Below are 97,115 nucleotides of genomic sequence, written 5' to 3'. Positions count from 1 at the left end.
CGACCGCCCCCGCCCGGCCGTCACCGGCCGCCCTCGCGCCGCGCGGGCAGCTCGGGGATGATCGGCTCCTCGATCGGGATGCCGGACGGCTGCCGGGCGCCGGTCAGCTTGACCAGCTCGGAGTCGCCGGTGGACACCCGGGTCCGGGGCGCGTTGATGCCGGCGCGGCGCGTCATCGCGGACGTGGAGCGCACCTGGTGCGGCAGGACGAGCGTGACGACCGTGCCGCGCTCGCCGGCGCGGGCGGTGCGCCCGGCGCGGTGCATGTAGTCCTTGTGGTCGGCGGGCGGGTCGACGTGCATCACCAGGGAGACGTCGTCGACGTGGATGCCGCGGGCGGCGACGTCGGTGGCGACCAGCACGCTGATGGTGCCCTCGCGGAACTCGGCGAGGGTGCGGGTGCGCAGGCCCTGGCTCTTGCCGCCGTGCAGCCCCGCCGCGCGGACCCCGGCCTGGGTGAGCTGCTTGGCGAGCCGGTCGACGCCGTGCTTGGTGCGGGCGAACAGGATCGTCCGGCCCTCGCGGTTGGCGATCTCGGCGGTGACGGCGCTCTTCTCCTTGGGCGCCACGAGCAGCAGGTGGTGGTCCATGGTGGCGACGGACTCGTCCACCGGGCCGATCGCGTGCGTGACCGGCTCGTTCAGGTACCGCCGGACCAGGACGTCGACGTCCTTGTCGAGGGTGGCGGAGAACAGCAGCCGCTGCCCGCCGGGCTTGGCGGCGTCCAGGATGTCGGTGACGTCGGGCAGGAAGCCCATGTCGGCCATGTGGTCGGCCTCGTCGAGCACGGCGATCTCGACGTCGGACAGGTCGCAGGCGCCCTGGCGCATCAGGTCCTTGAGCCGGCCGGGGGTGGCCACGAGCACCTCGACGCCGCGGCGCAGCGCGTCGATCTGCTTGAACATCGAGGTCTGGCCGATGACGGTCTTGAAGCGCAGGCCGAGCCCGCGGCCGAGCGGCTCCAGGTTGGTCTGGACCTGCTGGGCGAGCTCGCGGGTCGGGACGAGGATCAGCGCCAGGGGGCGCTTGGGGGCGGCCTTGCGGCCGGCGAGGCGGGCCAGGAGCGGCAGTCCGAACGCCAGGGTCTTGCCGGAGCCGGTCTTGCCGCGGCCGAGGACGTCGCGCCCATCCATCACGTCGGGGATCGCGGCGGCCTGGATGGGGAACGGCGCCTCGATGCCCTGGCGGACCAGGGCGCTCACCAGAACCGGCGGGAGGCCGAGCTCGGCGAAAGTGGGAACCCTCTCCTCGTCCGCGATGGCGGGCATGGTGGGGTTCTGTTCAGCGGCAGCTGTGGTCACGCATTACCTTCCGAGAGGGGGGCACGTCTCGGGAGGCACCGCGCTGGGTTTGGCCTGCAAGGACGAGCCTGGCGCCGTTCGTCGGCGCCGAAGAGTGATTCCTAGAGTCTAACGTCGTCAGGGGACGACCTTATGCCCCGTCTCCGAAGGAACATGCGCCACGGCACGCTCAGCAAGCACACGAAACACCGTTGACGGGGGCGGTGAGCGGGTCGGGTGAACGCCGCGTGACGGCGCCGCCACCGGTCTGCACGGGGTAGCCCTCCCGGGCCCAGTACTCGAACCCGCCGAGCATCTCCCTGACGGGACGGCCGAGCTTCGCGAACTCCAGCGCCGCCTTCTGGGCGCCGTTGCAGCCGGGCCCCCAGCAGTAGAGCACCACGTCCGCGTCCTCGGGGACGAGCGCGGCGGCGCGTTCGGCGATGTCGGCGGTGGGCAGGTGGACGGCGCCCCGGACGTGGCCCTGCGCCCAGCTCTCGGCGCTCCGGGTGTCGACGACCACGAGGCCGGGCGTCCCCTCGGCGAGTCGGGCGGCCACGTCGGACACGTCCGTCTCGAAGGCGAGGCGGGCGGAGAAGTGGCGGAGCGCCTCTGCGGCGGTGGCGGCGGGCGTCTGGTCGGCTGCGTTCATGCTCGGGCTCCCTCGAAGGTGAGAAGTCTCTCGTGGCCGTCTCGATCCTCGGGGGCCGGCGACGCGTCCGGAAGTGGCGTGAATGCCGCGTATCGCTAAGATCTCGCCATGCGCGTCGCCACCCCGTCCCGCCGGCACACCGTGTCGGTGCTGGTGTTCGACGGCATGGCGCCGTTTGAGCTGGGCACGGTCGTCGAGGTCTTCGGGCTGCCCCGCCCCGAACTGGACGTCCCCTGGTACGACCTGCGTGTCTGCTCGCTGGAACGCGGCCCGATGCGCGCGGTGGGCGGTTTCACGATGACGGCCGAGCACGGGCTGGACGTGTTCGCGTCGGCGGACACCGTCCTGGTCGTCGCCGTCCCCGACGTTCACCGCGACCCGCCGCCGGAGGTCGTCGCGGCGCTCCGGGAGGCGCACGCGCGGGGCGCCCGCGTGGCGTCCATCTGCTCGGGCGCGTTCGCGCTGGCCGCCGCCGGGCTCCTGGACGGACGGGCGGCCACCACGCACTGGCGGTACGCCGACCTGCTGCGCCGGCGCCACCCCGGCGTCCGGGTGACGCCCGACGTCCTCTACGTGGACGGCGACGACGTGCTCACCGGGGCGGGCAGCGCGGCGGGCCTCGACATGTGCCTGCACCTCGTCCGCAAGGACCACGGCGCCAGGGTCGCCAACGCGGTGGCGCGGCGGCTGGTCGTGCCGCCGCACCGGGACGGCGGGCAGGCGCAGTTCGTGGAGGCGGCGGTGGTCGCGCCGGGGGAGGACGACCCGGTCGCGCGGGCCATGGCGTGGGCGCTCGACCACCTCGCCGAGCCGATCACGGTGGGCCGCATGGCCCAGCAGGCCTGCCTCGCGCCCCGGACGTTCCTGCGGCGCTTCCAGCGGCGGACCGGGACGAGCCCGCTGCGCTGGGTGGTCGGCCAGCGGGTCCTGGCCGCGCTGCCGCTGCTGGAGCAGGGCGGCGCTCCGATCGAGGAGGTCGGCGCGGCGGTCGGCTTCGAGAGCCCGGCGACCTTCCGGCACCACTTCACCCGGGCGATGCGCACCTCGCCGTCCGCCTACCGCCGCACCTTCCGCACCACCGCCGCCTCCTGACCCGGGACGGGCCGGCGGGACGCCAGCGGGCAGCGGCGGGAGGTGCGTCCGGTTACGGTCACGAACCGGGGTTTCCCCCGAGTTTCCTGACCAGCAGAAGTCACGGATGTCAGGGGTGGGTCACGCCGCGCCCGCGACCGGTGCGCATCCGCGGTGACCGCCAGGGTCGACGAGGTCAGCGCGGCTGTCAGGGCCGCGGGACGGGCGCGGGCGGCGGCCGGACCGAAAGCCCGCAAGATCATTTTGGACGCGACCGAAACGTCCGGCCCCGCGGCGGCAAAGCCGAACTCCGGCACAAAGTTCCAGCTCAATCGTTGATCACCGCCCAAACCCTTTGTTAATCTGCCCCGCAGCCGAGAGGAAGCGGTCTCTTACTGCCGGTAATAGATCACTTTCACTCCGCAACATTTGTTCATCCCACCAACAAATGGAAGCCGTTCTCAGCGACCCTGGCCGACACAATCGGCCACGCACGCCCTCAGCTACACCCGACCCTTGAGTAGTCAGGTGAACGGTACAAGTAAATGACAGTTCAACCGCAGGCAGCCCCTGCCGCCACACGCGCCGGCGGCACCCTCGGAAAGCGGATCCTGGCGTTCGCCGGCCACCCGCTGTTCCGCGGTGACTCCCAGGTCGTCCACGGCCGCAACCCCTACCGCCGCATGCTCGTGCCGGACTCGCTGGCCGAGTCCGACTTCGACGGCCCGCCGGGGCCGGGCGAGTGGGCGGCCCACCGCTCCCTCGCCGCGCACCGGCTGCTCGGGACCTTCTACGAGGCCGAGACGGTGCTGCTCCCCGAGCAGGGGCTCGACGGCCTCTACGAGGATTTCGACCGCTTCTACGGCCCTGACCTCAAGGAACTCCGGGAAGGCTCCGTCTCGGAACTGGAACGTTTCGCGTTCGGCTGCCTGGACGAGGCCGTGGACGTCAGCGGAGCCGCCACGCCCGACGTGCTGGAGGCCTACTTCCAGCACGTCGTGGAGGAGGCCGCGGCCGGGCCGTCGCCCGCGCTCACCGCCATCGCGAACGCCCGCGACCGCAAGAGCGCCGCCGACCTGTACCTGGTGCAGCTCGCCCTGGACGGGCTCACCGAGGCCTCCGCGATGTCGCGCAACCTCGCCGGCGCCTACGGGCCCGAGCAGTCCGCCCTGTTCAAGATTTTCATCGACGAGTTCGGCTACGGGGTCTACGACGCCAAGCACACCACGATCTTCGCCAAAATGCTGCGCAGCCGCGCGATGGCGACCCATGTGCACGCGTACTGGAACTTCTACCTGGCCGGACCGCTGGCGACGAACAACTACTATTACTACCTGTCCCGCGACCATGCGAAATTCTTCCGCTACGCGGGCGCGGTCACTTATGCGGAAGCGGTGTTCGCCCCCGCATTCGTCGAAATGATCAAAGTGTTCCGCGGCATATTCGGCGACACCGTCGATCTGCATTACTGCGACGAGCACGCGCACATCGACGAGCACCACGGGCGCATCACCCGCGACCAGGTGCTGCTGGCCCTGGCCGGCCGGCACGGCCCGCGGGTCGTGCCCGAGCTGCTGCGCGGCATCGCCGAGGCGCGGCTGGTCGGCGGCTGGTTCGAGGACGACACCGCGGCGCAGATCCGCTGGGCGGACGACCTCCCCCGGCACCGGGAGCTCGCCGGTTCGGCGCGGACCGGTTCCGAACCGCCGCTGCGCGTCGCGCTGACGACCGCGAGCCCGTTCGGGACGCGCAGCCATGACGGCGACGTCGTCCTGGAGGTGGAGCGCGGTGAGGCCGACCTCGTCACGACCCCCACCGGGCCGCCCGAGCGGCTCGCGCGCGGCGAGGCCCTGCTGATCCCCGGCGGACGCCTCTACGGGATCCGGCCGGCGACGCCGGAGACCGCCTGCCTGCTCCACGCCATCTCTCCCGCCTGACACTCCCCGTCCCCGACGCTCCCACCGAGACTCCCGTCTCCCGCCCCGCCTGACCGCGCCATGCCCCGTGCCGTCCCCGCCCGTCACCGGCCGCGCCCGAACGACAAAGAGGAGCCGATGGCACGCGTCATCGTGATGGATCTGAGTCGGCACAACACCGTGATGGTCGGCCACGACCGCTACTTCGTCCTGCACGAGGGCGAGCGGTCGCTGCTCGTCCGCGACCACTGCCCGCACCGCGGCGGCCCGCTCAGCCTGGCCCGCCGCACCCCGGACGGGCGGCGGCTCAGCTGCCCCTGGCACGGCACGAAGGTCGGCGTCTCCGCCGTGAAGCGCTCCTGCCTGCCGATGGTGCGCAGCGGGGACGAGGCCGTCGTCGTCCTTCCGGACACCGGCGCACCCGTCTCGGTCATCCACAAGGAGATCCTCGCCAACCTGCCGCCCGACCCGACCCACGACGAAGGGGCCGAGAGCCGATGAACAGCGCACAGCCGCAGGGCGCGGTCACCGAGATCCGCGACGGAATGGAACTCGGCGAGTTCCTCAGGTGGGGGCGCGACCTGCACCACCAGGGCCGCTACGAGGACGCCGCCAGGGCCTTCGAGCTGATCCTCGGCCTGGACGCCGACAACCAGGAGGCCCTGATCGGCCGGAACCGGGCCGTCCGGTGCTCGGTCCCCCGCTGGCACTGGGAGATGCTGCACGACGAGGAGCGCGCCGAGCTGTACGACCGGGCGATCCGGCAGGCGGTCGCGGCCGCCCCGGACGCGCTCGTCCTCGACATCGGCGCCGGGTCGGGCCTGCTGGCGATGATGGCGGCGCGGGCCGGGGCGCGGGAGGTCGTGGCCTGCGAGGGCCAGCCGTCCGTCGCCGAGACGGCGGCGCGGGTGGTCCGGGTGGCCGGGTACGACGACGCGGTCGGCGTCGTGTCGAAGATGTCCACCCGCATGACCGTGCCCGGGGACCTGCCGAGGCGCGCCGGCCTGCTGGTCACCGAGATCGTCGACTGCGGGCTGCTCGGCGAGGGCATCCTCGGCACGATCGCGCACGCCCGCGAGCACCTCCTCGCCCCGGACGCGACGATCATGCCGTCGCGGGGACGGATCTTCGCGCAGCTCGTCGAGAGCGAGCCGCTGCACCGCAAGAACCACGTCGGCAAGCTGTACGGGTTCGACCTCGCGCCCTTCAACCGGCTGTCCACGCTGGAGTACTTCGACTCCCGGCTGCACCGGCACGAGCACCGGGCGCTGTCGGAGCCGGTGACGGTGTTCGAGTTCGACTTCTACACGGCGGACGCGCGCCCGCAGCGCACCGAGCTGACGGTCCGGCCGACGGCCGCGGGCACGATGCACGCGATCGCGTTCTGGTTCGAGATGGAGCTGATGCCGGGGATCGTGGTCGACAACGCGCCCGGCCACGACTCGCACTGGAAGCAGGCGATCCAGTGCCTGCCCGTCCCCCTGCACGTCCAGCCGGACCTGCCGGTGTCGCTGGTCGCCGCCCACGACGGCGAGTGCGTCCGCTTCGAGGTGCAGTCCGAGGAGGTGGTCGCGTGACCGCCGTGACGGAGGCGATCGCCGCACCGGCCGCGGACGAGGCCACGGCGGGCATGGTGACGACGGGGACCGCGCCGACGGCCGCCGCGGCGGGCGCCCTCGCCGCCTACTGCTCGCAGCGGATCTTCCAGCCGGGTCCCGAGGTCCTCGTCGAGGGCAACCCGTACCGGCGGCCGATCGGCCCGCCGGGCGCCGCCGACCGGGACTTCTCCGTCCCGGCGACGGAGGCGGAGTTCCTCGGCGGCGGCCAGCTCATCGCCGGCCGCGTGCTGTGCAACGCCTACGAGAGCGACATGATCCTGCTGCCCCCCGCCGGGCTGGCCTCGGCGAAGGACGACTTCGAGCTCTTCTACGGCGACGAGGTGCGGGCGCTGCGCGACGCCGTCCGGCCCGGCCTGGAGCGGTACGCGTTCTCCTTCCTGGACGACGCCGTCACCGTCCCGCCGGTGCGGACGCTGGAGGAGCTCCAGGCGTACTTCCTCGCCGAGGTCGGCGGGGCCGGGGCGCCCGCCGACGCGTCCGGGAGCAACCCGGCGGTGGACGCGGCGGCCGAGCCGACCGGCACCATGCGGCTGATCACCGAGTGCCGGCGGCCGGAGGAGGCCGCGGCGCTGCACCTGATCCAGCTCGCCCTGGACGCGCTGACCGAGGCGTCGGCGATGGCGCGCAACCTCGGCGGCTCCTACGGCGTCGAGCAGTCCGAGCTCTTCAAGATCTTCAATGACGAGTTCGGGTACGGGGTCTACGGCGCCAAGCACAGCACGATCTTCAAGGAGATGCTGGCCAGCGTCGGGCTGCGCACCGACGTGCACGCGTACTGGAACTTCTACCTGACCAGCTCCCTGGTCGGGGTGAACTACTTCAACTGGCTCACCGAGGACCACCGCGGCATGTTCCGCTACATGGCCGCGGTGACGTACCTGGAGTGGCTGTTCGCGCAGGGGTTCGCCGACACCGGCGCCATGCTCCGCGCCGTCTACGGCGACCGCGTGGACGCCAAGTACTGCGACGAGCACGCGCACATCGACGTCCACCACGGGCGGATGACCTACGAGAACCTGCTGCTCGGCCTGGCCCGCGCGCACGGCGAGCTGGTCATCCCCGAGCTGGTGCGCGGCATCGAGGACACCAAGCTGCTGCTGCGCCTCGGCGACGCCGACTTCCGCGCGCAGATCGCCTGGGCCGACGCCCTCGACCGGCACACCGAGGCGGGCGCCGCGCTGGCGTCCTCCGCGAGGGACGACGCGCAGGCGAGCACGCTCCGCCCCGACAGCCCGTTCTGCACCGGCGTGTACGACTCCGACCGGCTCGTGGAGATCACGAGCGGCGAGGCGGACGTGTACGCGTGGGCGACCGACCGCCCGCACCGGCTCGGCACGGGCGACGTGCTGCTGGTGCCGCGCGGCCGCCTGCACGGCCTGAAGGCCGCCTCGCCCGAGGCCCGGGTGACCGTTCGAACCGTGGAGAGGACGTCGCGATGACCGACAGCGCACCCCCGGCCGGGCAGCCCGCCCCGGTCGGCTCGTACAACGAGTGGGACCCGCTGGAAGAGGTGATCGTCGGCGTGATCGACGGCGCCGCCGTCCCGCCGTGGCATCCGGCGATCGAGGCGACCGTTCCGCCCGAGGCGTGGGACTTCTACCGCCGCAACGGCGGCGGGGGCTTCCCGCAGGAGCAGGTCGAGGCGGCCCGCGAGGAGCTCGACGGCTTCGTGTCGATCCTGGAGGGCGAGGGCGTCACGGTCCGGCGCCCCGACCCGGTCGACCAGTCCCGCCCGTTCGGGACCGCCGACTGGACGTCCACCGGCGGCTCGTCGCACACCTTCCCCCGCGACATCGCGCTGGTCGCGGGCGACCAGATCGTCGAGGCGACGATGGGCTGGCGGTCGTACTACTTCGCCACCCACCCGTTCCGGACGATCTTCAAGGACTACTTCCGGCGCGGCGCCCGCTGGGTCGCGGCGCCGAAGCCGCAGCTCACCGACGCGTCCTTCAACCCCGGCTACGCCGCCGCCAAGCCGGAGACCATGTCCCCGGCCGACCCGTTCCCGGACGCGACGTCCGTCATCACCGAGTTCGAGCCGATCGTGGACGCCGGCGACTTCATGCGGTTCGGCCGCGACATCCTCGTGCAGCGCAGCCACGTCACCAACCGGTTCGGCATCGAGTGGGTGCGGCGGCTGCTCGGCGGCGAGTTCCGGGTGCACGAGGTCGCGTTCGCCGACGACCACCCGATGCACATGAACGCCACGTTCGTCCCGCTGCGTCCCGGCCGGGTGCTGATCAACCCCGAGCGGGTGCCGGAGCTGCCGGAGATGTTCGCCGGCTGGGACGTGCTGGTCTGCCCCGAGCCCGCCATCCCCGCCGACCAGACCATGTACTTCTGCAGCCGGTGGATCGCGATGAACACCCTGATGCTCGACCAGGAGCGCATCTTCGTCGAGGCGCAGGAGACCGAGCTGCTGCGGCTGCTGGAGAAGGAGGGGTTCACCCCCATCCCCGTCCCCTTCCGCACGGTCAACACCTTCGGCGGCGGCTTCCACTGCGCCACCCTCGACGTCCGCCGCCGCGGCGGGCCCGAGGACTACTTCTCCTGACAACCTGCGATCGAGGTCCGCATGTCCTATGACCCGCCCGCGGGCGGCGAGCGTCCGCTCCTTCTCCTGGTCGCGAGCAGCTACTGGGTCTACCGCAAGTACATCCTGGAGTCGGTGTCGCAGCGGTACCGGCTCTGGCTGCTGAACCCGGCCCCGGCGAGCTGGGAGGAGCCCTACATCGCCGGGCACACCGTCGTCGACTGCCTCGACCTGGAGAAGCTGACGGCCGCGGCGCGCGACGTGGCCCGCGACCACGAGGTCGCCGGGGTGTTCTGCTACGACGAGGTCTACATCGAGACGTCCGCGCACCTCAGCGCGGCGCTCGGCCTCCCCGTCCTCGACCCGGGCGCGGTGGCCCGGTGCCGGGACAAGTCCGCGACGCGGGAGGCGCTGCGGGCCGCCGGGTTCCCGCAGCCCGCCTCCCGCGCCGTGGCGTCGCTGGAGGAGGCGCGCGCGTTCGCCGCCGAGACCGGCTACCCGCTCATCGTCAAGCCGCGCAACCTCGGCGGCAGCCTCGGCCTCAGCAAGGTCGAGAGGCCCGAGGACCTGGACGCCGCGTTCGCGCTCACCGACGGGACGCGGCTGGGCGGTATCCGCCAGTTCGAGAACTACGTCATCGTGGAGGAGTTCCTCGACGGCCCGGAGATCTCCGTCGAGTGCGTCCTGTTCCAGGGGGAGTGCACGCCGCTGATCGTGGCGCGCAAGGTGCTCGGCGGCAGCGGCACGCTGGCGTTCGAGGAGATCGGGCACGACGTCGACGCCGGCGACCCGCTGCTGTTCGACACCGAGTTCCACGCCATGCTCACCCGGGTCCACGCCGCGGTCGGGTTCACCGACGGGTACACGCACATCGAGTTCAAGCTGACCCCGGACGGCGCCAAGCACGTCATCGAGATCAACGTCCGGCTCGGCGGGGGGATGATCCCCTACCTCGGGCTGCTGACGTCCGGTGTCGACGGGCCGCTGGCGGCGGCCGACGTGGTGGCGGGCCGCCCGCCGGCCGTGGCGTTCCCGAAGCCGCGCAGGGCGGCGTCCATCCGGTTCGCCTATCCCCCGCACGACATGGAGATCACGTCGGCGACCGTGGACAAGGAGCTGATGCGCCCGCCGGTCGCCGAGGTGGAGCTCGCCGTGCAGCCGGGCTGGCAGGTGCGGCTGCCGCCGAACGGGCTGGCCCGCTGCGGCTACGTGATCGCGGTCGCGGAGACGCTGGAGCGGACCCGCGCCGCCATCCCGGACGCCGGGCGGTACTTCACGTTCGAGGGCACCCCGCTGGAGCAGGCGCCATGACGTCCCCGGAGCACCCGACGATCCTCGCGACGCTGCGCGGGATGAGCGGGACGGTCCGGATCCTGGTCCTCGGGAACCTGATCAGCAATCTGGCGGCGTTCCTCAACGCGTTCCTCGTGCTGTTCCTGACCAGCGAGGGCTTCACCGCGTGGGAGAGCGGCGTCGTGCTGACCGCGCTCATGATCGGCCGGATCTCCGGGTCGGCGCTCGGCGGCGCCGCCGCGGACCGCGTCGGGTACCGGTGGGTCATCGTCGGCTCGATGGCGGGCACGGCGGTGCTCACCGCGGCGCTCGTGCACGTGCCGAACATGTGGATCGGCGCTCTCGTCGCCGGGGGAGCGGGGCTGACCGCGACGGCGTACCGCCCGGCGGCGATGGCCTGGGTGGTCGAGCTGACGCCGAAGGACCGGCATGTGATGGTCTTCTCGGTGCTGCGGCTGACGTTCAACGTCGGTTCGACGGTCGGCCCGATGGGCGCCGCGCTGCTGCTGACCTACGCGTCCTACGGCGCGCTGTTCTACGTGGACGCGGCGACGTCGCTGGCGTTCGGCGTGGTCGCCTACCTGGCGCTGCGGTCGGACGCCGAGCCGGAGGTCGCCGGCGGCGGGTCCGGCAAGGACCGCACCGGCTACGGGCAGGTGCTGGCCGACCGGCGGTTCATGCTCGTCGTGCTCGGCCTCTTCCTCACCGCCATGACCTACATCCAGTCGTCGGCCGCCCTGCCGCTGTTCGTGACGGGCTCGGGCCATGACGAGCGGGTGTTCGCGATGCTGCTGACCGTCAACGGGGGCATCGTCATCGCCTTCGAGGTGCTGCTGTCCAAGTGGCTCCAGCGGCTGCCGATCGGGGTGCCGATGACGCTCGGCATGGCGATGCTGGGCGCCGGCCACCTCGTCTACACCGGCCCCACGCCCGTGGCGCTGCTCCTCCTCGCGACGGTGGTGTGGACGTTCGGGGAGATCATCGCGGCGCCGTCCATGATGGCCTACCCCGGCCTCGTCGCGCCGCCCGCGCTGCGCGCCCGCTACATCGCGGCGGCGACGATCCCGCAGCAGGTCGGCTACGCCGTCGGCCCCATGATCGGGGTCGCGGCGTGGCACGCCTGGGGCTCGGGCGTCTGGCTGCTGACCGGGGCGTTCGGGCTCGCGGGCGCCGCGGCCGTGGCCGCGGGCGCCGGGCTGGCGCGGCGGCGCCCGGCCGAGGAGGCCGAACCGGCCCTGGAGCCGGCCGCCGCCGAGGCCGGCGAGTGAGGCGGGACGGCACGGCACGGACGACCACGGCGGCGGCGCCCGCGAGGACGACCCCCGCGCAACGAGTGGAACGAACGAAACAGAAGGTGACCACCATGGACAAGCCAGTCGTCGCAATCGTGCGGCCCTTCACCTCCGCGGCGATGGTCGCTCCCGCGCTCCGGGAGGCGGGGTTCAGCCCGGTGGCCGTGATGGACTACACGGGACCCGCGCTCGCCCCGCTGCACTCCTCGCACGACCCCGGCAACTACGACGCGGTCATCAACCACCACGGCGACATGGCGGAGACGATCGCCCGGCTCGGCGCGCTGAAGCCGATCGCCGTCATCCCCGGCGTCGAGGCGGCGCTGCGGCTCGCGCAGGAGTGCTCGGACGCCCTCGCGCCGGAGTTCTCCAACGTCCCGGAGCTGGTCGACGCCCGCCGGCACAAGTACCTCATGCACCAGGCCCTGGCCGAGGCGGGGCTGCCCGTCCCCCGGCAGATCTCCACGAACGATCCCGACGAGGTCGCCGCCTGGATCGAGCGCGAGGGCCTCGCCGGCAAGGACCTCGTCGTCAAGCCGCCGACGAGCGCCGGCACCGTGGGAGTCAGCCGCGCTCCAGGCGGGCAGGGGTGGCGCGAGCAGTTCACGGCCATGCTCGGCACCCGCGACAAGCTCGACGTGCTGGCCGAGGAGGTCCTCGTCCAGGAGATGATGACCGGCACCGAGTACGCCATCGACACCGTCAGCCACGACGGCCGGCACTCGATCACCGACATCATCCGGTACCGGCGGGTCCCGTTCGGCGAGGGCATCGCGGTGTACGACTTCGTCGAGTGGCTCCCCTACGACACCGGCGCCTACGGCGAGCTCATCGACTACGGGCTCGCCGCGCTGGACGCGGTGGGGCTGCGCAACTGGGCGGCGCACACCGAGATCATGATGACCCCGGACGGGCCGCGCCTGCTGGAGGTCAACGCGCGGCTGGCCGGAGCGGGCAACCCCGCGGTGACCGAGATCGCCACCGGGGAGAGCCAGGTCACGAGGATCGTGGACGTGTGCCGCGGCCTCGGCCCGCAGATGCCGCCCGGCTACACCCTGCGCCGCAACGTCATGGCCGTGTTCCTCATGTCGCACTCCACCGGGATCGTGCGCAACGCCGAGATCTACGACCGGGCGCGCGACCTGCCCAGCTACCACTCGCCGGTGCACCTGGTGAGCACCGGCGACCGTGTCGACGCCAGCACGGACCTGTTCGCGAGCATGACGATGGGCTACATCATCCTCGCCCACGAGGACGCCGAGCAGATCTACGCCGACCGCGAGGTCATCCGCAAGATCGAGAAGGACCTGGTCGTGGACGTGGAGGAGACCGCCTGATGGTCACCGCGAAGTACGTCGCGGCCGCCGCCGAGGGGCCCCTGCGCGACGTCATGTCGGAGGTCGAGTTCCCGCCCGTGTTCGACCGGGCGTGGGGCGGATACCTGGGGACGCGGCCGCTGCTGTCGTCCGAGGCGCGCACGCGCGAGGCCGCGGACGACCTGTCCGGGCTGTTCCGGCTGATGACGTCCCTGCCGGACCGGCTGTTCGGCGGCGACCGCCGCGCGTTCTGCGCCGCGATCGGCGCGGACGCGCGCCGCACCGAACTCATGACCCGGTTCGACGCGGAGCCGTTCCTGTGGGGGCGGGCCGACCTCTACGACGACGGCTCGCGGTTCCGGCTGCTGGAGTTCAACATCGGCAGCGAACTCGGCGGCGTCGACATGAGCGAGGTCAACCGCACCCTGCTCGGCCACAAGGAGTTCGCCGCGTTCGCGGACGAGCACGGCCTGTCGAGCGTCGACACTCCGGCGGCCATAGCGCGGCATTTCGTCCAGGCCACGCAGAAGGAGGCACCCGTCGTCGCCACCCTCGAGGCCATCGACGGGATGGCGGCGTACGAGCCGCTGCACCGCTCCTTCCAGGAGTCGATGAAGCGGTGCGGCATCGAACTGCTCATCGGCGAAGTGGACCAGGTGCGGGAGAGGGACGGACGGCTGTACCTGCACGACCGTCCGCTCGACCTCGTCCTGCGGTACTTCTCCGCCCACCAGGTGGCGCGGGACCCGCGCAACGACGAGCCCGTCGAGACCGTCATGCGCGCCTGTGAGGAGGGCAAGGTCGTCCTGTGGACTCCCCTGACGGCGTCCATGTTCTCCTACAAGAGCTGCCTGCCGCTCGTCTCCGATCCCGCCATGCGCGCGGACCTGTCCCCGGACGAGAACGCCCTGATCGACCGGATCCTGCCGTGGACGCGCACCCTCACCCCCGACCTCGCCGACCGGGTCCGCGCCGAGCGGGAGGAGCTGATCCTCAAGCCGGTCGCGGGCCTGTCGGGACGGGGCGTCCGCGCGGGCTGGGACCAGACCGACCGCGAGTGGGCCGAGACGGTCGCCGGCTGCCTGAAGGAGGACTACATCGTCCAGCGCCGCGTGGTCCCCGTGAGCGAACCGATGCTCAACCCGGAGACCGGCGCGGTCGAGGACTGGATCGCCGTGTGGGGTCTCTTCGTCTTCCCGGACGGCTACGGCGGCGCGTTCTGCCGGACCGTCCCGTCCGGCGGCGCGTCCGTGGTCAACCTCGGCACCAAGGGCGCGAGAATGACCTCCGCGTTCCACTACTGACCTCGGGGGCGGGCGCCGCGGGTCTGGCTGTGCAATGCCTGCCAGATTCGCGGCGCTCTCCCATTTCGTCCACTTTCGCCCTTTCTGGGCGGCGGGCCGGTGGTTAGCATCACGCTGCCACCCTCACCGGAGAGGACCCCCCGCCATGCACAGACGCATTCTCGGCGCGCTCGCCGCGGCCACCGTCGGCGCCGCCGCCCTGACCGCCGGCGCCTCCACCGCCTCCGCCGCCGCCCCGGCCGCCGCCTCCGCTCCCGCACCGTCCGCCCAGATCAAGGCCGTCGACTTCACCGGGATCGTCGCGCTGAGCAACTGCTCCGGCTCGCTCGTGCGCACCCCGACCGCCGCCGACAGCGACCCGGCGCTCGTGCTCACCAACGGCCACTGCTACGAGGGCGGCATGCCCGGCGCCGGCCAGGTCATCACGAACCGGGCGTCCAGCCGCACGTTCAGCCTGCTCAACTCCAGCGGCTCGGGCACGCTCGGCACGCTGCGCGCCAACAGGGTGCTGTACGCCACCATGACCGACACCGACGTGACCCTGTACCGGCTCAGCCAGAGCTACGCGACCATCCAGCAGACCTACCGGACGCCGGCGCTCCAGCTCTCGCTCACCCACCCCACCGCGGGCGCCGACGTGCGCGTGGTCTCCGGCTACTGGCGCAGGATCTACTCCTGCAACATCGACGGCTTCGCCTACCGCGTCCGGGAAGGGGACTGGACGTGGAAGGACTCGATCCGCTACACCCCCGCGTGCAACGTCATCGGCGGCACGTCGGGCTCCCCGCTCGTCGACGCCTCGACCGGCAAGGTCGTGGGCGCGAACAACACCATCAACGAGGACGGCGGCCGCTGCACGCTGAACAACCCGTGCGAGGTCGACCAGTCCGGCACCATCACGGTTCACCCGAACATCGGCTACGCCCAGCAGACCTACACCCTGGCAGCCTGCATCGCCCCCGGCAGCGTGATCGACTTCAACCGCCCGGGCTGCCTCGTCCCGCGCGCGAGCAGTTGACCCCCGGCCGCGCCGGCGCGGCCCTCTAGACCGAACGCGGACCCTCCCCTGGACGGGGCGGCGCACCCCTCGCGCCGCCCCGTCCGGCCGTGTCCGGGCGAGTGACCCAACTAACCACCGGTTGTAGTACTACAGCTCGTAGTATTTCTGACAGGATGAAGTACTACAGCTTGTAGTAGATGAGCCGGAGAGGCCTGCGCCCATGGACACCGTCGACATCGCCCGGTGGCAGTTCGGGATCACCACCGTCTACCACTTCCTCTTCGTCCCGCTCACGATCGGTCTCTCCGCGCTGGTCGCGGTGCTCCAGACCGCCTGGCTGCGGACGGGGAGGACGGCGTACCTGCGCGCCACCAAGTTCTGGGGCAAGCTCTTCCTGATCAACTTCGCGATGGGGATCGTCACCGGCATCGTGCAGGAGTTCCAGTTCGGCATGAACTGGAGTGACTACTCCCGGTTCGTCGGTGACGTCTTCGGGGCGCCGCTCGCCATCGAGGGCCTCCTCGCCTTCTTCGTCGAGTCGACCTTCCTCGGCCTGTGGATCTTCGGCTGGGACCGGCTGCCGAACCGGCTGCACCTCGGCTGCATCTGGCTCGTGCACATCGGGACCCTGCTGTCGGCGTACTTCATCCTCGCCGCGAACTCCTGGATGCAGCACCCCGTCGGCTACCGGATCGACCACGAGTCCGGACGGGCCGTCCTCACCGACTTCTGGGCCGTCCTGACCAACTCCACGCAGCTCGTCGCGTTCCCGCACACCATGACGGCGGCGTTCGCCACCGGCGGCATGTTCATGGCCGGCGTCAGCGCCTGGCACCTCGCCCGCCGCAAGAACGTCGAGGTCTTCCGGCCGTCGCTGAAGCTCGCGCTCGTCGTCACCGCCATCGCGTCCATCGGCGTCGCGATCACCGGCGACCTCCAGGGCAAGGTCATGACCGAGCAGCAGCCGATGAAGATGGCCGCCGCCGAGGCGCTCTACGAGACCGAGCGGCCCGCCTCCTTCTCGATCTTCACCGTCGGGACGCTGAACGGCGAGAAGGAGGTCTTCGGCCTCAAGGTGCCGCGCCTGCTGTCGTTCCTCGCCACCGGCACCCTCGACGGCGAGGTCAAGGGGATCAACGACGTCCAGGCCGCCGAGCAGGAGCGCTACGGGGCCGGCGACTACCGGCCGATGATCCCCGTCATCTACTGGAACTTCCGGGTCATGTCCGGCGCCGGGATCGCCATGGCGCTGGTCTCGGTGGCCGGGCTGTGGCTGCTGCGCCGCGGCAGGCTCCCCTCCAACCCCTGGGTGTACCGGATCGGCGTCCTGTCGCTGACCCTGCCCTTCATCGGCAACTCCGCCGGATGGATCTTCACCGAGATGGGGCGGCAGCCCTGGTCGGTGTTCGGCGTGCTGAAGACCTCGTCCAGCGTCTCGCCCGGGGTGTCGGCCTCGTCGATGCTGATCTCGGTCGCGTCGCTGACCGCGCTCTACGGCGTCCTCCTGGTCATCGAGACGGGGCTGATGCTCAGGTACGCCAAGGCCGGGCCGCCGTCGGAGGACGAGGTGCTGCCGCCGCCGTCCGACGGCCCCGACTCCGACTCCGACTCCGAGCGCTCGCTCGCGTTCGCCTACTGAGGGCCGGTCATGGAACTCACCACCGCCTGGTTCGTCATCATCGCCTTCCTGTGGACGAGCTACTTCTTCCTGGAGGGCTTCGACTTCGGCGTCGGGATGCTGCTGCCCGTGCTCGGCCGCGACGACGTCGAGCGCCGCGTCGTCATCAACACCATCGGCCCCGTCTGGGACGGCAACGAGGTGTGGTTCATCGTCGCCGGCGCCGCCACCTTCGCCGCGTTCCCCGAGTGGTACGCCACCCTGTTCAGCGGCTTCTACCTGCCGCTCCTCGCGATCCTGCTCGCACTGATCATCCGCGGCGTCGCGTTCGAGTACCGCGGCAAGCGCGACGACGCCCGCTGGCGGGCCCGCTGGGACAGGTGCATCTTCTGGGGCAGCCTCGTGCCCGCGTTCGTGTGGGGCGTCGCGTTCGCGAACATGGTGCGCGGCGTGCCGCTCGACGCCGACCACGAGTTCGCCGGCTCCCTCGGCGACCTGCTCAACCCGTACGCGCTGCTCGGCGGGCTCACCACCGTGACGCTGTTCCTCCTGCACGGCGCGGTGTTCCTCGCGCTCAAGACGTCCGGGGGCATCCGGGCGCGGGCCCGCCGGATCGCCGGCCTCGCCGCGGTCGCCGCGATCGTCACCGGAGGCGGCTTCCTGCTGATCACCCAGCTCCAGTACGGCAAGCCCGTCACCTGGCTCACCGTCGCGGGCGCCGCCGCCGGGCTGCTCGCCGCCGCGGCGGCCAACCGGCGCGGCCGCGAGGGCTGGGCGTTCGTCGGGACCGGCGCCGCCATCGTGCTCGCCGTCGCCACCCTGTTCCTGTCGCTGTTCCCGGACGTCCTGCCGTCCACCCTCGGCACCGGCGGCCTGACCACCGCGAACGCCGCTTCGTCCGCCTACACGTTGAAGATCATGACCTGGGTGGCGGCCGTGTTCACCCCGATCGTGATGATCTACCAGGGCTGGACGTACTGGGTCTTCCGCAAGCGGATCGGCACGTCCCACATCCCCGTGAAGAAGCCTCACGCGAAGAAGCCGGTCGCATGAAGCCCCTCGACCCCCGGCTGCTGCGCCACGCCCGCACCACGCGCCCGTTCCTCGCGGCGTCCGTGCTGCTCGGCGCCGCCACCGCCGGACTGATCATCGCGCAGGCGACCCTCCTCGCCGGCATGCTCACCCGCGCCTTCCTGCACGGCGCCTCCCTCGGCGACCTGCGCACCCCGCTCCTGCTGCTCCTCGCCGTCGTCCTCGGCCGGACGCTCGTCGCGTGGCTCCAGGAGGTCGCCGCGCACCGCTCGTCCGCCGCGGTGAAGTCGCAGCTGCGCGGCCGGCTGCTCGCCCGCGCCCTGGCCCTCGGGCCGCGCTGGCTGTCCGGGGAGCGCAGCGGCGAGCTCGCCACCCTCGCCACCCGCGGGATCGACGCGCTGGACGACTACTTCTCCCGCTACCTGCCGCAGCTCGTCCTGGCGGTGATCGTCCCGGTGGCGGTCGGCGCGCGGATCCTGCTCGGCGACTGGCTCTCCGCCGTGACGATCGCCGCGACGCTGCCGCTCATCCCCGTCTTCGCGATCCTGGTCGGGCTCACCACCCAGCGCAGGATGGACCGGCAGTGGCGGACGCTCTCCCTGCTGTCCGCCCACTTCCTGGACGTCGTCGCCGGGCTGCCCACGCTGAAGATCTTCGGCCGGGCCCGCGCGCAGGCGGACCGGATCCGCGAGATCACCGGCCGGCACCGGCGCGCGACCATGTCCACCCTGCGGATCGCGTTCCTGTCCGCCCTCGTCCTCGAAGTGCTGTCCACCCTGTCCGTCGCGCTGGTCGCCGTGTCGATCGGGCTCCGGCTCGTGGAGGGCGGTCTCGGCCTGGAGACCGCGCTGCTCGTCCTCATCCTGGCCCCGGAGGCCTACCTGCCCCTCCGCCAGGTCGGCGCGCAGTACCACGCGAGCGTCGAGGGCCTCACCGCCGCCGCGCGGATCTTCGAGGTCCTCGAGACGCCGCTGCCGCCCGCCGGGACGCGGCGGGACGTCCCCGACCCCGACCGCGCCACGCTCCGCCTGGACGGCGTGACGGTGACGTACCCCGGCCGCGACGTCCCCGCCCTCGACGACTTCTCGCTGACCGTCCACCCGGGCGAGACGGTCGCGCTGGTCGGCCCGAGCGGCGCGGGCAAGTCGACCGTGCTCGCCGTGCTCCTCGGCTTCGTCCGCCCGGACTCGGGCCGCGTCCTGGTCGACTGGGACGACCTCGCCGACCTGGCCCCGGACGCCTGGCGCGAGCGGATCGCCTGGGTCCCCCAGCACCCGCACCTGTTCGCCGGCACCGTCGCCGCGAACATCCGCCTCGGCCGCCCGGACGCGTCCGACGCCGAGGTCCGCGAGGCCGCCCGCGCCGCGAACGCCCTCGGGTTCGTCGACGCCCTCCCCTCGGGCTTCGACACCCCCCTGGGCGACCGCGGCGCGGGCCTGTCCGCGGGCCAGCGCCAGCGCATCGCCCTGGCCCGCGCCTTCCTCCGCGACGCCCCGCTCCTCCTCCTGGACGAGCCGACCTCCCACCTGGACGCCGAGAGCGAGGCCGCCGTGCTCGACGCCGTCCAGCGGCTGGCGGAGTCCCGCACGGTGATCCTCGTGGCCCACCGCCCGGCGCTGGCCGCGATGGCCGACCGCACCGTCCCCGTCGCCCCGGCGCTGGTGACGGCATGACCCGCCGCCCGCGCCCCGCGCGGATCGCCGGGACGGATGATTCACGTGAAACCTCCGCGTCCTCGTGGGGCGCGGCGGAGGCTTCGGCCGACGAGGCGGGGGTGAGGGCATGATCTTCCGGCTTCTCCGGTTCGCGCGTCCGGCGCGGGGACGGCTCGCGCTGGCCGTGCTGTTCGGGGTGCTGGCGCTCGGCAGCGGGGTCGGGCTGATGGCGACGTCGGCGTGGCTGATCTCGCGGGCGGCGCAGCATCCGCCGGTGCTCATGCTGATGGTCGCGATCGTGGCGGTCCGCGCGTTCGGCCTGGGGCGGGGCGTGTTCCGGTACGTCGAGCGCCTCGTGGGCCACGACGCGACGTTCCGGATCCTCGCCGACCTGCGGGCCCGGGTGTACGAGCGGCTGGAGCGGCTCGCGCCCGCCGGGCTCCCCGCCTTCCGCGGCGGCGACCTCCTGAACCGGCTGGTCGCGGACGTCGACGCCGTCCAGGACCTCTTCCTGCGGGTCCTGCTGCCCTGCACCGTCGCCGCGGTCGTCGGCGGCGCCTCCGTCGGGCTCGCCTGGCTGCTGCTTCCCTCGGCTGGCGTCGTCCTCCTGCTGGCCCTGCTGCTCGCCGGGGTCGCCGCCCCCTGGCTGTCGGGCGCCGTCTCCCGCCGCGCCGAACGCCGCACGACCGACCTGCGCGGCGAGCTCACCTCGCACGTCGTCGACACCCTCCAGGGCGCGCCGGAACTCATCGCGTACGGCGCCGCCCCCGAGCAGCTCGCCAAGGCCGCGCAGCTCGATCGCGACTTCACGCGCGCCACGGCCCGTTCCGCGACCACCGCGGGACTCGGCGCCGCGATCTCCGCACTCGCCGGCGGTCTGGCCGTCTGGGGCAGTCTCGCCGTCGGCGTACCGGCCGTCCGCTCGGGAGCGCTCGACGGCGTCCTCCTCGCGGTCGTCGTCCTCCTCCCGCTGGCCGCGTTCGAGGTCGTCGCCGGGCTGCCCCTGGCCGCGCAGTACCTGGAGCGGGTCCGCCGTTCGGCCGCGCGCGTCTTCGCCGTCCTGGACAGCCCGCCCCCGGTCCAGGAGCCGGACGCTCCGGCTCCCCTGCCCGCAGCGCCCTACACGCTCTCGGTCGAGAACCTCCGAGCCCGGTGGACGCCCACCGCGCCCTACGCCCTCGACGGCGTCTCCCTGGAACTCGTGCCCGGCCGCCGCTGCGCGATCGTCGGCCCGAGCGGATCGGGCAAGACCACCCTGACGGCCGTGCTGCTCCGCTTCCTGGAATCCTCCGGCGGCTGGACGTCCCTCAACGGCGTCGACCTGCGCGCGCTCTCCGGCGACGACGTCCGCCGGGTCATCGGCCTCTGCGCCCAGGACGCCCACCTGTTCGACTCGACGATCGGTGAGAACGTCCGCCTGGCCCGCCCGTCCGCCACCGACGAGGAGATCCGCGACGCGCTGCGCCGCGCCCGGCTCCTCGACTGGGTCGACTCCCTCCCGGACGGCCTCGCCACCCGCGTCGGCGAGCACGGCGCCCGGGTCTCCGGCGGCCAGCGCCAGCGCATCGCCCTGGCCCGCGCCCTCCTCGCCGACTTCCCGATCCTGCTGCTCGACGAGCCCGCCGAGCACCTCGACCTCGCGACGGCCGACGAGCTGACCGCCGACCTCCTCACCGCCACCGAGGGCCGGACGACGCTCCTGGTCACCCACCGCCTCGCCGGCCTGGACGCCGTCGACGAGATCATCGTCCTGGACGGGGGCCGCGTCATCGACCGGGGCGCCCACACCGACCTCGTGAACCGCCCCGGCCCCTACCGTGCCCTCTGGCAACGCGAGCAGGCCGCCGCGCCGGCTCCCCAGCTCACCTAGACCATCCGCCTACCTGTTTCTGGGGTCTTCTGGGAACACTTCCCGATCCGTCCGCATCACACGGGGTACAGGATCCGTTCGACGGAACGGGGGTTCCCCAGATGAAGATCTTGCGCATCACCCTCCGGATCGCCATGGTGCTCCTCGCCCTGGCCACCACGATCGGCGCCCTGAACGCCGCCCGAGCCGACACTCCCCTCTGGCCCCGGCCCGCCAGTTCCCAGCCGTGAGGCGCCTGCAGGCGGCTGGTGCCCGGTCACCGATGAGTTCGGCCGGCACGCCGAGTCCTACAGCACAACGAAACTCGGCAGCATCGGCAGAGGGAGAGCGTTACCCATGGCCCAAGTGATCTGCGACATGTCCGTCTCGCTCGACGGGTACGTCACCGGCCCGAACGACAGCCGCGAGAACCCGTTCGGCGACGGCGCCGGGATGCTGCACAAGTGGATGTCCGACCAGGCGACCGACGACGACCGGGCCATCCTGGAGAAGGTCGTCGCAGACTGGGGTGCGGTGGTGATGGGCCGCAAGTCCTTCGAGAAGAACGAGGGGGAGGGCGGCTGGGGCGAGGGCGGTCCGATGGGCGACCTCCCGTGCTTCGTGGTCACGCACCAGGCACCGACCAGGTCGTACCCGCCGGTGTTCACCTTCGTCACCGACGGGGTGGCCGGCGCGATCGAGCAGGCCAAGAAGGCGGCCGGCGGCAAGGTCGTCGGACTGCACGGCGCGACCGTCATGCAGCAGGCGCTCCCGCTCGGCCTGGTCGACGAGATCCGCGTGCACGTGGTTCCGGTCCTGGTCGGCGGCGGTACGCCGTTGTTCGGCACGCTCGATTCCTCGATCACCCTCGAACGCACCCAGGTGACGGAGACCCCGGCCGCGACCCACCTCTCCTACCGCGTCATCCGCTGACCGAGCCTCGGGCCCCGGTCGGCCGCCTTGTCGATCAGTTCGACGCCGCGCCGGAAACCCTGGGGTCGAACGGCACGGCGGCTGCTTCATGGCTGCGACGGGGCGGTGGACGGCGTCTTCGTCAGGCGGGCCGCGGCGGCGAGGAGCATGCGCTCGGCGCCCGGCCGGGCGATCAGTTGCAGCCCGGCGGGCAGTCCGTCGACGAGGCCGGCGGGCAGGCTGACGGCGGGAAGTCCGAGCACGCTCCAGGGGCTGGTGTACGCCAGGAGCGCCGCGCGGACGTCGACCGGCGCTCCGTTCAGCGCCAGTGTCCGGGCGCCCAGCGGCGGAGCGACGACCGGAACGGTGGGCATCGCGAGGAACTCGAAGCGTCCGAAGAGGGCCGTCACCGCCCTGCGGACCCGTTCCCGCAGCTCGCGGGCCGTGGCCGTGTCCTCGGCGGTGACCCGCCCGGCGGCGTGGAGGCGCGCCAGCACCTCCGGGTCGTAGAGGTCCGGCGCGGCGGCCATCCGTGCGGCGTGGAGCCGGTGGACCTCGCCGCCCTGGATCGCGGTGTAGGCCCAGCGCATCCGCGCGATGTCGGGGACGGCGACGTCCCGCACGGGCAGTGGCTCCAGCGCGGCGCGGGCCGCGGCGGACACGCGCGGGTCGACCGGGTGGAGCGCGTCCGGCGCCACCCAGCCGACGCGGGCGCCGGAGACGTCCGGGACCGGACCCTCCCGTCCGGCCAGAACGTTCCACAGCAGCAGGCAGTCATCGGCGGTCCGCGCCATCGGGCCCACCGTGTCCAGGGAGGACGAGACCGGGAAGACGCCGTCGGACGGCACGGCGCCCAGGGTGGGCTTGAGCCCGACGATCCCGCAGCACGCGGCGGGGATGCGCACGGAGCCGCCGGTGTCGGTGCCCACCGCGAGCGGCACGATCCCGGCGGCCACGGCCGCGGCCGACCCGCTGCTGGACCCGCCGGCGAGCCGCCCGTCCCCGTAGGGGTTGCGGGTCGGCCCGTTCAGCGAGCGGTCGCCGGTCGGCCCGAAGGCGAACTCGTGGGTCGCGGCCTTCCCGACGATGATCGCGCCGGCGTCGCGCAACCGGCGCACGCACTCGGCGTCGTGCTCGGGCACCCGGTCCGCGTGGTGGCGGGAGCCCCTCGTGGTGCGCAGCCCGGCGGTGTCGACGACGTCCTTGACCGCGACGGGGACGCCGTGCAGGGGACCGCGGTCGAGGCCCGCGGCCAGTTCCCGTCCGGCGCGCTCCGCCGCCGCGCGCGCCCCCGGCCCGTCCACGGTGACGAACGCGTTGAGCGCTCCGAGGCGTGACGCCTCGGCCAGTGACCGCTCCACCAGATCGCCCGGGGACGTCCTCCCGTCTCGGAGCGCCCTGCCCAATCCCGCGACCGTCCGCCGGGAGAACCAGCCCGCCTCCGGCGGCAGGCCGATCACGCCGACCGCCCCGCATCGACCCGTCGCGTCACGGCTCCGCCTCTTTCCCACTCGGTCGGGGGTCTCTGACTGACCCAAACGATTGGGTCAAACGTTTGGGTTGTATAAAAGACACCGGACGGTGGCCCTGTCAAGGGCACGGCGACAGGAGGGCGGACGGGGTGGCCCGCAACGACCGGCAGCGGCCCGCGACGCTGCGGACCGTCGCGCAGGCGGCGGGCGTCGACGTCTCCACCGTCTCCCGGGTGCTCAACGGCTCCCCCGAGGACGCCCAGCGCGCCGCGTCCCGCGAGACCGCCGAGGAGATCCGGCGCTGGGCCGCCCGGCTGGACTACCGCCCCAACCCGCACGCCACCAGCCTGCGCACCCAGCGCAGCAACCTCGTCGGCGTCCTGGTCCCCCGGCTGTCCGACCTGGTGCTCGCCACGATCTACGAGGGCATCGAGGACGCCGCCGCCCGGCACGGCCTCACCACCTTCGTCATGAACAGCCACGACCGGCCCGAGCAGCAGCGGGCGCGCACCGAGCTGGCGCTGTCCCGGCACGTCGACGGCCTGGTCTTCGGCGACGCGCACACCGACGCCGCCTTCCTCGACGAGATCGCCGCGCGGCGCGTCCCGTTCGTCCTGGTCAGCCGGCACGCCGGCGGGCACCCGTCCGTCACCTGCGACGACCGCCTCGGCGGACGCCTGGTCGCCGACCACCTGCTCGCCCTCGGCCACCGGCGGGTCGGCGTCATCGCGGGCGAGCCCTTCGCCAGCACCGGCGCCGACCGCACCGCCGGGTTCGTCGACCGCTACCGGGAGGCGGGCCACCCCGTGCCCGGCTCCCACATCGTCCACTCCGGCTTCGACGCCGCCGGGGGCCGGGCCGCCGCCGAACGCCTCCTGCGCCACGACCCCCGGCCCACGGCCCTCTTCGCCGTCAACGACTTCGCGGCCATCGGCGCGCTCGGCGTCCTGCGCGACCAGGGCCTGCGTCCCGGCGAGGACGTCGCCGTCGCCGGCTACAACGACACCCCCCTCGCGGCGGAGCTGCCCATCCCGCTCACCAGCGTCCGCTCGCCCATGCACGAGATGGGCGAGCGGGCCCTCGACCTGCTCGTCGATCTGCTCGCCGGACGGACGCCCCCGTCCGAGCGGCTGCCTCCCGACCTCATCGTCCGGGCCTCCACCGCCAAGGAGTTCTGACCCAGGGGCTGCTGAAAGCCGCAAAAGCCACTGGCCGGACAGAGGGAAGGCCCGTGCCACTCGCCCCGCCGCACAGTCGACCGCAGGGAGTTCTTCGCCGTGGCCGGTCTTCGACCGTTCAGCTCGTCAACTGAAGGCGGCGCGCCCCCGGACCAACGGCAGGAAGACCTCTTCCACGATCTCGACGAGGACGCCATCCGGCACGGCCGGGACGCCTCGCGCCATGTACTCGTTGCGCAGCAGCGCGACCGGCGTGGACGCGACCCGAGGATGCAGCGCCTCGGCCGCGGCCTCACCACGGGCCACCGCCCGTCCGAGCACCGTCAGCCACGCCGCCTCGTAGGCGCCGCCACCGCCGTCCCGCAACTCGGCGAGGACCTCCGGCGCGCTCCCGGCCGCCGCGATCAGCCCGCGCAGGATCTCCCCGTACGGCGACGACCAGGTGCTGTTCGCGCGGCGCAGCAGGTCGAGAGCGTCGTCCCGCAGCGAACCGGTGTCCGGGACCGTGACCTCGGTGTCCGCCAGCCGGCGGTACGCGGCGACGCCGAGCGCGACGCGATTCGGCCACCGCCGGTAGATCGCGTTCTTGTTCGTGCCGGCCCGCCGCGCCACCTCGTCCATGGTCAGGCCGCCGGCACCGGACTCCCGCAGCACCTCGGCCGCCGCCCGCAGGATCGCCTCCTCCAGCGCGGCCCCCCGCCGCCGCGACCCACCGCCCTCAGCCATGCAGCCCCTTCACCGCCCTAGGGTACGAAGCGTACTTCAATTCGCTTCCTCCAGCGCCGAAACACCACAATTTAGGGTACGTTGCGTACCCTAATCTCGACGCGAAGGAACGACCATGCGCGCTCTCGGCATCAACTTCGACACGGGCTTCACCAGCGCGGGGACCACCACGCGCGAGCCCTTCGACCCGGCCACCGTCCGCCGCGAGATGGCCATCATCCGCGACGACCTGCACTGCGACGCCGTCCGGATCACCGGCGGAGACCGCGACCGCCTGGAGACGGCCGCGCGCCTCGCCGCCGACGCCGGGCTCGAAGTCTGGTACTGCCCGTTCACCAACGACCTCAGCCAGGACGAACTGCTCGACTTCCTGACCGACAGCGCCGCCCGCGCGGAGAGGCTGCGCCGCACCGGCGCCGAGGTGGTCTTCCTCACCGGCTCGGAGATCTCCATCTGCACCGCCGGCTTCCTCCCCGGCGACACCCTCCAGGAAAGAGCCGCCGTCCTCTCCGACCCGCAGCGGCTCCGCGCCGCGCTGGCCACCCTGCCCACCGCGATCAACGCCTTCCTCGGCAAGGCCGTCGCGGCCGTGCGGGCCGAGTTCGGCGGCCGCGTCGGCTACGCCTCGCTGCCGTTCGAGGGCGTCGACTGGACACCGTTCGACGTGGTCGCCACCGACGCCGGCTACCGCGACGCGCAGAACGCCGACCAGCTCCCGGCCGGGCTGCGGGCCCTGACCGCCCACGGCAGGCCCGCGGCGGTCACCGAGTTCGGCTGCGCCGCCTACCGCGGCGCCGCCGCCATCGCGAGCCGGGGCGACGAGGTCATCGAATGGAACGACCGGGCCCGCCCCGCCCGCTTCACCCGCCCCGTCGTCCGCGACGAGCAGGAGCAGGCCGACTACCTGCGCGAACTCCTCGGCATCTTCGAGAACTCGGGGATCGACGCGGCCTTCGTCTACACCTTCGCCCGCTACGACCTGCCTCACGCCGGCACCGACGCCCTCGACTTCGACAAGGCGTCCTTCGGCATCGTCAAGGTCCTCCCGGACAAGGGCACCACCTACCCGGACATGCCCTGGGAGCCCAAGGCGGCCTTCCACGCCCTGGCTGAATACGGTCGCAACCGCTCGCGACCGGCATAGGACCTTCCCGGGGGCCGCCCAGCATCATTCCCCGCGCCGCTTCGCCGCGATGGCGAGCACCTCGGCATGCGTCTTCTGGTGGATCCATTCCAGCTTGGTGACCATGCCCCGCCGCTGATTGACGGAAAGGAACCTACGCGTCGTGTACTGGTCGATCTGACGCATCGCACGCTTGCGCACACCGTCCAAGCGCCGCCGGACGTCCGCCAGCCGAGCCTCGGAAACCGCCTCGTCCGAACCGGCGAACGCCTCGAGCACCTCCCGGTACTCCCGTTTGGCCTCAGCCAGATTCATCCGCACCCGCCCACCGAAGAGCAACCCCAAGCGCCGGCGCCCACGCCACTGGTGACCAGCACGTGGCTCATCGCATTACATATTCACGCTCTCTTGCAAGAGGAATGTTACGAGTTCGGGCCGTCCACTTCACGCGAGAACGGGGAGTCGAACCTCGCACTGATTTCGGCTCGCTCAATGACTTGCACATGCGCCCTGAATCCGCACTGTCCTCTATTAGCCCGGTTAGTTCCGGTGCCGCCCCGGTGTCTCGGGGCTAAAACAAGAGAACAAGGTGGTAGATATAGATGGACAACACGCGCACCGGCTCTCCGCTCATGGGAGTGCCTCTGTTAATTGTTACGGGGTGGTCGACGGTCGTTCCCATGCCCACGGGAACGCCTCCGATCATCCGGGCGTGCGACCAGCCCGGCCACAAGCAGGTCACGTGCATGTTCTGCCAGGTGTCGTACTGCTCGGTGTGTGACGGTCACAGCTGCTAGTTCCAGCCGTTCCTGGCCCTCGTCCGGGCCAGGCCGGTTGAGCGGTTGACCGACAAGCCGGTCCCTCCGCCCCCCGCGGAGGGACCGGTCCCATCAATGACCGGTAGCCGGCGACGCCTGGGACGGGCATGCCCCGTTGCCCACGTGGACGACGAGACGGTTATGGGACGAGCCTGGTGGTGAAGCCCGCCTCGACCAGGCGACGGTAGGCCGCTTCGACTTCTGCCGGCATGTCTTGCGGGGTGGCGAACCCTCGGTCGGGGTAGACCATGACGCGCTGCGTGTCACCCACCAGCATGTCGACGACACGCTTCACGTCACCGATGCTCGCGATGTACTCGTCCAGCGGGAGCGGTCGCGACGCGCAGACGATCTCAAGTTCCGGCCACAGCTTCTCGGCGGTGGAGTACGCGCGGCGCTGCTGGTAGGGCCGCGAGATCAGCGTCGCTGAGCGGACTGCGATCCCGCGGCCGGCGAGCAGCCTGCGGGTGAACTCGATGTTCTGGCCGGTATTGGTGGCTTCGGGCTCGACCAGGATCGCCGCAGCGGGCACGCCGAGCGCGACAGCGTGATCGCGGTAGTGGACGGCCTCACCTCGCGGGAACCGCTCGATCGTCGTCGGGGCGTTGGCCCCGGTGAAGACGATCCGAGGGAACATCCCCTCCAGGTAGAGCTCCGCCGCGAAGGTGGCGACACCGAGATCATGACTACCGAGCCCGATGCCGACGTCGGTAGGCCGAATCGCGTGATGCAGGTCGTGGTAGTCCCACAGGATTTCCACATCGGCGCGGTAGACGTCTGGCAGCACCGTCCCGGACACCGGCCTCCCCTCACCCTGCGCGGTGACCGGGCAGCCGAGGTCGACGCCGATCAGCCGCAGTGAACCTTCTTGCCGGTCAGGGTTCCACTGTGCGCGCCATCGGTGTTGATGAAGGCCTTGACGTACAGGCATCGATGGCGGGCGTACACGTAGAGGGGACCGGAGTACCAGTGGTTCCGCTTGCTGTACCCGTCGTATTTGCAGTTGCCGTACTTGGTACGGGCGGCGTTGTAGACGCAGAGCTTGAGCTTGATGCTGTAGAGCGACGTCGAGCCCTTGCGGACGGCCAGCGCGCAGTTATAGCCGTTGGAGGAGTTGTAGTAGACCTTGAGGTAGCCGCGGACCCTGGAGTTCACGTAAATCGAATGGGTGCTGCGCAGTGCGTACTTCGACCCGCACGAGGGGCCTGCCGCGTTCGCCGGCGCGGTGGACGCCAACACGGTCGTCAGCGTCAACGTGGGAAGCATGACAGCGGCCAGGCGCAGCGCGCGCCCTCCAATTTTGATCACGCGGTGAACCCTACGGCGACCACGGCAGTTCCGCTAGATCTGTGCGATACCACTTCCCCGGTGCGACCTGCAAAGCTTCCAACGTGCTCATTCCGCGGCCGACCGGACACGCACCGCGACAGCAGCCTGCCGCGCTACACAGGCAGGCGTTAGCCCAGCGGCTTCCAACGACGCGGGAGCGTGCCGCCGCTTGAGTGCGATGGCCAGTGCGAAGCGAGCAGCCATGGCCTTCTCCGACTGCTCTCGATAATGGTTCAGAGCTCGGCGATGCGCCGTCGCCACCATGGCCGGTCTTCCGGCGTGGACGGATCATGGAGCGTGCGGGCCCGATACTGCTCCGCGAGCGGCGTCACGATCGCCAGGACCTGGCGTCGGGAGGGTGGAGGAAGCACCGCGACGATCTCGTGCAGCGTGTCCAGCGCCTCCCGCGGATCATGACACGGGCCGCGTCGGATGCACCTCCGCCGTCAGCCTCCGGCCCGGTTGCCGGAGGAACCATTTCAGCGCCGTGAGCGCCGTGGTCATCGACTCGACGTCCGGACACCGCCCGGCCCGTGAGGCTTGCGTGATCTCCCGCAGAACCTTGACGGGCACTCCGTCAGGGACGCTTGGAGAGAGCTCGGCACGCCTGCCGTACTGCGTCGCACGCAATCGGCCCGGCGGTCGCCGACTCATTTGCGCCGTTGTTCGATGGACACCCCGGCATGGTGGCATCAGAGCGAACACGCCCACCACATCTTCGGGCCGGCAGCCTTCACACGCACGGCCTGTGCCCGTGGCACGACACACCCGTGCGCGTTCCGCGCCCCGCTGGACGGTAGATCCCGAATCGAGTCACGCGCACTGCGCGTGCCGCAAACCGGGAGTCATCCAATGACGCGAATCATGTCCGTCCGCAATGCTGCCCTCGTCCGCAGCGCTGTCATCTGTGCTGTCCTTGTCGTCATGGCGGACGCCGTCATCGCCGGCGTCTGCACCGCCATCATGCACAGCGGCGACCAGGACCGCATCTTCAGCCCCGTGGCCGCCGTCGCCCTTGTCGGCTGCGCTGTCGCGGGCGCCGGTCTCGTGGTCCTCGCGAACGGCGTCAGCAACCTGATCGAGGGTGCCGACTTCTTCGCACCCTATGCGCTCGGCTTCTGGGACGTCGTCGTCCCGGCGGTCGTCAACCTTTTCGTCGGGGGCATTGTCGGGGGTGTCTGCGGTTTCGCGTTCCTCGACCGCGTCCTCCCCGGCGACACCTTCTACAACCTCTACGTCGGCGGTCTGTTCGGCTTCGGTTGTGCCTGCACCATGGCCATCGGCTCCATCGTGGCCTGGTCACGGCTCGACCGCTAAGCCGCGTGGCCGCCAGGCCACCTGCGAGGACCCGGCGGCACACCGCCGGGTCCTCGTGCTCGTTTCCCACCCCGACCATCGCCTGGTGCAGATCCGGACGGCTCGCGACGGGACCCCGCCCCCTAGCTCATCCCGCAAGCAACCCGCATGACCTGTTAGTCGGCGTTGCCAAGGATGCCGCGGGCCTGGACACGAAACTCACTGACTGCCCGGTAGAGCCGTCGCTCCCGCGCTGAGGCGGTAGCGGAGTGTTCCGCTCTCTCGCTGGTGTCTCCTGCGTGGGCGTCCTTCACCATGCGCTGCATGACCTCGGACAGGCCGCGGGACTCCTCGGCGATCCGGTCGGTTGCTTCGACGATGGAGGGAGGGCCTTCGAGGATGACGACTTCTGCGGCGCGGTGGACATCACGGGCCCGGGCGATGAAGTGCCGCACTGTCCCGTCCAGTTCGGGCAGGTCGAGGGCCTCCGCCTGCAGCGCGTTGAGGATCGCGTCCATGGCGATATCGCGGTCATGGAGAGCACTGAGGTAGGCGGTATAGGCGTCGCGTCGATGCTGACGGCGCCACTGGACGTGTTGTGTTCGTGCTTGCGTCCTGCCGTTCACGACAGCCGCACCCAGAGTGGTGAGGGAGCCGACGGCAGCACCAAGGAGGGCGGCAAGTCCTGCGTCCATGGCCACATTGTGGCGTCGCGAACTTGAGCTCCGTGCCCCTCACGCCCTGTGCAGAGGCGAACTCCCAAGGCGAGCCGACGAACGCCAAGAAGACGAAGCAATCGGGCCCCCAACGGCCACGAAAGCGAAAGAAGTCTGGGGAACCACGGGGTTCCCGGCAACTCCCCGAAATCTCCAACGGTGCTCCACCACAGTCACGCCTTGGTGCTCGTCGCCGAACGGGTCAGTGCCGCATCAGGCGTCGTTGCCCTGTTGATGCGTACTCGCACAGCCACCAGCTAGCCTCCCTGCCGCGTGCTGCCGACGAGTGCTATTCCGTCGGCGCGCCGACCCGAAGCCGGTTGCCATCGGGGTCGCGCAACTCGATCTCACGCGCCCACGGAGCATCCTCCGCCTGCACACCGAACTCGGAGGCGATTGCCTCGACGTCGTGAACGCGAAGGTAGACCAACGTGTCGGGGCGGGCATCTCCCGTGTGCTCCGACAGGAACAACCGCACCCTGCCCCGAGCGACCTCGACGAAGGCGGGAAGTCCCGGCTCGAAGCGGTGTTCCCACTGCTTGGCGAAGCCCAGACGCTCGTACCAGGCAACCGCTGCCGCGGCATCCTCCACGCGAAGAATGGGAATGACTTCCTCGTCCATGGCGCCATCGTCGCAGAGCGCCCAGGGCGAACGTTGCCTGATGCGGCACTGGCGTTAGACGTCAGGGTGGCGGCGCGACCTTGCGGTGAGCGGTCGGGGCGGGGCCGGCGGGCGTGGCACGGCGCGGCCGTCCGGTGACCGGCACCCACGCCGCACGCTCCAGGCGGCCTGGCGCCGGGCCGCGCAGCGGCCTGAGCGCCGCCGCCCCTTGATCACGGCTGCTCGCGCGTCGGACGACGATGATGGTGAGGCCGGGGCACTGGTCTCGGTGCCTAATGGCACGCTAATCGCACGAACGCCCCCGCCCGTGGTCTGGGCGGGGGCGTTTTGGCTGGTGGAGCCTAGGGGATTCGAACCCCTGACACCCGGCTTGCAAAGCCGGTGCTCTACCAACTGAGCTAAGGCCCCTGGTCCTGTGTTACTTGACCTGCGGTGACGCTCGATGGCGTGACCGGTGACGATCGTACACCGTAGGCGGAGCGCAGGCTTTCGAGGCTGGGCGGGCGCTGAGGCCTCGACGAGGTTACTCGTCCTCGGCGGGGCGCGGGTCAGTCGGTGGGGCGATGCCGTGGATGCGTCGGCCAGGAGGGACGTCTCACTCCCCGTCCGCCCCCGTGTCGAGTGGTTCATGCCTTCGAGGGAATTGTCGTCACTCCTGGTAGAGGCCACGATCCTTTCCCATGGACACGAGACTCGGGATCTTGCTCCCCACCGACCGGGCCCGGTGGGATGACGCCCGCCAGCTGGTCGATTTCGCCGTCCGGGCCGAACGCCTCGGCTATGACTCGGTCTGGGCCAACGACACTCTGCTCGGTCCGCGGATCGAACCGCTTGCCATGCTCGCCGCCCTCTCATCGGCGACCGAACGCGTCACGCTGGGGACGGCCGCTCTCCTGCCCGCCTTCCGACGGCCGGTGGTGGCGGCTCAGACGCTGGCCTCCATCGACCATCTGTCCGCGGGACGCCTGATCGTCGCCGTGGGTGCGGGTTTCCCCGGCAGGTCGGAGATCGAGTACGCCGTGTCCGGAGTGCCGTGGGAGCGCCGTTTCGGACGGTTGGACGACACGGTGGCCCTGTGGCGGGCGTTGTGGTCGGGCGAGCGTGCGTTCCAGGGCAAGGTGCTGCACTTCGACGAGCTGCCTGAATCCACACCCTCCTACCGACCGGGCGGGCCGCCGATCTGGCTGGCCGGCGCGAGCCCCTCGGCGTTGGAGCGTGCCGGACGGCTCTACGACGGGTGGTTGCCCTACCCGCCCGATCCCGCCGACTACCGGGCGGGCCTCGCGACGGTGCGGTCGGCGGGCCGTCCTGAGGACGCGGTCACGCCGGCGTTGTTCGTCACCGTGCTGATCAGCGATGACACGGGCGTGGAACGGCAGCTCGACGCTTACTGCCGATCAACCTACGGCCTGCCGTACGAAACGGTGCGGACGATCCAGGCGATCGTCGCAGGTCCGGCCGAACATGTGGCCGCCACGTTGGCTCGGTACCTGGAGGCGGGCGCGGAGCACCTCGTCTTCCGCATCGCCGCGCCGTCCCTCGACGCCCAGCTCGACCAGGTGGAACGCATCGCCACGACCGTGCGCCCATTGCTGAGCTCGCGCTAGCCCTTTCGGCTGTCGAATGAACCGAACAGGCGCTGCGGTCGGGCGGTCGGGGCCAGTCGCGAAGCGCATCCGCGGTGGCCAACGAACGGGCGTCGGCTTCCGTTAGTCGCTCGGGCGGGTGCGTCCGTCGTTGGCTGTCGCATCTCGCTGCGAGATGCGACTCCCGGCTCGCCGTGGATCCCGCTGGATGCTGGAGGCCCTCGTCTGGCACGACCTCGGCGGCTCGGTTCCGCGCGTACCCGGCTATCCGTGGTCGGCGTTGGCCGGGGTGCGGAGGATGAGGTCCGGGAGGGCTGCGACGGAGGGGAGGACGTGGGTGGCGCCGGCAGCCAGGAGGCGGTCGTGGTCGTGGGCGCCGGTGAGGACGCCGGCGACGACGGACGCCCCGGAGCGGCGGCCGCAGAGCATGTCGCCCGCCGTGTCACCGCAGACGGCGATGTGGCGGACGTCGTCCACGCCGAGGCGCAGGGCCGCGGTCAGGACGAGGTCGGGCCACGGCCGGCCGCGCGGGACGTCCTCGGGGCAGAGGGTCAGGTCGGCGCGGTCCCACCAGCCGAGGGCGTCGAGGACGCGGGCCTGCGTGCCGCGGCCGAAGCCGGTGAGCAGGCACACGCGGACACCGGCGCCGCGCAGCCGTGCGAGAGCGTCGTCGGCGCCGGGTACGGGTGTGAGGCCGCGCCGGTCGATGAGGTCGTGGTAGGACCGCTCGAACGCCAGATGCGCGGCCCGGGCGCGGGGTTCGTCGAAGAGCGAGCGGAAGATGCCGATCTTCGATCCGCCGCGCGCGTCGCGGAAGCGGGCGAGGGCACGGCCGTAGGACGCCGTGCCGGAGACGATCCCCAGGGTGGCGATCGCCTCGGCGAAGGCGCACTCGACGGTGTCGCCGTCCGCGACGGTGGTCCCGGCGAGATCGAGGCAGGCGACGGTGATCGGCTCTGCTTCGTTCACGCCGGGGCCTGTCGCCGGCGTGTCAGCTGTCGGACGACGTGGCCTCGGTCCACAGGTCCAGCTCGGCGCGGTCCTGCTGGAGCTTGCGCCAGACGGCGAAGCCACCGAGGGCGACGACGGCGAGGACGAGAAGCTTCTTCACGGTGGGACCCCTTCACCTTCGACTATCAAGTCAGAAACCGGGGACGGCTGATCAGAGTCTGCCTCCCCCAGGCTCTCCGCAGCCTAGCAACCACGGCCGGGCGATCAGCACCGAAGGGCCCCTCCCCGGACGAGACATTCGAAAAAGCCTCGCATTTCATGCTCTCGTCGGAACGCCGGAACGGCCGCATAATCCGGGTGGAGACCTTCGGGAGTGCGGATGGCAGAAGACGACTTCCGGCGCTGGGAGCGCGAACTGGAGCCGGACGTGCCCGACGAGCGTCCGTCCGGGGGCCGCGGTCTGGTGCTGGTCGCGGGGCTGACCGCCACGGCGTGCGCGGCCGTGATCGCGTGGGGCGACGTACCGCTCGGCACCGCCGGGCTGGTGCTCTCGTCGATCATTCTTCTGCTGTGGCGCATCGGAATGTGATCCGCCATCATCGCGGGATGGATCTGCGCGGAGCGAACGTCCTGCTGACCGGCGCGACCGGCGGGATCGGCCAGGCGCTGGCGAGGGCCCTCGCCGGTCGCGGCGCCCGGCTGGTGCTGACGGGCCGCCGGGCCGACGTCCTGGAACCGCTGGCCGAGCGGCTGGGCGGCCGCGCCATCGTCGCCGACCTCGCGGACCGGGCGGCGGCCGAGAGCCTCCTGGACGAGGCGGGCCGGGTGGACGTGCTGGTCGCGAACGCGGCGCTGCCGGCGTCCGGGCTGCTCTCCGGGTACTCGATCGGGGAGATCGACCGGGCGCTGGACGTGAACCTGCGTGCGCCGATCGTGATGGCGAAGCTCGCCGCCGCGCAGATGGCCGATCGTGGCCGCGGTCACCTGGTCTTCGTTTCGTCGCTGGCCGGCAAGACGGCGTCGGGGCACGCGTCCCTCTACAACGCGACGAAGTTCGGTATGCGGGGGTTCGCCCTGGCGTTGCGCGAGGATCTGCGCCCGCACGGCGTCGGTGTCTCGACGGTCTTCCCCGGCTTCATCCGGGACGCGGGCATGTTCGCCGAAGCGGGCGTGACCCTGCCCAAGGGGATCGGGACGCGGTCGCCCCGGGACGTGGCGCGCGCGACCGTCCGGGCCGTCGAGCGCGACATCGCGGAGATCGACGTGGCGCCGCTCGGGCTGAGGATCGGCGCGCGGATCGGCGGGGTCGCGCCCGTCCTGTCGGCGGCCGTGCAGCGGCGCGCGGGCGGGCACCGGATCTCGCAGGGCCTCGCGGACGGGCAGCGCGGCAAGCGGTAGCGACAAATCTGGATCTTCCAGCGATAATCCGGACGGGCCCGCTTGATCAGCGGGACGAGCCGGCGCAGCGGCCGGGCCCTATCCCGCCTGCCGCGCGCCCCCGCGCGAGGAGGGTCTGCGCCATGCGGACGGGCAGGAAAATCGTGATCGGGGCGGCGGCCGCGGCCGTCCTGTCGCTGGTGTCGGTGCCCGCGCGGGCGGCGGAACCCGCTGACGCGACCGTGGTGCCTGTGCAGGTCACCGGCGATCCCGCGAAGCGCTTCAATCTCGTGGTGCTGGGTGACGGCTACACGGCGGCGGACATGCCGAAGTTCCGCGCGCACCTCGCCAAGCACCTCAACGACCTGTGGACGATCGAGCCGTTCAAGTCGTATCGCAGCTACATCAACGTGTACGCGGTGGAAATCCCGTCCGGCGAGTCCGGCGTGAGCTGTGACCCGGCGCTGTCGTCACCGCGACGCACGACGCCCTTGAGCATGGCCTTCTGGAGCGGCTGTAGACAGGACGGCATTCAGCGCCTTCTCGTCATGAACTCTGCGGCCGCCAAGACGTATGCGGATCTCGTCCAAGGCACGACTGTAGGAAACCGTCAGATCCTCGCGCTCGCGAACAGCGACACCTATGGCGGTGCAGGGGGCGCCTACGCGACGGCGTCCGGTGGGAACGCCATGTCGGCTCTCATCGCACCGCACGAACTCGGCCACTCGCTAGGTGGGCTGGACGACGAGTACGACTACTACCAGCGAGGCGTCCCTGGTGGGACGTACACCGGCCCTGAGCCCGCCTCCATCCATCACACGCTTCTGACCGAGGAGGAGATGAAGGCACAGAAGCAGAAGTGGTGGCGGTGGCTCGGGGAACGGAGCGAGGCCGGGGGCACCATCGGGCGGTACGAAGGTGGCCTCTACTCAGGTAAGGGCGTGTGGAGGCCGAGCCAGCACTCGATGATGAAAACGCTCGGCTACTACTACGACCAGGTCGCGCGTGAACGGATGACCCAGCGGATCTCAGGCAAGGTCAACCTCGTCCAGGCGAACACGCCCACGGACGCACCGGTGGGCGACGACCGTGTGCTGTGGGTCGAAACGATGCATCCGACCGGCCATCCTCTGTCCGTTGCATGGACGGTCGACGGGAAGACCGTCGGGCACGGCGCGAACCTCGACCTGGCCAGGCAGCACCTGAGGAAGGGCACGCACACGGTCAAGGCCACTGTCACCGATCCCACCGGCTTCGTCCGGGACCCGGCAATCCGGTCGTCCGCCGCGCTCACGCAGGTGCGCACATGGACGGTCGACACCGGCGTGAGCACTCCGCCTGAGAACGTGCCTGTCGACTTCAGTTCGTCCACGCCCACGGAGACGCCGGTAGGAAGCGATTCCCTCGTCTACGTGGAGACCACCCACCCGGTGCAGAGCACGCCCAAGGTGAAATGGGTACTGGACGGGCGCCCCGTACGGGGCGGCGACCGAGACATCGATCTCGGACGGTTCCGCTTGGCGAAGGGCACGCACACGCTGGTCGCTCGGGTCGGCTCCAACACCCGCACATGGACGATCGACGCGCAGGCGCCGGTCGTCGCGTACGAGCTGTCCAAGGCGGCGCAGAGCCAGGTTCGTCCTGGACGGACGCCCGAGTACGTCTTCGACGGTCCCTTCACCATGCGGCTCACCGGCGCGGACGACCGTCCAGGCGTGGTCGTCTCCGAGTTCCGCGTGGACGGCGACGGTTGGTTCAACTACTTCGGCTGGCCGACCGACTCGTCCTCTCCCTGGCTGTTCACCGAGAACGGCACGGTCATCGACAGCCTCACCTACGGCAAGCTCGGTAAGGGCCGCCACACCATCGAGTACCGCGCGATCGACCCCGCGGGGAACGTCGGCAAGGCGGGCAAGTTCATCGCCACCCTCCGCTGAGCCCCGGCACCTGGCACCGGCCCTGCCCCTCCTCGCACCGGTCCCGGACCGCTGTGACTCGGGGGGCAGGGCCGTGGGGTCAGCGTTCGGGCGCGGGTTCCGGCGTGGGCTTCGTGGCCGGTTCGGGTGCGGCGGTGCTGTCGTCAGGCGGGGGCACCGGTGCGGCCGCGGGGGAGCGGCGCGCGGTGGCGAGAACGGAGCCGCCGAGGATCAGCACGAACGACGCGATGATCGTCCCGCTGAGCGGCTCCCCCAGGAACACGACGCCGGCCGCGACCGCCACGGCCGGGTTCACGTACGTGAACACCATGCCCCGGGACGTGCCGACCTCCCGGATGAGCTCGAAGAAGACGATGAACGCCAGCGCCGTGCAGACCAGGCCGAGGGCGACGAGCGCGGCGAGGACCCGCCCGTCGGGCATGGCGCTCGGCCAGGTGGCGATCGCCGGGCCGGTGTAGACGAGGGCGGCGATGGCCAGCGAGAACGCGGCCATGTGCAGGCTCGGAAGGTCCTGGAGCCGCCGGGTGGCGATCATCGGGGCGATCGCGTACCCGACCGCGACCAGCATGACCTCGCCGATCGCCCACGCGCTGCCGCCGCCGAGGTGCGGTCCGGCGAGCACCCCGACGCCGGCCAGGCCGACCAGCAGGCCCGCCCACCGGAGGGGCCCGAGCCGCTCGGCGTCCCCGGTGAGCCGGGCGAGCACCACGCCGATGATCGGGACGGCGGCGATGAGCAGGCCCGTCATGGAGCTGGTCAGCCGGTTCTCGGCGTCCGACAGCAGCGCCCACGGCCCGAGAATCTCCACCGCGGTGAACAGCAGGAGCGGGCGCCAGTGGCGGCGGACCACGTCCAGCCGCCCGGCCCTGAGCGCCAGCGGCAGCAGGACGAGCACGCCCAGCGCGGTGCGCGCGAACACCACCATGGGGACCGAGACGCTCTCGACCGCCACCTTGATCAACAGATAGGGAATGCCCCACAGCACGCTCATCAGCGCGAACAGCATCCAGCCGCGGCGACTCAACCCGACCTCCGTTCTCGACCGCCCGCCCGGGCCGCCTCCGCCCCGGGACCTGCGCGGAGCGGGCGCGTTCGCGATCGGCCCTGGCACCCGGGTCCGACCCGGGGCGGACGTTCAGAATCGAGGTCGGCGAGATGTGCTGTCTTGAACGCTGTTGCGGTAAACGCCCGGGGTGACGCCCAGCACGCGGCGGAACCAGCGGGTGAGGTGCGCCTGGTCGGCGAACCCGACGAGCGTCGCCGCCTCGGCCGGACGGTGGCCCGCGTCCAGCAGCGCCCGGGCGCGGGCCACCCGGTGCTGGGCGAGCCACGCGTACGGCGGCATGCCCATCGCGTCCCGGAAGGCGCGCAGGAGCTGGTAGCGCGACAGCCCCAGGTCGGCGGCGACCTCGGCGAGCGTCGGCGGGGCGGTCAGCTCGTCGGACAGGCGGGTCGCGACCGTCCGCGCGATGCGTCCGGCTTCGGCCCTGCGGTGGGCCGGGACCGCCTTCGGGCCGGACGCCGCATGCCGCCGGACGAGCGTGGCCAGCACGCCGAGCAGCCGCGACTCGCCCTCAAGCGGGTCGGCGCCGAGCCTCAGGGCATGGTGGGCGAGGCGGAGCGCCTCGCCGAGACCCCGGTCGTCGATGATCGGGTGCGCGAAGTGCGGTGAGGCCGGCGCCGGGCCGGCCTCGGCGGTCGTCGCCGCGCCCAGCAGTTCGGCGGCGGGGTAGAGGCACAGGTACGCGAAACCCTCCGGCCGCGCCGGACCGCCGGTGTGCGCCTCGCCCGGCTCGACCACGACGACGCTGCCGGCCGCCGAGTAGATCCTCTCGCCCCGGTAGAGCATCGTCTCCGTGCCGTCGACGGTGACGCCGATGGCGTACTCGTCGTGGGTGTGCGGCGCGTAGTGCCGGCGGCCGATGCGGGCCGTCAGCAGATCGAGCGGCGCGCCCTGGATGCCGCCCACCCGCGTCCACAGCGTCCGGTCGCCTCCCCGGGCGTCGAGCAGGCTCGCGCCGCCCGGCCGCCGGTCAGGCCGAGAAGACGTGCCGGAGCCGCCAGCGGTCCTCGTCACGACCGAGCTCCACGACGGCCACGCCCTCCGCGCCGGTGACCCGGAACCGGTAGACCCTGCCCTCCTGGGCCGATCCGTAGGTCTTCAGCACCGCGTCGACCGCGTAGCGCGTCCCCCGCCACTCGTACGCGGTGAGCCGCCCCGCCGGGTCGTGCTCGGCTCGGACCGGCTCGTTCAGCAACTGCCCCATGCGGGGAGAGTAGCACGCGTTCGAACAAATGTTCGCAGGTCGGAGCGGCCCTCCCGCCCGGGCCGGCACCGCCTCCGGGCGAATCGGAGCGCGAAAACCACCGTGCCGCCGGGCGTGGCGAGCCGCTCGCCTCCACGGCGCCGAGCCGAGAAACACGGGTCATGAACAGACCAACGGAAAACACCCCGCGACCTCATCCCGATCACACCTGCCGACCTCGCGGGCCCCGCCCCGCCCATCTGGCGATCCCCACCTCGCCGGCTCCCGCGCCCCAGGCATCAACCCTCGACCGCCACGATTCCGCGGCCAGTTCCTTCGAGTGACGACACACCCCCTGCCCTCCTGCGCCTTGCCCGCCCCAGCGGACAGAGGTGACCGCGCGCCCCGCCCCACCCCGGTGCCCGCTTCGAGTCTGGCTTCTACGTATTCGTCGCGGGGTGGTCACGAAATGGCCACACGTCAGGGATCGCCTGTGGAACGGTATTGATCAGCCGGCGCTCGGAGCCGGTCGCCCGGGGTCACCCCGGGCCGGTAACTGAAACACCGTGAGGTGAGACATGTCTCCGGACCAGATCGTCACCGCTCTGACCTTCGTGGTCGTTCTGGGTTCGATGCTCGTTGCGCACGCTGTCGGCGACCACTGGGTCCAGACCGATGTCCAGGATCGAGACAAGGGTCTTTACGGCGACCAGATGTGGAAGGGGCGCCTGGCATGCCTGCGGCATGTGACGTCCTACACCGTCTGCACGTCACTGGTCGTCGCCATGATGTGGGCGATCCTCGGCCTGCGGATCTCGCTGTTCAGCTTCATCCTCGGGCAGCTGATATCGGCGGTCACCCACTACTGGGCCGACCGTAGGGACCCCCTGCAGCGGCTGGCCGAGCTCATCGACAAGCTCAAGGGCCTCGAGGGCGAGGCTGTGGGCGCCTTCTACCGGCTCGGCGCCCCGCGCGCCGGCAAGGACGACAACACCGTGCTGGGGACGGGGCGGTACGCCCTCGACCAGGCATGGCACTGGTGGTGGATCTTCATCGCCTCCGTCGTGACGGCAGTCGCGGCGTAGGGACCCATCACCCCGGCGGGGCCGTCTTCCGGCATCGCCTCGAGAACCGGCCCTCGTACCCACAGGTACGGGGGCTGTTCGTTCCCTCCAGGCGCGGGGAGGCTCGGCGAGTGCCTCTGGGGGCTGTTATCCACAGGCTGTTGGTAACCGTCGCACACATCTTCCACCTCGTCGCAGCAGGGCGTTCCGGGGTCGCGTCCACAGGTGGATCCCCAGAACAGCCGGGCTTTCCACGGTCCGGACGGCTCGTCCGCCGCCGTCCTCCTCATCATGACCGAGGTCGCTCGTCCGTCCACAGAATCCACAACCTGTGGATAACTATCGTGCACAACCTGGGTACGGCCCCGCGGCTCCGCGTCCACATTCTTCCCCAGCTCGCCCCCAACCCGCGCGCTCACTTGTCCACGTCGTGGAAAAGCCGCTGACCAGCAGGAAAACCCACTCTGCGCGGGCGTTCTCCACACCCCGTTCACACCCTGTGGGCGAATCCCTTCCACAACCTCACAGGACCGGTGGACAGAGTTGCCCACAGTAATCCCCAACCGTGTCCCCAACTCGGCAGTCCACCGGGACACCGCGAGGCGGAACATCGACTCGCCTCCGCACCGGCCGCCGGCCCGGCGATCGATGCGAGGCGATCGACATCGAGTGGCCCTCACCTGCGGGCTTCACCCCCGCGCGGGTCCGGTCAGCGCGTGTCTCCGGAGGGCGGAGTCCGACCGTCGACAGGGATGGCGGCTTCGAGATCGGCCAGGCGGCCGAGGTCGTCGCCCGACCGCGACGAGGCGGGCAGGTCGATCACGCGGGCCTCGGCCGTGAGGGTGCGGACGAGAGGCCATTCCTCCAGGTGGGCGGCGGCGTCGGCGCGCAGGACCAGGGCCTTGAGGCGCTCGGACGGGGACAGCGCCTCGTCGGACCGCAGCAGCCGATCGAGGATCCGGGCAGCGGCGCGATGGTCCCCCTTCGACTCGCCGAGGAGCGCGGCCATGTGGAAGGCCCGGGCCACCGGCTCCTCCGGGATGGGCGCGTGCCGCGTGTCCCCCGAGATGGCCTGGCCGATGCGGAGCTGGAGCCCGTCCGGGTCGCTGAGCAGGAACTGCCGGACCCCGTAGGACATGTCCCGCAACGCGCTCAGTCGAGGCAGCCCCCGGGTCGGGACCCGGCCGAGGGCCTCGCGGAGCCCGCCGCGAAACGCCTCGTACAGGGCGTCGACCTTCGTCGTGGTGATGTAGCACATGTTCATGGACGCGGCCGGGTCGTGCTTCTTCCAGCCGAAGAACTGCAGTTCGACGTCGCCGCGCCGGACCGCGAGGTACGGATTGGGGCGCGTCTGCCAGGTGGTCTGCTCGAAACCGAGCGCGCTGTAGAAGTCCCAGGTCAGCTCTATCGACCTGCACGGAAAGATCGGAATCGCCTTCTCACCCATGGTCGGAGCCTAGGAAGGCCGTCTGCGTTAGTCAAGTTTGACTACACCGATCATGCGGGCGCGCCGTTCCCTGTGCGCAGGCCGCGAAGGTGGAGGATGATGTTCGCCATCGCGATCACCGGTGCCGCGATCGCCGCCACTTCCGGAACCATCTACGCGGTCCGCGCGACCGGGGCGGAGAACTCGCGGAGATCGGCTCAACCGCCCGGCGGGCACCACACGGCAAGTGAAGTGGTCCCCATCGCCAGAGTTTCCACAGGTTGTGGAAAGGGAGGCATCCGTGGACTTCAACGAGCACACTGCGACGCGGGCCGTCCAGGACAGTTTCCGCGGCACTTCCGACCCTCGACTCCGCGAACTGCTGGACGCGCTCACCCGCCACCTGCACGCATTCGTCGGTGAGGTCCGGCCGTCGATCCGCGAATGGGAGCAGGCGATCGGGTTCCTCACCGCCGTCGGCCAGACCTGCACCGACACGCGGCAGGAGTTCGTCCTGCTGTCGGACGTCCTGGGCGTGTCCATGCTGGTGGAGACTCTGAACGAACAGGAGGGCGGCACGGAGAGCACCGTCCTCGGCCCGTTCCACATGGTCGAGTCGCCCCCGCGCGCGCTCGGCGACAGCATCGACCTGATCGGTGAGGCGCCGCCGTGCCTTGTGGCCGGTCGTGTCCTCAGCAGCGACGGAACGCCCCTGTCCGACGCCGAGGTGGACGTCTGGCAGTGCAACGAGAAGGGGTTCTACGACGTCCAGCAGCCGGGGGTCCAACCGGCCGGCAACGGGCGCGGCCTTTTCCACACCGACTCCGAAGGGCGGTTCCGGTTCCGGACCGTCCTCCCCAGCCATTACCCGATCCCGACGGACGGGCCGGTCGGACGGTTCCTGCGGGCCACCGGCCGCCACCCCTACCGGCCGGCGCACATCCATTTCATCGTCCGGGCAGACGGCCACACCCCGCTGACCACTCACGTCTTCGTGGCAGGAAGCCCCTACCTGGACTCCGACGCTGTCTTCGCGGTCAAGCAAAGCCTCATCGTCGATTTCACCGAGTCGACCGACGCTGGGACGGCCGCGCGGAACGGTGTCCGAACGCCCTTCCACCACGCCGAGTTCGACTTGGTCCTGAGCAGAGAGCTCGGTTGACCCGCCCCGCGCTCTGGCTCCCCTCCGCGCCACAGGTCGGCGCCAGCAGCGCCACTCCCGCAGGGCAATGTGGCAGGGTTCGAAGTGAACACCGCCCTCATCGGCATCACCGACCTCTCGGTTATCCACAACCTGTGGAGAACTACCCCTCTTATCTGGATAACCGGCTCCGGGTCGCATAGGCCGAAGCGCGATCTCAATGCACCGAAAGCCAAGGAGCCCAGGCAGCCGCCACGTTTCCACACCGGGCATGGCGCAACGAGTAGGCGCCCGACTCCCAAAGCCGGTCGGCGCCCATGGCTCCCCAGTGCTATCGGCCATTGAGAAGCCCGCCTGACGCGCCGCCCGCTCACGTCAAGCAGAACCCACGGTTTGTCTTGTCCAGGTCCAAGAGCGCCTCGCTCATGGTTTGCAGTGGACCACGCATTGGGGACTCTCCCGGACATCCCGACATATCGCGCGGGTGATCGGCACGCCGGGAACCGCCGCACACAGCGACCACGCACCCCTCCTGCGCCCGGCAGCGGGCGGGAGACACGACCGGGGGAAACATGAGCGACCTGATCGCCGTCGCCTACGACGACCTGCCTCGCGCCGAGCAGGCGCGCGAGAAGCTCGTCCAGCTGCACAAGGAGCACATCATCGAGCTCGCGGACGTCGTCATCGTCGAGCGCAGGCAGGACGGCAAGATCAAGCTTCACCAGGCCCGCAACCTCGTCGCGGGCGGCGCCCTCGGCGGCGCCGCGTGGGGCGGCTTGATCGGGCTCATCTTCTTCATGCCGCTGCTCGGCATGGCCATCGGCGGAGCCACCGGCGCGGCCATGGGCTCCGCGAGCGACATGGGCATCGACGACGACTTCATGCGCAACCTCGGCGAGCAGCTGCCGCCCGGCGCCGCGGCCGTGTTCGTCCTGATCGACAAGCGCAATCCCGAGAAGGCCGTCCCGGAGATGGCGCCGCTGGGCGGCAGGCTCATCCAGACCTCGCTGTCCCCCGAGCAGGAGGAGCACCTGCGGGAGGCCGTCAAGGCCGCTCGCGCGCCCCAGCCCGCCTGAGAGCCCGGCTCCGGCGGCGCGGCACGCCGCTCACCGGAACGCGCCAGGGCACGCCGATGATCCAGAGGCCGGTTTCGAGACCCTCGAAACCGGCCTCTGTCCTGCCGATCCTGAAGGGCGCTGAGCCTGCCATGTGGAGCAGTCTCTTCGGCTCCTCCAGCCTCGACATCGAGCACGAGCCTGCCCGCCCGCGGCGACGGCCAGGTTCCTGAAATTCAGCACCGTCCCGATGTCGAGAACGTCCCGCCGGCTCCGTCCCAGGTGCACCAGCGGCCATGACGGGCCGCGCGACGAAGGAGGACCACCATGGCGGTTCAGCGGATGGACAACGTCGGGATCGTCGTCGACGACCTGAATGCCGCGGTCGCGTTCTTCGTCGAACTCGGCATGGTGCAAGAAATGAAGGCGCAGATCGAGGGCCTTTGGGTGGACCGCACCGTCGGACTCGACGGCGTCCGGAGCGACATCGCGATGATGCGGACCCCGGACGGCGACGGCAGGCTGGAACTGGTGAAGTACCATGCTCCCGCGACGGTCGGCGCGGAACCGGAGAACCCGCCGCCCAACACGCTGGGCCTGCACCGCGTCATGTTCACAGTCGACGACATCGAGGACACCGTCGGCCGCCTGCGCGCCCACGGCGCCGAACTCCTCGGCGAGGTGGCGCGGTACGAGGACAGCCACCTGCTCTGCTACCTCCGCGGCCCCGACGGCATCATCGTCGCGCTGGCCGAGCAGCTCGGCTGACGGCCGCCCGATCCCCCGCGATAGGGACAGCGCGGAAGCTCCGAAATTCGCTGAGAAATCTCTGGGCGGCATGTCGAGAACGAGCGCGCGGCTCCGTCCCAGGCACTGAACACGGCCACAATGGGCCCGAATCACATCAAGGAGAACACGATGGCCAAGTACCTGCTGCTCAAGCACTACCGGGGCGCGCCGGCACCGGCCAACGACGTGCCGATGGAGCAGTGGACGCCGGACGAGCTCACGGCCCACGTGCAGTACATGCAGGACTTCATCACCCGGCTCGAAGGAACCGGCGAGTTCGTCGACTCCCAGGGGCTCTCCCAGGAGGGGTCGTTCGTCCGCTACGGCGGCGAGGGCCGGCCGCCGGTCACCGACGGTCCGTTCGCGGAGACCAAGGACCTGATCGCCGGCTGGATCACGATCGACGTCGAGAGCCGTGAGCGGGCGTTCGAGCTGGCCGGTGAACTGTCCGCGGCGCCGGGCGCGGGCGGGAAGCCGATCTACGAGTGGCTCGAGGTGCGCCCCTTCCTGAGCGAGCCGCCCACGGTGACCGAGTGAACGAGCCGCTGCTGCGGGAGCTGGTGCCCGCGGTGATCGGTGTCCTCGTCCGCCGCGGAGCCGACTTCGCGGCGGCCGAGGACGCCGTGCAGGACGCCTTGGTCGAGGCCGTGCGCGTCTGGCCGGACGACACGCCGCAGGACCCCAAGGGCTGGCTGGTGACCGTCGCCTGGCGCAAGTTCCTCGACGCCGCCCGCGCCGACACCTCCCGGCGGCACCGCGAGGTGCGCGTCGAGACCGAGCCCGCGCCGGGCCCGGGCGAGGCGGCGGACGACACGCTCCAGCTGTACTTCCTGTGCGCTCATCCGTGCCTGACACCGGCCTCGGCCGTCGCGCTCACGCTCCGCGCGGTCGGCGGCCTGACCACGCGCCAGATCGCGCAGGCCTACCTCGTGCCGGAAGCCACCATGGCCCAGCGGATCAGCAGGGCCAAGCGGACCGTCTCGGACGTCCGGTTCAACCGGCACGGTGACGTCGCCACCGTGCTGCGCGTGCTCTACCTGGTCTTCAACGAGGGCTACTCCGGCGACGTCGACCTGGCCGCCGAGGCGATCCGGCTCACCCGCCAGCTCGCCGCCAGGATCGACCACGAAGAGGTGCAGGGCCTGCTCGCGCTCATGCTGCTGCACCACGCACGGCGCGCGGCGCGGACCGGCCCCGACGGCAGGCTCGTCCCTCTCGCCGAGCAGGACCGCGGCCTGTGGGACACCCGCCTGATCGCCGAGGGCGTCGACGTGCTCCAGGCGGCCCTCGTCCGCGATCGCCTGGGCGAGTTCCAGGCCCAGGCCGCCGTCGCCGCGCTCCACGCCGACGCCCAGACGGCCGCCGAGACCGACTGGGTCCAGATCGTCGAGTGGTACGACGAGCTGGTGCGCCTCACCGACAACCCAGTGGCCCGCCTCAACCGGGCCGTCGCGGTCGGCGAGGCCGACGGCCCGCGGGCCGGCCTGGCCGCCCTGGCGGAGCTCGACCCGTCCCTGCCCCGCTACACCGCCGCAGCGGCGTACCTGCACGAACGTGACGGCGACCCGGTCACCGCGGCACGGCTCTACGCCCAAGCCGCCCGATCAGCACCCAACATCCCCGAACGCGACCACCTCACGCGCCAGGCCGCACGGCTCAACGAGCAACTGCGCACCTGATCGTCGGACGCCTCACGGCTCCCGACCCGACTCGCGCGCTTCCTGGGGATCACCAGGCCCCGAAGCTGAAAGGGCGAGCGGATCCGCACTAGCCTCGTCGCGTGAGTGACGACGTCCAGCAGATTCAACCGCTCGACTCCGGGATAGCCGAAGAGTGGATACGGAAGACAGATGAGCCGGACCTTCGCGCGGTCTCGGCCTCCATGCTTCGAGTAGGACCGCTGTGGCATGTCAGCGCCTGGGTGATGGAGTTCGTCCGCACGGACCCTCTCGAATCCGAGTTGCGCCGCCGCATCGCAGACGCGCTCAGCACCGTCGACGGCGTCTCCAGCGTGGAAGAGGAAGACCGGGAAGTGTGGACGGTGACCGGCACTCCGACAGGCAAGGCGCTCGTCGAGGCGGTAGCCCGGGTAGTGGACGACATGGCCGAAGCCGTCACCGTCGCTGTCAGCGGCTGAGAACCGGGGCCTGCCGATCGATCTCACGGCAGAGAACAGTGATCATGTCGTCAAAGACGTCCGCGCCGTGCTTCTGGATGAGAACGCCGTAGAGGTCCTTGCGGCTGGCCTCTCTGACCATCCAACTCAGGGTGCCGTGATGAACCCGGCGACCGGCGGCCAACTCGTCGTAAGCGTCGCGCGTGACCCTCATCAGCTCCGGAAAGGCCGCAGACTCCGCCAGAATCATGCGAGTCGCGTCGGTGAGATTCATGCGAGGAGTCTAGGTCAGCCGCCACCGGCGGACATGTGCCCTCACCAAGTGATCGCGAGCTGGCTTCTGGTCATCTGGGCCCACGATCGCGGGATGAACTGAACGCCACGCAGCAACCCGACCGCTCCACGCAGAGATAGCCAGCGGGCGGTCACCCAGCACCCCGACAGGCAAAGCGTGGGGCGAGGCGGCAGCCTCTGGTTATGGACGACCGGCCCCAAAGCTGCCACGTACCCAAGAACCGCAACCGGCAGGGGGCGTGGGGGCGAAGCCCCCACATCGGGGGTCCGGGGGTCGCCCCCCGGGCAGAAACGACGAAGGAGTGGCGGGGAAGAAGCCCGAAAGGCTTCGACCACACCACTCCCAACTCCGAGTGGGCCTAGGTGGACTTGAACCACCGGCCTCATCCTTATCAGGGATGCGCTCTAACCGACTGAGCTATAGGCCCGGAGTGTGCCGCCGCCCCTGGCGGCGCAACGAGAGGTTACCCCATCTGGGCGGGCAACCGGAAATCGATTGCCGGGCGGCGGCGGGTGGGGCTACTCGGCCTCCTTGAGGGTGACTTCGACGCCGCCCACGAGGTCGGCGGCGAGGTTGTAGATGACGGAGCCGACCGTGGAGAGGGCGGTGATGAGAAGGACGTTCAGGGCGCCGACGAGGACGGTGTAGCCGAACACGCGGACGAAGGAGAACCAGCTTCCGGCGTCGACGCTGCCGGTGGTCTCGCCCTGTTCCTTCGTGAGGCTGTTGACGGTGTCGCTGATCGCGTCGAAAACGCCGAGCCCGGACAGGATCACGTACAGGACGATCACGGCGACCAGCAGGACGACGAAGCAGACCAGCGACATGACGAAGCTGAACTTCATCACCGACCAGGGTTCGAGCCTGGCGAGCTGGAGCTGGGCCTTGCGGGCGGGCTTGCCGGACGCGGCCTTGGACGCGGCGTTGGCCGGGGCCACCGCGGTGGACGGACGGTCCTTGAGGACGGTGCCGGCGAAGCCGCGGCCGCCCGAGCCGGACGACCCGCCCGCCGAATTGAACCCCTTGCCGGGCGTGTCCGTACGTCCTGCCGAGACCGAACCGGACGGCTCGGCGGGCCTGGCCCAGCCCGCCGGGCCGGAGCCGGACGCGGAACCGGCCGGCGCACTTTCCGCGCCGCCCGGAGGCGCCGGCCTGGCGGCGGGCTTGGGCGGTTCGGCGGTGTCCCTGACCGGGGCGATCTCGGGGGTGCCGGCCGCCTTGGCCGACGCGTCGTCGACCTGCGTGAGATCGGACCGCGTCTCGTCGGCGCCCTTGCCGGGGTCCGTCGCACCGGTGCCGATGTCGACGGTCGTCTCGTCGCGCCCGGACTTGGCGGAAGCGGCGGCCACCGTCTTGCCCGGCTTCCCCTTGGACTTGCCGGTGGGCTTGGCGGGGCCGGACCTGGCGCCGGGTTTCCGGTCACCGCCCTTGCCGGCGGCGCCGGTCCCGTCGTTGTCCTGGCCGGGCTCGGTGCTCACGTGTCCTCCTGGCCTAGCGGCTCGGTGACGATGCAGGATACGTCACTCACCGTCGCCCCCTTCGGCTTCGTCAGAGTCCTCCATGGACTCTACGTTCCTCGCGATGGCCACCACGCTGTCCCCGTCGGCGAGATTCATCAGGCGGACGCCCATGGTCTGCCTGCCGGACTGCTTGATCTCGGCGGCGGTGGTACGGATCACGCCGCCGTTCGACGTCATCGCGAACACCTCGTCGTCCGGGCCGACCATCAGAGCTCCGACCAACAACCCCCGAGATTCCACGATCTTAGCGGTGAGAACGCCCTTCCCCCCACGTCCCTGGAGCGGGTACTGGTCCACCGGGGTGCGCTTGGCGTAGCCGCCGCGGGTGGCCACCAGGACGTCCTGCGAGGAGTCCTGCACGACCAGCATGTTGAGGACCTCCTGGTCCTCCTCGAACCGCATGCCGATGACGCCGGAGGTGGCGCGTCCCATCGGCCGCAGCGACTCGTCGTCGGCGCGGAACCGGATCGCCTGGGCGCCGGTGGAGACCATCAGCAGGTTGTCGTCGGACGACACGAGCCGCGCCGCGATCACCTCGTCGTCGTCGACGAGGTTGATGGCGATGATGCCGCCGGTGCGGGGCGAGTCGAAGTCGGTCAGCGCCGTCTTCTTGACGCGGCCCTTCTTGGTGCCGAGCACGAGGTAGGGGGCGACCTGGTAGTCGCGCAGGTCCATGACCTGGGCGATGTGCTCGTCGGGCTGGAAGGCGAGCAGGTTCGCGACGTGCTGGCCGCGCGAGTCGCGGCCGGAGTCGGGCAGCTCGTAGGCCTTGGCGCGGTAGACGCGGCCCTTGTTGGTGAAGAACAGGATCCAGTGGTGCGTCGTGGTGACGAAGAACTGGTCGACGATGTCGTCCTGCTTGAGCTGCGCGCCGCGGACGCCCTTGCCGCCGCGCCGCTGGGCGCGGTAGTGGTCGGTGCGGGTGCGCTTGGCGTAGCCGCCGCGGGTGATGGTGACGACGACGTCCTCTTCGGCGATGAGGTCCTCGTACGACACGTCCCCGTCGAACGGGATGATCTCGGTGCGCCGCTCGTCGCCGAACTTCTCGACGATCGGGGCGAGCTCGTCGCCGACGATCCGGCGCTGCCGCTCGGGCGAGGCGAGGATCTCGTTGTAGTCGGTGATCTCCGCCATGAGCTTGTCGTACTCGTCGGTGATCTGCCGGCGCTCCAGGGCGGCGAGCTTGCGCAGCTGCATGTCGAGGATGGCCTGCGCCTGGATCTCGTCGATCTCCAGCAGGTTCATCAGGCCCTGCTGCGCCTCCGAGGCGGACGGCGAGCGCCGGATCAGGGCGATGACCTCGTCGATGCGGTCGAGGGCCTTGAGCAGGGCGCGCAGGATGTGGGCGCGCTCCTCGGCCTTGCGGAGCAGGAACCGGGTGCGGCGGACGATGACGTCGATCTGGTGCGCGACCCAGTGCCGGACGAACTGGTCGATGCGCAGGGTGCGCGGCACGCCGTCCACGAGCGCGAGCATGTTCGCGCCGAACGTCTCCTGCAGCTGCGTGTGCTTGTACAGGTTGTTCAGGACGACCTTGGCGACGGCGTCCCGCTTGAGGACGATGACCAGGCGCTGCCCGGTCCGGCCGGACGTCTCGTCGCGGACGTCGGCGATGCCGTCGAGCTTGCCCTCCTTCACGCCGTCGGCGATCTTGAGGGCGAGGTTGTCCGGGTTGACCTGGTAGGGGAGCTCGGTGACGACGAGGCAGGTGCGGCCCTGGATCTCCTCGACCTCGACGACGGCCCGCATGGTGATGGAGCCGCGGCCGGTCCGGTAGGCCTCCTCGATGCCCTTGCGGCCGACGATGAGGCCGGCGGTCGGGAAGTCGGGGCCCTTGACGCGCTCGATCAGCGCTTCGAGCAGCTCCTCGTCGGACGCGCCGTAGTTGTCCAGGTACCACCGGACGCCGTCGGCGACCTCGCGCAGGTTGTGCGGCGGGATGTTCGTCGCCATCCCCACCGCGATGCCGGCGGACCCGTTGACCAGCAGGTTCGGGTACCGGGACGGCAGGACGTCGGGTTCCTGCGAGCGGCCGTCGTAGTTGGGGGAGAAGTCGACGGTCTCCTTGTCGATGTCGCGCAGGAGCTCCATCGCCAGGGGCGCCATGCGGCACTCGGTGTACCGCATGGCCGCGGCGGGGTCGTTGCCGCGCGAGCCGAAGTTGCCGTTGCCGTCGACCAGCGGGTACCGCATCGACCACGGCTGGGCGAGCCGTACGAGCGCGTCGTAGATGGCCGAGTCGCCGTGGGGGTGGTAGTTCCCCATGACGTCGCCGACGACGCGGGCGCACTTGAAGTAGCCGCGGTCGGGCCGGTAGCCGCCGTCGTACATCGCGTACAGGACGCGGCGATGGACGGGTTTGAGGCCGTCGCGCACCTCGGGCAGCGCGCGCGCGACGATGACCGACATCGCGTAGTCGAGATAGCTCTTCTGCATCTCGACCTGGATGTCGACCGGTTCGATCCGCTCGCCCGGGTGTCCACCCTCTGTGGTCACGTCCGTCACTCTCAAGACCTCTTCTGCTCGATGGGAAGGAAGTACGTCCGCCTCTGGGAGTCAGGCCGGGGGGCCGGCCCTGGCACGTACCTCAGATGTCGAGGAAGCGCACGTCCTTGGCGTTGCGCTGGATGAACTCCCGGCGGGGCTCGACCTCCTCGCCCATGAGCACGCTGAACAGCTCGTCGGCCTGGGCGGCGTCGTCCAGCTGGACCTGCAGCAGGACCCGGTTGTCGGGGTCCATCGTGGTGTCCCACAGCTCGTTGGCGTTCATCTCGCCGAGGCCCTTGAACCGCTGCACCAGGTCGCGGGGGCGGGGGTCGCGCTTGCCGGCGGCGATCCCGGCCTCGATGATCGCGTCCCGCTCGGAGTCGGAGAAGGCATAGTCGGCCTCGGTGCCCCGCGCGTCCCACTTGATCTTGTAGAGCGGCGGCTGCGACAGGTACACGTGGCCGGCCTCGATCAGCGGCTTCATGAACCGGAACAGCAGCGTCATCAGCAGGGTGTTGATGTGGTGGCCGTCCACGTCGGCGTCCGACATCAGGATGATCTTGTGGTAGCGCAGCTTGGAGATGTCGAACTCGTCGTGCACCCCGGTGCCGAGGGCGGTGATGATCGCCTGCACCTCGTTGTTCTTCAGGATCTTGTCGATCCTGGCCTTCTCCACGTTGAGGATCTTGCCGCGGATCGGGAGGATCGCCTGGAAGTGCGGGTTGCGGCCGCCCTTGGCCGAGCCGCCCGCCGAGTCGCCCTCGACGATGTAGAGCTCGGACTTGGCCGGGTCGGTGGACTGGCAGTCCGACAGCTTGCCCGGCAGGGACGTCGACTCCAGCAGGCTCTTGCGCCGGGTCAGGTCGCGCGCCTGCCGCGCCGCGACGCGTGCGCGCGCCGCCTGCGAGGCCTTGCTGATGATCTCCTTGGCCTCGCCCGGGTTCTCCTCGAACCAGTCGCGCAGGTAGACGTTGCAGGCCCGCTGCACGAACGACTTGGCCTCGGTGTTGCCGAGCTTGGTCTTGGTCTGCCCCTCGAACTGGGGATCCGCCAGCTTGATCGAGATGATCGCGGTGAGGCCCTCGCGGACGTCCTCGCCGGTCAGGTTGTCGTCCTTGTCGCGCAGCAGGCCCTTGTCGCGGGCGTACCGGTTGACGATCGTGGTGAGCGCCGCGCGGAAGCCCTCCTCGTGGGTGCCGCCCTCCGCCGTGTTGATGGTGTTGGCGAAGGTGTGCACCGACTCGGAGTAGGACGAGTTCCACTGCATGGCGATCTCGACCGACATGCCGGTGGTGTCGTCGCTGAAGTAGATGACGGACTCGTGCGCGGAGTCCTTGCGCGCGTTGATGTAGCGGACGAAGTCCTCGATGCCGCCTTCGTAGTGGTACCGGACTACGTGCGGCTCACCGTTGACGTGGTCGGGGCGCTCGTCCTGCAGCGTGATGGACAGGCCGCGGTTGAGGAACGCCATCTCCTGCATGCGGCGGGAGAGGGTCTCGAAGTTCCATTCGAGCGTCTCGAAGATCTCGGGGTCGGGCCAGAACCTGATGAGCGTCCCGGTCTCGTCGGTCTCCTCGCCCTTCTGGAGCTCGATCTCGGGGCCCTGCCACGTGTAGGACTGGAACCAGACGTGGCCGTCGGTGCGGACCTCCGCCTCCAACCGGGTGGACAGCGCGTTCACCACGGCCGAGCCCACACCGTGCAGGCCGCCCGAGACGGCGTAGGACTTGCCGTCGAACTTGCCGCCCGCGTGCAGCGTGGTCAGCACCAGCTCGATGGCCGGGCGCTTCTCCACGGGGTGCTCGCCGACGGGGATGCCGCGGCCGTTGTCGAGGACGCTGACGCCGCCGTCGGCCAGGAGCGTCACCACGATGTCGTCGGCGTAGCCGGCCAAGGCCTCGTCGACCGCGTTGTCCACGATCTCGTAGACGAGGTGGTGCAGGCCGCGCTCACCGGTCGAGCCGATGTACATGCCCGGGCGCTTGCGAACCGCCTCAAGCCCTTCAAGGACAGTGATCGAACTAGCGTCGTACGCCAAAGGAGATCCTCCTGCCGGGGATGTCTGCCGCTCCGCGCCCGAGGGAGGCGCGGTGTGCCCCGTAACACACATGGGGGCACCCGGTCGGTGCTCTGGTCGTGCTGTCAGAGCCCCGGGCACCCAATGGCGGCGCAGCATCCTGAACCCGCATTCATTCTACCGGGTGACGAGGCGAAAAGTGGCACTCGCGAGCGCTGTGTGCGCGTGTGGCGGCCGAAGGGCCCCGGAGACACATCCCCCCATTGGGTCAGGGGGGTTATTTGGCCTACGTGGCGCTCGCCGCTGAACTCGACGACCCATCACCGAACAGATGTTCCCACCCGCCACTGACACATCGGCGCGGTCCGGGGGCTCCGCTCAGCGGGCGCGCCACGCGCCCGTCCGGCGCGGCCCCGACGAGGGCCCCACGACCTTCACGCGGCGGACGGTGCCGTGGCCGAGTTCCTCGTTCAGCCGCCGCACGAGCGTGGACGACAGCAGGCGCAGCTGGGTGGCCCACGTCGTCGAGTCGGCGGCCACGGTGAGCTCGCCGTCCTCGAAGTGGTCGGGCCGGGTGTGCTCGGCGAGCTCCGCGCCGACGATGCCCGCCCAGTTGCCGAACACGCCGCCGACGGCGGCACGCTGCTCCCAGCCGCGCGACGCCATCAGCTCGCGGATCGCCGCCCCGAACAGCTTGGGATCGCCGCCCCGCCCGGGGTCGCGCACGCGCCCGCCCCGCCCGGGGCCCTTGCGCTTGCCGCCCTGACCGGGCATGGTGCCGCGCTTGAGAGCGTCCGCCTTGGCCTGCGCGAGCGCCTCGCGCGCCAGCTCGATCCCCGACTTGGCCGGAGGAGCCCCGGCCTCGGGGGGAGGAGCCCCGGCTTCGGTGGACTTGTGCACATCCTGTGGATCACTCACTCGCTCGCCCCCTCGGACTCACGAACGACCTGGCCGTCGGAGACGGTATACGAGCCCCCCGTCAGTTCGGCGGGGACGTCGGCGGGGACGGCCGCCGTGATCAGGACCTGCTCGGCCGGCACCACCATCTCGGCCAGCCGGCTGCGCCGCCCGGTGTCGAGCTCGGCGAACACGTCGTCCAGGATCAGGACGGGGTCGTCGCCGTCCGCGCGGAGCAGGTCGAACGCGGCGAGCCGCAGCCCGAGGGCGAACGACCACGACTCGCCGTGGCTGGCGTAGCCGCGCGCGGGAAGCTCCCCGAGGCGCAGCACCAGCTCGTCCCTGTGCGGGCCGACGAGGCTCACCCCGCGCTCCAGCTCCTGCTTGCGGGACTCGGCGACCGCCTTCAGGATCTGCTCGGCCAGTTGTCCACGGTCTGTGGACAACTCCGCGTCGCCCAGGGAGCTCTTGTAGATCAGGTCGGCCGCGCCGCTGTGCGGAGCGAGCGCCGCGTAGGCCTGCGCCACGAGCGGACGCAGAGCCGCGACGAGATCGAGCCGGGCCGCCAGAAGTTCCGACCCCATGCGCGCCAGATGCGAATCCCACACGTCCAGGGTGGCGAGCACCTCCGGGCCGGGGGAGCGACGATGGGCGGCCGCCGATTTCAACAGGGCGTTGCGCTGCTTGAGGACGCGGTCGTAGTCGGACCGCACGCCGGCGAACCTCGGCGCCCGCGCGGTCAGCAACTCGTCCATGAACCGGCGCCGCTCCCCCGGGTCGCCCTTCACGAGCGCGAGGTCCTCCGGGGCGAACAGCACGGTCCGCAGCATCCCCAGGATCTCGCGCGGCCTGGGGACGGGGGACCGGTTGAGCCGCGCCCGGTTCGCCTTGCCCGGGTTGATCTCAAGCTCGATCAGCGCCTTGCGCTCGTCCTTCACCACCCCGGCCCGGACGATCGCCCGCGGCGCTCCGTGCCGGACGAGCGGCGCGTCCGTCGCGGCCCTGTGGCTGCCGTGCGAGGCGACGTACCCGATGGCCTCGACCAGGTTCGTCTTGCCCTGCCCGTTCGGCCCCACGAACGCGGTGACTCCCGGCCCCAGCGCGACCTCGGCGGTCGGGTACGAGCGGAAGTCCTGCAGCGAAAGGTGGGCAACGTGCACAACACACGAGCGTAGAGCCTCCCCCGGCCCCCACCACACACCTCACCCACACGCGGGCGCGTGACGCCCGTCCACACGCGGACGTGTGACGCCCGTCCACACGCGGGGCCTGCGCACACCCCGCCCTCCCAGGGGGGCCGACCCCACTCCCAGCCTGGAACACACCGCCGAGAGCCGGGGCCGGAACCCACAACTGTGGATAACCGAGGGTCAGACCGAAGGGGGGTTGACGTCGGCGCCGGGGGAGTCGGCTCCCTTGGAGGACTCGACGGCGTGGCCGCCGAACTGGTTGCGGAGGGCGGCGACGACGCGCATCGTGGGGGAGTCGTCCTGCCGGGAGGCGAAGCGGGCGAACAGGGACGCCGTGATGGCGGGCAGCGGGACGGCGTGGTCGACGGCGGCCTGGACGGTCCAGCGGCCCTCGCCGGAGTCGTTGGCGTAGCCGCGCAGGTCGTCCAGCTCGGGGTCGCCCGCGAGCGCGCGGTTCAGCAGGTCGAGCAGCCAGGAGCGGATGACGGTGCCCTCCTGCCAGCTGCGGAACGTCTCCGGCACGTTGGTGACGATGTCGCTGGCCTCGATCAGCTCGTAGCCCTCGCCGAACGCCTGCATCATCGCGTACTCGATGCCGTTGTGGACCATCTTCACGAAGTGGCCGGCGCCGACCGTGCCGGAGTGGACGAAGCCGAACTCCCCCTCGGGCTTGAGGGTCTCGAAGATCGGCATCAGGCGCTTCACGTCGTCCTCGTCGCCGCCGACCATGAGCGCGTAGCCGTTCTCCAGGCCCCACACGCCGCCGCTGACACCGCAGTCGAGGAACCCGATGCCCTTGGCGGCCAGCTCCTCACCGTGCTTCCGGTCGTCCACATAGTGGGAATTACCGCCGTCCACGACGAGGTCGCCCTGCTCCAGGACCTCCCCCAGCTTGTGGATGGTGTCCGCCGTCGGCTTGCCGGCGGGGACCATCACCCACACGGCCCGCGGCGGGGACAACCGCTCGACCAGCTCCTCGACCGAGCCGACGTCGCTGACCTCCGGGTCGCGGTCGTAGCCGACGACGGTGTGGCCGCCGCGGCGCAGCCGCTCGGCCATGTTGCCGCCCATCTTGCCCAGGCCGATGATGCCCAGCTCCATGAAACGCTCACTCTCCCCTGTGCGTACCGCCTGTGGGTGCCTGCTCTGCCTCGCCCGCGGGGGCGCGGCTCCCCCGCGGACATCGCCACGGTGCCATGCCCCGCAACGTGGTACTTATCCGGACAGACGAACCGGCATGATCAGGTAACGGTAGTTCGGGTTCTCCCCTTCCTGCGGCGGCTTTCCGGTGAGGACGGCCGGCTTGGTCGGGGTGGTGAAGGACAGCCTCGCCACGTCCGAGCCGATCGCGGAGAGCCCGTCGAGGAGGAACCCGGGGTTGAACGCGATGTCGATGTCCTCGCCCTCCAGGGACGCCTCCAGGGCCTCCACGGCCTGAGCCTCGTCGCCCGTCCCGGCCTCCAGGACGACCTCGCCCTGGCTGAAGGAGAGCCGGACCGGGGTGTTGCGCTCCGCCACCAGGGAGACGCGCTTGACGGCCTCGATGAAGGCGGCGGTCTGGACCTCGGCGAGCCCCGCGTACTCGCTCGGCAGCAGCGAGCGGTACTTGACGAAGTCGCCGTCCAGCAGCCGGGACGTGGTGCGGCGGCCGCCGCCCTCGAAACCGATCATGCCTTCACCGGTGCCGCCCGTCCCGCCGAGCGCGATCGACACCTCCGCGCCGGCCGTCAGCGACTTGGCCGTGTCGGCCAGCGTGCGGGCCGGGACGAGCGCGACGGCGGAGAAGTCCGGGCGCTCGGGCTTCCAGTGCATCTCGCGGACGGCGAGGCGGTAGCGGTCCGTGGACGCCAGCGTGACGGTCTCGCCCTCGATCTCCACACGGACGCCGGTCAGCATGGGGATCGTGTCGTCCTTGCCCGCGGCGATCGCAACCTGGGACACGGCGGCGGCGAACTCGTCGCTGCCCACCGACCCCGCGGCGGGCGGCATCTCCGGCAGCGTCGGGTAGTCCTCCACAGGCATGGTGAGAAGTGTGAACTTCGCGCTGCCGCAGCGGAGCATCACCTTCGCGCCGTCCGTCGTCACCTCCACAGGGTGGGGAGGAAGGCTGCGCGAGATCTCGGCGAGGAGCCGGCCCGACACCAGCGCCGTCCCGGCCTCCTCCACGTCGATGTCCGTGGACACCTGTGCCGAGACCTCGTAGTCGAACGCGGACAGCTTCAGCCGGTCGCCGTTGCCCTCACCCCCGGCGACGATGTGCATGCCCGCGAGGACCGGCACCGGGGGACGGACGGGGAGCGTGCGAGCGGTCCAGGCGACGGCGTCGGCCAGGGCGTCTCTGTCGATGCGGAACTTCAAAGGGACCCGCCTCCTGCAGGTGTCGGACAAGGGTGAGCTGATCTCGTCCGGGCCGGGGCGCTCGGTGCGCGTTGTCCCCAGGCCCTGACTTGAGATGGATCTTTTCTTGGATAGAGATGTAGAGCAGTACCAGTAATAGGGGCCGTGGATAGTGTGGACAGAGGCCGTTGTCGCAGGTGAGACCGGGTTTCTCTGTCCACCGGTGCTGTGCATGGGCGGTGGACGGCGCGGCGGCGCCTGGGGACGGCGAAATCATCCCCACAGGTCGTCCTCATGTCATCCCCCGGTTATCCACGAGTTCTCCACGGGTATACCGCCCGTTCGCCCGCCCTGGGGACGACGGGACCGGTGATCTTCGAGGCCGTCCCCAGGCCGTCCCCAGCCCGTCCACCGGTTTTCCCCAGAAGGCGGGGCGGCGGTGCACACCCGGTCCACACCCGTCCACCGTTCATCCTCAGCTTCTCCAACGGTTGCCCACAGGGTTATCCGCGAAAATCCCCAGAGTTTTCCACAAGTTGTGAGCAGCGCTGCCGATTCTCGGGGGACGCGTGCCTTTTGTCGTTTCTTTGCCCTGGGCAGGGTGTGGACGGCGCGGGAGGGGCTCGTCCACAGGCGTGACGCGGGTCTGTCCACAGTGTGTACGAACAGGGGGATCAGCGCTTGCGGGCCTGGTGCTTGATGCGCCCCGTCAGCTCCGTGACCTGGTTGTATATGGCGCGGCGCTCGGCCATCAGCGACCGGATCTTGCGTTCGGCGTGCATGACCGTGGTGTGGTCGCGCCCCCCGAACTGCTGACCGATCTTCGGAAGGGACAGCTCCGTCAGCTCCCGGCACAGGTACATCGCGATCTGCCGGGCGGTGACGAGCATCCGCGAGCGGGACGGGCCGCACAGGTCGTCGATCGTCGTCCCGAAGTACTCGACGGTCTGCGCCATGATCATCGCGGCGGTGATCTCGGGACCGGAGTCGTTGGGGATGAGGTCCTTCAGGACGATCTCGGCGAGCTTCATGTCGACCGACTGGCGGTTCAGGCTCGCGAACGCCGTGACCCGGATCAGCGCGCCCTCCAGCTCGCGGATGTTCGTCGCGATCTGCGAGGCGATGAACTCCAGCACGTCGGGCGGCGCCGCGAGGCCCTCCTGCCGGGCCTTCTTCTGCAGGATCGCGATCCGCGTCTCCAGCTCGGGCGGCTGGACGTCGGTCGTCAGGCCCCACTCGAACCGGTTGCGCAGCCGGTCTTCCAGCGTCACCAGCTCCTTGGGCGGACGGTCGCTGGAGATCACGATCTGCTTGCTGGCGTTGTGGAGCGTGTTGAACGTGTGGAAGAACTCCTCCTGCGTCTGCTCCTTGCCTTCAAGGAACTGGATGTCGTCGACGAGGAGGATGTCCACATCCCGGTAGCGGCGGCGGAACCCGTCCGCCTTACCGTCGCGGATCGAGTTGATGAAGTCGTTCGTGAACTCTTCGGAGCTCACGTAGCGGACGCGGGCCCCGTTGAAGAGGCTCTGGGCGTAGTGGCCGATCGCGTGGAGCAGGTGAGTTTTCCCCAGGCCCGAGTCGCCGTAGACGAACAACGGGTTGTACGCCTTGGCAGGCTGCTCGGCCACCGCGACGGCGGCGGCGTGCGCGAACCTGTTCGACGAGCCGATGACGAACGTCTCGAACGTGTACTTCGGGTTCAGCCGTGCATGCTCGGAAGCGCCGGCCTGCTGCGCCGGTGCCGGCGCGGGCGCACGGGGGTCGGACTTAGGAACCCTGGAATCGGAGCCCTCCTCGTCGCGGAAGACTCCTTCGCCCCTGTAGGACTGCTCACCGCTTGAATACGACTGTTCGGCCCCTGGGTAGGACTGCTCACTCTTCTGGAACTTGTCGTCCGAGTGCCCGAGAGGGCCTTCGTTCCCGGCGTGCTGCGGTTCCCTGCCTTGGGCCTCTGGACGGCCGCCAGGGCGCAACGGGCCGAGCGTGCGGTCATTGAGATGGGAGTGCGGCGGCCGTCCTTGGGATTCGCCGCCGTAGCCTTCCTGCCCGCCGTAGCTCGGGTAGCCGCGCCCTTCGTAGGGGGCGGGACCGCGCCCGCCGGGGCCCGCACCGTACGCCGGTGGACGGGGAGCAGGCGGGTACGATCCACGGTCGTCGTCCTGAGCCTGTGGATAACCTCCGGGCGAACCGGGGTTGTGGGTAACTCCCGACTGCGGCCGGTATCCCTGGTCTGTGTACGGCTGCTCCGGATAGGGGCGCTCAGGACGTTCCGCGTAGGACGACTGGTCTCCGTACGACTCTCCGTACGACTGCTCCCCGTAGGGCTGCTCCGTATAGGAACGGTCTCGGTCCCGGTCGCGCTCGTCGTGCGTCCGCTCGCCGTAGGACTCCCCATAAGAAGGGGCGGGCTCGTGCATGCCGAGCCCTACGCCCGGACCCGGAATCGGCGCGGACAAGGGCTCGCCCCCGCCCTGCCGAGCACCGCCTGGGGGCTCCGGCTGGACGGTCACCGCGACCCGGATCTCCCTGCCGAGTTCACGGGAAAGTGCCTGCGTGATGAGGTTGCGCAGGCGCGTCTCCAGCGCGTCCTTGGCGAACTCGTTGGGGGCGGCGAGAAGCGCCGTCCCCTCGACGAGTGCCAGCGGGCGGACCATGGGCAGCCATGCGCGGTAGCTCGGCGACAGATCGCTCTCGGCCAGTGCGGTGAGGGTGCGGGCCCAGACCGATCCGAGATCCTGACCGTCCATGCGCAAGGTCCCCTCCCCACAACTCCGCCGAACGGAGCACCTGACTGCCCGGCTTTCCCGCGGGATGTCACACGCCTCGCAGGACACAGCCGCGACGCGGAAGACTTACTCTCTCACGAGTTGTCCACAGAGTTGTCCACATGCTGTGCATAGGCATGGGGACCCTGTGTAAAACCCACGAGGCGGGTTCAGGGATATGCGGTCGACAAGGGGCCGGCCTTCATGAGGGCCGGTAAGCGATGGTTCTCGAACGGGGGCTCAGGGGCTGAACGCCGACATCGGATTCGTCGAAGGAAGTGTCGGCTCGCCTCGTCGACCTTAACCCCTGCCGGGCACAGCCGCAACACGGTCACCATCGATCCCGCGCGTCCATCGAAGGCCCGGGGCGGGGCCGTGCGGCGGCCGCCTCCGTTTGACCGGCCCCCCGGATACCCCGTAACGTTCTGAGGTCGAGTCGCATCGACGGAGATGCCGCGTGCCCGCCGGCAGCCCCTCAGGCAAAGCTCGGGTGGGCCCCCGCTGCGGGGGACCGTACGCGGCCCTCGGTGCGAGCCTTCGAGCGTCAAGTCGTCAGACGAACCGACCGCAGCACTGGAGCCTCAAAGTGAGCAAGCGTACCTTCCAGCCGAACAACCGTCGTCGCCACAAGAAGCACGGCTTCCGGCTGCGCATGCGCACGCGCGCGGGCCGCGCGATCCTGTCGAGCCGGCGCAGCAAGGGCCGCGCCCGCGTCGCGGTCTGACCCACCCCTTCATAGTGCTGCCGTCCGGGAACCGGATGCGGCGGCGGGACGACTTCTCGTTGGCCGTCCGGCGCGGTCGTCGCGCCGGACGGCCAACTGTCGTCGTTCACCTGCTGGGCCCGGAAGAGGTCCGACCGGCGGCGGCGCGGCCGCTGGTCGGGTTCATCGTGGCGCGCACCGTCGGCAACGCCGTGGTGCGCAACACGACCCGGCGCCGGCTCCGCCACCTGATGCGCCCGCACCTCGACCGCCTCCCAGCGGGTAGCCTGCTCGTAGTGCGCGCCAACCCCCGTGCGGGAGCGGCGCGACCAGACGAACTGGCCGCGGATCTGGAGTCGGCGCTCGACCGGCTGCTGCGGCCCGCGTCCAAGGGGCGAAGATGAGGAGTCCGCAGGGGACCGAGTTCCCCGCGCAGCACAGGACGGGCCGCCCGGGTCCCGTCGCGGCCGTGCTGATCCTTCTCGTCCGCGCCTACCGCCGCTTCTTGAGTCCCCTGCTCGGGCAGCAGTGCCGCTTCCATCCCAGCTGCAGCGCGTACGGCCTGGAGGCACTCCAGGTGCACGGGGCGCCGCGCGGCACGTGGCTGATCGTCCGCCGGATCGCCCGGTGCCAGCCTTTCCACCCCGGCGGTTACGACCCGGTACCGCCGAAGAAGACGCCGGAACAGCGCGCGGCGGCTTCCTCGAACTCCGGCCGCGAGGAGAGCGGCCCCGCCCTAGCAGAGCCCAAGGAGCTGCCCGGTGCTTGACTGGTTGTACGAGATCGTTTCTCAGCTCATCGTGTGGATCCACACGGGGCTCAGTACGGTCGTCCCCAAGGACAGCGGATGGGCGTGGGGCGGTTCGATCATCCTCCTCACCGTCCTCCTGCGGCTGCTCCTCGTCCCCCTCTTCGTGAAGCAGATCCACGCGTCGCGCAAGATGCAGGAGCTGAACCCGAAGGTCCAGGCGCTTCGCAAGAAGTACAAGAACGACAAGCAGCGCCTCAACCAGGAGGTCATGAAGCTCTACCAGGAGAACGGCGCCAACCCGCTGTCGGGCTGCCTTCCGCTCCTGGTGCAGATGCCCATCTTCATCGGGCTGTTCCAGACGCTGAAGCGGATCTCGGACGCCAAGCCGGGGCAGAGCGTCTTCGCCGTCTCGTCCGACCTGGTGTCGAGCGCCCAGAACGCGAACATCTTCGGCGCCCACATCCCGGACACGTTCCTGAACGCCTGGGGCACCGACCCCAAGAGCTGGACGGCGATCATCATCACCGGCATCGCCGTGGTGATCAGCTCCGTCACGACCTTCTTCACCGTCCGGGCCAGCATGAAGCGCCAGCCCGTCGCGGACGACGCCAACCCGATGATGCAGGCGCAGAAGATGATGGTCTTCCTGGCGCCGCTGTTCGGCCTCTTCGGCCTCGGCTTCCCGCTGGGCGTCCTCATGTACTGGGTGACGTCCAACAGCTGGACCCTGGCTCAGCAGCACTACATCTACAAGCGGTACCCACCGCCCGGCACGGAGGGCGAGGCCGCGGCCGCCGCGGCCAAGACGGGGACGAAGGCGGGCCCGAAGACCTCCGGGTCGAAGCCCGCCGGCTCCAAGACGGGCGCCTCCAAGAACGGCCAGGCGGCGTCGTCCGGCATCAAGGCGAAGCTGAAGAAGGAGCCGGAACCGGCCCCCGAGCCCGAGGACAAGCCGAAGGTCGCGCGCAACCAGCCGACCCGCAAGTCGCGCAGCAAGCGCAGCGGTACCCAGAAGCGCTAGTTTGGACCCCCAGCATGTGCCGGAGAAGGAGACCCCGTTGAGCCAGACCGACACCACCGAGGTCGACGTCCAGGCGCTCGAACAGGAAGGCGAGATCGCCGCCGACTACATCGAGGGCCTGCTGGACATCGGTGACTACGACGGCGACATCGACATGGACGTCGAGGGCGAGCGCGCCATCGTCGCCGTCGTCGGAGGTTCCCTGGACGAGCTGGTCGGCAAGCGCGGTGAGGTGCTGGAGGCCCTCCAGGAGCTCACGCGGCTCGCCGTCCACCGCCAGACCGGCAACCGCACCCGCCTCATGCTGGACATCGGCGGCTACCGCGAGCGGCGCCGCGCCGAGCTGACCAAGCTCGGGACGGACGTCGCGAACGAGGTCAAGCAGTCCGGCGAGCCGAAGCCCCTCGCCCCGATGACCCCGTTCGAGCGCAAGATCGTCCACGACGCCGTCGCCGCCGCGGGCCTCAGCAGCGAGTCCGAGGGCGAGGAGCCCGACCGCTACGTGGTCGTCTCCCCCGCCTGACCCCATGGCCTCACACGGCCCCGACCGGTCCTCCGGTCGGGGCCGTCGCCTTTTCCGGACGGAAGCGGCTTCCCGGGCATGAGAGGGCCCCGCGCCCTGGCCGGCGCGGGGCCCTCTCGGGAGCTCGGTGTGCACCGCCGCCCTGGCACACCGAGCAGGTTCTCGGTGCTACCGCCGGGCGGTCCGGCGCCAGCGGCGGCGCTGGACGTCACCGCCGCCCAGCGAAGTCGTGTTCTGCACCGCGGGGTCCTGCGCGTTCGCGGGATCCTGCGCGTAGGCCGGGTCCTGAGGATGGCCGTGCGTCACTCCCGTGTCCGCCGGGTGCTCGACCACGCGCTCGACCCGTTCGGCGGGACGGCCACCGGGCGGCGGCGGGTCCTCGATGATGTGCTCCTCGCGGACCACCGTTCCCGGCTCGTCGCCGTAGGCGGGGTCGGCGCCGACCACACGTCCGGCGGCGCGGCGCGGCCGCGTGTACTTGAGCGTGAACCCCAGGCTGATCAGACCGACCAGGATGAGGATCCATCCGACCATGTGGATGTCGAGGCCGCTCAGGTCAACGCGGATGGCGAAAGCCAGGATCGCCCCGAGGGCGATGAATGCGAGACTGACTCCGATTCCCATGTGTCGGAGCTCCTTCCGGAGGGACGGACGGGCGTCACGGCAGCCTGTACCCGACCCTCGGCGAATATGCGGAGGGGTCATGTGGTTATCGCCATAACGCAAGGGTCGTCCCACCCCGGCGTCCTGTTGTTCACAGGAACGTTTCGCGTGCACGGCCCCACCGGGTTTTGTGGAACGATTCGTCTGGTGGGGACTGCACGGGAGGTTTTCGGTGACGCACTGCCGATCGCGGAGCGCTACGCGGCGTTTCTCGCCGAGGCCGGGGTCGAACGCGGGCTCATCGGGCCGCGCGAGGCCGACCGGCTTTGGGAACGCCATCTGATCAACTGCGCGGTGGTCTCGTCGGCCATACCGCGCGACGCCCGGGTCGTCGACATCGGCTCGGGCGCGGGGCTCCCCGGCATCGTGCTGGCCATCGTCCGGCCCGACCTGCGGATCACCCTGCTGGAGCCGCTGCTGCGGCGCACGACGTTCCTGAACGAGTGCGTCGAGCTGCTCGACCTGCGGAACGTCGAGGTCCGGCGGGCCCGCGCCGAGGACGTGACCGAGGAGTTCGCGGTGGACGTCGCCACGGCACGCGCCGTCGCGCCCCTCGAACGCCTGGCCCGGTGGGCGCTGCCGCTGCTGCGCCCGGGCGGCGAGCTCCTCGCGCTCAAGGGCGAGCGGGCCGCGGGCGAGCTGGAGGAGGCGGAGCCGGTCCTGAAGCGCTTCGGGGTGCGCTCGACGGAGCTGCTGCAAGTCGGGCGCGGTATGGTCGATCCGCCGACAACACTCGTCCGTGTGGTCGCCGGCCGAGAAGAGGTTGTCGGGCGACGGCAGCGCGCCCCCCGGCGCGCCAAAGGGTCGAGGAAGAGGTCTTCATGAGCACGGGACCAGGACTGGGCAGGCCTGACCGCGCCGACGAATCCCCCGACGAACTGCCGTCCGGCCCGGGCGGGCCCGGCGCGGACGAGGGCGCCCCGGCGCCCGCCTCCGGGGGGACGCGGCCGGACCCGGGATCATCGCCGGGCACCGCTCCCTCCGGGCACGCGATGTGGGGTAACACGACGTCCGGTACCGCGGAGAACGTCGGCTACGTGCCGACCAACGCCGGCGCGCAGCCGCCGGTGTCGCGGAACGGACCAAACCAGGGGGAGTCGGAACTCGTGCGAGAGGCGCTGCGGGACGCCAAGGTTTCACATGAAACAGCCGTCACCGCGCTCAAGGCGATGTCGGGCCGCAGGGAGCGGGAATGGCCGCGGCCCGACCGATGCCGGGTCATCACCATCGCCAACCAGAAGGGGGGCGTCGGCAAGACCACGAGCTCGGTGAACATCGCCGCCTCCCTCGCCATGCACGGCGCGCAGGTGCTGGTGGTGGACCTCGACCCGCAGGGCAACGCGTCCACCGCCCTCGGCATCGACCACCACGCCGAGGTGCCGTCGATCTACGACGTGCTGATCGAGGACATGGCGCTGTCCGACATCATCGTCCCGGCGCCGGAGATCCCCAACCTCTTCTGCGCGCCGGCCACCCTCAACCTCGCCGGCGCGGAGATCGAACTCGTCTCCAAGGTGGCCCGCGAGTCGCGCCTCCGGCGGGCCCTGGACGCCTACGACATCGAGAAGTTCGACTACGTGCTGATCGACTGCCCGCCGTCGCTCGGTCTGCTCACCGTGAACGCCCTCGTCGGGGGCGACGAGCTGCTCATCCCGATCCAGTGCGAGTACTACGCCCTCGAGGGCCTGGGCCAGCTCATCCGCACCGTCGACCTCGTGAAAGCCCACCTCAACCCGAAGCTCAGGGTGTCGACCATCCTGCTGACGATGTACGACGCCCGGACCCGCCTCGCCGCGCAGGTCGCCGACGACGTCCGGAGCCACTTCGGCGACGTCGTCCTCAACACGGTGATCCCTCGCAGCGTCCGGGTGTCCGAAGCGCCCAGCTACGGGCAGTCCGTCATGACCTACGACCCCGGTTCGAGCGGCGCCCTCGCCTACAGCGAGGCCGCCTCGGAGATGGCCCACGGAGGAGCTGTCCAGTGAGCCAGCAACGACGCGGACTGGGCAGGGGCCTCGGCGCCCTCATTCCCACCGCCCCGCCCATGCCGACGTCCGCCGAGCCGAACGGCGCGGGAGAGCCGGGCTACCCCGGCGGCCCCGTCCCGGGCGGCGCGGCCGCTCCCGCACCGTCGCTCGAACCGGTCGCCGGAGCCCATTTCGCGGAACTGCCCGTCCGCTCGATCACGGTCAACCCGCGCCAGCCCCGCGAGCATTTCGACGACCAGGCTCTGGAGGAGCTCGCCGAGTCGATCGGCATCGTCGGACTGCTGCAGCCGATCGTCGTCCGCAAATCCTCCTCGGAGGAGCACGACTACGAGCTCATCATGGGCGAGCGCCGCTGGCGCGCGTCGAAGATGGCCGGACTGGACGTCATCCCGGCGATCGTCCGCGACACCGGCGACAACGACCTGCTCCGTGACGCGCTCATGGAGAACCTCCACCGGCAGCAGCTCAACCCGCTGGAGGAGGCGGCCGCGTACCAGCAGCTGCTGCAGGACTTCGGCGCCACCCACGAGCAGCTCGCCACCCGGATCGGCCGGTCGCGTCCGCACATCACCAACACGCTCCGCCTGCTGAACCTGCCGCCCGCCGTCCAGCGCCGGGTGGCGGCGGGCGTGCTGTCCGCCGGTCACGCCCGCGCGCTGCTCTCCCTCGAAAGCGTCGAGGCCCAGGAGCACCTGGCGCAGCGGATCGTCCAGGAGGGCCTCTCCGTCCGCGCGCTCGAAGAGATGATCGCGCTCCGCGAGGTGGAGGACGAGCCGAAGACGCCGCGCCAGGGCCGCCGCCAGAAGCCGGTGGCCCCCGGCCTCAAGGAACTGGCCGACCGCCTCTCCGACCGCTACGAGACGAGGGTCCGCGTCGACATGGGCCGCAACAAGGGCAAGATCGTCGTAGAGTTCGCCACCCTGGAGGACTTGGACCGCATCATCAAGTCCATGGCCCCCGACCCCGAGGCGGACGACTCCTAGCCCGAGCACCCCAGCGCCCCGGACCCCCAAGGCTCCGGGGCGCTTCTCATTCCCGCCCAACGTTTCCCGTGAAACATCCCCCGAGAACCACGCGCCCGAAGAAGCGAGAGCCGTCGCACGTAGTCGCGGCTCCCCCCCCACGCCGCCGCATCCCGCCACACGCCCTAGCCCGCAGCGCATCCTGCCCACCGCGGCCCCCGTCGACAGTCCCCCGGACCGCCGATGCGAACGCGGTCCGCGGCACCAAGAGAGGCACGATGATCGCCGCAAAGGGATCTGGCCACCCCAGCGAGCGTCGGCGTACCGGCTCACCCGCTGAGCGCAGGGCCGCCACCCACCGCAGGCGTCCCATACAAACCAACCACGCCCACAGCGATGCGCCTCTTCTCCCCGTCGCGCTCAGCTTTATGGAGCGCACAGTAGACCGCCTACAGCAGCGCCCCGGGTAAACCGGCCACGCCGACGATGCTCCGCCCGGCCGTCCTGCCGCGCCCCCGTGCTTCGCGGTCGATCACAACCAACCCCACAACGGACAAGCCGACCGCGTCGACGCTGACCCGCCTGCTGTTCCTGCCGCGTCCCCGCGATACTGCACGGCCAGCCGCAGACAACGGCGTCCTGGACGAGCCGTCGCACCGACGGCGATCCGGAAGGTGGCCCCGTCGCGCCCTCGATGCTGCGCGCTCGGCCGCATACACCGGCGTACCGGCCAGGCAAATGCGGCAAGGGTGACTCAAATAGTCCCCCCCGTCGCCTCCACCCCTCTAAGGCGCTAGTTGGCCCCAGAGCGGCGCCTCCTGGCAGCCCCGCCAAGTCGACGGTGACCCGCATGGTGACCTGTTGCGCCCTCCTGCTTCGCGGTTGCCCACAATCCACGGCGTACCGGACAGACATGCCACGCCGTTGATGATGCGCCCCGCGACTCGTCTCGCCCAGCATTGTGCCCTGCGGTCATGCGCCACCAACGGCACCCCGGGCAGGCCGGCCACGCCGACGGTGATCCGACTGGTGACTCGTCTCGCCCAGCACTGTGCGCCGCGGTAGGGCGCCTACAGCGGTGTCCCGGGCAGGCCGGCCACACCGACGGGGACCCGCCTCGTGTGCCTGTCGTCCCCCCCGCGGTGAGCGGGCGGTCCTAGCCGTGGTGCGTAAGTGTGGGTCTCCAACGGGCGACTCCCTGCCTCCCCCGAGTCTTCCCCTGGGCGCCGTGGACCGTTGTCGACAGGCCAGCCGGGCCGACGATGCGGGTGCTTGATCCGGCCGCGCCTTGAGCAGCGCGGTGAATGCCTCCAAAATGACTTGGCCATCCCGGTTGGCGTCGGCGTTCGTGCCCGCCCCCAGACAGCGGGTCGCCACACACATCACACCCGGCCGTAGACAACGGCGTCCCGGACAAACCGACCACGCCGTCGCTTGATCCGCCTGTTGTTCTCGTCGCACACAGCCCTCTGCCATGCGGTCGGGGCGCGCCGCGCATGCGGGCCGCGTCTACGGTGAGCGCAGGTGTTCCTGTGGCGTCCAGCTCCATGTGACGAAGCAGTCCGCCACCAACGGCGTCTCGGGCAGGGGCCGGCTGCGTCGACGGCGACCCGCCTGGTGACCCAGTTGCGCCGTCCTCGCGCTTCGCGGTCGGTCGCGATCGCCGGTGTACCGGATACACCGGCCGCATCGACGAGTGATCCGCCTGATGGTTCTGGCGCTCCCGCTGCGGTCGTAGACAAACGGCGTCCTGGACGGGGCGGCCGCGCTGACGATGATCGCCCGTGGTGATCCCTTCGCGCACGTGAGCCTATGAGCGGTCGCAGACAACGGCCGGGCGGGTCAACCGCGCCGACGGTGATGCCGGATTACGGGTTCTCGTGCCCTGCCCCCCGGGGGGGTGCAATGGTCGCCACAGCGGCGTCCGGGCATGGCGGTTGAACTTCCGGCCCACCTCGGCGCGGGTCGCGACGCCTGAGGGGACGGTTGGCGGTAGGTGGTCGGGTGAGCGCTGTTGTGGCACCTCGATCCCCGTGCCCGCCGGAGCAGGTTTCACGTGAAACTGTGCGCCTGTAACCCGTGGAATTCGGGAGTGGACGGGCGAATGAAGTCCTGAGTATCGGTGTAGGTGACCGTGGGAACGCCCGAGGGGCTGAGCATGAGGGACGACCTGCGGAGCGCGGGGGTTCGACCGAGGAGCGGACGACCGTGTGCCGCGTGCGCGAGCTCGTCGTGTGCGGTTGGGGTTCTCGGCTGCCTCACCGCTGTGGGTTGCCATGGGCCTGGGGAGGGCTCCATTGGGGCGTCCACCTACGTGAGCGCGGAGTTCGCTGTTTCACGTGAAACGAGGGTCAGGGTTCTCGGCGGGCAGGAGGCAGAGTGGGGACTGCGCCTTGTCGTGCAGTGCCATTTGGCGCCCTGGAGTGGGAGTTCTGGGGCCTTTGACCTTGGCCCTGCAGACACGCGGCCCCTGGGTGCCTGAGGCAGGCCTAGGGCGGTCCCGGGCTGGATCGCGGTGGGAGAGGTGGGAGAGGTGGGAGGGAAAGATCGTCTTGGGCCTTGATGCCCCCCTCGCCGCTTGTGCGGCCTTGCGTGGTCGGCCCGTACGAGAGCCTGATTGACGTTCTTCCCGGCGCGAACGAGGCTGAGGCGTGGCCCTGTGTGGGGGTGGTGGGGTCTGCGTGTCGTGGCCCTGGTGTCGAACGCCCTCGGCTGCGCCTCGTTTACTAGTGAGCCGTCGTGATCGCGGGCCGAGTGTTCCTTGGGCCCGTCCTCTGGTGATCTATTGGTCAGCCGATGCCCTTGTAGGTCGCTCTAGTGCCAGGAGGCGGGCGAGTGTGGGGCAGGTCGAGATCAAGTGCCGCTTCCGCCTGACGGGGGCCAGGGAGTAGATCTAGGCCCATCTGCGGGCTTTGGTGATGGCCGGAGCGGTCGGTGAGCCTCGCTCGGACGAGTTCAGCCCGCAGTCTTCATGGCGGGCGATTAGCGGCGGCTGCCGTCCGCGGCGGCACCTGAACGGGGTGGTGTAGGCGGTTCAGGGTGACTTGCTAGTGGGAACTTCGGCGAGCACTTGGAAGGGCGCGCGGTCGATCGCCTTGCCGTCGTGCGCGGGGCCGTTGCGTTGTGCACAAGGGGGTCACTGTGGCGAGGCAGCGGGTTCGGCCGTGGGCCCCTGCGGCGTTCGGGTGGGACGGGGGATGGCAGTGGCGAGGCCTGGGCGGTCAGCTGTGGGGTCAGCGGAGGTGGGAGCGGAGGAGGGATTCGCACACTTCGCCCAAGTCCAGGTCGGCGACGCTGACGGCTCGGGGGAGGAGGCTGGTCTCCGTCATGCCGGGGGCGACGTTGACCTCCAGGAAGTGCACCTCGCCGTCGGGGGAGACGATGAGGTCGGTGCGGGAGAGGTCGCGGAGGCCCAGGGCGCGGTGGGCGGTGATCGCGGCCTCGGCGGCGCGGGCGGTCGCTTCGGGGGTGAGGCGGGCCGGGGTGACGAACTCGGTGTCGCCGGCGTCGTAGCGGGCCGTGTAGTCGTAGCGTCCGCCGGGGGCGACGATCTCCACGGCGGGGAGGGCGGTCGGGGCGCCGTCGCGCTCGATGACGCTGACCGCGACCTCGGTGCCCTCGATGTAGCGCTCGACGAGGGCGGCGTCGCCGTAGGCGAAGCAGCCGACCATGGCGGCCGACAGCTCGGACGCCTCGTGGACGACGGAGGTGCCGAGGGCCGAGCCGCCGCGGGTCGGCTTCACGAACAGGGGCAGGCCGAGGCCGCGGACGATCTGGTCCAGGACGGACGCCGCGCCGAGGTCGTGGAAGACCTCCTTGGGCAGGGCGACGGACTCGGGCGTCCGCAGACCCGCGCGCCGCACCACCGACTTGGCGGTCGGCTTGTCCCAGACGACGCGGCACGCGTCCGGGCGGGCGCCGACATAGGGGACGTCCAGGAGTCCGAGGACGTCGCGGATCGAGCCGTCCTCCCCCGCCGCGCCGTGCAGGACGGGGAAGACGACGTCCGGCGGGTCGTCGGTCAGGGAGTCCAGGAGGGTCGCGTCGGCGTCGCGGAGCTCGACCGGGATGTCGCGGGCGCGCAGCGCGTCGGCGACCCGCCTGCCGGAACGGAGCGAGACCTCCCGCTCGTAGGAGAGCCCTCCGGCGAGAACGACGACATGCCCCAGTTCCAAGATGCTCCTCGTTTCACGTGAAACAGTCAGACGATGCCCGGGCCCGGCGTCTGGACGCCGGTGGACGTGCCGCCGCGGGGGCTCCCGAAAGTGTCCCGGAGACGGATCTCCTGTTCCACCACGCCCGCCAGCCGGCGGACGCCCTCGCGGATCCGGTGCGGCTCGGGGAAGCAGTAGGACAGGCGCATGTGCCGGTGGCCGGTGCCGTCCGCGTAGAAGCCGGTGCCGGGGACGTAGGCGACGCGCTCGGCGATCGCGCGGGGGGCCATCGCCTTGGCGTCGAGTCCCTCGGGAAGGGTGAGCCAGACGAAGAAGCCGCCGGCGGGGCGCGTCCAGGTGCACCCGTCGGGCATGAGCTGGTCAAGGGACTCCAGCATCGCGTCACGGCGCGCCCGGTACAGCTCCCGGAAGTCCTTGATCTGCTCCCGCCACGGCTGCGTCGCGAGGTACTCGCGGACGGCGAGCTGCGAGAAGTTCGACGGGCAGAGGATCGCGGACTCGGCGGCCAGCACGAGTTTCGCCCGCACCGCGTGCGGCGCCAGCACCCAGCCGACGCGGAGCCCGGAGGCGATCGTCTTGGAGAACGAGCCGAGGTAGATGACGCGTTCGGCGTCGTCCGCGCGGAGGGCCCGCATGGGCTCGCCGTCGAAGCCGAGGAGCCCGTACGGGTTGTCCTCGATGACCAGCACGTCGTACTCGGCGCAGATCTCCAGGATCTGGGCGCGGCGGGCCGTGGTGAGGGTGACGCCCGCGGGGTTCTGGAAGGTCGGGACGGTGTAGAGGAACTTGACCCGGCGTCCCTGGGCGCGGAGGCGGGCGAGGGTCTCGCGCAGCGCGGACGGGACGAGGCCGCCCTCGTCCAGGGGCACGTGCACCACGTCGGCCTGGTAGGAGGCAAACGTGCCTAGCGCGCCCACGTAGGACGGGGCCTCCGCCAGGACGACGTCGCCGGGGTCGACGAATATCTTGGTGATGAGGTCGAGCGCCTGCTGCGCGCCGACGGTGACGACCACGTCGTCCGCGGACGCGTGGACGCCCTCCAGGGACATGACCTCGCAGATGTGCTCGCGGAGCCGCTCGTCGCCCTGGGCGGAGCCGTACTGGAGGACCTCGGCGCCCTTGCCGGCGACGAGTTCGCCGATCATCCGGCCGACGGCGTCGAGGGGGAGCGCTGAGACGTAGGGCGCGCCTCCCGCGAGCGAGACCACCTCGGGCCGGGAGACCATCGCGAACAGGGCCCGGATCTCCGACGGCACCATGCCGGCGGCACGGGCGGCGTAGCGATCCGCATAGGCATCCGTACGCGAGTGCTGTTCCACGAGGCACCTCCGGGGCGATTCGGCTTCCCTGCAAACTACGTCATGACCGCCGCGGCGGGGCGCTCGGGTGTGGCGCGCCGCGGCATTGGGGAAACTCCTGTCCGATACGATGCCCGCGGGTCCCGGATGGTTTGCCGGGAGCTTCCGCCGTCACGGGTCCCAGGCCGGCGGGCGAGGATCGCAACAGGGGGTGCCGACCCGGTGTCGCGTCGTCTCGTCAACATCACGCTGGACAATCTCGATGATCTGCCGCACCGCTGCCGCGGGTGCGTGTTCTGGGAGCTGGATCCGGTGAGCCGGGACCGGGCCCGGGAGAGCGGCGACGCGGGCCTGGAGAAGGAGGCGTGGATCTCCTCGACCCTCCTGGAGTGGGGCAGCTGCGGCAAGATCGTTTACGTGGACGACGTTCCGGCGGGGTTCGTCATGTACGCGCCGCCGCTGTACGTGCCGCGGTCGGTGGCGTTCCCGACGAGCCCGGTGAGCGCGGACGCGGTGCTGCTGATGACGGCGCACGTCCTGCCGGAGTTCGCGGGCGGCGGCATCGGCCGGATGCTCGTCCAGGGGGTCGCGAAGGACCTGACGCGCCGCGCCGTGAAGGCGATCGAGGCGTTCGGCGACCTGAAGGGCGAGGAGGGCGGGTGCATGGTGCCCGCCGACTACCTGCTGTCGGTCGGCTTCAAGACCGTCCGGCCGCACCACCGGTACCCGCGGCTGCGGCTGGAGCTGAAGTCGGCGCTGTCATGGCGTGAGGACGTCGAGGTGGCGCTGGAGCGGCTGCTGGGATCCATGACCCCCGAAGGGGCCCTGCGGCCCGTCTGAGGCGCTCTGAACGGCGCGTGGCCCGCACTCCGGGTGGAGTGCGGGCCACGCGTTCGCGCTCGCCGCGGGAGGCGGTGCGGGTTCAGATGAACTCGGCGAGATCCCTCAGCAGGGCGGCCTTCGGCTTGGCGCCCATGATCTGCTTGACGACCTCGCCGCCCTTGTAGACGTTCATCGTCGGGATCTGCATGACGCCGTACCGCTGCGGAACCTGCGGGTTCTCGTCGATGTTCAGCTTGACGATGTCGAGCTTGTCGCCGTGCTCCTTGGAGATCTCCTCCAGGATCGGCGCCACCATCCGGCAGGGGCCGCACCATTCCGCCCAGAAGTCGACGAGAACGGGCTTGTCGTTCTCCAGGACCTCGGACGCGAAGTCGGCGTCGGTCACGGCTTTCATCGGTCTCCTTCGGTTCTCGCGTGGGGCGGGGCGCTCCCCCGCCCGATGCAGCCCACCGCCGCGGCGCCGGCCCGGCGCGTGAGCCGGGCGGCGCCGCATGGCCGGTGGGGCGGTCAGGCCTGCGGGACGGTCTCGGCGGCGTCCCGGTCCTGCAGCCAGCGCTCGGCGTCGATGGCGGCCGAGCAGCCGCTGCCCGCGGCGGTGATGGCCTGCCGGTAGATGTGGTCGACCACGTCGCCGCAGGCGAACACGCCGGGGATCTTCGTCTTCGTCGTGGGGGCGTCGACCAGCAGGTAGCCGTCGGTGTCGGTCTCCAGCTGCCCTTCGAACAGCTCGCTGCGCGGGTCGTGGCCGATCGCGATGAACAGACCGGTGATCTCCAGGGCGGACTCCTCGCCGGTCCTGGTGTTGCGGATCGTCACGCCGGTCACCCGGTCGTCGCCCTGGATCGCGGCGACCTCGCTGTCCCAGAGGAACTTGATCTTCTCGTTGGCGAACGCCCGGTCCTGCATGATCTTGGACGCGCGCAGCTCGTCGCGCCGGTGGACCACGGTCACCGAGCGGGCGAACTTGGTCAGGAAGATCGCTTCCTCCATCGCGGTGTCGCCGCCGCCGACGACGGCGATGTCCTGCTCGCGGAAGAAGAACCCGTCACAGGTGGCGCACCAGGAGACGCCCCGGCCGGACAGCCGCTTCTCGTCCGGCAGGCCCAGCTCGCGGTACCCGGAGCCGGTCGCGACGATCACGGTCTTGGCGAGGTAGGTCTCGTCGCCGACCTTCACGACCTTCGGGTCGGCGGTCAGGTCGACCTCGGTGACGTCGTCGGTGATGAGCTCGGCGCCGAAGCGCTCGGCCTGCTTGCGCAGGTTGTCCATCAGGTCGGGGCCCATGATCCCGTCGGGGAAGCCGGGGAAGTTCTCCACGTCGGTGGTGTTCATCAGCGCACCGCCGGCCGTCACCGAACCCTCGAACACCAGCGGCTTGAGGTCGCCGCGGGCCGCGTAGACGGCGGCCGTGTAGCCCGCGGGACCGGAGCCGATGATGATGACGTTACGGACGTCGCTCACAGTTCTTGCCTCTCCTCGTTGGCCGCCGGTGCCGCTCGACCGGGCCTCACAGTCGCGTCAACCGATCCTAGGGCCCGCAGATTCCCCGGTACGCGGCGCCGGGCCGCGCACCGCCGCCGAGGGGCCCGGAGGCGCTCTAGGCTGGGCCCCATGGCACGCATTCTCCTCCTCCACTCGATGTACGGGCTGCGGCCCGCGGTGCTCCAGGCGGCCGACCGGCTCCGTGCCGCCGGGCACGAGGTGCACGCCCCCGACCTCTACGACGGGCGCGTCGTCGACGACGCCGAGGCCGGGATCGAGATCAAGGAAGAGATCGGGCGGGACGAGCTGCTGCGCCGCGCCGTCGTGGCCGCCGCGCCGCTGACCGGGGAGGGCGGGCTCGTCTACGCGGGGTTCTCGCTCGGCGGCTCCATCGCCCAGAACCTCGCGTTCGCCGACGAGAAGGCGGGCGGGCTGCTGCTGATGCACGGCACGTCCGACATCGCGGAGGACGCGGCCACCGACATCCCGGTTCAGCTGCACGTCGCCGACCCCGACACCTGGGAGCCCGTCGACTGGCTCAACGCGTGGTACCTGCAGATGCGCAAGGCGGGCGCGGACGTGGAGGTGTTCCGCTACCGCGGCGCGGGTCACCTGTTCACCGACCCCGACCTGCCCGACTACGACGCCGAGGCGGCCGAGCGCGCCTGGGCGATCGCCCTGGACTTCCTCGCCTCGCTCTGAGCACGCCCCGGCGGACGCGACGCGACGGCATGGAAGATCGCCGTCACCGCTGCCGACGCTCCACGAACTTCGCCGGAAAAATGGGCGTCATAGAGAGAACAGGACGTCTTGGGCAGGCCATGGCCTCACGTGAGCGGCCATGGACGGGATCGGCCGTCCATGGCCCTCAGGTGTGCGCGGGTGCCCCGATCAGGGCGTGGCGGGATCAGACGTTCTTCAGCTGCTTCAGCAGGTGATGGGCCTGCGGGGAGCAGTCCGGTTCGACGACCCAGATGTTCCGCCTGCCGGGGCGGTCGCCGTTCACGGCGATGATGATCGCGGGTCGTCCTTCGTATCTCGCCTGGTCGACGAGGAGGAGCTTCTGCTCGCCGGCGACGCCGGCGACGCAGCCGCGGAGCCGGGCGTCCGGCGCGGCGGCCTCGGCGCGCATCTGCTGCTCGCCCGCCACGACACCGCCGACCTGCTCGCCCAGCGTGCCCGACCGGTAGTCGGTGCCGCTCTGGGCGACCTTGAACGTGGGGTCGGAATCTCCGGGGGCCGCCTTCGGCACCCCCGAGCCCGAGCCCGGGTCGGTCAGGGAGCGGTGCGGCGCCGGATGCCGCGCCGCGCTGTCACTGCTGCTCGCGCCGTCCAGCGCGATCTTGCCGACCGTCGCTCCGCCGCCGAGCACGACCACCGTCGCCGCGGCCGCCGACAGTATCCGCCAATGCCGCCTTCCGCGCCGTTGCTCCAGGCTCGCCACGGTGGCGGTGTGCATCGATTCCGCCGCGATGGCGGTGTCGATGCGCTCGGCCAGTTCGGCGGGCATGGACGGCACCGGGGCCTCCGCCAGGATCCGGGAGACGTCCGCAAGGTCGGCGGACAGCTCACGACAGTCGGCGCAGGTGTCTAGGTGTGCGTTGACGGAGGCGGCTTCGTCGTCTTCGAGAAGTCCCTCGGCCAGGTCGGCCAAGACGTCGTAGTCAAGGTGCGCGGGGTTCACTTGGGCATGCCACCTCCTTCCACACCTCCGACGTTCCTGGGCTCGCGTCGGTTCCGGTGGTGGACGAGAAGGGGCGCGAGCCGGGCGCGGCCCCGCGCGCACCGGCTCTTGATCGTTCCGGGCGGGACCTCCATGACCTGTGCGGCGTCGTCGACGGAGTAGCCCATCATGTCGACGAGGACCAGGGCGGCCCGCTGCTCGTACGGCAGCTGCTCCAGCGCGGTGCGGACGTCGAGGGAGACGCCGTGCGCGTCGGTGGGGTCGGGCATCTTGGGCGCGACGGCGTCGAACGTCGCGTCGTCGCCCATCGGCGTCGCCGGGCGGACGGACTTGCGCCGGACGCGGTCGAGGCACGCGTTCACCACGATGCGGTGCAGCCAGGTCGTGACGGCGGCGTCTCCGCGGAAGCGCCCGGCGGCGCGGAACGCCGAGAGGCACGCGTCCTGCAGCGCGTCCGCCGCCTCCTCCGGGTCGCCGAGCGTGCGGAGCGCGACCGCCCACATGCGGTCGCGGTGGCGGTGCACGAGTTCGGCGAAGGCGTGCGGGTCCCCCTGGGCGTGCCGGGCGAGGAGCTCTTTGTCGGGCACTTCGCCTACGCGACGCATGCTCACCGACGTCATGAGCGACCGCCTTCTCTTTCGGGACGCCCGGTTGGCGCCGGGCATCCGCGGCCGGCTGCTGAGGAAGGCACCACGTGATCCTGGGGGCGAGGGGACAAACTGCTCACAGGCACGATACAGACATGCGCCGCTCCACGTCACAGCCCATATCTGCCCGCTGCCGGAACGTGATCAGCCGGTCGCGCCGTAGACGGCGATCTCGCCGAGCCGCCCCTTGAACGGCCCGCCGGGCAGCTGGGTGAACCAGACGAGCACGAACCGGCCCGTGGCCTGCGGGTTCACGGCGAAGGCGACCTCGCCGCCGTTGGGAGTCTGCTCGCCGACGCGCTTCAGGTCGGTCGGGGACTGCGAGTCGCCGACGCGGAGCTGCAGCACCCCGCCGCTCACCGGGGAGTAGACCTTCACGTTGGCGACCTTGACGGGCTTGCCCATGTCGAGCAGGACGCCGAGGCCCTTGGAGTACCGGCCGAAGTCGGCGTCGGCGTAGCTCTGGGTCTCCCAGTCGCCGCTGGGCTTGCCGTCGACGACGGACGCGAGGTTCTTGCTGATCGCGCCGTCGGTGTGACCGCCCATGGGGAGTTCGGCGGGCAGGGGACGCTGCGGGGTGAGCTTCACGACCGTCGGCTTGGGCGGCGCGCTCGTCTGGGCGTTGTCGGTGGGGCCGCCGCCCTTGGGCTTGTCGTCGCCGACGAGGCCGGTCAGCGCCCAGGCCCCGAGCCCGACGATGACGGTCAGCGCGGCCGCGGCGACGCCCATCAGGGCGCGGTTGGCCGGACGTTTCGGGCCGCCGTGGGTGTGCGCGGGCGTCGTCCGGGTGGCGGAAACCGGCGGCGGGGGCGGCGGTGAGGCGTGCCGCTGGGCGCGCGCACGCGGCGGTGGGACGTGCGAGGCCGCGGGCGGTTCGGGGGCGGGCTGCCGGTGCGGCTGCTGCGGCGGAGCCGACTGCGCCGCGGGGCGCCTCGGCGGCGTCTGCCGCGGGGCGGCCGGCGGGGCGTTGCCGAGCCCGGCGAACAGCGGCAGCGGGGTGCGCGGGACGCCGCGCAGCGCCTTGGCCAGGTCGGCGGGGGACGCGAGCGGTTCGCCCGTGCCGATGCCGAGGCAGCGGCAGACGATCGCGTCGATCGCGTGCGAGATGCCGGCCTGGACCTGGCGGGGCGCGTGCGGGAGGCCGTCGGACGCGGGCGCGGCCGGCAGGGCGGACCCGTCCTCGTCACCGGGCCAGTGGGCGGTGAGCGCCGCGTACAGCATCCGGCCGAGGCCGCGCACGTCCTCGGCGGCGGAGTCGTCGGACTCGCGGTCGCACAGGACGGCGTCGGTGGCGACACCGAGGATCTTGACGGTGCCGCCGGTCGTCCAGACCAGGTCGCGGGGGGTGAGGCAGAGGTGGGAGAGCCCGGCGGCGTGCGCGGCGGAGATCGCCTCGGACGCCTCGTAGAGCAGGGTCGCGGCGCGGCCCGGCTCCAGCGGGGCCTTGGCGAGCATGCCCTCCAGGGTCTCGCCGGCGACCCATTCGCTGACGATGTAGGCGCTCTCCCCCGAGTCGTCGGCGTCGAACACCTGGGTCAGGCGGGGGTCGGTCAGCCGGCTGGCCGACCGTGCCGACGTGACCGCCTCGGCGATCCGGGGGAACTCGGGGTCGAAGGTGCGGACGGCGACCGCCCGCGCGAGGATCTCGTCGATGGCCTTCCAGAGCGACGAGCCGCCCGAGTCGCTGATGCGCTCCTCGAGCCGGTAGCGGCCGGCGAGACGGGTGCCGGGCTCGATGACTGACGTGCTCACGGCAACGTCCTGCACAGGTGGTCAGATCCCATGTTCGTGGCGTGGCAGCTTACGCCTCCGACCCTCCTCTTTGCGTTCCCCAGGGTGTCGCCCCGCAAGCCGTAGTCCCCCACATGGTAGTGGTTACTCGCGCGAGTGGCCGCCTTATCGCCGCGCGTCCTTTTTTACTTTGCCCGCCCCGGCAGCCGGCGGGCGAACGTCGCGATGGTCGTCTGGATCTCCTCCACCCGCAGCAGCTTGGCGAACAGCACGTACAGCAGCCCGCCGCCGACGGATCCGGCGATCAGGGTGGCCAGCGCGGGCACCATCGTGTCGATGCCGCCCAGCGCGTCCGCGACCGTGTGCGCCGCGTAGGCGAAGCCGATCAGCGGCCAGATCGCGACGAGCAGCTTGAGGTGGCCGCCGACGACGCGGCGCCCGTCCATGCCGCCGAGCTTGCGGCGCAGCACCAGCCAGCAGGTGACCGTCCCGACCACGTTGCTGATCGCGAACCCGCCCGCGATGCCGACCACGATCCACTTGAGGTCGAGGACGTTGTAGGCGGTGAACGCCATCGCGATGTTCGTGGAGGTGACGACGAGGCCGATCAGCGCGGGCGTCCGGGTGTCGCCGTAGGAGTAGAAGACCCGCAGCATCAGCTGGTAGATCGAGAACGGGACGAGCGCGATCGCGAACATCTGCATGACCCGCGCGATCACCAGGGCGTCGTCGGCGTTGGTGTTGCCGTGCGCGAACAGCACGGTGGTGATCTCCGGTCCGAGCACCAGCATCAGCGCCGCCGCCGGCATGATGATCACCGAGGAGAGCCTCAGCCCGCTGGAGAAGGCGGCGCGCACGTCGGCGGTCTTGCCCTCGGCGGCGAACCGGCTCATCCGCGGCAGCAGCGCGGTGATCACCGAGACCCCCACGATCGCGTAGGGGAGCTGGAAGAGCTGGTAGGCGTTGAAGTACGGGGTGTACCCGTAGCCTTCGCCGAGCCCCTGGACGTACGCGTGCTTCCCGGCACTGTTCGTCAGCGCGGTGACGACGGCGAACGCGGCCTGGGCGGCGACGACGTACAGCAGCGTCCAGCCCGCCATCCGCCCGACCTCGCCGAGCTCGCCGCGGTGGAAGTCGAGCCGGGGCCGCCACCGGAACCCGACGCGGCGCAGCGACGGCCACAGGGCGACCGTCTGCAGGACGATGCCGCCGGTCGTGCCGATGGACAGCAGCATGAGCTGCTGGTCGGTGATGCTGGACGGGTCGACGCGGCCGGTGGTGATCGCGAGGAACGCGCCGCCGACCGCGATCACCACGATGTTGTTCAGGACGGGCGCCCACATCGGCGCGCCGAAGCTGCCGCGCGTGTTGAGGACGGCCCCGGCGAACGCCCCGACGCCGTAGAAGAACAGCTGGGGGAGGAAGAACCGGGCGAACAGGATGGCGACCTCGCGCTGGTCGCCGCTGTAGCTGCCCGCCAGGATGTCGATGAACAGCGGCGCGAGCAGCACGGACACGACGGTGAGGACGCCGAGCCCGATCACCGCGAGGGTAAACACGCGCTGCTCGTACTGCTCCCCGGCGACCCGGTCGCGCTGCTTGGCCCGCACCAGGAGCGGGACGATGACGCTGGTGAGGATGCCGCCCAGCAGCAGGTCGTAGATCTGGTTGGGGATGGTGTTGGCGGTGTTGTAGGAGTTGGCGAGCAGCCCGGTGCCGAGCGCAGCGACGATCACGGCCGTGCGCAGGAAGCCGGTGACGCGGGACGCGAGGGTGCCCACCGCCATGATCGCGCCGGACTTCAGGATGCCGGACGAGCCCTTGCCCTCCTGCGCCGGAGGCGTGTCCACGACCGTGGTGTCGGAGTCCGGCGGGCTTCCGCCTGGAAGGGGGATGTCAACCACCGTCTCGGCGGCCGTGTTGGCCGTGCCCGGCGGCCGGCCCGTCGGCGGGCCCGGGTACTGCTGCGGGGTCCTCGGGCCGGGGGTCTGCGGACCCGGCCGCATCCCCGGCCGGCCCTGCGGCATCGGCCCCTGCGGGCGCGGTCCCTGGGGCGGTCCCTGGGGCGGCGGGCCCGGCGGGTACCCCTGGGGGCCGCCCTGTGCCGGGTAGCCCCGTCCCGGGGGTCCCGGAGTATTCGGCGGAGGGTATCCCGGGCCCTGGGAACCCGGCGCCGGGGAGCCCGGCCCCTGCTGCCCCTGCCCTTGGCGATCCCATTCCGGTCGACCCGTCACCGGCTGCCTCCGCTTTCCGGCGGCGCCTCGCTCTGATGGCCCGCACTCCGACGCCCACGAAGAGTACGGCAAGTCCGCCGCCCGTGATGAGCAGGGCGAGCCGCCCGTACCCGGTCGTGGTGACCGTGATGGTCTCGCCGTCACCGTACGTCCGGCCGCCCGCGCCGGGAATCTGCAGATTGAGGCGAACGCCGAAGTTGCCGTTGCCGGCCGCCTGCGCGGGGATCCACCGCTGGGCACGCTCCCCGGGCCCGAGCTCGATCACCGCGTCGTTCGGTTCCAGCTCGCCCAGCTTGAGCTTGGCGGTGTTCTCCGAGGTCACGACGAGCCGGACCCGCACCGACTGGTCGGGCAGCGTGTTCTCGACCAGGACGGGAAGCTTGCCCGAACTGCCCCCCATCAGGACGCGCCTGTTCTTCGGGGGGACGACGCGGACCAGGTCCATGTCGCCGCGGAGCTCGTCCTCCAGCGCCTTGCGGGCCCGCTTGGCGCGTCCCGGCGACGTCCGCCAGCCGACCGACTCCAGCCGCAGCACGGCGCGCTCGTAAGAGATTTTCACCGGGCCGGTCATCACGGCCTTGAACGTCGCCGCGCGCTTCGCGATCGCCCGGGTCTGGTCGAGGTGGACGTCGCCGAGCTCGAACTTCTCGTAGCTGTCGGAGTATCCGTGGAAGACGCGGTTCTGCGGCTGGGCCGCCTCGATCGTGCGCAGCGGCATCTCGCGCATCCAGGACGCGGCCTTGGTGTAGGTGAGCAGGTTCTTGGCGAGCCCGTCGGCGGGGTCCCACAGCCGGTCGGGGGCGACGACGACGGTGCGCTGGACGCTCGGCGCCTCCGCCGCGACCATCGCGGTCTCGGCGAGGAACCGCTGCTCGCTCATCAGCGCCCGGGAGGCGGACCGCGCCCCCTCGTTCAGGATCTGGGTGATCGTCTGGTCGTAGAGGAGGGCCTTCTTGGCGCCCAGGTGCGTCTGGAGCGCGGTGGTCGCGTTCGGCTGCGCGCCCGTCACGGGGTTCTCGAACTGCGAGCTGCTCATCAGGAAGGACCCGCCGTCCTTCAGGGCGTACTTGGCGAGCTGTTCGAGCGTGCCGGGCCCGCCGACGCCGGACGCCGGCCAGGCGACGTGGGCGTCGGGCTGGCGTCCGAGGATCTGCGCCACGAAGGCGGTGTTGCGCGCGTCGAAGGCGACGCCGATGTCCCCGGTCGTCTTGCGCCGGACCAGCGCGGTGACGTCGGGGTCGGCGTAGGGCAGGACGAAGTACGGGTCGCCCTTCGAGGCGTTCTTCAGCGACGTCAGCCACGTCGCGGCGACCTTGCTCTTCTCCTTGCGGACGGCCTTCGCCGCCCCGGGCGGCTTGACGAAGTAGTCGCCCGACGCCATCTGCCGGACGTCGTCCAGCAGCGCCGGGTCGATCGCCCAGGTGACCGGCGTTCCGGTGGTGGAGGCCGCCTCCACGATCCGGTGGAGCCGGCCGCCGGGCGCCAGCTCCTTGGCGAGATCGTCGTCGATGAACGTGCGGTCGTTGGCGCGGTGCATCCGGTCGATCAGCGGCAGCACCCAGCCGACCGCCACCGGCTTGAAGCTCCGCTGCTTCGGCATCATCGTCAGGAAGGTCGTCAGGCCGCCGACGACCTGCTGCGCGGAGTTCAGCACCTCGACGCGCATCGGATAGACGCCGGGGGTGCCGGTGGGGGCGCGCAGGCCCAGCTGCTGGGCGGTGGTCCGGAAGCTCCAGCCCTGGGTCACGCCGGGCCTGGTCGCCTGCGCGAGCGACTGCTGCTGCGGGGCGACGTTGGGCAGCGCGGTCTGCTGCCCGGACGCGAGCTGGTCGAGCTGGCTCCGGCTGGTCACGGGCTGGGCGCTGTAGCGCAGCCGCAGGGTGAGGCCGGCCAGCGCGCGGCCGCTGCGGTTCCGCGCCGCCCCGGAGATCTCGATCCTGGAGTTCGCGGCGAGGGTCTTCGGGGTGACCTTGGTGAGCGCGAGCGCCACCTGCGCGCGCGCATGTGCCGCCGCCGGGGCGCCGGCGGGGGCCCTCGCCGGGGTCCGTGCCGGGGACGCCATGGCCGGGGAGGCCGCCATCGCGAGACAGGGCAGCATCGCGGCCAGCGCCAACGCGCGTCCGACCGCTGTCACGCCGTGTCCGCCCTCACGCCGTGCCCGTCCAGAGCCCGTCCGGCGGCGCGAGGACAGGCCGAGGACGGCGGGCGTCGTTTTCCCGCACCACGGCCCCGATGTTAGTCCGTCGGTGTTCATGGCGTTGCCGGGTGCCACTCGCCGGCGGGGCCGCGGCGGGCGGGAGGCTCAGGTCGTCACGTGGTCGCGTCCGGGGGCGGACGCGGCGCTGAGCGGGGCCAGCAGGTCGACGGGCTTCGGGCGGCAGAGGGAGTACAGGACGCTGGCCTTGATGCCGAGCGCCGTGGACGCCTCGCCGGTCGCCGTGTAGACGACGCCGTGGGCGTGGAGCCCGTCCACGAGTTCGCGGTCGATCAGCAGGGGCATCGACTCCGGCAGGAGCAGCGGGCAGACCAGGCCCGCCGCGTACTCGGTGACGGCGTTGACCACGTCCGCGTGCGCGGGCCGGACGGCGCGGGCGCCCACGGCCGACCGCACGGCCTCGGTGGACGGCCGCCGGCCCGCCGGGACGATCGCCCCGGCCAGGAAGGGACGGCCGCGGTGGGCGCCCTCGCAGGAGTAGACGCGCGTCACCAGGCACCGCTCCGGCGGCAGGCCCAGCGCCCTGGGCAGCTCGTCGGCCCGGGTCATCGCGAGGGGCAGCCGCACGATCTCGTGCGCCGTCTCCCAGCCGAGAAGCGCGCGGTGGATGGTGAGAGCGTCCTTCATGTTCGGCTCCATCCCGCGGGGCATGCCCCGCTCACCCCCGGATCCGGTTTCCCTGCGGCCCCGTGCGTCGCACACCCTGCGGGGGGAGACCCCCACATACCCGGAACGGCAGGTCTCATCCCTGCCGCGCCGCACGGCGAACCCCTCGCGACGCGCCTCAACCGCACGTGCGGCGGACCGTGGCCCTTTTGGATCCCGCTACCGTTGTCGTACGGGAGGCTCACCGGGTCGCGCGGAGCGTCGTCGGGTGCCCGAAACGTAACCCGGGGATCGGGGCGTGTGAAGGGCCCCGTCCTTCTTCGGCCCCGAAAAGACTCCCGCGCGGACCCCGGCGCTCGCCAGAAAGTCCTTTGTCAGCCCGTCAACCAAGGAAATACGCTCGATGGCCGTGCCTGACCAGAACGTGACCCCAGAGTCCTCGCGGCGCACCGCGATCGCCGAGCTGCTGCGCGGGATCGCGCCCGTCGCCGACGAGCTCGGCGCCCGGTTCGCGGCGGCCGGTCACGAGCTGGCGCTGGTCGGCGGGCCCGTCCGGGACGCGCTGCTGCGCCGTCCGACCAAGGACGTGGACCTGACCACCGACGCCCCGCCCGAGCGCACCCTGGAGATCATCCGCGGCTGGGCGGACGCGCACTGGACGATCGGCATCGAGTTCGGCACGGTCGGCCTGCGCAAGGACGGCGTCGAGCTGGAGATCACCACCTACCGCAGCGAGTCCTACGACCCGAAGTCCCGCAAGCCGGAGGTGTCCTACGGGACGTCCCTGGTCGAGGACCTGCGCCGCCGCGACTTCGCCGTCAACGCGATGGCGGCGCGGCTGCCCGGGCACGAGTTCGTCGACCCGTTCGGCGGCCTCACCGACCTGCAGCGCAAGGTGCTGCGGACGCCCGGCCGGCCGGAGGACTCCTTCAGCGACGACCCGCTGCGGATGATGCGCGCCGCCCGGTTCGCCTCCCAGCTCGGCTTCACCGTCGCGCCCGACGTCGTCCGCGCGATGAAGGACATGGCGGGCCGCATCGAGATCGTGTCGGCCGAACGGGTCCGCGACGAGCTGTCCAAGCTGCTCTGCGGCCTGTACCCGCGGGAGGGCCTGGCGCTGCTGGTCGACACCGGCCTCGCCGCGCACGTCCTGCCCGAGCTGCCCAAGCTGCGGCTGGAGATCGACGAGCACCACCGGCATAAGGACGTCTACGAGCACTCGCTGATCGTGCTGGAGCAGGCGATCGCGCAGGAGGAGGACGGCCCCGACCTCGTGCTGCGGCTCGCGGCACTGCTGCACGACGTCGGCAAGCCCAAGACCCGGCGCTTCGAGGCCGGCGGCCGGGTCTCCTTCCACCACCACGAGGTCGTCGGCGCGAAGATGGCCCGCAAGCGGCTGACCGCGCTGCGCTACCCGAAGGACGTCATCTCCGACGTGTCCCGCCTCGTGGAGCTGCACCTGCGGTTCCACGGCTACGGCACCGGCGAGTGGACGGACTCGGCCGTCCGCCGCTACGTCCGCGACGCCGGGCCGCTCCTCACCCGCCTGCACAAGCTGACCCGCGCCGACTGCACCACCCGCAACAAGCGCAAGGCCGACCGGCTGCGCCGCACCTACGACGACCTGGAGGTGCGGATCGAGCGGCTGGCTGAGGAGGAGGAACTGGCCGCGATCCGCCCGGAGCTCGACGGCAACGAGATCCAGGAGATCCTCGGCATCGCCCCCGGCCCCCTCGTCGGGCGCGCCTACAAGTTCCTCCTCGAACTCCGCCTGGACCGCGGCATGATCGGCAAGGAGGCCGCGGCCGAGGAACTGCGCCGCTGGGCCGCCGCCGAGGGCGTCGGCGCCCCCGCGGACGAGGGGAAGGGCGAGTGATCCCGCTGCAGCTGGGGCGGATGAGCCCCCGCGAGACCGAGCGGATGCTGGAGTTCGACCGCGAGCACATCTGGCACCCCTACGCGCCGATGCCCGCGGCGGCGCCCGCGCTGCCGGTCGTGTCGGCGGACGGGGTGCGGCTGACCCTCGCCGACGGCACCGAGCTGATCGACGGCATGTCCTCGTGGTGGGCGGCCGTGCACGGCTACAACCACCCGAAGCTGAACGCGGCCGTCACCGGGCAGCTCGGCAAGATGGCGCACGTGATGTTCGGCGGGCTCACGCACCCGCCCGCCGTCCGGCTCGCCGAGCGGCTCGTCGAGCTCACTCCGGAGCCGCTGACCAAGGTGTTCTTCGCCGACTCCGGGTCCGTCGCGGTCGAGGTCGCGATCAAGATGGCGCTGCAGTTCTGGCGCTCGCAGGGGCGTCCGGAACGGCGCCGGCTCCTCACCGTCCGGGGCGGCTACCACGGCGACACGTTCGGCGACATGGCCGTCTGCGACCCGGTGAACGGGATGCACCACCTGTTCGCCGACGTCCTCGCCCAGCACGTCTTCGCGCCCCCGCCCCCGCTCGGCTACACCGCCGAACCCGACGAGACGTACCTGGACGGGCTGGCGGAACTGGCCGCCGAGCACGCGGGCGAGCTCGCCGCGATCATCGTGGAGCCGATCGTGCAGGGCGCCGGAGGGATGCGCTTCTACGCGCCCGAGTACCTGCGCGCCCTCCGCGACATCGCCGACGAGCACGGCCTCCTGCTGGTCCTGGACGAGATCGCCACCGGGTTCGGCCGGACGGGCGAGCTGTGGGGCTGCGACCACGCCGAGGTCGTCCCCGACATCATGTGCCTCGGCAAGGCCCTGACCGGCGGCTACATGACGATGGCCGCGACCCTGTGCACCGACCGCGTCGCCCACGGCATCACCTCGGGCGAGGCGGGCGTCCTCATGCACGGGCCCACCTACATGGCCAACCCGCTGGCCGCCGCGGTCGCGTCCGCGTCCATCGACCTGCTGCTCTCGCGCGACTGGCGGGACGAGGTCGACGCCATCGAGGCGGTCCTGACCAGCGAGCTCGACGGCGCCGCGGAGTTCCCCGGGGTGGCGGACGTCCGCGTCCTCGGCGCGATCGGCGTCGTGGAGGCGCGCGAGCCGGTGGACGTCCCGGCCGTCCAGGAGATCGCCATGGCGCACGGCGTCTGGCTGCGGCCCTTCGGGAAGCTCGTCTACACGATGCCGCCGTACGTGTGCACGGAAGACGAGGTGCACCACATCGCCGCCGCCATGCACGCCGTGGCGGAGTCGCTCTAACGCAGGGCGTGCGCGGGCCGGCGCATGCGGGAGGCGGCCGTCCGGTAGGCGACGGCGCCCGCCGCGTAGGCCACGACCACCGCGAGGAGGGTGAGGTCGGCGCGCCCGTCCGCCGGCAGCCACGTCGCGGCAGCGGCGGCGGCAGCGGCGAACGTCGCGTTGAACAGCATGTCGTAGACGGCGAAGACCCGCCCCCGGTACTCGTCGTCGATCGACTCCTGCAGCGTCGTGTCGACGCACAGCTTCACGCCCTGTGACACGACGCCGAGCAGGAAGGCGCCGACCGCCCAGGGGCGCTCCGCGAACGGCATGCCGAAGACGAGCAGGCTCAGCGCCGCCCCGCCGAGCTGCCACGCCACCCACGCCTGCTTGCTGATCCGCCGCACCACCGGCGGCGTGATCAGCGCCGCCGCGAAGTACCCGGCCCCGGACACCCCCAGCATCAGCGCGAACGTCTCCAGCCCCCGGTCGGGGTCGCCGGCGAACCGGTTCCGGCACAGCAGCAGAGTCATGATCAGCACGACGCCGTACAGGAACCGGTGAAACGAGATCGCGCCGAGCGCCAGCGCCGCCTGCGGCCGCCGCGCGATATGCCGCCCCCCGTCCACGAGCCCGCCCAGGACCCCCCGGACCACCTCGACGGCCCGGGGCGCCTCCGCCGCGGCAGGCTCCCCCGGCGCGGCCTCCGCCGACCGGTGGGGGCCGAGCAGCCCCTTCGGCAGCGTCGTCGCGATCAGCCCGGCCAGCAGGAACAACCCCGCCGCCGCCACGAGGATCAGCGCCGTCCCGTCGTGCCCGCCGCCGAACACCCGCCGGAGCCCGTAACCGAGGCCCGCGCCCGCGAACGCGATGACCGTCCCGGAGGTCACGCTGAACGCGTTCGCCGTGACCAGCTGGTCGCGACGCACCACGTGCGGGAGCGCCGCCGACAGCGCCGCGAGGAAGAAGCGGTTCACGCCCAGCACCACGAGCACGCCGAGGAAGAAGCCGAGCCCGTCCTGCCCGCCCGCCACGAGCCCGGCGACGAGCAGCACGAGCAACGCGCGCAGCACCGGCGTCCACACGAGGATCTGCCGCCGCCGCCACCGATCGATGAACACCCCGGCGAACGGCCCGAGCGCCGAGTAGGGCAGCAGCGTCACCGCGAACGCCGCCGCCGCCTTGGCCGCCGTCGTCTGCCGCTCGGGCGAGAAGAACACGTATCCGGCGAGCGCCACCTGGAACAGGCCGTCCGTCAACTGCGAGGCGAGCCGCGTCCCGTAGAGCCGCCGAAAATCCCGCCCGCGCAGAACCCCCCGCAACTCCCCAGCTCGCATCAGATCAGAGTATGTCGTGCTTATTGCGTTTCTCTCCTCCTTCGGGCCTTGGCGGCCCTCCATCGTCGAGCACAGCGGGCGATCGCTGGCATCGCTCCGACTCGCCCAGAGGCTCGCTGCGCGATCAGGTTCTCGCAAGCTCGAAACCTGCCTTCGGACGCGATCGCAACCATCTGGGTCGTCGCGTGGTTGCAGTGACGGCTGAGGTCAGCGGTCTGCCCTCCATGGTTGAGCACTGCGGGCGCCCCCCCGGCATCGTTCCGACTCGTCCAGCGAGCCTCAGAGGCGGGACGACGTGGACCGTCAGGGACGCGGACACATCAGCTGTCGGCCGCAGGGGCGCGGGGACCTGAGCCACCGCGGCAACCCCGCAACAGGCTGAGAGGCCGCGATCGCGTCCGAAGGCAGATTCGAGCGGAGCGAGAATCTGATCGCGCAGCGAGCCGCCAGGCGAGACGGAGCGATGCCAGCGATCGCCGCGTAGTTGTGGGGGTGGGGCGCTCTAGCGCCCCACCCCCACAACTACGCAATAAAAACGCGCGTCAGGTCGTAGCCGGCTGTTGTGGGGAGGAAGTAGGCGCCGTGGACCCGGGAGGAGCGGTAGGTGGTCTGGGCGCGGTCCAGGAGGGGGACGATCGCGGCGTCCTCCATGATCTTCTGGTCGGCCTGCTGCCAGTAGCCGGCGGCGCGCTGGGTGTCGGGGGCGGTGAGGGCGGCGTCGATGAGGGCGTTGACCTGCGGGTTGTCGTAGCCGCCGTAGTTGGTGGAGCCCGGGCCGTAGGCGCGGCCGTCGAAGAGGGGCTGGATGATCGAGCGGCCGTTGTTGCCGTACCAGTCGGGGACCCAGCCGGGGGCGGCGATGTCCCAGCTGCCCTCGCGGGCGCGGGCCGGGGTGGACAGGGTGCTGGAGTAGAAGGAGCCGCCCGAGTCGGGGGTCAGCTCGGTCTCGACTCCGCAGGCGTCGAGGTTCTGGGCGAGGGACTGGGCGATCAGCTTGTGGACGCTGTTCGTCCGGTAGGGGAACTTCAGCGTGAGGCCGGTGCGGCCCGCCTTGCTGAGGAGCTCGCGGCATTTGGCGGGATCGCCGGACTCGCCGGGCGTGGGGTAGTGGTTGACGGCCGCGTAGCCGGAGTTGCCCGGCGGGATCACCGTGTGCAGCGGCCTCGCCACCGACGGCCCGCCGACGATCTTGATGAGGGCGCTGCGGTCGACGGCGTACTCCAGCGCCTGCCGGACCGCGGGGTCGCCGAGCGCGCCGCGGTTGCGGGGGCTGCGCGTGTTGAAGACCAGGTACGGGCTGTTGTTCGGGGTCTCCCTGATCGCGAAGCGCGGGTCGTCGCGCAGCCGCGGGATCGCCGACGTCGGGACGGGCTGGTCCCACGCGAGGTCGGCGGTGCCCTGCTCGATCTGCTGCTGGACGGTCTCCGGCGAGTCCTGCCCCAGCGTGATCTGGATCTTCGCGACGTGCCGCTCGCGCAGCGGGTCGGAACCCGCCTGCCATGCCGGGTTGTGGGTGAGCAGATAGGAGATGCCCGGCTTGTAGTCGGTGATCTGGTACGGGCCGTCGGAGACGGTGTGCTGCCGGAAGTCGGCGCCGTCCGGGACGTACCGGTCGTACTCCTGCGGCGCGGCCGCGGTGACCGGCAGCGACAGCAGGTTGAGGAAGTCGCTGGCGGGACGCTTCAGCTTGAACACCAGCGTCCGGTCGTCCTTGGCGCGGATGCCCTCGAACCCGTGGTCGCGCTGGTAGGCGGCGATCGCCCGCGCGTCCTTGGCGTTCACGGAGCCGAAGCCGCGGCAGAACGCGTCCATGCCCTTGAGCGTGGAGACGAAGTAGCCCTTGGCGGCGGACGGCGAGGCCGGGTTGCACAGCCGTTCGAAGCCGCGGACGAAGTCCTGGGCGGTGACGGGGCGCGGGGGGGTGGTGTTCCACCGGACGCCGTCGCGCAGCCGGACCGTGTAGGTGCGGCGGTCCTTGCCGACGTCGCCGTTCTCGCGCGTCGGGATCCGTTCGGCGACGTCGGGCCGCACGGGGACCGTCTCCTGGAAGTCGTTGGACGCCCGGTTCCCGAACAGCGTCCGGGCGAACGTGCGGACGAGCCCGTACGCGCCGACGCTGGCCACGGACGCGGGGTCGAGGTGCTCGACGTCGGAGGACCCGACGACGCGCAGCGTGCCGCCCTGGCGGGACGCGCCCTCCGCGGTCGCGCCGTCACCTCCTCCGGCGCATCCGGCGAGCCCCACCACGAGACCCGCCACCCCCGCCGTCACCTTGATCATTTCGCGTGCCGCCACGGTGTCACCTCACTGACTCAGAGCCTGGCGCGCTAGTCACCGGCGGTGTCACAGTAGGGCCAGAGCGTGACAAAGAGCCGGTACATCACCGTTTCTCTACAGAAGTAAGGACGCCCTGACAGTGGGATGTCCACTGTCAGGGCGTCCTCAGGGCGCTCTGTGATCAGGCTCTCAGCGCTCGATCTCGCCGCGGATGAACTTCTCCACCGCGTCGTGCGCCTGGTCGTCGTTGTACTGCTCCGGCGGCGACTTCATGAAGTAGGAGCTGGCCGACAGGATCGGGCCGCCGATGCCGCGGTCCTTGGCGATCTTGGCGGCGCGGACGGCGTCGATGATGACGCCGGCGGAGTTCGGGGAGTCCCAGACCTCCAGCTTGTACTCCAGGTTGAGGGGCGTGTCGCCGAAGGAGCGGCCCTCCAGGCGGACGTAGGCCCACTTGCGGTCGTCCAGCCACGGCACGTGGTCGGACGGGCCGATGTGCACGTCCGCCTTCGCCATCTCGTGCGGGATCTGCGAGGTGACCGACTGCGTCTTGGAGATCTTCTTGGACTGGAGCCGCTTGCGCTCCAGCATGTTCATGAAGTCCATGTTGCCGCCGAAGTTGAGCTGGTACGTGCGCAGCAGCTCGACGCCGCGGTCCTCGAAGAGGCGGGCCATGACGCGGTGCGTGATGGTGGCGCCGACCTGCGACTTGATGTCGTCGCCGACGATCGGCACGCCCGCGTCGGTGAACTTCTGCGCCCACTCGGGGTCGCTGGCGATGAACACGGGGAGCGCGTTCACGAACGCGACCTTGGCGTCGATCGCGCACTGGGCGTAGAAGCGGTCGGCCTCCTCGGAGCCCACCGGCAGGTACGACACCAGGACGTCCACCTCGGCGTCCTTCAGCGCCTGCACGACGTCGACCGGCTCGGCGTCGGACTCCTCGACCATGTCCAGGTAGTACTCGCCCAGGCCGTCGAAAGTGTGCCCGCGCTGCACGGTCACCCCGGTGGGCGGCACGTCGGCGAACTTGATCGTGTTGTTCTCGCTGGCGTGGATGGCCTCGGAGAGGTCCATCCCCACCTTCTTGGCGTCCACGTCGAACGCCGCCACGAACTCGACGTCGCCCACGTGGTACTCGCCGAACTGGACGTGCATCAGGCCGGGAACTCGCGTGTCAGGGGCCGCGTCCTTGTAGAACTCGACGCCCTGGACGAGCGAAGAGGCGCAGTTGCCCACACCGACGATGGCTACGCGCACGGAACCCATCCGGTCGCTCCTTCTCTGTTGCGGAACATGTGGTGGAGACTCACCCGTCCCCGAAGGCACTGGGTCACCGCTCAGCGGCCCTCGTCCCGAGGCATGTCCTGGTCAATTCGCTTAGCTGACTGTGCTTGCTGTTCCTGCTCGGCCCGCTCGCGCCCGATGAGCTCGTTGAGCCACCGGACCTCGCGCTCGACGGACTCCAGCCCGTGGTTCTGCAGTTCCAGGGTGTAGGAGTCGACTCGTTCGCGGGTTCGCGCCAGGGCGGCGCGAACGCTCTCCAGGCGCTCCTCCAGCCGGCTGCGCCGGCCTTCGAGGATCCGCAGCCGGACGTCGGCACGGGTGTGCGAGAAGAAGGCGAAGTGCACGCCGAACCCCTCGTCCTCCCACGAAGCCGGGCCGGCCTCGGTGAGGAGCAACTGCAGGCGCTCCTTGCCGTCGGCGGTGAGCTTGTAAACGATCTTCGATCGGCGGCTCTGCAGCGCCAGCGGCGCGTTCGGCTCCTCCGGCCGGTCCTCCATGATCAGCCCGTTGGCCAGGAGCTGCTTGAGGCACGGGTAGAGCGAGCCGTACGAGAACGCGCGGAACATGCCCAGCAGGGTGTTGAGCCGCTTGCGCAGCTCGTATCCGTGCATCGGGGACTCGTGCAGCAGCCCGAGCACGGCGAGCTCCAGCACGCCCGCGCCCTTCTTGGCCGCCATCCCGGTCCCTCTTCCGCAGAAGCCGATGTCTCGATCCGATGTATCGAGTGAATGTATCGACTCGATACATCGACAAGATACGTAGCCCGGCTCGTCCTGGCAAGTGGCGATCTACCTGGGACGCCCCGGATGGCCCCACCGGCCCGTATCGCGAATGTGGCGATTTCAGGGTGTATGTGGTGGAAATGTGTCAAAGTTGCGTCCTGGAACCACCTGGCCGCGTCGCACGACCTCGATCCCGGGACCGCCCGGAACGGTGAGCACGTGAGGAGGAGCACCGACCCCTCGGGGCGCGGACCGGCCGGGGCGTCCTTCGCCGAGCACACGCTCCCCCCGCTCACCAGCCCGCACAGTACTCTTCGGACGGCGCACGAGCCGCAACAAGGGCCGGGAGCCACCCGGCCCTCGGCAACAACCGTTGTCCCCTGTTGATGAGGTCGCGTGAGTAATCCAAGCCAGCCCCGACCGGAACCTGGGTCGCAGAGGCCGGGCGGGCACCAGAATCCCCGTCCCGGTGACTCCGGCGATCCCGGCTTTCCGAGCGCCCACGGTGAGCCCGCCGGAACGAACCCCGCGGGCTCCTCTGGCATGCCCCAGAACCCCGCCCCGCCGGGACCGGCGGGAGGGCCCGGTCACATGGGCGCTCCTGGCGCGAGCCCGGGTCCGCTGGGCGGCCCGTCGAGCCCCGTCCCTCCGCCCACCGGCCGCCACGCCGCTCCCAGCGCGCCAGGCGGACCGGTCGCCCCGGACGGACGCAACGCTCCGGGAAACGCGGTCGTGCCGACCGGCCAAGGCGGGCCGGGCGGGCCGGGCGGGCCGCCTGGCCAAGGCGGCTTCGGCGGCAACGGTGGGTTCGGTCCTAACGCGGGCCTTGGCGGGCCGCCGCCCGGTCCCGGTGGGTTCGGCGGTCCCGGTGGGTTCGGCGGACCTGGTGGATTCCAGCCGCCAGGCGCCCCCGGCATGCAGGGCGGTCCCGGAATGGGAGGCGGACGTCCTGGGATGGGCGGACCCCCCGGCGGCCAGGCGGCTCCGGGAATGGGGGCGCCGGGAGGTCCCGGCTTCCCGAACGCGCCCGGCATGGGGCCCGGTGCGGGGGGAATGGGGCCGCCCGCGGTGTTCGGGACGCCGGGGATGCCCGGCGCGGCCCCGAAGCCGGGCTTGCGCGAGAAACTCGGTGAGCTCGGGAAGGCCGGGCAGGGCGTCGGCGCGAAGGTGACCGCGAAGTTCCGCGGCGGCGGCGTCCGCGCGGCCAACCGCACGGGCGGCCCTGCCGGCCCGGGTGGTCCCCTCGGCCCTGGAGGACCCGGCGGCCCCGGCGGTCCGGGTGGTCCCGGCGGGCCAGGACGGCATGGGCCGCCCGGCAAGAAGGGGTTCCTCGGCCACCTGCGCTCCCGCGAGACCGGCTGGCGGCGCTTCATCCCGTCCTGGAAGGTCGTGGGCGGTGTCTGCGGCCTCGGCCTGGCGGCGTTCGTCACGCTGATCTGGGTCGCCTACGCCAACACCCCGACTCCCAAGGAGCCGACGGTCGCGGGCGTCGAGGACCAGGCGTCGATCTTCTACTACACCGACAACACCGAGATCGGCCGGATCGGCAAGAAGCGGCAGAGCGTCGAGTTGGCCAAGGTCCCGCCGAACGTCCAGAACGCCGTGCTGGCGGCCGAGAACCGCAGCTTCCGCACCGACCCCGGGTTCTCGGTCAAGGGGACGACGCGGGCGGTGTGGAAGAACCTGACCGGCGGGTCGGGCGGCGGCTCCACGATCACCCAGCAGCTCGCGAAGAACTACTACTCCGACCCGAACAACCGGACGGTCAGCCGCAAGTTCCAGGAGCTGTTCATCTCGCTGAAGCTGGAGGACGAGCACTCCAAGGACGAGATCCTCAAGCTCTACCTGAACACGATCTACTTCGGCCGCGACACCTACGGCATCCAGGCCGCGTCCCGCGAGTACTTCGGGACGGACGTGTGGAAGCTGCGCCCCGACCAGGCGGCCCTGCTCGGCGGCATCATCCAGAACCCCAACCGGGACCCGGGCGACAAGGCCAGCCAGGCATGGGTGACCGGCAGGTACCAGTACACGCTCAACGGCATGGTCTCGATGGGCAAGCTCAGCCGGGCCGACGCCGACAAGTACATCAAGCAGGGCCCGCCCAAGCTCCGTAAGGCGGGCACCAGCAACCAGCTCTACGGCGGCCAGCGCGGCTACATGCTGATGCGCGCCAAGCTGGAGCTCGACCGGCAGGGCATCGACACCAAGGAGCTGACCACCCAGGGCCTTCGGGTCTACACGACGTTCGACCGCAAGAAGATGGCGATGGCCAAGCGGGCCGCCGAGCAGACCGTCCCGCAGGTGGACCCGAAGAAGCTCGCCAAGAAGAAGATCCGGGTCGGCCTGGTGTCGGTGAACACCGCGAACGGCGAGGTCGTCGCGTTCTACGGCGGTCCCGACTACCTGGCCCAGTCCTTCGACAACGTGTGGCAGGGCTCGGCGCAGGCCGGGTCGGCGATGAAGCCGTACGTGCTCGCGACGGCGCTGAAGCAGAACTACAGCCTGAAGAGCCTCGTCGAGGGCCGGTCGAAGACGCCGATCGGTCCGGACGGCAGCGTGGTGTCCAAGGACGACCCGAACGCCGTGATCGTCCCGAACAGCCACAACGTGGGCCCGGCGATCAACCTGATCACCGCGACGAAGGACTCGGTCAACACCGCGTTCATCCAGCTGATGGGCAAGGTCGGCATCGAGGAGGCGATCAAGACCGAGACCGACGCCGGCATCGCGTCCGACCTCCTCGAACCGCACAAGTGCTGCCTGAACCTCGCGCTGGGCGTCAACAACATCCGGCCCATCGAGCAGGCGGCGGGGTACGCGGTGTTCGCCAACGGCGGCACGTACCACCAGCCGCACGTGATCCGCGTGGTCAAGAAGTCGGACGGCAAGACGGTGCGGCTGCGCCCGGACTACGAGAAGCGCCGCGTCTTCAGCCCGAAGGTCGCCGCGGACGCGACGTACGCGATGCAGCAGGTCATCAGGAGCGGGACCGCGACAGCGGCCGCGCTGCCGGACGGGCGCCAGGCCGCGGGCAAGACCGGTACGACCGACCGGAACGTCTCGTCGTGGTTCGTCGGGTACGTCCCGCAGGTCTCGACCGCGGTGACGATCTACAACGACGCGGTCGGCCCGGACGGCAAGAAGAAGTCGGTGATCCTGCCGCAGATCGGCGAGGTCGAGGGCGGCACGATCCCCGCCCGCATCTGGCGGTCCTACATGGCGAACGCGGTCCGCGGCATGGACGCGCAGGCGTTCCCGCCGCCCGCATGGGGCGGGATCGAGCAGAAGTGGGCGAAGCCGCCGGAGAAGAAGAAAAAGGACGACGAGGGCAAGCCGCCGTGGTGCAACACCCCGGTGGGCAAGTTCGACCCGCGCTGCCAGGACGACGGCGGCGACGGCGGCGACGGCAAGCAGCCGTGCCAGTCCCCCTTCCAGAACGGCAACTGCGACCCGAACAAGCCGCCGAGCAACCCGCCGCCGCGGTGGTGGTGCCAGATGCACCAGGGCGACCCCGCCTGCCGCAACCGGAGAGGCGGGCGGGCCGCCCAGACCGAGAGCCTGCGGCCCCTGCTGCTGGCCAGGCCGCCCGAATGAACCGGCCGGCCTTCGCGAACCGAACCGTCCACTGGATATGGGGGTGTGACATGGAGCATCCTGGCGATTCGCCGCACGTCGGCGCCTTTGAGCGCATGCGCCCGCCCCTTCCGACGAAGGTGAGCCTTGCCTCAGCGGCCACCTCCGCGCCGGGGGCACAGTACGCTCGGACGACGCAAAGCCGTCCCCCAGTTGATGAGGCCGCGTGAGTAACCCAAGCCGATACGGACCGGATTTCGGAGAGGGCTCTGGCCGGAGGGGCTCCCCCCGTCCCGGCTCTTCCGGTATGCCCTCGGGCGGGCAGCGCGGCGCGCCGGGCGGTCCGCCGGGCGGCTCGCCCCCGCCGGGCAGGACGCCGCGCCCCGGCGGCAGGCCGGGCGGGCCCT

General features: G+C 71.0%; 83 protein-coding genes, 2 tRNA genes and 1 pseudogene. 45 read left to right on the top strand and 41 right to left on the bottom strand.

Going from position 1 to position 97,115, the window contains the following annotated elements:
- Window positions 1-20: 20 nt before the first annotated feature.
- Entirely contained in the window at window positions 21-1,268 is a 1,248-nt protein-coding gene (locus ABD944_RS31355) for a DEAD/DEAH box helicase (RefSeq protein ID WP_345182874.1), read from the bottom strand.
- Window positions 1,269-1,470: 202 nt separating this feature from the next.
- Window positions 1,471-1,932: a rhodanese-like domain-containing protein gene (locus ABD944_RS31350; protein WP_345182873.1), complete on the bottom strand. Its 462-nt coding sequence runs from the start codon at window positions 1,930-1,932 to the stop codon at window positions 1,471-1,473.
- Between the two features lie 108 nt (window positions 1,933-2,040).
- Between ABD944_RS31350 and ABD944_RS31345 the strand changes: the two genes are divergently transcribed.
- From ABD944_RS31345 to ABD944_RS31265, 17 genes are all read left to right on the top strand, one after another.
- Complete coding sequence (locus tag ABD944_RS31345) at window positions 2,041-3,024, top strand: helix-turn-helix domain-containing protein (RefSeq protein ID WP_345182872.1); 984 nt, start codon at window positions 2,041-2,043, stop codon at window positions 3,022-3,024.
- 524 nt (window positions 3,025-3,548) lie between these two features.
- Window positions 3,549-4,940: an iron-containing redox enzyme family protein gene (locus ABD944_RS31340; RefSeq protein ID WP_345182871.1), complete on the top strand. Its 1,392-nt coding sequence runs from the start codon at window positions 3,549-3,551 to the stop codon at window positions 4,938-4,940.
- A gap of 117 nt (window positions 4,941-5,057) precedes the next feature.
- Window positions 5,058-5,420 carry a Rieske 2Fe-2S domain-containing protein gene (locus ABD944_RS31335; protein ID WP_089310854.1) on the top strand — a complete coding sequence of 121 codons (363 nt, stop codon included), beginning with the start codon at window positions 5,058-5,060 and terminating at the stop codon, window positions 5,418-5,420.
- Window positions 5,417-6,496 carry a 50S ribosomal protein L11 methyltransferase gene (locus ABD944_RS31330; RefSeq protein ID WP_345182870.1) on the top strand — a complete coding sequence of 360 codons (1,080 nt, stop codon included), beginning with the start codon at window positions 5,417-5,419 and terminating at the stop codon, window positions 6,494-6,496. Before ABD944_RS31335 ends, ABD944_RS31330 begins: the two co-directional genes overlap by 4 nt.
- A complete protein-coding gene (locus tag ABD944_RS31325; RefSeq protein ID WP_345182869.1) occupies window positions 6,493-7,977 on the top strand; it encodes an iron-containing redox enzyme family protein in 1,485 nt (494 codons plus the stop codon). The genes ABD944_RS31330 and ABD944_RS31325 overlap by 4 nt, the downstream gene beginning before the upstream one ends.
- Window positions 7,974-9,092, top strand: coding sequence for a serine/threonine protein kinase (locus ABD944_RS31320; protein ID WP_345182868.1), 1,119 nt, complete (start codon window positions 7,974-7,976; stop codon window positions 9,090-9,092). The genes ABD944_RS31325 and ABD944_RS31320 overlap by 4 nt, the downstream gene beginning before the upstream one ends.
- A 21-nt stretch (window positions 9,093-9,113) precedes the next feature.
- Window positions 9,114-10,382 carry an ATP-grasp domain-containing protein gene (locus tag ABD944_RS31315; protein WP_345182867.1) on the top strand — a complete coding sequence of 423 codons (1,269 nt, stop codon included), beginning with the start codon at window positions 9,114-9,116 and terminating at the stop codon, window positions 10,380-10,382.
- Window positions 10,379-11,632: an MFS transporter gene (locus ABD944_RS31310; protein ID WP_345182865.1), complete on the top strand. Its 1,254-nt coding sequence runs from the start codon at window positions 10,379-10,381 to the stop codon at window positions 11,630-11,632. Before ABD944_RS31315 ends, ABD944_RS31310 begins: the two co-directional genes overlap by 4 nt.
- A gap of 95 nt (window positions 11,633-11,727) precedes the next feature.
- A complete protein-coding gene (locus ABD944_RS31305; protein WP_345182864.1) occupies window positions 11,728-12,993 on the top strand; it encodes an ATP-grasp domain-containing protein in 1,266 nt (421 codons plus the stop codon).
- Window positions 12,993-14,276 (top strand): hypothetical protein, encoded by a 1,284-nt coding sequence (locus tag ABD944_RS31300; RefSeq protein ID WP_345182863.1) that lies wholly within the window; start codon window positions 12,993-12,995, stop codon window positions 14,274-14,276. Before ABD944_RS31305 ends, ABD944_RS31300 begins: the two co-directional genes overlap by 1 nt.
- 145 nt (window positions 14,277-14,421) lie before the next feature.
- Window positions 14,422-15,294: a S1 family peptidase gene (locus ABD944_RS31295; protein ID WP_345182862.1), complete on the top strand. Its 873-nt coding sequence runs from the start codon at window positions 14,422-14,424 to the stop codon at window positions 15,292-15,294.
- 202 nt (window positions 15,295-15,496) lie between these two features.
- Window positions 15,497-16,915: a cytochrome ubiquinol oxidase subunit I gene (locus tag ABD944_RS31290; protein ID WP_345182861.1), complete on the top strand. Its 1,419-nt coding sequence runs from the start codon at window positions 15,497-15,499 to the stop codon at window positions 16,913-16,915.
- A 9-nt stretch (window positions 16,916-16,924) separates the two neighbouring features.
- Window positions 16,925-17,947: a cytochrome d ubiquinol oxidase subunit II gene (gene cydB / locus ABD944_RS31285; RefSeq protein WP_345182860.1), complete on the top strand. Its 1,023-nt coding sequence runs from the start codon at window positions 16,925-16,927 to the stop codon at window positions 17,945-17,947.
- The gene (gene cydD / locus ABD944_RS31280) at window positions 17,944-19,599 is read left to right on the top strand and encodes a thiol reductant ABC exporter subunit CydD (RefSeq protein ID WP_345182858.1); all 1,656 of its coding nucleotides are present in this window, start codon (window positions 17,944-17,946) and stop codon (window positions 19,597-19,599) included. The genes cydB and cydD overlap by 4 nt, the downstream gene beginning before the upstream one ends.
- A gap of 109 nt (window positions 19,600-19,708) precedes the next feature.
- Window positions 19,709-21,451 (top strand): thiol reductant ABC exporter subunit CydC, encoded by a 1,743-nt coding sequence (cydC, locus tag ABD944_RS31275; RefSeq protein WP_345182857.1) that lies wholly within the window; start codon window positions 19,709-19,711, stop codon window positions 21,449-21,451.
- Between the two features lie 101 nt (window positions 21,452-21,552).
- Window positions 21,553-21,681: a hypothetical protein gene (locus tag ABD944_RS31270; RefSeq protein WP_345182856.1), complete on the top strand. Its 129-nt coding sequence runs from the start codon at window positions 21,553-21,555 to the stop codon at window positions 21,679-21,681.
- 106 nt (window positions 21,682-21,787) lie between these two features.
- A complete protein-coding gene (locus ABD944_RS31265) occupies window positions 21,788-22,363 on the top strand; it encodes a dihydrofolate reductase family protein (RefSeq protein ID WP_345182855.1) in 576 nt (191 codons plus the stop codon).
- 86 nt (window positions 22,364-22,449) lie between these two features.
- Here ABD944_RS31265 and ABD944_RS31260 read toward each other — a convergent pair whose 3' ends face one another.
- Window positions 22,450-23,802, bottom strand: coding sequence for an amidase (locus ABD944_RS31260; protein WP_345182854.1), 1,353 nt, complete (start codon window positions 23,800-23,802; stop codon window positions 22,450-22,452).
- 161 nt (window positions 23,803-23,963) lie between these two features.
- Between ABD944_RS31260 and ABD944_RS31255 the strand changes: the two genes are divergently transcribed.
- Window positions 23,964-24,992, top strand: coding sequence for a LacI family DNA-binding transcriptional regulator (locus tag ABD944_RS31255; RefSeq protein ID WP_345182852.1), 1,029 nt, complete (start codon window positions 23,964-23,966; stop codon window positions 24,990-24,992).
- A gap of 126 nt (window positions 24,993-25,118) precedes the next feature.
- On the opposite strand, the gene ABD944_RS31250 is transcribed toward ABD944_RS31255, so the two are convergent.
- Window positions 25,119-25,718: a TetR/AcrR family transcriptional regulator gene (locus tag ABD944_RS31250; RefSeq protein WP_345182851.1), complete on the bottom strand. Its 600-nt coding sequence runs from the start codon at window positions 25,716-25,718 to the stop codon at window positions 25,119-25,121.
- Between the two features lie 115 nt (window positions 25,719-25,833).
- On the opposite strand from ABD944_RS31250, the gene ABD944_RS31245 reads away from it, so the two are divergent.
- Window positions 25,834-26,862 (top strand): glycoside hydrolase family 113 protein, encoded by a 1,029-nt coding sequence (locus ABD944_RS31245; protein WP_345182850.1) that lies wholly within the window; start codon window positions 25,834-25,836, stop codon window positions 26,860-26,862.
- A 24-nt stretch (window positions 26,863-26,886) separates the two neighbouring features.
- Here ABD944_RS31245 and ABD944_RS31240 read toward each other — a convergent pair whose 3' ends face one another.
- The 3 genes from ABD944_RS31240 to ABD944_RS31230 form a co-directional block, all read right to left on the bottom strand.
- Window positions 26,887-27,162 carry a hypothetical protein gene (locus ABD944_RS31240; protein WP_345182849.1) on the bottom strand — a complete coding sequence of 92 codons (276 nt, stop codon included), beginning with the start codon at window positions 27,160-27,162 and terminating at the stop codon, window positions 26,887-26,889.
- A 636-nt stretch (window positions 27,163-27,798) separates the two neighbouring features.
- Window positions 27,799-28,458 carry a YdcF family protein gene (locus tag ABD944_RS31235; RefSeq protein ID WP_345182848.1) on the bottom strand — a complete coding sequence of 220 codons (660 nt, stop codon included), beginning with the start codon at window positions 28,456-28,458 and terminating at the stop codon, window positions 27,799-27,801.
- 50 nt (window positions 28,459-28,508) lie between these two features.
- Window positions 28,509-28,814, bottom strand: a complete 306-nt coding sequence (locus ABD944_RS31230; protein ID WP_345182847.1) for a hypothetical protein — start codon at window positions 28,812-28,814, stop codon at window positions 28,509-28,511.
- Between the two features lie 13 nt (window positions 28,815-28,827).
- Between ABD944_RS31230 and ABD944_RS31225 the strand changes: the two genes are divergently transcribed.
- Window positions 28,828-28,974, top strand: coding sequence for a hypothetical protein (locus ABD944_RS31225; protein ID WP_345182845.1), 147 nt, complete (start codon window positions 28,828-28,830; stop codon window positions 28,972-28,974).
- A 938-nt stretch (window positions 28,975-29,912) separates the two neighbouring features.
- Complete coding sequence (locus tag ABD944_RS31220; protein ID WP_345182844.1) at window positions 29,913-30,305, top strand: hypothetical protein; 393 nt, start codon at window positions 29,913-29,915, stop codon at window positions 30,303-30,305.
- A 155-nt stretch (window positions 30,306-30,460) separates the two neighbouring features.
- On the opposite strand, the gene ABD944_RS31215 is transcribed toward ABD944_RS31220, so the two are convergent.
- From ABD944_RS31215 to ABD944_RS31205, 3 genes are all read right to left on the bottom strand, one after another.
- Window positions 30,461-30,979 (bottom strand): hypothetical protein, encoded by a 519-nt coding sequence (locus ABD944_RS31215; RefSeq protein WP_345182843.1) that lies wholly within the window; start codon window positions 30,977-30,979, stop codon window positions 30,461-30,463.
- A 310-nt stretch (window positions 30,980-31,289) separates the two neighbouring features.
- Complete coding sequence (locus ABD944_RS31210) at window positions 31,290-31,622, bottom strand: glyoxalase superfamily protein (RefSeq protein ID WP_345182842.1); 333 nt, start codon at window positions 31,620-31,622, stop codon at window positions 31,290-31,292.
- A 332-nt stretch (window positions 31,623-31,954) separates the two neighbouring features.
- Window positions 31,955-32,030 (bottom strand) — tRNA-Ala (locus ABD944_RS31205).
- A 272-nt stretch (window positions 32,031-32,302) separates the two neighbouring features.
- Between ABD944_RS31205 and ABD944_RS31200 the strand changes: the two genes are divergently transcribed.
- The gene (locus tag ABD944_RS31200; protein ID WP_345182841.1) at window positions 32,303-33,229 is read left to right on the top strand and encodes an LLM class flavin-dependent oxidoreductase; all 927 of its coding nucleotides are present in this window, start codon (window positions 32,303-32,305) and stop codon (window positions 33,227-33,229) included.
- Between the two features lie 243 nt (window positions 33,230-33,472).
- Here ABD944_RS31200 and ABD944_RS31195 read toward each other — a convergent pair whose 3' ends face one another.
- Window positions 33,473-34,177 carry an HAD-IA family hydrolase gene (locus tag ABD944_RS31195; protein WP_345182839.1) on the bottom strand — a complete coding sequence of 235 codons (705 nt, stop codon included), beginning with the start codon at window positions 34,175-34,177 and terminating at the stop codon, window positions 33,473-33,475.
- Between the two features lie 22 nt (window positions 34,178-34,199).
- Complete coding sequence (locus tag ABD944_RS31190) at window positions 34,200-34,319, bottom strand: DLW-39 family protein (RefSeq protein ID WP_345182838.1); 120 nt, start codon at window positions 34,317-34,319, stop codon at window positions 34,200-34,202.
- A 219-nt stretch (window positions 34,320-34,538) separates the two neighbouring features.
- Between ABD944_RS31190 and ABD944_RS31185 the strand changes: the two genes are divergently transcribed.
- From ABD944_RS31185 to ABD944_RS31175, 3 genes are all read left to right on the top strand, one after another.
- Window positions 34,539-34,748 carry a hypothetical protein gene (locus ABD944_RS31185; protein ID WP_345182837.1) on the top strand — a complete coding sequence of 70 codons (210 nt, stop codon included), beginning with the start codon at window positions 34,539-34,541 and terminating at the stop codon, window positions 34,746-34,748.
- Between the two features lie 17 nt (window positions 34,749-34,765).
- Window positions 34,766-35,557, top strand: a complete 792-nt coding sequence (locus tag ABD944_RS31180; protein WP_345182836.1) for an SDR family NAD(P)-dependent oxidoreductase — start codon at window positions 34,766-34,768, stop codon at window positions 35,555-35,557.
- A gap of 122 nt (window positions 35,558-35,679) precedes the next feature.
- Window positions 35,680-37,473, top strand: a complete 1,794-nt coding sequence (locus tag ABD944_RS31175) for a M64 family metallopeptidase (protein ID WP_345182835.1) — start codon at window positions 35,680-35,682, stop codon at window positions 37,471-37,473.
- A gap of 79 nt (window positions 37,474-37,552) precedes the next feature.
- Here the strand turns inward: ABD944_RS31175 and ABD944_RS31170 are convergent, their stop codons facing one another.
- The 3 genes from ABD944_RS31170 to ABD944_RS31160 all read right to left on the bottom strand — a co-directional run bounded on the left by ABD944_RS31170 (window position 37,553) and on the right by ABD944_RS31160 (window position 39,740).
- Window positions 37,553-38,497 (bottom strand): DMT family transporter, encoded by a 945-nt coding sequence (locus ABD944_RS31170; RefSeq protein ID WP_345182833.1) that lies wholly within the window; start codon window positions 38,495-38,497, stop codon window positions 37,553-37,555.
- 111 nt (window positions 38,498-38,608) lie between these two features.
- Window positions 38,609-39,550: an AraC family transcriptional regulator gene (locus ABD944_RS31165; protein ID WP_345182832.1), complete on the bottom strand. Its 942-nt coding sequence runs from the start codon at window positions 39,548-39,550 to the stop codon at window positions 38,609-38,611.
- Window positions 39,507-39,740, bottom strand: a complete 234-nt coding sequence (locus ABD944_RS31160) for a hypothetical protein (protein WP_185029805.1) — start codon at window positions 39,738-39,740, stop codon at window positions 39,507-39,509. Before ABD944_RS31160 ends, ABD944_RS31165 begins: the two co-directional genes overlap by 44 nt.
- A 557-nt stretch (window positions 39,741-40,297) precedes the next feature.
- On the opposite strand from ABD944_RS31160, the gene ABD944_RS31155 reads away from it, so the two are divergent.
- Window positions 40,298-40,804, top strand: coding sequence for a transcriptional regulator (locus ABD944_RS31155; RefSeq protein WP_345182831.1), 507 nt, complete (start codon window positions 40,298-40,300; stop codon window positions 40,802-40,804).
- 688 nt (window positions 40,805-41,492) lie between these two features.
- Here ABD944_RS31155 and ABD944_RS31150 read toward each other — a convergent pair.
- On the bottom strand, window positions 41,493-42,230 hold the full coding sequence (locus ABD944_RS31150) for a bleomycin resistance protein (protein WP_345182830.1): 738 nt from the start codon (window positions 42,228-42,230) through the stop codon (window positions 41,493-41,495).
- A 280-nt stretch (window positions 42,231-42,510) separates the two neighbouring features.
- Here ABD944_RS31150 and ABD944_RS31145 point away from each other — a divergent pair, with 280 nt between their 5' ends.
- From ABD944_RS31145 to ABD944_RS31120, 6 genes are all read left to right on the top strand, one after another.
- On the top strand, window positions 42,511-43,371 hold the full coding sequence (locus ABD944_RS31145; protein ID WP_345182829.1) for a dioxygenase family protein: 861 nt from the start codon (window positions 42,511-42,513) through the stop codon (window positions 43,369-43,371).
- Window positions 43,372-43,922: 551 nt separating this feature from the next.
- Window positions 43,923-44,426 carry a DUF1269 domain-containing protein gene (locus ABD944_RS31140; RefSeq protein ID WP_345182827.1) on the top strand — a complete coding sequence of 168 codons (504 nt, stop codon included), beginning with the start codon at window positions 43,923-43,925 and terminating at the stop codon, window positions 44,424-44,426.
- 321 nt (window positions 44,427-44,747) lie between these two features.
- The gene (locus tag ABD944_RS31135) at window positions 44,748-45,173 is read left to right on the top strand and encodes a VOC family protein (RefSeq protein WP_345182878.1); all 426 of its coding nucleotides are present in this window, start codon (window positions 44,748-44,750) and stop codon (window positions 45,171-45,173) included.
- Between the two features lie 150 nt (window positions 45,174-45,323).
- Entirely contained in the window at window positions 45,324-45,731 is a 408-nt protein-coding gene (locus ABD944_RS31130) for a YciI family protein (RefSeq protein ID WP_345182826.1), read from the top strand.
- The gene (locus ABD944_RS31125) at window positions 45,728-46,873 is read left to right on the top strand and encodes an RNA polymerase sigma factor (protein ID WP_345182825.1); all 1,146 of its coding nucleotides are present in this window, start codon (window positions 45,728-45,730) and stop codon (window positions 46,871-46,873) included. Before ABD944_RS31130 ends, ABD944_RS31125 begins: the two co-directional genes overlap by 4 nt.
- Window positions 46,874-46,974: 101 nt before the next feature.
- The gene (locus tag ABD944_RS31120; protein ID WP_345182823.1) at window positions 46,975-47,331 is read left to right on the top strand and encodes a hypothetical protein; all 357 of its coding nucleotides are present in this window, start codon (window positions 46,975-46,977) and stop codon (window positions 47,329-47,331) included.
- On the opposite strand, the gene ABD944_RS31115 is transcribed toward ABD944_RS31120, so the two are convergent.
- The 10 genes and pseudogenes from ABD944_RS31115 to dnaA form a co-directional block, all read right to left on the bottom strand.
- Window positions 47,321-47,584: a hypothetical protein gene (locus ABD944_RS31115; protein ID WP_345182822.1), complete on the bottom strand. Its 264-nt coding sequence runs from the start codon at window positions 47,582-47,584 to the stop codon at window positions 47,321-47,323. The two genes, ABD944_RS31120 and ABD944_RS31115, sit on opposite strands and share 11 nt — an antisense overlap.
- 374 nt (window positions 47,585-47,958) lie before the next feature.
- Window positions 47,959-48,032, bottom strand: a tRNA-Ile gene (locus ABD944_RS31110).
- A gap of 91 nt (window positions 48,033-48,123) precedes the next feature.
- Window positions 48,124-49,083: a DUF3566 domain-containing protein gene (locus ABD944_RS31105; RefSeq protein ID WP_345182821.1), complete on the bottom strand. Its 960-nt coding sequence runs from the start codon at window positions 49,081-49,083 to the stop codon at window positions 48,124-48,126.
- A gap of 42 nt (window positions 49,084-49,125) precedes the next feature.
- Window positions 49,126-51,630: a DNA gyrase subunit A gene (gyrA, locus tag ABD944_RS31100; RefSeq protein ID WP_345182820.1), complete on the bottom strand. Its 2,505-nt coding sequence runs from the start codon at window positions 51,628-51,630 to the stop codon at window positions 49,126-49,128.
- 82 nt (window positions 51,631-51,712) lie between these two features.
- Window positions 51,713-53,650: a DNA topoisomerase (ATP-hydrolyzing) subunit B gene (gyrB, locus tag ABD944_RS31095; protein ID WP_345182819.1), complete on the bottom strand. Its 1,938-nt coding sequence runs from the start codon at window positions 53,648-53,650 to the stop codon at window positions 51,713-51,715.
- Window positions 53,651-54,007: 357 nt separating this feature from the next.
- On the bottom strand, window positions 54,008-54,547 hold the full coding sequence (locus tag ABD944_RS31090) for a DciA family protein (protein WP_345182817.1): 540 nt from the start codon (window positions 54,545-54,547) through the stop codon (window positions 54,008-54,010).
- Window positions 54,544-55,686 (bottom strand): DNA replication/repair protein RecF, encoded by a 1,143-nt coding sequence (gene recF, locus ABD944_RS31085; protein ID WP_345182816.1) that lies wholly within the window; start codon window positions 55,684-55,686, stop codon window positions 54,544-54,546. The genes ABD944_RS31090 and recF overlap by 4 nt, the downstream gene beginning before the upstream one ends.
- A gap of 210 nt (window positions 55,687-55,896) precedes the next feature.
- A pseudogene (gene gnd / locus ABD944_RS31080) lies at window positions 55,897-56,835 on the bottom strand (phosphogluconate dehydrogenase (NAD(+)-dependent, decarboxylating)); the annotation flags it as partial.
- Window positions 56,836-56,931: 96 nt separating this feature from the next.
- Window positions 56,932-58,074, bottom strand: a complete 1,143-nt coding sequence (gene dnaN, locus ABD944_RS31075) for a DNA polymerase III subunit beta (protein ID WP_345182815.1) — start codon at window positions 58,072-58,074, stop codon at window positions 56,932-56,934.
- Window positions 58,075-58,727: 653 nt separating this feature from the next.
- Window positions 58,728-60,800 (bottom strand): chromosomal replication initiator protein DnaA, encoded by a 2,073-nt coding sequence (gene dnaA / locus ABD944_RS31070; protein ID WP_345182814.1) that lies wholly within the window; start codon window positions 60,798-60,800, stop codon window positions 58,728-58,730.
- 604 nt (window positions 60,801-61,404) lie between these two features.
- On the opposite strand from dnaA, the gene rpmH reads away from it, so the two are divergent.
- Genes rpmH through ABD944_RS31045 form a run of 5 tightly spaced genes read left to right on the top strand, consistent with a single transcriptional unit; the run spans window position 61,405 to window position 63,816 of the window.
- Window positions 61,405-61,542: a 50S ribosomal protein L34 gene (gene rpmH / locus ABD944_RS31065; RefSeq protein WP_179845229.1), complete on the top strand. Its 138-nt coding sequence runs from the start codon at window positions 61,405-61,407 to the stop codon at window positions 61,540-61,542.
- 14 nt (window positions 61,543-61,556) lie between these two features.
- The gene (rnpA, locus tag ABD944_RS31060; RefSeq protein ID WP_345182813.1) at window positions 61,557-61,925 is read left to right on the top strand and encodes a ribonuclease P protein component; all 369 of its coding nucleotides are present in this window, start codon (window positions 61,557-61,559) and stop codon (window positions 61,923-61,925) included.
- Window positions 61,922-62,290: a membrane protein insertion efficiency factor YidD gene (gene yidD, locus ABD944_RS31055; RefSeq protein WP_345182812.1), complete on the top strand. Its 369-nt coding sequence runs from the start codon at window positions 61,922-61,924 to the stop codon at window positions 62,288-62,290. The genes rnpA and yidD overlap by 4 nt, the downstream gene beginning before the upstream one ends.
- On the top strand, window positions 62,283-63,293 hold the full coding sequence (yidC, locus tag ABD944_RS31050; RefSeq protein ID WP_345182811.1) for a membrane protein insertase YidC: 1,011 nt from the start codon (window positions 62,283-62,285) through the stop codon (window positions 63,291-63,293). Before yidD ends, yidC begins: the two co-directional genes overlap by 8 nt.
- Before the next feature lie 37 nt (window positions 63,294-63,330).
- Window positions 63,331-63,816, top strand: a complete 486-nt coding sequence (locus ABD944_RS31045) for a Jag family protein (RefSeq protein WP_345182810.1) — start codon at window positions 63,331-63,333, stop codon at window positions 63,814-63,816.
- Window positions 63,817-63,984: 168 nt separating this feature from the next.
- Here ABD944_RS31045 and ABD944_RS31040 read toward each other — a convergent pair whose 3' ends face one another.
- Window positions 63,985-64,440 (bottom strand): DUF6458 family protein, encoded by a 456-nt coding sequence (locus ABD944_RS31040; RefSeq protein WP_345182809.1) that lies wholly within the window; start codon window positions 64,438-64,440, stop codon window positions 63,985-63,987.
- A 186-nt stretch (window positions 64,441-64,626) separates the two neighbouring features.
- On the opposite strand from ABD944_RS31040, the gene rsmG reads away from it, so the two are divergent.
- The 3 genes from rsmG to ABD944_RS31025 all read left to right on the top strand — a co-directional run bounded on the left by rsmG (window position 64,627) and on the right by ABD944_RS31025 (window position 67,450).
- Window positions 64,627-65,304, top strand: a complete 678-nt coding sequence (gene rsmG, locus ABD944_RS31035) for a 16S rRNA (guanine(527)-N(7))-methyltransferase RsmG (RefSeq protein ID WP_345182807.1) — start codon at window positions 64,627-64,629, stop codon at window positions 65,302-65,304.
- A gap of 344 nt (window positions 65,305-65,648) precedes the next feature.
- Window positions 65,649-66,464: a ParA family protein gene (locus ABD944_RS31030; protein ID WP_345182877.1), complete on the top strand. Its 816-nt coding sequence runs from the start codon at window positions 65,649-65,651 to the stop codon at window positions 66,462-66,464.
- Complete coding sequence (locus ABD944_RS31025; protein ID WP_345182806.1) at window positions 66,461-67,450, top strand: ParB/RepB/Spo0J family partition protein; 990 nt, start codon at window positions 66,461-66,463, stop codon at window positions 67,448-67,450. Before ABD944_RS31030 ends, ABD944_RS31025 begins: the two co-directional genes overlap by 4 nt.
- Window positions 67,451-70,662: 3,212 nt before the next feature.
- Here ABD944_RS31025 and ABD944_RS31020 read toward each other — a convergent pair.
- Together ABD944_RS31020 and ABD944_RS31015 are read right to left on the bottom strand one after the other, a co-directional pair.
- On the bottom strand, window positions 70,663-71,607 hold the full coding sequence (locus ABD944_RS31020) for a D-alanine--D-alanine ligase family protein (protein WP_345182876.1): 945 nt from the start codon (window positions 71,605-71,607) through the stop codon (window positions 70,663-70,665).
- 23 nt (window positions 71,608-71,630) lie between these two features.
- Complete coding sequence (locus ABD944_RS31015; protein WP_378188177.1) at window positions 71,631-72,863, bottom strand: aminotransferase-like domain-containing protein; 1,233 nt, start codon at window positions 72,861-72,863, stop codon at window positions 71,631-71,633.
- Window positions 72,864-73,124: 261 nt separating this feature from the next.
- Between ABD944_RS31015 and ABD944_RS31010 the strand changes: the two genes are divergently transcribed.
- Window positions 73,125-73,742 (top strand): GNAT family N-acetyltransferase, encoded by a 618-nt coding sequence (locus ABD944_RS31010; RefSeq protein ID WP_345182804.1) that lies wholly within the window; start codon window positions 73,125-73,127, stop codon window positions 73,740-73,742.
- Window positions 73,743-73,824: 82 nt separating this feature from the next.
- Here the strand turns inward: ABD944_RS31010 and trxA are convergent, their stop codons facing one another.
- Both trxA and trxB read right to left on the bottom strand, forming a co-directional pair.
- Window positions 73,825-74,139: a thioredoxin gene (gene trxA, locus ABD944_RS31005; RefSeq protein ID WP_345182803.1), complete on the bottom strand. Its 315-nt coding sequence runs from the start codon at window positions 74,137-74,139 to the stop codon at window positions 73,825-73,827.
- A gap of 113 nt (window positions 74,140-74,252) precedes the next feature.
- Entirely contained in the window at window positions 74,253-75,206 is a 954-nt protein-coding gene (gene trxB, locus ABD944_RS31000; protein WP_345182802.1) for a thioredoxin-disulfide reductase, read from the bottom strand.
- A gap of 150 nt (window positions 75,207-75,356) precedes the next feature.
- Here trxB and ABD944_RS30995 point away from each other — a divergent pair, with 150 nt between their 5' ends.
- Window positions 75,357-75,929: a dienelactone hydrolase family protein gene (locus tag ABD944_RS30995; RefSeq protein ID WP_345182801.1), complete on the top strand. Its 573-nt coding sequence runs from the start codon at window positions 75,357-75,359 to the stop codon at window positions 75,927-75,929.
- 205 nt (window positions 75,930-76,134) lie between these two features.
- On the opposite strand, the gene ABD944_RS30990 is transcribed toward ABD944_RS30995, so the two are convergent.
- From ABD944_RS30990 to ABD944_RS30965, 6 genes are all read right to left on the bottom strand, one after another.
- Complete coding sequence (locus ABD944_RS30990) at window positions 76,135-76,911, bottom strand: anti-sigma factor family protein (protein WP_345182799.1); 777 nt, start codon at window positions 76,909-76,911, stop codon at window positions 76,135-76,137.
- On the bottom strand, window positions 76,908-77,516 hold the full coding sequence (sigM, locus tag ABD944_RS30985; protein WP_149262788.1) for an RNA polymerase sigma factor SigM: 609 nt from the start codon (window positions 77,514-77,516) through the stop codon (window positions 76,908-76,910). Before sigM ends, ABD944_RS30990 begins: the two co-directional genes overlap by 4 nt.
- Window positions 77,517-77,702: 186 nt before the next feature.
- Window positions 77,703-79,310, bottom strand: coding sequence for a protein kinase family protein (locus tag ABD944_RS30980; protein ID WP_345182798.1), 1,608 nt, complete (start codon window positions 79,308-79,310; stop codon window positions 77,703-77,705).
- A 164-nt stretch (window positions 79,311-79,474) separates the two neighbouring features.
- Window positions 79,475-81,139 carry a murein biosynthesis integral membrane protein MurJ gene (gene murJ / locus ABD944_RS30975; RefSeq protein ID WP_345182797.1) on the bottom strand — a complete coding sequence of 555 codons (1,665 nt, stop codon included), beginning with the start codon at window positions 81,137-81,139 and terminating at the stop codon, window positions 79,475-79,477.
- Window positions 81,140-81,185: 46 nt separating this feature from the next.
- On the bottom strand, window positions 81,186-83,657 hold the full coding sequence (locus ABD944_RS30970) for a DUF6049 family protein (RefSeq protein ID WP_345182796.1): 2,472 nt from the start codon (window positions 83,655-83,657) through the stop codon (window positions 81,186-81,188).
- A 168-nt stretch (window positions 83,658-83,825) separates the two neighbouring features.
- Complete coding sequence (locus ABD944_RS30965; RefSeq protein ID WP_345182794.1) at window positions 83,826-84,365, bottom strand: aminoacyl-tRNA deacylase; 540 nt, start codon at window positions 84,363-84,365, stop codon at window positions 83,826-83,828.
- Window positions 84,366-84,747: 382 nt separating this feature from the next.
- Between ABD944_RS30965 and ABD944_RS30960 the strand changes: the two genes are divergently transcribed.
- Window positions 84,748-86,220, top strand: coding sequence for a CCA tRNA nucleotidyltransferase (locus tag ABD944_RS30960; protein ID WP_345182793.1), 1,473 nt, complete (start codon window positions 84,748-84,750; stop codon window positions 86,218-86,220).
- Complete coding sequence (locus ABD944_RS30955; RefSeq protein ID WP_345182792.1) at window positions 86,217-87,530, top strand: adenosylmethionine--8-amino-7-oxononanoate transaminase; 1,314 nt, start codon at window positions 86,217-86,219, stop codon at window positions 87,528-87,530. Before ABD944_RS30960 ends, ABD944_RS30955 begins: the two co-directional genes overlap by 4 nt.
- Here the strand turns inward: ABD944_RS30955 and ABD944_RS30950 are convergent.
- The 4 genes from ABD944_RS30950 to ABD944_RS30935 form a co-directional block, all read right to left on the bottom strand.
- Window positions 87,527-88,846, bottom strand: coding sequence for an MFS transporter (locus ABD944_RS30950; RefSeq protein ID WP_345182790.1), 1,320 nt, complete (start codon window positions 88,844-88,846; stop codon window positions 87,527-87,529). The two genes, ABD944_RS30955 and ABD944_RS30950, sit on opposite strands and share 4 nt — an antisense overlap.
- 522 nt (window positions 88,847-89,368) lie before the next feature.
- On the bottom strand, window positions 89,369-91,141 hold the full coding sequence (locus ABD944_RS30945) for an ABC transporter substrate-binding protein (protein ID WP_345182789.1): 1,773 nt from the start codon (window positions 91,139-91,141) through the stop codon (window positions 89,369-89,371).
- 171 nt (window positions 91,142-91,312) lie between these two features.
- The gene (locus ABD944_RS30940; RefSeq protein WP_345182788.1) at window positions 91,313-92,392 is read right to left on the bottom strand and encodes an inositol-3-phosphate synthase; all 1,080 of its coding nucleotides are present in this window, start codon (window positions 92,390-92,392) and stop codon (window positions 91,313-91,315) included.
- A 71-nt stretch (window positions 92,393-92,463) separates the two neighbouring features.
- On the bottom strand, window positions 92,464-93,087 hold the full coding sequence (locus tag ABD944_RS30935) for a PadR family transcriptional regulator (RefSeq protein WP_179831420.1): 624 nt from the start codon (window positions 93,085-93,087) through the stop codon (window positions 92,464-92,466).
- 1,158 nt (window positions 93,088-94,245) lie between these two features.
- Between ABD944_RS30935 and ABD944_RS30930 the strand changes: the two genes are divergently transcribed.
- Window positions 94,246-96,729, top strand: a complete 2,484-nt coding sequence (locus ABD944_RS30930; protein WP_345182787.1) for a transglycosylase domain-containing protein — start codon at window positions 94,246-94,248, stop codon at window positions 96,727-96,729.
- Window positions 96,730-97,115 lie beyond the last annotated feature (386 nt).

Origin of the sequence: Actinomadura verrucosospora (assembly GCF_039540335.1) — a bacterium.
GTDB classification, from domain to species: Bacteria; Actinomycetota; Actinomycetes; order Streptosporangiales; family Streptosporangiaceae; genus Spirillospora; species Spirillospora verrucosospora.
Note: the sequence above shows the minus strand (reverse complement) of the source record. Positions and strands in the feature narration are given on the sequence as shown.

Bases quoted from the DNA above. Each gene is read 5' to 3' on its own strand.
- ABD944_RS31355 (WP_345182874.1), bottom strand. From the start codon at position 1,268: ATGCCCGCCATCGCGGACGAGGAGAGGGTTCCCACTTTCGCCGAGCTC.
- ABD944_RS31350 (WP_345182873.1), bottom strand. From the start codon at position 1,932: ATGAACGCAGCCGACCAGACGCCCGCCGCCACCGCCGCAGAGGCGCTC.
- ABD944_RS31345 (WP_345182872.1), top strand. From the start codon at position 2,041: ATGCGCGTCGCCACCCCGTCCCGCCGGCACACCGTGTCGGTGCTGGTG.
- ABD944_RS31340 (WP_345182871.1), top strand. From the start codon at position 3,549: ATGACAGTTCAACCGCAGGCAGCCCCTGCCGCCACACGCGCCGGCGGC.
- ABD944_RS31335 (WP_089310854.1), top strand. From the start codon at position 5,058: ATGGCACGCGTCATCGTGATGGATCTGAGTCGGCACAACACCGTGATG.
- ABD944_RS31330 (WP_345182870.1), top strand. From the start codon at position 5,417: ATGAACAGCGCACAGCCGCAGGGCGCGGTCACCGAGATCCGCGACGGA.
- ABD944_RS31320 (WP_345182868.1), top strand. From the start codon at position 7,974: ATGACCGACAGCGCACCCCCGGCCGGGCAGCCCGCCCCGGTCGGCTCG.
- ABD944_RS31315 (WP_345182867.1), top strand. From the start codon at position 9,114: ATGTCCTATGACCCGCCCGCGGGCGGCGAGCGTCCGCTCCTTCTCCTG.
- ABD944_RS31310 (WP_345182865.1), top strand. From the start codon at position 10,379: ATGACGTCCCCGGAGCACCCGACGATCCTCGCGACGCTGCGCGGGATG.
- ABD944_RS31305 (WP_345182864.1), top strand. From the start codon at position 11,728: ATGGACAAGCCAGTCGTCGCAATCGTGCGGCCCTTCACCTCCGCGGCG.
- ABD944_RS31300 (WP_345182863.1), top strand. From the start codon at position 12,993: ATGGTCACCGCGAAGTACGTCGCGGCCGCCGCCGAGGGGCCCCTGCGC.
- ABD944_RS31295 (WP_345182862.1), top strand. From the start codon at position 14,422: ATGCACAGACGCATTCTCGGCGCGCTCGCCGCGGCCACCGTCGGCGCC.
- ABD944_RS31290 (WP_345182861.1), top strand. From the start codon at position 15,497: ATGGACACCGTCGACATCGCCCGGTGGCAGTTCGGGATCACCACCGTC.
- cydB (WP_345182860.1), top strand. From the start codon at position 16,925: ATGGAACTCACCACCGCCTGGTTCGTCATCATCGCCTTCCTGTGGACG.
- cydD (WP_345182858.1), top strand. From the start codon at position 17,944: ATGAAGCCCCTCGACCCCCGGCTGCTGCGCCACGCCCGCACCACGCGC.
- cydC (WP_345182857.1), top strand. From the start codon at position 19,709: ATGATCTTCCGGCTTCTCCGGTTCGCGCGTCCGGCGCGGGGACGGCTC.
- ABD944_RS31270 (WP_345182856.1), top strand. From the start codon at position 21,553: ATGAAGATCTTGCGCATCACCCTCCGGATCGCCATGGTGCTCCTCGCC.
- ABD944_RS31265 (WP_345182855.1), top strand. From the start codon at position 21,788: ATGGCCCAAGTGATCTGCGACATGTCCGTCTCGCTCGACGGGTACGTC.
- ABD944_RS31250 (WP_345182851.1), bottom strand. From the start codon at position 25,718: ATGGCTGAGGGCGGTGGGTCGCGGCGGCGGGGGGCCGCGCTGGAGGAG.
- ABD944_RS31245 (WP_345182850.1), top strand. From the start codon at position 25,834: ATGCGCGCTCTCGGCATCAACTTCGACACGGGCTTCACCAGCGCGGGG.
- ABD944_RS31220 (WP_345182844.1), top strand. From the start codon at position 29,913: ATGGCGGACGCCGTCATCGCCGGCGTCTGCACCGCCATCATGCACAGC.
- ABD944_RS31215 (WP_345182843.1), bottom strand. From the start codon at position 30,979: ATGGACGCAGGACTTGCCGCCCTCCTTGGTGCTGCCGTCGGCTCCCTC.
- ABD944_RS31210 (WP_345182842.1), bottom strand. From the start codon at position 31,622: ATGGACGAGGAAGTCATTCCCATTCTTCGCGTGGAGGATGCCGCGGCA.
- ABD944_RS31200 (WP_345182841.1), top strand. From the start codon at position 32,303: ATGGACACGAGACTCGGGATCTTGCTCCCCACCGACCGGGCCCGGTGG.
- ABD944_RS31185 (WP_345182837.1), top strand. From the start codon at position 34,539: ATGGCAGAAGACGACTTCCGGCGCTGGGAGCGCGAACTGGAGCCGGAC.
- ABD944_RS31180 (WP_345182836.1), top strand. From the start codon at position 34,766: ATGGATCTGCGCGGAGCGAACGTCCTGCTGACCGGCGCGACCGGCGGG.
- ABD944_RS31175 (WP_345182835.1), top strand. From the start codon at position 35,680: ATGCGGACGGGCAGGAAAATCGTGATCGGGGCGGCGGCCGCGGCCGTC.
- ABD944_RS31160 (WP_185029805.1), bottom strand. From the start codon at position 39,740: ATGGGGCAGTTGCTGAACGAGCCGGTCCGAGCCGAGCACGACCCGGCG.
- ABD944_RS31155 (WP_345182831.1), top strand. From the start codon at position 40,298: ATGTCTCCGGACCAGATCGTCACCGCTCTGACCTTCGTGGTCGTTCTG.
- ABD944_RS31150 (WP_345182830.1), bottom strand. From the start codon at position 42,230: ATGGGTGAGAAGGCGATTCCGATCTTTCCGTGCAGGTCGATAGAGCTG.
- ABD944_RS31140 (WP_345182827.1), top strand. From the start codon at position 43,923: ATGAGCGACCTGATCGCCGTCGCCTACGACGACCTGCCTCGCGCCGAG.
- ABD944_RS31135 (WP_345182878.1), top strand. From the start codon at position 44,748: ATGGACAACGTCGGGATCGTCGTCGACGACCTGAATGCCGCGGTCGCG.
- ABD944_RS31130 (WP_345182826.1), top strand. From the start codon at position 45,324: ATGGCCAAGTACCTGCTGCTCAAGCACTACCGGGGCGCGCCGGCACCG.
- ABD944_RS31115 (WP_345182822.1), bottom strand. From the start codon at position 47,584: ATGAATCTCACCGACGCGACTCGCATGATTCTGGCGGAGTCTGCGGCC.
- dnaA (WP_345182814.1), bottom strand. From the start codon at position 60,800: ATGGACGGTCAGGATCTCGGATCGGTCTGGGCCCGCACCCTCACCGCA.
- yidD (WP_345182812.1), top strand. From the start codon at position 61,922: ATGAGGAGTCCGCAGGGGACCGAGTTCCCCGCGCAGCACAGGACGGGC.
- ABD944_RS31040 (WP_345182809.1), bottom strand. From the start codon at position 64,440: ATGGGAATCGGAGTCAGTCTCGCATTCATCGCCCTCGGGGCGATCCTG.
- ABD944_RS31030 (WP_345182877.1), top strand. From the start codon at position 65,649: ATGTCGGGCCGCAGGGAGCGGGAATGGCCGCGGCCCGACCGATGCCGG.
- ABD944_RS31015 (WP_378188177.1), bottom strand. From the start codon at position 72,863: ATGGTGCCGTCGGAGATCCGGGCCCTGTTCGCGATGGTCTCCCGGCCC.
- trxA (WP_345182803.1), bottom strand. From the start codon at position 74,139: ATGAAAGCCGTGACCGACGCCGACTTCGCGTCCGAGGTCCTGGAGAAC.
- ABD944_RS30995 (WP_345182801.1), top strand. From the start codon at position 75,357: ATGGCACGCATTCTCCTCCTCCACTCGATGTACGGGCTGCGGCCCGCG.
- sigM (WP_149262788.1), bottom strand. From the start codon at position 77,516: ATGCGTCGCGTAGGCGAAGTGCCCGACAAAGAGCTCCTCGCCCGGCAC.
- ABD944_RS30965 (WP_345182794.1), bottom strand. From the start codon at position 84,365: ATGAAGGACGCTCTCACCATCCACCGCGCGCTTCTCGGCTGGGAGACG.
- ABD944_RS30960 (WP_345182793.1), top strand. From the start codon at position 84,748: ATGGCCGTGCCTGACCAGAACGTGACCCCAGAGTCCTCGCGGCGCACC.
- ABD944_RS30950 (WP_345182790.1), bottom strand. From the start codon at position 88,846: ATGCGAGCTGGGGAGTTGCGGGGGGTTCTGCGCGGGCGGGATTTTCGG.
- ABD944_RS30940 (WP_345182788.1), bottom strand. From the start codon at position 92,392: ATGGGTTCCGTGCGCGTAGCCATCGTCGGTGTGGGCAACTGCGCCTCT.
- ABD944_RS30935 (WP_179831420.1), bottom strand. From the start codon at position 93,087: ATGGCGGCCAAGAAGGGCGCGGGCGTGCTGGAGCTCGCCGTGCTCGGG.